The sequence below is a fragment of the Flavobacterium zhairuonense genome (assembly GCF_004352915.1).
Taxonomy (GTDB): domain Bacteria; phylum Bacteroidota; class Bacteroidia; order Flavobacteriales; family Flavobacteriaceae; genus Flavobacterium; species Flavobacterium zhairuonense.
Map to the genome: position 1 here is coordinate 1 of NZ_SJSY01000069.1, position 115,343 is coordinate 115,343.

The 115,343-nt window shown below is 34.4% G+C and carries 91 protein-coding genes (1 of these 91 running past the window's edge); 43 read left to right on the forward strand and 48 right to left on the reverse strand.

Annotated features, from left to right (window positions below):
• The 3 genes from EYY60_RS06830 to EYY60_RS06840 all read left to right on the forward strand — a co-directional run.
• On the forward strand, positions 1–2,302 hold a 2,302-nt coding region (locus tag EYY60_RS06830), incomplete at its 5' end, for a T9SS sorting signal type C domain-containing protein (RefSeq protein WP_132988640.1).
• 154 nt (positions 2,303–2,456) lie between these two features.
• Complete coding sequence (locus EYY60_RS06835; RefSeq protein WP_132988641.1) at positions 2,457–6,305, forward strand: T9SS sorting signal type C domain-containing protein; 3,849 nt, start codon at positions 2,457–2,459, stop codon at positions 6,303–6,305.
• Between the two features lie 466 nt (positions 6,306–6,771).
• Positions 6,772–10,521, forward strand: a complete 3,750-nt coding sequence (locus EYY60_RS06840; RefSeq protein WP_162847858.1) for a T9SS sorting signal type C domain-containing protein — start codon at positions 6,772–6,774, stop codon at positions 10,519–10,521.
• 71 nt (positions 10,522–10,592) lie between these two features.
• On the opposite strand, the gene EYY60_RS06845 is transcribed toward EYY60_RS06840, so the two are convergent.
• From EYY60_RS06845 to EYY60_RS06860, 4 genes are all read right to left on the reverse strand, one after another.
• Complete coding sequence (locus tag EYY60_RS06845) at positions 10,593–11,459, reverse strand: cupin-like domain-containing protein (RefSeq protein WP_132988643.1); 867 nt, start codon at positions 11,457–11,459, stop codon at positions 10,593–10,595.
• An 82-nt stretch (positions 11,460–11,541) separates the two neighbouring features.
• Entirely contained in the window at positions 11,542–12,630 is a 1,089-nt protein-coding gene (gene bioB, locus EYY60_RS06850; RefSeq protein ID WP_132988644.1) for a biotin synthase BioB, read from the reverse strand.
• Between the two features lie 172 nt (positions 12,631–12,802).
• Positions 12,803–13,240, reverse strand: a complete 438-nt coding sequence (locus EYY60_RS06855; protein WP_132988645.1) for a hypothetical protein — start codon at positions 13,238–13,240, stop codon at positions 12,803–12,805.
• Between the two features lie 118 nt (positions 13,241–13,358).
• The gene (locus EYY60_RS06860; protein ID WP_132988646.1) at positions 13,359–14,288 is read right to left on the reverse strand and encodes a bifunctional riboflavin kinase/FAD synthetase; all 930 of its coding nucleotides are present in this window, start codon (positions 14,286–14,288) and stop codon (positions 13,359–13,361) included.
• Positions 14,289–14,483: 195 nt separating this feature from the next.
• Between EYY60_RS06860 and EYY60_RS06865 the strand changes: the two genes are divergently transcribed.
• Positions 14,484–17,159 carry a zinc-dependent metalloprotease gene (locus EYY60_RS06865; RefSeq protein ID WP_132988647.1) on the forward strand — a complete coding sequence of 892 codons (2,676 nt, stop codon included), beginning with the start codon at positions 14,484–14,486 and terminating at the stop codon, positions 17,157–17,159.
• A 105-nt stretch (positions 17,160–17,264) separates the two neighbouring features.
• On the opposite strand, the gene EYY60_RS06870 is transcribed toward EYY60_RS06865, so the two are convergent.
• Positions 17,265–17,843, reverse strand: a complete 579-nt coding sequence (locus EYY60_RS06870) for a ComF family protein (protein WP_132988648.1) — start codon at positions 17,841–17,843, stop codon at positions 17,265–17,267.
• A 203-nt stretch (positions 17,844–18,046) separates the two neighbouring features.
• Here EYY60_RS06870 and EYY60_RS06875 point away from each other — a divergent pair, with 203 nt between their 5' ends.
• The 5 genes from EYY60_RS06875 (at position 18,047) to EYY60_RS06895 (ending at position 23,996) form a co-directional block, all read left to right on the forward strand.
• A complete protein-coding gene (locus EYY60_RS06875) occupies positions 18,047–19,588 on the forward strand; it encodes a glycine--tRNA ligase (RefSeq protein ID WP_132988649.1) in 1,542 nt (513 codons plus the stop codon).
• A 255-nt stretch (positions 19,589–19,843) separates the two neighbouring features.
• Complete coding sequence (locus EYY60_RS06880; RefSeq protein ID WP_132988821.1) at positions 19,844–20,743, forward strand: LytR/AlgR family response regulator transcription factor; 900 nt, start codon at positions 19,844–19,846, stop codon at positions 20,741–20,743.
• 178 nt (positions 20,744–20,921) lie between these two features.
• The gene (locus EYY60_RS06885; RefSeq protein WP_132988650.1) at positions 20,922–21,152 is read left to right on the forward strand and encodes a hypothetical protein; all 231 of its coding nucleotides are present in this window, start codon (positions 20,922–20,924) and stop codon (positions 21,150–21,152) included.
• A gap of 98 nt (positions 21,153–21,250) precedes the next feature.
• Positions 21,251–23,308 (forward strand): tetratricopeptide repeat-containing sensor histidine kinase, encoded by a 2,058-nt coding sequence (locus EYY60_RS06890; RefSeq protein ID WP_235832302.1) that lies wholly within the window; start codon positions 21,251–21,253, stop codon positions 23,306–23,308.
• A complete protein-coding gene (locus tag EYY60_RS06895; protein ID WP_132988652.1) occupies positions 23,298–23,996 on the forward strand; it encodes a response regulator in 699 nt (232 codons plus the stop codon). The genes EYY60_RS06890 and EYY60_RS06895 overlap by 11 nt, the downstream gene beginning before the upstream one ends.
• A gap of 86 nt (positions 23,997–24,082) precedes the next feature.
• On the opposite strand, the gene thiL is transcribed toward EYY60_RS06895, so the two are convergent.
• Complete coding sequence (gene thiL / locus EYY60_RS06900) at positions 24,083–25,129, reverse strand: thiamine-phosphate kinase (protein WP_132988653.1); 1,047 nt, start codon at positions 25,127–25,129, stop codon at positions 24,083–24,085.
• Positions 25,130–25,418: 289 nt separating this feature from the next.
• Here thiL and EYY60_RS06905 point away from each other — a divergent pair, with 289 nt between their 5' ends.
• On the forward strand, positions 25,419–25,901 hold the full coding sequence (locus EYY60_RS06905) for a DinB family protein (protein WP_132988654.1): 483 nt from the start codon (positions 25,419–25,421) through the stop codon (positions 25,899–25,901).
• A gap of 45 nt (positions 25,902–25,946) precedes the next feature.
• Positions 25,947–26,447 (forward strand): DinB family protein, encoded by a 501-nt coding sequence (locus EYY60_RS06910; protein WP_132988655.1) that lies wholly within the window; start codon positions 25,947–25,949, stop codon positions 26,445–26,447.
• Positions 26,448–26,494: 47 nt separating this feature from the next.
• On the opposite strand, the gene EYY60_RS06915 is transcribed toward EYY60_RS06910, so the two are convergent.
• The 6 genes from EYY60_RS06915 to EYY60_RS06940 all read right to left on the reverse strand — a co-directional run bounded on the left by EYY60_RS06915 (position 26,495) and on the right by EYY60_RS06940 (position 33,423).
• Positions 26,495–27,451 (reverse strand): helix-turn-helix transcriptional regulator, encoded by a 957-nt coding sequence (locus EYY60_RS06915; RefSeq protein ID WP_132988656.1) that lies wholly within the window; start codon positions 27,449–27,451, stop codon positions 26,495–26,497.
• Positions 27,452–27,561: 110 nt separating this feature from the next.
• Positions 27,562–28,179 carry an outer membrane beta-barrel protein gene (locus tag EYY60_RS06920; protein ID WP_132988657.1) on the reverse strand — a complete coding sequence of 206 codons (618 nt, stop codon included), beginning with the start codon at positions 28,177–28,179 and terminating at the stop codon, positions 27,562–27,564.
• Between the two features lie 236 nt (positions 28,180–28,415).
• Positions 28,416–29,882 (reverse strand): hypothetical protein, encoded by a 1,467-nt coding sequence (locus tag EYY60_RS06925; protein WP_132988658.1) that lies wholly within the window; start codon positions 29,880–29,882, stop codon positions 28,416–28,418.
• Between the two features lie 107 nt (positions 29,883–29,989).
• Positions 29,990–31,786 (reverse strand): translation elongation factor 4, encoded by a 1,797-nt coding sequence (lepA, locus tag EYY60_RS06930; protein WP_132988659.1) that lies wholly within the window; start codon positions 31,784–31,786, stop codon positions 29,990–29,992.
• 162 nt (positions 31,787–31,948) lie between these two features.
• Positions 31,949–32,629: an NUDIX hydrolase gene (locus EYY60_RS06935; protein ID WP_235832305.1), complete on the reverse strand. Its 681-nt coding sequence runs from the start codon at positions 32,627–32,629 to the stop codon at positions 31,949–31,951.
• Between the two features lie 77 nt (positions 32,630–32,706).
• Positions 32,707–33,423, reverse strand: a complete 717-nt coding sequence (locus EYY60_RS06940) for an NUDIX hydrolase (protein WP_132988661.1) — start codon at positions 33,421–33,423, stop codon at positions 32,707–32,709.
• Between the two features lie 486 nt (positions 33,424–33,909).
• Here EYY60_RS06940 and EYY60_RS06945 point away from each other — a divergent pair, with 486 nt between their 5' ends.
• The 11 genes from EYY60_RS06945 to EYY60_RS06995 all read left to right on the forward strand — a co-directional run bounded on the left by EYY60_RS06945 (position 33,910) and on the right by EYY60_RS06995 (position 57,085).
• Positions 33,910–37,005: a SusC/RagA family TonB-linked outer membrane protein gene (locus EYY60_RS06945; RefSeq protein WP_132988662.1), complete on the forward strand. Its 3,096-nt coding sequence runs from the start codon at positions 33,910–33,912 to the stop codon at positions 37,003–37,005.
• Between the two features lie 12 nt (positions 37,006–37,017).
• Positions 37,018–38,595, forward strand: a complete 1,578-nt coding sequence (locus EYY60_RS06950; protein WP_132988663.1) for a RagB/SusD family nutrient uptake outer membrane protein — start codon at positions 37,018–37,020, stop codon at positions 38,593–38,595.
• A gap of 20 nt (positions 38,596–38,615) precedes the next feature.
• Entirely contained in the window at positions 38,616–39,470 is an 855-nt protein-coding gene (locus EYY60_RS06955; protein WP_132988664.1) for a hypothetical protein, read from the forward strand.
• Positions 39,471–39,563: 93 nt separating this feature from the next.
• Positions 39,564–42,053, forward strand: a complete 2,490-nt coding sequence (locus tag EYY60_RS06960) for a glycoside hydrolase family 2 TIM barrel-domain containing protein (protein WP_132988665.1) — start codon at positions 39,564–39,566, stop codon at positions 42,051–42,053.
• 146 nt (positions 42,054–42,199) lie between these two features.
• Positions 42,200–44,599 (forward strand): glycoside hydrolase family 31 protein, encoded by a 2,400-nt coding sequence (locus EYY60_RS06965; protein ID WP_132988666.1) that lies wholly within the window; start codon positions 42,200–42,202, stop codon positions 44,597–44,599.
• A gap of 174 nt (positions 44,600–44,773) precedes the next feature.
• A complete protein-coding gene (locus EYY60_RS06970) occupies positions 44,774–46,780 on the forward strand; it encodes a glycoside hydrolase family 97 protein (RefSeq protein ID WP_132988667.1) in 2,007 nt (668 codons plus the stop codon).
• Between the two features lie 128 nt (positions 46,781–46,908).
• The gene (locus EYY60_RS06975) at positions 46,909–48,489 is read left to right on the forward strand and encodes a GH39 family glycosyl hydrolase (RefSeq protein WP_132988668.1); all 1,581 of its coding nucleotides are present in this window, start codon (positions 46,909–46,911) and stop codon (positions 48,487–48,489) included.
• 88 nt (positions 48,490–48,577) lie between these two features.
• The gene (locus EYY60_RS06980) at positions 48,578–50,815 is read left to right on the forward strand and encodes a glycoside hydrolase family 3 C-terminal domain-containing protein (protein WP_132988669.1); all 2,238 of its coding nucleotides are present in this window, start codon (positions 48,578–48,580) and stop codon (positions 50,813–50,815) included.
• A 90-nt stretch (positions 50,816–50,905) separates the two neighbouring features.
• Positions 50,906–52,414 (forward strand): cellulase family glycosylhydrolase, encoded by a 1,509-nt coding sequence (locus EYY60_RS06985; protein ID WP_132988670.1) that lies wholly within the window; start codon positions 50,906–50,908, stop codon positions 52,412–52,414.
• A 110-nt stretch (positions 52,415–52,524) separates the two neighbouring features.
• Positions 52,525–54,471, forward strand: coding sequence for a sialate O-acetylesterase (locus EYY60_RS06990; RefSeq protein WP_132988671.1), 1,947 nt, complete (start codon positions 52,525–52,527; stop codon positions 54,469–54,471).
• A gap of 127 nt (positions 54,472–54,598) precedes the next feature.
• Entirely contained in the window at positions 54,599–57,085 is a 2,487-nt protein-coding gene (locus tag EYY60_RS06995) for a glycoside hydrolase family 95 protein (RefSeq protein WP_235832303.1), read from the forward strand.
• 282 nt (positions 57,086–57,367) lie between these two features.
• Here EYY60_RS06995 and EYY60_RS07000 read toward each other — a convergent pair whose 3' ends face one another.
• The 3 genes from EYY60_RS07000 to EYY60_RS07010 form a co-directional block, all read right to left on the reverse strand.
• Positions 57,368–58,042, reverse strand: a complete 675-nt coding sequence (locus EYY60_RS07000; RefSeq protein ID WP_132988672.1) for a hypothetical protein — start codon at positions 58,040–58,042, stop codon at positions 57,368–57,370.
• 5 nt (positions 58,043–58,047) lie between these two features.
• Positions 58,048–59,040, reverse strand: coding sequence for an alpha/beta fold hydrolase (locus EYY60_RS07005; protein ID WP_132988673.1), 993 nt, complete (start codon positions 59,038–59,040; stop codon positions 58,048–58,050).
• Between the two features lie 234 nt (positions 59,041–59,274).
• Positions 59,275–60,375 (reverse strand): helix-turn-helix domain-containing protein, encoded by a 1,101-nt coding sequence (locus EYY60_RS07010; protein WP_132988674.1) that lies wholly within the window; start codon positions 60,373–60,375, stop codon positions 59,275–59,277.
• Positions 60,376–60,574: 199 nt separating this feature from the next.
• Between EYY60_RS07010 and EYY60_RS07015 the strand changes: the two genes are divergently transcribed.
• Positions 60,575–61,033: a Panacea domain-containing protein gene (locus EYY60_RS07015; RefSeq protein WP_132988675.1), complete on the forward strand. Its 459-nt coding sequence runs from the start codon at positions 60,575–60,577 to the stop codon at positions 61,031–61,033.
• A 1-nt stretch (position 61,034) separates the two neighbouring features.
• Positions 61,035–61,394 carry a hypothetical protein gene (locus tag EYY60_RS07020; protein WP_132988676.1) on the forward strand — a complete coding sequence of 120 codons (360 nt, stop codon included), beginning with the start codon at positions 61,035–61,037 and terminating at the stop codon, positions 61,392–61,394.
• A 10-nt stretch (positions 61,395–61,404) separates the two neighbouring features.
• Here the strand turns inward: EYY60_RS07020 and EYY60_RS07025 are convergent, their stop codons facing one another.
• Positions 61,405–61,950, reverse strand: a complete 546-nt coding sequence (locus EYY60_RS07025) for a CvpA family protein (RefSeq protein ID WP_132988677.1) — start codon at positions 61,948–61,950, stop codon at positions 61,405–61,407.
• A gap of 201 nt (positions 61,951–62,151) precedes the next feature.
• Here EYY60_RS07025 and EYY60_RS07030 point away from each other — a divergent pair, with 201 nt between their 5' ends.
• The 4 genes from EYY60_RS07030 to EYY60_RS07045 all read left to right on the forward strand — a co-directional run bounded on the left by EYY60_RS07030 (position 62,152) and on the right by EYY60_RS07045 (position 64,449).
• Entirely contained in the window at positions 62,152–62,508 is a 357-nt protein-coding gene (locus tag EYY60_RS07030) for a hypothetical protein (protein WP_132988678.1), read from the forward strand.
• Positions 62,509–62,629: 121 nt separating this feature from the next.
• Positions 62,630–63,649, forward strand: coding sequence for a phenylalanine--tRNA ligase subunit alpha (pheS, locus tag EYY60_RS07035; protein WP_132988679.1), 1,020 nt, complete (start codon positions 62,630–62,632; stop codon positions 63,647–63,649).
• 94 nt (positions 63,650–63,743) lie between these two features.
• Positions 63,744–64,151, forward strand: coding sequence for a hypothetical protein (locus EYY60_RS07040; RefSeq protein WP_012022855.1), 408 nt, complete (start codon positions 63,744–63,746; stop codon positions 64,149–64,151).
• A gap of 46 nt (positions 64,152–64,197) precedes the next feature.
• The gene (locus EYY60_RS07045) at positions 64,198–64,449 is read left to right on the forward strand and encodes a hypothetical protein (protein ID WP_132988680.1); all 252 of its coding nucleotides are present in this window, start codon (positions 64,198–64,200) and stop codon (positions 64,447–64,449) included.
• Positions 64,450–64,517: 68 nt separating this feature from the next.
• Here EYY60_RS07045 and EYY60_RS07050 read toward each other — a convergent pair whose 3' ends face one another.
• From EYY60_RS07050 to EYY60_RS07060, 3 genes are all read right to left on the reverse strand, one after another.
• Positions 64,518–65,513, reverse strand: a complete 996-nt coding sequence (locus tag EYY60_RS07050; RefSeq protein WP_132988681.1) for an NAD(P)H-dependent glycerol-3-phosphate dehydrogenase — start codon at positions 65,511–65,513, stop codon at positions 64,518–64,520.
• 353 nt (positions 65,514–65,866) lie between these two features.
• Positions 65,867–67,024, reverse strand: a complete 1,158-nt coding sequence (locus EYY60_RS07055; RefSeq protein WP_132988682.1) for an iron-containing alcohol dehydrogenase — start codon at positions 67,022–67,024, stop codon at positions 65,867–65,869.
• 143 nt (positions 67,025–67,167) lie between these two features.
• Positions 67,168–67,929 (reverse strand): type 1 glutamine amidotransferase domain-containing protein, encoded by a 762-nt coding sequence (locus tag EYY60_RS07060; protein WP_162847859.1) that lies wholly within the window; start codon positions 67,927–67,929, stop codon positions 67,168–67,170.
• Positions 67,930–68,014: 85 nt separating this feature from the next.
• On the opposite strand from EYY60_RS07060, the gene EYY60_RS07065 reads away from it, so the two are divergent.
• The 7 genes from EYY60_RS07065 (at position 68,015) to EYY60_RS07095 (ending at position 73,562) form a co-directional block, all read left to right on the forward strand.
• On the forward strand, positions 68,015–68,920 hold the full coding sequence (locus tag EYY60_RS07065) for a LysR family transcriptional regulator (protein WP_132988683.1): 906 nt from the start codon (positions 68,015–68,017) through the stop codon (positions 68,918–68,920).
• A 98-nt stretch (positions 68,921–69,018) separates the two neighbouring features.
• Complete coding sequence (locus EYY60_RS07070; RefSeq protein ID WP_132988684.1) at positions 69,019–69,390, forward strand: PKD domain-containing protein; 372 nt, start codon at positions 69,019–69,021, stop codon at positions 69,388–69,390.
• A 111-nt stretch (positions 69,391–69,501) separates the two neighbouring features.
• Positions 69,502–70,194: an NUDIX hydrolase gene (locus EYY60_RS07075; protein ID WP_132988685.1), complete on the forward strand. Its 693-nt coding sequence runs from the start codon at positions 69,502–69,504 to the stop codon at positions 70,192–70,194.
• Positions 70,195–70,268: 74 nt separating this feature from the next.
• On the forward strand, positions 70,269–71,102 hold the full coding sequence (gene prs, locus EYY60_RS07080) for a ribose-phosphate diphosphokinase (RefSeq protein WP_132988686.1): 834 nt from the start codon (positions 70,269–70,271) through the stop codon (positions 71,100–71,102).
• On the forward strand, positions 71,099–71,626 hold the full coding sequence (locus tag EYY60_RS07085) for an NADAR family protein (RefSeq protein WP_132988687.1): 528 nt from the start codon (positions 71,099–71,101) through the stop codon (positions 71,624–71,626). The genes prs and EYY60_RS07085 overlap by 4 nt, the downstream gene beginning before the upstream one ends.
• 7 nt (positions 71,627–71,633) lie before the next feature.
• Entirely contained in the window at positions 71,634–72,086 is a 453-nt protein-coding gene (locus tag EYY60_RS07090; protein ID WP_132988688.1) for a nucleoside 2-deoxyribosyltransferase domain-containing protein, read from the forward strand.
• Positions 72,087–72,092: 6 nt separating this feature from the next.
• Entirely contained in the window at positions 72,093–73,562 is a 1,470-nt protein-coding gene (locus tag EYY60_RS07095; protein WP_132988689.1) for a nicotinate phosphoribosyltransferase, read from the forward strand.
• 39 nt (positions 73,563–73,601) lie between these two features.
• Here the strand turns inward: EYY60_RS07095 and nadD are convergent, their stop codons facing one another.
• The 4 genes from nadD to EYY60_RS07115 form a co-directional block, all read right to left on the reverse strand.
• A complete protein-coding gene (gene nadD / locus EYY60_RS07100; RefSeq protein WP_132988690.1) occupies positions 73,602–74,183 on the reverse strand; it encodes a nicotinate (nicotinamide) nucleotide adenylyltransferase in 582 nt (193 codons plus the stop codon).
• An 86-nt stretch (positions 74,184–74,269) separates the two neighbouring features.
• A complete protein-coding gene (gmk, locus tag EYY60_RS07105; protein WP_132988691.1) occupies positions 74,270–74,842 on the reverse strand; it encodes a guanylate kinase in 573 nt (190 codons plus the stop codon).
• A 92-nt stretch (positions 74,843–74,934) separates the two neighbouring features.
• On the reverse strand, positions 74,935–75,795 hold the full coding sequence (locus EYY60_RS07110) for a YicC/YloC family endoribonuclease (RefSeq protein WP_132988692.1): 861 nt from the start codon (positions 75,793–75,795) through the stop codon (positions 74,935–74,937).
• Positions 75,796–76,089: 294 nt separating this feature from the next.
• Positions 76,090–76,437 carry an arsenate reductase family protein gene (locus EYY60_RS07115; protein ID WP_132988693.1) on the reverse strand — a complete coding sequence of 116 codons (348 nt, stop codon included), beginning with the start codon at positions 76,435–76,437 and terminating at the stop codon, positions 76,090–76,092.
• 81 nt (positions 76,438–76,518) lie between these two features.
• On the opposite strand from EYY60_RS07115, the gene EYY60_RS07120 reads away from it, so the two are divergent.
• Positions 76,519–76,974 (forward strand): DinB family protein, encoded by a 456-nt coding sequence (locus EYY60_RS07120; RefSeq protein ID WP_132988694.1) that lies wholly within the window; start codon positions 76,519–76,521, stop codon positions 76,972–76,974.
• A gap of 31 nt (positions 76,975–77,005) precedes the next feature.
• Here EYY60_RS07120 and EYY60_RS07125 read toward each other — a convergent pair whose 3' ends face one another.
• The 14 genes from EYY60_RS07125 to uvrC form a co-directional block, all read right to left on the reverse strand.
• Positions 77,006–77,488: a septal ring lytic transglycosylase RlpA family protein gene (locus EYY60_RS07125; RefSeq protein WP_132988695.1), complete on the reverse strand. Its 483-nt coding sequence runs from the start codon at positions 77,486–77,488 to the stop codon at positions 77,006–77,008.
• An 84-nt stretch (positions 77,489–77,572) separates the two neighbouring features.
• Entirely contained in the window at positions 77,573–77,995 is a 423-nt protein-coding gene (locus tag EYY60_RS07130; protein ID WP_132988696.1) for a hypothetical protein, read from the reverse strand.
• Positions 77,996–78,100: 105 nt separating this feature from the next.
• Positions 78,101–80,863: a TonB-dependent receptor gene (locus tag EYY60_RS07135; RefSeq protein WP_317128853.1), complete on the reverse strand. Its 2,763-nt coding sequence runs from the start codon at positions 80,861–80,863 to the stop codon at positions 78,101–78,103.
• A 322-nt stretch (positions 80,864–81,185) separates the two neighbouring features.
• Positions 81,186–82,829: a glucose-6-phosphate isomerase gene (gene pgi / locus EYY60_RS07140; RefSeq protein ID WP_132988698.1), complete on the reverse strand. Its 1,644-nt coding sequence runs from the start codon at positions 82,827–82,829 to the stop codon at positions 81,186–81,188.
• A 570-nt stretch (positions 82,830–83,399) separates the two neighbouring features.
• Positions 83,400–84,533 (reverse strand): acyltransferase family protein, encoded by a 1,134-nt coding sequence (locus tag EYY60_RS07145; protein WP_132988699.1) that lies wholly within the window; start codon positions 84,531–84,533, stop codon positions 83,400–83,402.
• Complete coding sequence (locus tag EYY60_RS07150; protein ID WP_132988700.1) at positions 84,496–85,116, reverse strand: hypothetical protein; 621 nt, start codon at positions 85,114–85,116, stop codon at positions 84,496–84,498. Before EYY60_RS07150 ends, EYY60_RS07145 begins: the two co-directional genes overlap by 38 nt.
• 38 nt (positions 85,117–85,154) lie before the next feature.
• Entirely contained in the window at positions 85,155–86,375 is a 1,221-nt protein-coding gene (locus EYY60_RS07155) for a M23 family metallopeptidase (RefSeq protein ID WP_132988701.1), read from the reverse strand.
• Between the two features lie 34 nt (positions 86,376–86,409).
• Entirely contained in the window at positions 86,410–87,342 is a 933-nt protein-coding gene (locus EYY60_RS07160; RefSeq protein WP_132988702.1) for a tryptophan 2,3-dioxygenase family protein, read from the reverse strand.
• On the reverse strand, positions 87,342–88,112 hold the full coding sequence (locus EYY60_RS07165) for a DUF3108 domain-containing protein (RefSeq protein ID WP_132988703.1): 771 nt from the start codon (positions 88,110–88,112) through the stop codon (positions 87,342–87,344). The genes EYY60_RS07160 and EYY60_RS07165 overlap by 1 nt, the downstream gene beginning before the upstream one ends.
• Positions 88,113–88,405: 293 nt before the next feature.
• Positions 88,406–89,566 carry a 4-hydroxyphenylpyruvate dioxygenase gene (gene hppD, locus EYY60_RS07170; protein WP_132988704.1) on the reverse strand — a complete coding sequence of 387 codons (1,161 nt, stop codon included), beginning with the start codon at positions 89,564–89,566 and terminating at the stop codon, positions 88,406–88,408.
• Between the two features lie 93 nt (positions 89,567–89,659).
• Positions 89,660–90,019, reverse strand: a complete 360-nt coding sequence (locus EYY60_RS07175; RefSeq protein WP_035653041.1) for a four helix bundle protein — start codon at positions 90,017–90,019, stop codon at positions 89,660–89,662.
• 138 nt (positions 90,020–90,157) lie between these two features.
• On the reverse strand, positions 90,158–91,315 hold the full coding sequence (locus EYY60_RS07180) for a homogentisate 1,2-dioxygenase (protein ID WP_132988705.1): 1,158 nt from the start codon (positions 91,313–91,315) through the stop codon (positions 90,158–90,160).
• 316 nt (positions 91,316–91,631) lie between these two features.
• Complete coding sequence (locus EYY60_RS07185) at positions 91,632–93,914, reverse strand: patatin-like phospholipase family protein (protein ID WP_132988706.1); 2,283 nt, start codon at positions 93,912–93,914, stop codon at positions 91,632–91,634.
• Positions 93,915–93,923: 9 nt separating this feature from the next.
• Positions 93,924–95,717 carry an excinuclease ABC subunit UvrC gene (gene uvrC, locus EYY60_RS07190; RefSeq protein WP_132988707.1) on the reverse strand — a complete coding sequence of 598 codons (1,794 nt, stop codon included), beginning with the start codon at positions 95,715–95,717 and terminating at the stop codon, positions 93,924–93,926.
• A gap of 134 nt (positions 95,718–95,851) precedes the next feature.
• Here uvrC and EYY60_RS07195 point away from each other — a divergent pair, with 134 nt between their 5' ends.
• Positions 95,852–96,832: a succinylglutamate desuccinylase/aspartoacylase family protein gene (locus EYY60_RS07195; protein WP_132988708.1), complete on the forward strand. Its 981-nt coding sequence runs from the start codon at positions 95,852–95,854 to the stop codon at positions 96,830–96,832.
• The gene (locus tag EYY60_RS07200; RefSeq protein WP_132988709.1) at positions 96,819–97,388 is read left to right on the forward strand and encodes a 5-formyltetrahydrofolate cyclo-ligase; all 570 of its coding nucleotides are present in this window, start codon (positions 96,819–96,821) and stop codon (positions 97,386–97,388) included. Before EYY60_RS07195 ends, EYY60_RS07200 begins: the two co-directional genes overlap by 14 nt.
• A 138-nt stretch (positions 97,389–97,526) precedes the next feature.
• On the opposite strand, the gene EYY60_RS07205 is transcribed toward EYY60_RS07200, so the two are convergent.
• The 8 genes from EYY60_RS07205 to EYY60_RS07240 form a co-directional block, all read right to left on the reverse strand.
• Positions 97,527–98,270: a tetratricopeptide repeat protein gene (locus tag EYY60_RS07205; RefSeq protein ID WP_132988710.1), complete on the reverse strand. Its 744-nt coding sequence runs from the start codon at positions 98,268–98,270 to the stop codon at positions 97,527–97,529.
• A 39-nt stretch (positions 98,271–98,309) separates the two neighbouring features.
• The gene (locus tag EYY60_RS07210; protein ID WP_132988711.1) at positions 98,310–100,064 is read right to left on the reverse strand and encodes a BatD family protein; all 1,755 of its coding nucleotides are present in this window, start codon (positions 100,062–100,064) and stop codon (positions 98,310–98,312) included.
• Between the two features lie 115 nt (positions 100,065–100,179).
• Complete coding sequence (locus EYY60_RS07215; RefSeq protein WP_132988712.1) at positions 100,180–100,947, reverse strand: tetratricopeptide repeat protein; 768 nt, start codon at positions 100,945–100,947, stop codon at positions 100,180–100,182.
• A gap of 143 nt (positions 100,948–101,090) precedes the next feature.
• The gene (locus EYY60_RS07220) at positions 101,091–102,125 is read right to left on the reverse strand and encodes a vWA domain-containing protein (RefSeq protein ID WP_132988713.1); all 1,035 of its coding nucleotides are present in this window, start codon (positions 102,123–102,125) and stop codon (positions 101,091–101,093) included.
• A 50-nt stretch (positions 102,126–102,175) separates the two neighbouring features.
• Positions 102,176–103,177: a vWA domain-containing protein gene (locus tag EYY60_RS07225; protein ID WP_132988714.1), complete on the reverse strand. Its 1,002-nt coding sequence runs from the start codon at positions 103,175–103,177 to the stop codon at positions 102,176–102,178.
• On the reverse strand, positions 103,177–104,808 hold the full coding sequence (locus EYY60_RS07230) for a phenylalanine--tRNA ligase subunit alpha (RefSeq protein ID WP_132988715.1): 1,632 nt from the start codon (positions 104,806–104,808) through the stop codon (positions 103,177–103,179). The genes EYY60_RS07225 and EYY60_RS07230 overlap by 1 nt, the downstream gene beginning before the upstream one ends.
• A 148-nt stretch (positions 104,809–104,956) precedes the next feature.
• Positions 104,957–105,820 carry a DUF58 domain-containing protein gene (locus EYY60_RS07235; RefSeq protein WP_132988716.1) on the reverse strand — a complete coding sequence of 288 codons (864 nt, stop codon included), beginning with the start codon at positions 105,818–105,820 and terminating at the stop codon, positions 104,957–104,959.
• Between the two features lie 79 nt (positions 105,821–105,899).
• Positions 105,900–106,904 (reverse strand): AAA family ATPase, encoded by a 1,005-nt coding sequence (locus tag EYY60_RS07240; protein ID WP_026728274.1) that lies wholly within the window; start codon positions 106,902–106,904, stop codon positions 105,900–105,902.
• A 224-nt stretch (positions 106,905–107,128) separates the two neighbouring features.
• On the opposite strand from EYY60_RS07240, the gene EYY60_RS07245 reads away from it, so the two are divergent.
• On the forward strand, positions 107,129–108,004 hold the full coding sequence (locus EYY60_RS07245) for an aldo/keto reductase (RefSeq protein WP_132988717.1): 876 nt from the start codon (positions 107,129–107,131) through the stop codon (positions 108,002–108,004).
• A gap of 76 nt (positions 108,005–108,080) precedes the next feature.
• Here EYY60_RS07245 and EYY60_RS07250 read toward each other — a convergent pair whose 3' ends face one another.
• The gene (locus EYY60_RS07250) at positions 108,081–108,890 is read right to left on the reverse strand and encodes a DUF4382 domain-containing protein (RefSeq protein WP_132988718.1); all 810 of its coding nucleotides are present in this window, start codon (positions 108,888–108,890) and stop codon (positions 108,081–108,083) included.
• 185 nt (positions 108,891–109,075) lie between these two features.
• On the opposite strand from EYY60_RS07250, the gene EYY60_RS07255 reads away from it, so the two are divergent.
• Both EYY60_RS07255 and EYY60_RS07260 read left to right on the forward strand, forming a co-directional pair.
• Complete coding sequence (locus tag EYY60_RS07255; protein WP_132988719.1) at positions 109,076–109,831, forward strand: SDR family NAD(P)-dependent oxidoreductase; 756 nt, start codon at positions 109,076–109,078, stop codon at positions 109,829–109,831.
• A 105-nt stretch (positions 109,832–109,936) separates the two neighbouring features.
• A complete protein-coding gene (locus EYY60_RS07260; RefSeq protein WP_132988720.1) occupies positions 109,937–111,082 on the forward strand; it encodes an ATP-binding protein in 1,146 nt (381 codons plus the stop codon).
• A gap of 99 nt (positions 111,083–111,181) precedes the next feature.
• Here the strand turns inward: EYY60_RS07260 and EYY60_RS07265 are convergent, their stop codons facing one another.
• Entirely contained in the window at positions 111,182–111,925 is a 744-nt protein-coding gene (locus tag EYY60_RS07265; RefSeq protein WP_132988721.1) for a DUF3298 and DUF4163 domain-containing protein, read from the reverse strand.
• Between the two features lie 201 nt (positions 111,926–112,126).
• Here EYY60_RS07265 and EYY60_RS07270 point away from each other — a divergent pair, with 201 nt between their 5' ends.
• Positions 112,127–113,269 carry a cystathionine gamma-synthase gene (locus EYY60_RS07270; protein WP_132988722.1) on the forward strand — a complete coding sequence of 381 codons (1,143 nt, stop codon included), beginning with the start codon at positions 112,127–112,129 and terminating at the stop codon, positions 113,267–113,269.
• Positions 113,270–113,351: 82 nt separating this feature from the next.
• On the opposite strand, the gene EYY60_RS07275 is transcribed toward EYY60_RS07270, so the two are convergent.
• The gene (locus EYY60_RS07275; RefSeq protein ID WP_132988723.1) at positions 113,352–114,143 is read right to left on the reverse strand and encodes a THC0290_0291 family protein; all 792 of its coding nucleotides are present in this window, start codon (positions 114,141–114,143) and stop codon (positions 113,352–113,354) included.
• A gap of 325 nt (positions 114,144–114,468) precedes the next feature.
• On the opposite strand from EYY60_RS07275, the gene gdhA reads away from it, so the two are divergent.
• A protein-coding gene (gene gdhA, locus EYY60_RS07280) for an NADP-specific glutamate dehydrogenase (RefSeq protein WP_132988724.1) crosses the window boundary here: on the forward strand, positions 114,469–115,343 show its 5' portion. Its footprint extends 469 nt past the window's final position; only the first 875 of its 1,344 coding nucleotides appear in the window; the start codon lies at positions 114,469–114,471; its stop codon lies beyond the right edge, outside the window.

Sequence of the window (115,343 nt, forward strand, 5' to 3'; positions counted from 1 at the left end):
ATGGGGTACAGGATCTGTAGTTGGGACAAACCCGATTTCAGGAGCCACCTTGTCTACATATACCACTCCGACCCTTACAGGGAACGCTACGTATTGGGTGAGAATAGAGAATACTACTTCGCCGTGTACTGCCACAAACGGAGGCATTTCGCAAGTGGTGACGGTAAATCCACTTCCAACAGTATCCCCAATAGCTGGCGGAGCAACAACAGTATGTACAGGCCTAACAACACCAGCCTTTACAAACGCTACAACTGGAGGAACATGGTCAATAAACCCAGTTACAGGTACAGCAACAATCGATGGATCAGGAGTTGTGACCGCAGGTAATGCGGGAGATGTAACAGTTGTTTATACCTATTCAAATGGAACATGCTCAAATACAGCAACTACTGCTTTAACAATTAAGCCAAATTACCCGGCGCCAACTGTTGGAACAGTAATAAGACCAACTTGTTCAGCGTTAGGAGGAAGTGTAACATTAGGTGGTTTGCCAGCATCTGGAAATTTATTTGTAGATAATGGAACTACAGTTGTTAGTAGAGCTTTCACTTCGAGTACACCAACAATAGATCAATTAGTGCCAGGAACGTATCGATTTGCTTTAGATAATGGTTGTACAGCAACTTATTCAGCACCAGTAGCAATACTTGCTAATACATTCACTGGAGGTACTTCATGGTCATATGGTTCTAATCCAACATCTGATGATTACGTGGATTTTGCAAGTGATTATACCGTGGCAGCAGACGCGACTTATTGTTCTGTGACCGTTAGCAACGGAGCAAAAGTAGTAGTAAATTCTGGAACAACGCTTACGGTTACAAATGGAGTTCACGTGGTTTCAGGAAGTTATTTAACTTTTAAAACTAGCTCGAATTTAATGCAAGGCAATACAAGTAATACTTTAAATACAGGAAGTATTAACTATGAACGTGATGCCGGCAAAATCCGTCAAGCGGATTATGTATATTGGTCAACGCCAGTTAAGAATCAAACTTTGGCGGCTCTTTCACAATTTACTAGCCCGTCAAAATTATATGCCTACGATGGTACTAAATGGGTGTTTACTCCAAGAACTACCGTAATGACTGCTGGTAAAGGCTACATTGTTAGAGGACCTGATACGTATTCAAATACAACCAAAACTGATTTTACAGGTGTTTTTATAGGAACGCCACAAAATGGTACTTTTACCGGTGAAACAATGGTTGGAGGACAATTTTACTTATTAGGAAATCCATATCCTTCAGCGCTAAGTGCAGATGCTTTCATTACTGCCAATAATACATTATTGGACGGAACATTATATTTCTGGACTCATAATACTCCAGTAGTTTTAATTGGTGCTTATCAATATACCACTGATGATTATGCTGTTTATAATTTGAGCGGAGGCACTGGAACATCTCCAGCTCCATCAAAAGATAATACAGATCTTGATGATCCAAATGATAATTTTCCAAGTGGTTATATTGGCGCAGGGCAAGCATTTTTCGCAGGTACTATTGGATCAGGAAATGTTACTTATACTAATTCAATGCGAAGAAGTAAAGATTCGTCTGGTGGTAATGCGAATGGACAATTCTTTAAACCAGGAAAAACCTCAAAAACAGCAACAATTGAAAAAAATCGTGTATGGTTAAATTTGACCAACGATGGAGGAGCTTTCAAACAATTATTAGTTGCTTATATCGAAGGTGCAACTAATAACTATGAGAGGTTATATGATGGAAAAACTTTCGACGGAAATCAATATTTAGATTTTTATAGTATTAATGAAAATCAAAAATTAGTTATTCAAGGACGTGCTTTGCCATTTACAGATATTGATGAAGTGCCACTAGGTTATCGTACAACGATTGCAGGTGCTTTTACCATTTCGATCGATCATGTTGATGGAAGTATGACTTCTCAAGCTATTTTTATTGAAGATAAAAAGACTGGAACAATCCATGATTTGACTAAGAGCAATTTTACTTTCAATACTGAAATTGGAACTTTTGGAGATCGACTTGTCTTGAAATATACCAATAAGTCTTTAGGAACTGGAGATTTCGAAAATACTGAAAAAGGTATTACAGTTTCTGTTAAAGATAAAGTGATTAAGGTACTGTCTTCAAATGAAACCATTAAAGAAGTTATTGTTTTTGATACAGCTGGAAAATTGCTTTATGACAAAAAGAAAGTAGGTTCAAACGAATTGCAAATTTCAAACTTACAATCAAGCAACCAAGTTTTATTAATTGATATAACGCTTGAAAACGGATATAAAACAACTAGAAAATTAATTTTTCAATAACTAGAAAGATAATTTTCAAATAGAAAAAAAGCCACTTCTTAATTTTAGAAGTGGCTTTTTTTCTTTTAAAAAAATCACTAAAAGTGGGTATTGCAAATATATAAGCCAATTTTTAATTTTAAGAAAATTCGTATAATTATTTATTGATTTGATTTTGATTAGAAAATTACTTTACGCAGTACTCTCGACTATACTTTTAGGAAATATCTTTATTTACGGACAACAAGGAAAAGTCGATGTTACTTTTAACACTCTTGATGACGGCTTAATTGGTGATGGTTTTGACGCCCCGGTTCAGACTTTGTCTTTACAATCGGATCAAAATTTAATAGTTGGAGGTGAATATTTAAACCTAAACGGAAGTTCATCACCTTATTTGACGCGATTAAAACCAGACGGTTCTATCGACGAAAATTTTCATACAGGAACTGGTTTCAACGGGAAAGTATATGCAACATATATTCAGCCCGATGGTAAAATAATCGTTGGAGGCAGTTTTACTTCGTATAATGGCATAAGTGCGGGCAGGCTTATTCGGTTAAATACTGATGGTAGTTATGACGCATCATTTAATACTTTAATTGGTGCCGAAACAGGAATTGTTTATGGTATTGCATTGCAGGCAGACGGAAAAATAATCATAACGGGCAGTTTTACAAAATATAATAGTGTTGCTAAAAGTTATGTTGCCAGAATTCTTACCAATGGCGCTCTTGACACTTCTTTTTCATCAAGTTTTAAATCTACTGTAACAAATGTTAAGGTTTTACCAGACGGAAAAATTTTGCTTTCGGGGAATTTTACTGTTTTTAACAATATTCCGGTTAATAGAATTATTCGTTTAAATAATGATGGTCAACTTGATACGAGTTTTACTATTGGAGAAGGTTTTGATGCGGAAGTCAATGCTATGGAAGTTCAATCAGATGGTAAGATTATCCTCGGAGGAAAATTCACCACTTATAATGGCGGCATTGCAAATCGAATTATTAGACTTATGTCAGATGGTACTGTTGATCCTACTTTCGTCACTGGAACAGGATTCAATTCTGGTATAGTTTACGCTTGTAAAATTGATTCTTTTGGAAATATCATGATCGGAGGGTCTTTTTCCGGAAATTATAATGGAAGTAGTGTTAATCGAGTTTGCTATTTAGATAGTTCAGGTTTTCTTAAAAATGATATTGACTTTGGGGCAGGTCCAGCATCAGCATCGGTTTTTGTTTTAGAAACCGATGCTGAAGGAGCTTGGTATATTGGAGGTTCATTTTCTGTTTTTGATGGTTTGAATCAAGGGAAATTGGCAAAAATTGATTCAGATGGAGAGTATGATACTGGATATTTAGCATCAGGAATTGGTTTTGACAATTCGGTATTTAAAATTCTTCCTTTAGAAAATGGGAAATGTATAGTAACTGGCAATTTTAAAAAGTTCAACAACAATATAGCATCAAGAATTACAAAACTTTTAGAAGATGGCTCATCTGATCCTGAATTTAATTCGGGGCAATTAGGCGCTAATAATTTAATTAAAACAGCGGTTTTGCAATCAGATGGCAAAATTATTCTAGGAGGAAATTTTACAAAATATAATGAAACCTTGATTAATCGAATTGTCCGAGTTTTGCCCGACGGAACTGTTGATCCCTCATTTAATGTAACTTCTGGGTTTAATACTCAAGTTTATGCAATGGCGATTCAATCTGATGGAAAAATTATTGTGGCGGGCAACTTCGCAAAATATAATGATGTAAATGCGGGAAAAATTATTCGGCTTATGCCAGATGGTTCTAGAGATAGTAGTTTCAACGGAGGATCTGGCGCTGATGGTATTATAGAGGCCATTTTAATTCAGCCTGATGGAAAAATTTTGCTAGGAGGCCGATTTGGTACTTTTAATGGAGTTCAATATTCGCATTTGATCCGTTTGAATTCCAATGGAAGTATTGATACTAGCTTCAACATAGGTGATGGTTTCAACAATAATGTTTATGCTTTAGCATTACAGTCTGATCAAAAAATAATTGTAGGAGGTAACTTTATAAGCTTTAACAAAGTTGCACAAAAAAGAATCTTAAGACTCAATTCAAATGGAAGTTTAGATAATACATTCGAGTCGGGTTTAGGTTTTAGTAAAGGAGATGTTCGAAGTATTTTAGTGCAGCCTGATGATCGTATTTTAGTTGGTGGAACTTTTTCAGGAACATATGACGGCAGAGCAGCTTTACGGTTAATGCGATTGTTAAAATCTGGTGCTGTCGATGTTTCATTTGATGCCCGCTTAAACAATAAAGTTTATGCGATGTGTTTTTCATCAGATTATAAACTTTTGGTTGGAGGTGATTTTAATTCGGTTTCAGGAATTTCCAAACACAGAATTGCGAGATTAAAGCTTTGTTTAGAAGCGACAACGTGGAATGGAAATTCATGGTCAAATGGTTTTCCGTCTGGTGGAAAGGAACTGTATTTCAAAGAAGACTATCCAAATTTGACAACATCAAATGTTTGTAGTTGTACTATTGATGAAGGCAAAAAAGTAACTTTGCTGAGTGGAAATACATTGAGTACCGAGTTCGCATATTCTGGTCTAGGCACTTTGATTTTAGAAGATTCGGCAAATTTATATCAGTATGATGGTGATATAATCAATACAGGAATCATTCATTTGAAACGTAATTCATCTCCTATTTTAAAATCAGATTATACATATTGGTCATCTCCCGTGGAAAATCAGAAATTAATTGATCTTTCGCCTAATACTGTTTCAGATCGATTTTTAAGCTATAATCCGAATGTGAAAAATTGGAAATCTGAAAACAATTCAAATGCCATGGCGTCTGGTATAGGATATATTATTCAAGGTCCCAAGGATTTTTCTGCAACTATTCCTAAAATTTATACAGCAACATTTAAGGGAGTGCCACACAATGGAAAAATAGAGGTTAATATGGGACCTGCGGATAGCTTTAATTTGATAGGAAATCCATACCCTTCGACACTCAACGCTGATTTGTTTTTAAAGGAAAATACCTCAAAAATTAAAGGAATAATTTATTTGTGGACACATAACACACCCATAACTAATAATAAATATACTTCAGACGATTATGCCGTTTATAACTTGTTGGGAGGAGTTGGAACTCGTGGCGCCTTGTCGAATGGTATTAACGAAACAATTCCAGATAATACAATTGGAGCTGGGCAAGCTTTTTTTGTTTCAAGTCTAAGTTTGGGCACGGTTGAGTTTAATGATAAGATGCGAATGAAGGAAAAAAACACCTCATTTTATAAACCAACAAAACTCTTTGCAAACACAAAAAAGGATAGCGAAAGACAGAGAATTTGGCTTAATTTAAAAAATGACGAAGGTGTTTTTAAGCAGATTTTGATAGGCTACATTGAAGGCGCAACAAATGGCTATGACATTAGTTATGATGCAGAATCTTTCAACGGTAATAAGTTTGTTGATTTGTACAGTTTATCAGAAAATAAAAACTTAGTTATTCAAGGTAGAGCTTTTCCTTTTGAAGAAACCGATTCAGTACAACTTGGTTATATGTCCAAAATTGAAGGTGACCTCAGCATAAGTATTGATCATATTGACAATGAATTTTCAGAAGTAAATATTTATGTTGAAGACAAAGAATTAAATGTAATGCATAATTTGAAAGATTCACCATATACCTTTAAAACTGGAAAAGGAACTTTTGATACTAGATTTGAATTAAAATACCTTGACAAAAAATTAAACGTCAATGATTTTGAAAAAGCTGAAAATTTGGTTTTTGTTTCGGTGAAAGAGAGACAAATTAATATTTCCGCATCAAAAGAGGTTATTAAGGAAACTTCAATTTTCGATCTCACAGGAAAAATGCTCTATAAAAAAACTAAAATTGATGCTTCTGCTTTTTGCATTGAAAATCTTAATTTTAAAAACCAAGTTTTATTTGTAAAAGTGACTTTGGAAAATGGAAACGTAACATCATCAAAAGTTATTTTCTAAGCGTATAAACTCAATTCAATTATAAAAAACCATTCCTTTTGGGGTGGTTTTTTTTGTATTCTAAAGGAATTAAAAATGGATAATTGGCCTTTTAACATCTGTTTTTCTTTTCATATCAGTCGAGTTAATTGTGGGGTAATAATGTTAAAGTCTTGATTTATAAGTTAAAATTTTATTTTATTGTAAATAAAATCGTACCTTGTTATTGTTTTGATTCGACAAACAACATAAAAGCCCGTTGTAATACATTTAATTGACTTCTGCAGAAAATAATAAGTCTCTTTTATCTGCCTTAAATCTAATTTTTAATTTTAATGCTTCACTTTAGAAACAATAGTGTTTTGTTTCTGTATTGGTATAAGTTTCAGAGTACGCCCTGTATTTTGTTACTGCTTTGAGGTATTTATAATTAAAGATGATTCTGTATCCGCTAGATTCTTTTTTTAATTTTTTAAAATGCCACATTATGAAAAAAAATCTACTTATATCGTTATTTTCTTTCCAATTTTCGAGTTCAATTTTAGTTTATTCGAAGCACCAAAAAGTAGTTGCTTGCATAAAAAAAATGCAATTATGTTGCCTGCTGTTTTTTTTCTATAGCTCTTTGTATGCACAGACCCATACCTATTCATCAGATGGAACTTTATATGTTCCCGCCGGAGTCACTTCAATGGATGTTGAGGCTTGGGGAGCAGGTGGCTCTGGTGGTGGTGCTAGCGGAGCTACTTTAGATGGACGCAGCGGTGGAGGCGGCGGTGGCGGTGCTTATGTAAAAGGAAAAATTGCCACGATACCAAGTACTAGCTTAAGTATTAAGGTAGCTGGTGCTACTGCCAATGGAGCTTCAGGTGGGAATTCTACTATTGTGGGATATGAAGGTATTCTTTTAGCGGCCGGCGGAAAAGGTGGTACACCAAATAATTCAGCAGGAACTCCCGCCGGTGGTAAGGGAGGATTAGATACAGATTCATTTGGTTCTATAAAAAAAACTTCAGGTGTCGATGGTGGAGCAGGAAGTACCGGTGTTATAGGATTATTACAAGGTTCTGGTGCCGGTGGAAAAGGCGGAGATACCGGAGGTGGTGCAGGAGGTTTAGGGATAACAAGTTTGGTTTTAGGAAATGCCGCAGGAAATGCAGGGTCTTCTCCGGGAGGCGGAGGCGGAGGCGCAATGAATTCACTTTTAGGTGGTCCACAAGTTGGTGGAGCTGGTGCATCCGGTCAAATGATTATAAGCTATACATGTCCAACTTATAATATCACAGGAGTGTCAGCATCTCCTGTATGTACTTCATCAGGAAATACAACTATACTATTAACTTCGACATCTGCTTTATTGCCTGTTGGGACTTATACGGTAACTTATAATCTTAGCAATCCGACAAACACTGGGTTAACCGTTTCGATGAATGTAACAACAGCTGGTTCAGGAAGCTTTGTGTTATCAGGTTTTAATACTGCTAGCACCAGAGATATTACAATTACTAAATTGACATCTGGTGATTGTTTTTCAAATATAACAGTAGGTAACACGGCTTCAATAGTAATTTCTTCACCATCTGTTGGAGGAACTGTTGGAGGGGGTACTACAATCTGTAGCGGATTAACAAGTAGTGTCTTAACTTTGACAGGAAATACAGGTACTGTTTTAAATTGGGAATCTTCAGTTAGTCCATTTTCTGTTTGGACACCAATTACAAATACCGCAACGACGTATACTTCTGGTCCTCTTACTCAAACAACTCAATTTAGAGCAGTTGTACAAAATGGAGGATGTGCTTCGGAAAATTCAGTAGCAACTACCGTAACAGTGAATCCAATTCCAGTGCCTACTTTTTCTGCTCAACCGGGATCTTCAGTTTGTGTTAATACAGATGTTACTTATGCCACACAAGCAGGACAAACAAATTATGTTTGGACAGTTCCTGGAATTTTGGGAACAGATTATACGATTATTTCGGGCGGGATTTCATCAACAAACAGTACGGTGACACTGCAATGGCTGACTAACGGAAATAAAACAGTTTCGGTTAAATATTCATCGAATAGTTGTGTGGCAGTTACAAGTGCAAGCAATACAACAACTGCAACAAAAACCGAACGCGGAGCTGTAAATGGAGGTTTGCATATTTGTCAAGGGAATTCAAGTCCGCTATTGACATTGAACAATTATGTTGGAACAATCGTTAGATGGGAGTATGCAGAAGCAATTCCTTATGTTTGGCAAACTATTGCTCATACAGGAGTTACATATCAGCCAGGAATCTTGACCACAAGTACAAGTTATAGAGCTGTTGTGAAAAATGGAACTTGCGCTGAAGAGGCCTCAATCGAAACCAGAATTGATGTAGATCCCAATCCGCCGGCGCCACAAATATTGAGTTTTACGCAGCCAACTTGTAATATTCCTACCGGAAGTATTGTATTAAGCGGATTATCGGGTTCAGGAAATATTTTACAATCTGACGGAACCTTAATTACAAATCACCCTTATTCAGGAAATTCAATAACAATTTCAGGTTTAATTCCTGGAAAATACAAATTTGCAATTGATAATAGTTGTTTGATAACATATTCCACAGAAATTACTATACAAGCTAATACTTGGAATGGGACAACTTGGTCTTATGGCATCCCGCCTACAATAAATAATATTGTAGATTTTCAAGAAGATTACAATTTGGGTAACGATATTAATGCGTGCTCTTGTACCATAAGTAATGGAGCAGCTGTAACCATTCAGAATGGTAAAACCTTGAATGTTGTTAACGGTATTCATGTCACCGATGGAAGCTTAACTTTTGCAGAAGGAGCAAGTATATTGCAGTCAAGTCCTGATAATAATTTGAATACAGGTATTATTCATTATAAACGAAATAGCCAGCCAATTAGACAAGCTGATTATGTGTATTGGTCTTCGCCAGTGAAAAATCATAAGTTGATAGATGTTTCGTCTCAAACAGATCCTGATAAATTCTTTAGCTACGATGGTACAAAATGGGTAGGAGAGCCCACCAATAAAGTAATGACTGTTGGAAAAGGATATATAATTCGCGGACCAGAAACTTTTTCAAATACGGTAAGAAATCCGTTTGCGACAGTTTTCATTGGCACTCCAAATAATGGCGATATTACTGGAGAAACCGTGACTGCAAATAAATTTTATTTGATAGGAAACCCTTATCCTTCTGCACTTCATGCAGATGATTTTATAGAAGCAAATAAAACATTACTTGATGGGACTTTGTATTTCTGGACGCATAACACACCTGTTGTTTTAGTTGGCGCTTACCAATATGCAACAGACGATTATGCAACCTATAATTTAACAGGAGGTGTGGGAACTGGAAGTGCAGCTCCTTCAGGAACCAAACCAGGTAATAATGGTTACCCTCCGCTTGGTTATATTGCGGCAGGACAGTCTTTTTTTGCTGAAACTATAGGCAATGGAACGATAGTTTTTAATAATTCAATGCGAAGAGGTGGCAATACAAATTCTCAATTTTTTAAAATTAATGGAGAATCAAAAGAGTCAACAATCGAAAAAAATAGAGTTTGGCTTAATATGACCAATGCTGAAGGTGCTTACAAACAATTGTTAGTTGGTTACATCGAAGGAGCAACAAACGAATACGACAAAAAATACGATGGAAATAGTTTTGACGGAAATAAATATTTGGACTTTTATAGTATCAACGAAGAATATAAATTAGCAATTCAAGGACGTGCTTTGCCTTTTAAAAGTACTGATATGGTTCCGTTAGGTTATCGAACTACACTTGCTGGGGATTTTACAATTTCGATTTATCAGGTTGATGGCAAATTAACCATTCAGCCTATTTATTTAGAAGATAAAAAATTGGGTAAAATCCATGATTTACGTAAAGGCAATTATACTTTTAGTACAGAAATCGGAACTTTTTCTGACCGATTCGTACTTCGATATACTGATAAAACATTAGGAATTGATGAGGTTGTCAGTGATGAAAATAAGATAAAGGTTGTGATAAAATCAAACGACATGAAAGTAATATCTACTAAAGAGTCAATAAGCAAGGTGGCTGTTTTTGACCTTTCGGGTCGACTTCTTTTTGAAAAGAAAAATATTAATGCAACTGAATTGCAAATATTGAATTTCCGTTCTGCGAACCAGGTTTTATTGGTGAAAGTGACTTTGGAGAATGGAAACACTACAACAAAAAAAGTAGCATTTTAAAAACAAGAGAATTCAAAAAGCAGTTAAGGATTTTAATCTTAACTGCTTTTTGAATTCTAAATAAATATTGTTTACACACTCTTTCGAAGATTTTCATGTGTATTTGTAATTGCCTTTTTATTCTTGTAATCAATCCATTTTTGGCCTTTTAGCTTTCGCATCAAAATATCAAAATGGCGCATGATAAAAACATTATATGCGGCCTTTGATAAATTAGAGATGTTTTGTGGAAAGGAACGCAAGCTCATCGAAAATCCTGGAGTCAGATATTTCATATAATGCCAATATCCTTCGGGCATATAAAGCATTTCTCCATGTTTGAGATTGGTAATGTAGCCTTCAGCATTTTTTAGAGCTGGAAATTTTTCGTAATCTGGATTATCAAAATCGATGTCTTCTCTTGAAATCAAGGCATGAGGAACTTTATACATGAATTTTGATTGATTTGGTGGAAAAATCATGCATTGTTTTTCGCCATGAAAATGAAAATGCAAAATGTTCGAATAATCGATATCAAAATGCATAAAGACTTTTGAGTTTTCTCCCCCAAAAAATAGCATCGGCATTTGCTTGACTAATCGTAAGCCAATTTCAGGCCATTTAAAGTCATTATTTAAAGAGGGAACCTCTTTCATGAAGTTATAAAGAAAGATGCGGTAATTGGTAGGTTTTGATTCTAAAAGCGTTATATAATCACTCATTTTCATTTTCAGATGGGCTTCATTAAAGCCATCTTTATGATTAACAGGTCGGTCATCGTATAATGGTACTGTAATATCGCCTGCGATTTCTTTTATATAGGATAATTTCCATTTATGATAAGCTGGCCAATCTTCAGTCAACTCTTCAATAACAACGGGAATTTGTTTTTTGACATATTGGGAAATAAAATCAGCTTTTGAGATTTTTTTTACCCTTTCGATTTGTTTTAACTTCATCTTAATTAAATAAAAAAATTGCTTATAACTCTATGTTATAAGCAATTTAAAAATATTTGTCGAGAAAGATGAACGCTATTACTTAAATTTTTGATTTAATCGAATGTTCAATATTTCGTTCAATTGTATGTCCTGGTCTTGACCATTTTGGTTTTTCTCCCAATGGTGCAAATTGTGAATCAGCAGCTTCAACTGTTTTTGGCTGTGAAACTTTTGTAAAAGGTTTTTGTGGATTTAATCCTAAAAGTTCAAACATTTTCATGTCTTCATGAACATCAGGATTTGGCGTTGTAAGCAATTTGTCTCCAGCAAAAATTGAGTTTGCTCCAGCAAAAAAGCACATTGCTTGTCCTTCGCGGCTCATATTTGTTCTTCCTGCTGATAAACGAACTTGAGTATCAGGCATTACAATTCTAGTTGTAGCAACCATTCTGATCATTTCCCAGATTTCAACTGGTTTTTCATCTTCCATCGGAGTTCCTTCAACAGCAACTAATGCATTAATTGGCACTGATTCTGGTTGCGGATTTAAAGTGGAAAGCGCCACAAGCATTCCTGCTCTGTCTTCGATGCTTTCGCCCATTCCAATAATTCCACCGCTACATACGGTAACATTCGTTTTACGAACATTTTCGATGGTTTCTAAACGGTCTTCAAAAGCACGCGTTGAAATGACATCTTTATAATAATCTTCAGAAGTATCTAAATTATGGTTGTAAGCATATAAACCTGCTTCTGCTAAACGCTGTGCTTGGTTTTCAGTAATCATTCCCAACGTACAGCAAACTTCCATGTCAAGTTTGTTAATTGTACGAACCATTTCTAAAACCTGATCAAATTCTTCACCATCTTTTACGTTTCTCCAAGCAGCTCCCATACAAACGCGAGATGATCCGCTTGATTTTGCACGCAAAGCTTGCGCTTTCACTTGGCTTACACTCATTAAATCATTTCCTTCAACGCCTGTGTTGTAACGTGCTGCTTGAGGGCAGTAACCACAGTCTTCTGGACATCCTCCAGTTTTGATAGATAATAAAGTCGATACCTGAACTACATTCGGATCGTGGTTTTTCCTGTGAACGGTTGCAGCTTCATACAGAAGATCCATTATAGGCTTATTATATATGGCGATTATCTCGTCTTTAGTCCAATTGTGTTTTGTAATGCTCATTGATACATTGTTTTTGAAGTCTCAAAAGTAGTTAAATTGTTCTAATCAACCAATGAAGTGTTTTGTAAATGAATATTTGACAGCTATTTTCAAAAAAGAAACACTCTAAAATCATAAAAATGTATAATTCTATGATTTTAGAGTGCTAAATGTTATTTTTTATTTTGAAATGTTAATCGGCAACATATTTATTGCCCCAGTAAAGCATCATCAAAAAAGTTACGATGACCGAAGAGGCAATTCCTTCAAAAAGCAAGCAAATGCAATAAGTTGGAACAGAAGGATTTCCGCCAAACATAAAAGTCTCAGATAAGGTTTGTACATAGGCATCTCCGCCACGTGCATAGCTGTAAACAAGTAATCCGAAAACGCTCATTGACACGCCAACTACTGAAGTTGCCATGGCAGAAACGGCATTCGACACAAAATTGGTTTCTCCTTCATGCAGGTTCATTTGCATCGTTCTGTTTACGCCATAAAAGATAAAAAAGATATTTAGGGTACGTAAATAAAACAAATCTGCTAGACCCAATAGATTCATCAATAAAAAATAAATGCCTATTCCGATGAAAATCAAAAACCCGTTGGTAATTTCTTTAGGTAGTTTCATAGTGGTTATTTTTAAAGAAGTTAATAGTAAATATTTGGAAAACAGAGTTCTATATCAAATTTACTAAAAAAATAACTACGATGATTTAAAAAACGCCAAAACTATGCGGTCAAAAATTTTAAAGTTGGCTAATAAATGCTTGGGCGTTGATTTTATCTTGATTTAATTGTTCTTTCAATAAATCAACAGATCCAAATTTTTGTTCTTCACGAAGATAATGAAGCAAAGAAACCTCAATTTTTTGCCCATAAATATCTGCATCAAAATCAAAAAGATTTACTTCAATGGTTTGTTTTTGCCCATTTACAGTTGGATTGAATCCAATATTCATCATTCCAAAAACTTCTTTTTCGTTCACAATTGCTTTTACAGCGTAAACTCCGATTTTCGGAATCAATTTATAATCTTCTTCAATTTGAATATTTGCAGTTGGAAAACCAATTGTTCTTCCTAATTGTTTTCCTTTGACAATTTCCCCAGTTAAAAAATAATCATAGCCAAGATAATCATTGGCCAGAGCAATATTTCCTTCATCAAGTGCTTTTCTGATTTTTGTAGAACTAACAGAAACATCTTGAATTTCTTGAGCCGAAATTTGCTCAACTTCAAAACCATATTCCAAACCAAAGGCAATTAGATTGTCAATATTTGCAGTTCTGTTTCTTCCAAAACGATGGTCATGCCCGATAATTATTTTTTGAATCTGAAATTGATCTACCAAAATTGACTTCACAAATTCTTCGGCAGTTAATCTTGAAAAACTTTCATTGAATGGATGAATTACCAGATTTTCAATTCCTGTTGCTTCAAGAAGTTTTGTTTTTTCGGCAATTGTGTTTAAAAGCTTTATTTCTGATTTCTCTTGCAGTACCATTCTTGGATGCGGAAAAAATGTAAGTACTAAACTTTCATATTTGCCATTTTCGGTATTCTGCGTAATTCTTTCAAGAATTTTTTTATGACCAATATGCACGCCATCAAAGGTGCCAAGTGTTAAAATTGTTTTCTTGGTCGAATGGAAATCGTTTATAGAATGAAAGAGCTTCAAAACAAATTATTTAAGATGCTGCAAATTTATACTATCTATTTTAAATTTGACACTAAGCCGAATTGATTTTTTTGAGTTGCTGAGGTTTCTTTTTGTGAAAATTGACCAACTCGTCGACTAAAAAACGTTAAATGTCGTTTATATGTAAGAATTTCATTTAATTGACTTAATTTTGATTTATAAATGCCACTTGATATGAAAAAACAATTACTCTATTTATTTCTTATTTTTAACTGTACTGTTTTAAGTGCTCAAAACAATGATTTGTGGCAAAAAGTAAGCGGAAATTCTGCGTTGAGCAAAAGAATAAACGCTTCAGATTCTGATAAATACTATAAATTGAATTCAGAACTTCTTCAAGCAAAACTGGCGTCAGCAACCGGAAAAGGATCAAAAAGCAATACGTCTGAAATTACAATTCCAAATTCTTCAGGTATTTTAGAACGTTTTACAGTTTGGGAATCTTCAAATTTTGAATCAGGACTTCAAGCCAAATATCCAGAAATCAGATCTTATGAAGGAAGCGGTTTAGATGATAAATTGGCTAAAATTCATTTTAGTGTTTCGCCTTTGGGATTACAAACTATGGTTTTTCGTTCAGATAAATCAACTGAATTCATTGAAGCAAATCCAGATGATAAAACAGAATATGTTTTGTTCTCAAAAAAATCTTCGACTTCAAAAAGTCTGATCTGTAAAACAGATGATGCACTTTTGACTAATACTAACACGGGAAAAACCGCGAAAGAAGCATCAAGTGCCAAGATTTTCAAAACAATTCGTCTTGCACTTTCTTGTACTGGAGAATACACGGCATTTTTTGGCGGAACAAAAGCACAGGCACTTGCGGGAATGAACGCTACATTGACTCGTGTAAATGGCGTTTTCAATAAAGATTTGGCAGTAAAATTAGTTTTGATTGATAATAATGATGCTGTAATTTATACAGATGCAACTACAGATCCGTATTCAAATGCATCAACAGGTGCTGATGGAGCTTGGAATCAAGAAGTCCAAACTACTTTAACAAATGTGATTGGGAATGCAAATTATGATATTGGGCATTTATTTGGCGCTTCGGGCGGTGGAGGAAACGCAGGTTGTATTGGATGTGTGTGTACAAATCCAACGACAAATGTGCCTTTAGGAAAAGGAAGCGCTTACACATCTCCTTCAGATGCAAAACCACAAGGAGATACTTTTGATATTGATTTTGTGGCGCATGAATTCGGGCATCAATTAGGTGCAAATCATACTTTTTCGTATGATTCTGAAGAAAGAACAAGCGTAAATGTTGAACCAGGAAGTGGTTCTACTATTATGGCTTACGCAGGAGTTACTGGTGATTATGATATTCAAAATACTTCTGATGATTATTTTGCATATGTAAGTATTAGGCAGATTCAAAATACATTGGCTTCAAAAAGTTGTCCGGTAAATACAGCCATAACAAATAACCCACCCACGATTAATGCTGGAAATGATTATACAATTCCAATTGGTACTGCCTTTGTCTTAACTGGAACCGGTTCAGATCCCGAAGGAGATTCGGTTACTTATACTTGGGAAGAAAATGATAATGCGACCACAACTTCAGGAAGTACTAGTATTGCTTATCCAACAAAACCAGATGGTCCATTGTTTCGTTCGGTAATTCCAACTGCAGGAGGTACAGTTCGCTATATGCCAAAGCTTGATTATGTTCTTCAAAATAGACTCACCACGACATGGGAATCTGTTTCATCAATTGCAAGAACATTGCATTTTACTTTGACAGGACGTGATAATGCTGCTCAGGGTTCAGCTCAGACGAATACTGACGACATGGTTGTGAATGTGGTTTCAACGGCCGGTCCGTTTACAGTGACTTCTCATGCAAATGATAATGTAAGTTGGTGGCAAGGTTTGTCGGAAACTGTAACTTGGGATGTAAAAAATACCAACTCACTTCCAGGTTCATCAACTGTAAATATCAAATTATCTACTGACGGAGGATTGACATTTCCTATAACATTGGTATCAAACACGGCAAATGATGGTAGTGAAACTATTGTATTGCCAACAAGTGTTCCGTCATCTAAAAATTGCAGAATTTTGATTGAACCAACAGGAAATATTTTTTATGCCATAAACAGCAAGGCGTTTGCGGTTGGATATACTTCAACAGCAAGCTGTGATTCGTATAGTTTTGGAAATTCATTCTCAATTCCTAACACAACGACATTTGTTACTCGAACAATAACAGTTCCGGCAACTGATGCGACAGTAACAGATGTAGATGTTTCTGTGAATATAACACACGATAAATTTTCTGATATAGAACTTCAAATAGTTAGTCCAGCTGGAACTGTCGTTAGATTGTTCAATAAAAATTGCGGATCGACAAAATCTACTTTAGCAATGCAGTTTAACGATTCAGGTGCGGCATTAGATTGTAATGCAACGACTGAACAAATCGTTTTGCCTGTTGATGTATTGAGTGCTTTTAATGGTCAGAATGCGCAGGGAACGTGGACTTTTAGAGTCAGAGATGCTGTGGTTGGAAATTTCGGGACTTTAAATTCAGCTTCCATAAACATTTGTAGTCAAACCTATACTTTGGCAACACCAGATTTTGAAAATATTGATTTTAGTATTTATCCAAATCCAAATAAGGGAAATTTTACGATTCAGTTTGAAAGTCAAGCTGAAACAGGAGTTAAGATATTTGTACATGATATTTTAGGAAAAACAGTTTACTCAAAAACCTTTGATTTGACATCAAATTTTAATCAAAATATTCAGCTTCCAAATAGCACTTCAGCCGGAGTTTATTTGGTAACGGTTATTGATGGAAATCGAAGAACAGTAAAAAAGATAATAGTGAACTAAAATTTTAAAAATCTCAATAAATTAAATTCCAAATTTCAATCGAAAAGCCTTTCAATTGAAATTTGGAATTTTTATTTGAGTTAGTTTTTTTTGGAATTTAAGATTCTACGAGTTTGCCATCGCCATGCAGACAATACTAATTTTTGCTCCCGGAATTTTCAATACTGCTTTTGAGCATGCTTCCAGAGTTGATCCAGTTGTCAAAACATCATCAACAATTAAAAAATGTTTGTGGTGATTTTCTTCGGAAAATTTGACATCAAATATGTTTTCAATGTTTTCTGTTCTTCCCAAAAGATTCTTTTTGGATTGTGTTTTGGAATATTTTTTTCGGAACAAAATACGGTCATCAAAAGTGAGATTTAGCCCTTCTGAAAGCGCTTTTGCAAATGTTGTTACTTGATTGTAACCGCGTTCCTTGAATTTTTTCGGATGAAGCGGTACAGGAATGACAGTTTCAAACGGATGATTTAGTTTTAATTCTTTTAAATCCTCGGCGTACCAAAAGCCCAAAATTGTCCCGATTTCTTCATGACCTTTGTATTTTAAATTATGAATAAGTTCCTGAACAATTCCTTTTTTTATAAAATAGAGTAAAGCTGATGCATGTTCAATTTCTATTTTTCCATAAAATTTTTTGGCTGCTTCGTTTTCTTTATTCAAATGATATTGTGTCAGAGGCATTTCATGGCGGCATTTCGAGCATAAAACAATCTCATTAGTCTGCAAAATTTGACGGCAGCCAGTGCAAACTTTAGGGAAAAATAGATTTATTATGAAATTAAACACAAATAGAAAGAATTTGGTTACAAAAATAACAAAAACAGCCTGTCAATCTTTATTATTTTTCTTTTTTTTAAAACTGATTTTTATATTTTTGCATCACTATGGCAAAACAAGACGATTTATTTAAGAATGTGGTTTCGCACGCAAAAGAGTACGGATTTATTTTTCCGTCAAGCGAAGTATACGATGGATTGAGTGCAGTGTATGATTATGCACAAAATGGTGTCGAATTAAAAAAGAATATCCGTGAATATTGGTGGAAATCAATGGTTCAGATGAATGAAAATATTGTCGGCTTAGACGCGGCAATATTGATGCACCCAACGACCTGGAAAGCTTCGGGCCACGTTGATGCTTTTAATGACCCTTTGATTGATAATAAAGATTCTAAAAAAAGATATAGAGCTGACGTTTTAGTAGAAGATTATGCTGAAAAAATCAATCTGAAGGCTAAAAAAGAAATCGAAAAAGCAAAAGCTCGTTTTGGCGATGCATTCAACGAAGAGGAATTTGTGACTACAAATGCTCGTGTAATTGAATATTTGGCTAAAGAAAAAGAAATCAGAGAGCGTTTAGGACGTTCTTTGGGCGCTGGTGATTTAGCTGATGTTAAAGCTTTGATCGAAGAGCTTGAAATCGCTGATCCTGAGACAGGTTCTAAAAACTGGACAGAGGTTAAACAATTTAACTTGATGTTTGGAACAAAACTAGGAGCATCTGCAGAAAATGCGATGGATCTTTATTTGCGTCCAGAAACGGCACAAGGTATTTTTGTAAACTTTCTAAATGTTCAGAAATCGGGGCGTATGAAAGTTCCTTTTGGAATTGCACAGACTGGAAAAGCGTTCAGAAACGAAATTGTTGCAAGACAATTCATTTTCCGTATGCGTGAATTCGAACAAATGGAAATGCAATTTTTCGTTCGTCCAGGAGAAGAAATGAAATGGTACGAGCACTGGAAAAATACACGTTTAAACTGGCACTTATCTTTAGGATTAGGAAAAGAAAACTACCGTTTCCACGATCACGAAAAATTAGCGCACTATGCAAATGCAGCTGCAGATATTGAATTTAATTTCCCTTTTGGTTTCAAAGAACTTGAAGGAATTCACTCTCGTACAGATTTTGACTTAAAAGCGCACGAAGAATATTCAGGAAGAAAGCTTCAATATTTTGATCCTGAATTGAATGAAAACTATGTGCCATACGTAGTTGAAACGTCTGTAGGTCTTGATCGTATGTTTTTGGCTGTTTTTGCAACATCGTTGCAAGAAGAAGCTTTGGAAGATGGTTCAACTAGAACGGTATTGAAATTGCCAGCAGTTTTAGCGCCAACTAAGGCAGCGGTTCTTCCATTGGTTAAAAAAGATGGATTGCCAGAAATTTCAAGAAAAATAATCGAAGATTTGAAATGGGATTTCAATGTGGCTTATGATGAGAAAGATGCAGTGGGTCGTCGTTACAGAAGACAAGATGCTCTTGGAACGCCTTTCTGTATCACGGTTGATCACCAAACTTTGGAAGATGAAACTGTAACTATTCGTCATAGAGATACAATGAAACAAGATCGTGTAAAAATCTCTGAATTAAGAAGTATTATTGAAAACGAAGTTTCAATGAAAAACTGGTTGATGAAAATGTAATTTTTGTTAATTAACACTATATAGATCCCAAATTCCTAGCTGGAGTTTGGGATTTTTTTACTTTTGAAAAGTGCATTTCGTCGAACATTTATGCATTTCGTCTTTATGTATTAACATTTTGACGTAATGTGTTAACAATGAAATGTTTGCATAAATGAATTGCGTAAATTTAATTGCGCATCATACACAAAATTGGAAAATGAATGGATTGCTATAAAATGCGATGATTCACTTTTAAAATTGATTAAAACCAAATTGAAAAAATATTCGTACATCATAATTGACAATGACGCTGAGAGTGTTTTGAAAACCAGAATTGTTGCAGAGGGTTTTTCAGAATTAACTTTTATAGCCTCTGCTACGAATTATCAGCTCGGGCTGAATTTGGTTTTAGAACACAAACCGTATTTTGTTTTCTTAGAAATTGATTCTGAGAATGCGCAGAGTAATTTGTCTTTGGCTTTTATTGGGGAATTGTATCGTTATTTATCGGTGATTCCGAAAATCATTATTACAACTTCTAAAAAAGATTTTGCTTTTGACGCAATTCAATACGGCGTTTTTGATTATATTATCAAACCTTTGACTCATGTCGATGTTGTAAAAACACTTTTGAAACTTGAAAAATCGTTTTTAGGGGCAAAAGAGCAAAAAACTATCGAAATTGAGCCACATGCCGAGATTGTGAAAGAAAGTGCCACAACTGTCGAAATAATGCCTTTAAATGAAGGAGAGAGTCAAATTGCCGAAAAAGAAGAAGCTTCGATAGTTGTCAAAGAATGGCAAGTGCCACAAATTATCGAAAAGCCATTAATACTTTGTATAAAATCGTATGGAGATTATCGTTATATGAATGCTGCAGATATTTGTTACTTCCAGGCCGATAATAATTCGACAGATATTTATTTAAGTTCAGGCGAAATGGTGACAGCTTTCAAAACCTTAAAGCATTTTGAAAGTATTTTAGTACATCCGTTTGTGCGGATTCACAACAGTTACATCATCAACCAAAATTACATTTCTCGTATTCATAACGGAAACTCAGTTTGTTACATTAAAAACTCTCCTAAAAAGATTCCTTTTTCTAAAACTTACAAAGGAAATGTTGATCTAATAATTGCCAATTTTACTGCAGGAAATTATATAGAGGTCTAAATATTAGATATTTACACGAATTTGACGCCCAGTGACTATCATTTGGGCATGATCTACCATAAACTCGATTTTTCATGTAAATTTTTTTTGTCAATGGGTATAATTTTACATCATCGATTCGCAGAGAGCGGTCAGCCCCAAAGACAAAAAAAATCAAAAACATTTAAAACCTCAGGTCATGAAAAAAACAGCTTTAACATTCGGATTATTTTCTTTAGTAGTAGTTGCAACTTCTTTTGCAGCTCCAATAACAAATTCTGCTGAGCAAGATACTATCATTGGGAATCAGTCAACTGGACGTGATAGAAAAGTCGACTTTCATACTACAACTAATGATTTAAAAAACAACCAATCTGAAGGATTTCGTCAAGACAGACAATCTCTAGGAAACACTATAAAACTTGACTAAAAACCAAGTTTAATTATACAAAAAAAGGCTGCCAAATGAGGACAGCCTTTTTTTGTGTCTGTAGTTTTATTATTTTTGGTAAAATTCAAAAACAGACATTGAAAAAAACTTCACAAATAGTATTGTTTTTATTACTCATCTTGTTGGGATGCAACAAGAAAACAAGCCTAGACAAAGCAACTGTTTCGGCAGAAGACAGTCTGAAAACTTATTTGTCTTTAGCAAATGACATCAATTTGCCTTATGAATTGAAACAGAAATATGCGAAAAAAGCCTTTTCTGTTATAATCGATGAGAATAACGATTCTATAAATAGAGCGAACTTGTTTAAGGTTGCCAATAGATATTACAATATGAAAGATCTAGAATCATATCGTGATATTTCAAAATTGATTTTAGCACGTTCAATTAGTGCAAAAGACTCTGTAAGTATTGGAAAAGCTTATACTTATTTGGGAGATTTTTATGGTACGCAAAGTATTCCTGATAGCGCATTCCTGAATTTTTTTAAAGCTCAAAAAATTTATCTGAGGATTAATGATCAATACAATTTGGCGCAGACTTATTTAAGCAAGGCTAGTCTTCAGTACAATGAAGGAGATTTTTTTGAAAGCGAAATTGGAGTTTTTAAAGCCTTGAGTCTTTTAAAAAAACAAAAAAATGTAAATGATCTCCTTTATGATTGTTACAATCTTTTGGGAATCTTATATAACGATCGGGAAGAATATGACAAATCTCTGGAATTTCATAAAAAGGCGATAGCAGTTTTAAAGGATAAAACAATTCCTTCAGAATTGCAATTAGAAGCAACTTCATTGAATAATATTGGTTTTGTTTATATCAATTTGAATGATTATGAGCAAGCAAAAGAATATTTTCAAAAAGGGTTAAATCAGAAAAATCTATTTCAGGAAAAAAATGTTTTGTATGCAATGTTGTTAGACAATCTTGCTTATTCTAAATTTAAGTTAAGAGATTTTACCGGACTTCCGGATCAGTTTGAAAGATCTTTGAAAATTAGAGATAGTTCAGGATTGAAATCGGCGGCGGTGTTAAGCAGAATTCATCTGTCTGAGTTTTATGCTTTTAAAAAAGATACTTTTAAGGCGATTCAGTTTTCAAAACAGTCGTTGGTTTTAGCTCGTAGTTTAGGTATTGGAAAAAATACTTTGGAAGCACTTAAGCAAATTGCTATTGTCGATCCCAAAAATGCATCTGTTTATTCTAAGGAATATTTTAATTTGAATGAAAAGATGCTCAAATCTGAGCGAAAAATGGGAGAGAAATTTTCTAGAATCGAATATGAAACCAATGAAATAAAAAATCAAAATTCGAATCTTCAAGAAAAAAACAGGACGCTGATTTATGTTTTTAGTATTTGTACTTTGGTTGGTTTGTTTTTTTATGTTTATAAGACACAACAGGCAAAAAACAGAGAATTGCTTTTTAAACAGCAGCAACAAATTGCAAACGAAGACATTTACAACTTGATGATTTCGCAGCAAAATGAAATTGAATCAACCCGAATAAGGGAAAAGAAAAAGGTTGCGCAAGAATTGCACGACGGCGTTTTGGGCCGAATGTTTGGAGTGCGAATTAGTTTGGACAGTCTTGATAAAGTCGATGAAGCGCAAGCTGCAGCAAAAAGAAAAAAATATTTGACAGAGCTTAAACATATTGAAGAAGACATACGTGAAATTTCGCATGACTTAAATAGAGAAAAGTCGGAATTAATTAATAATTTTGTTGCAATCCTGATGAAACTATTTGAAAATCAGAGAAACACATATGATTCAAAATTAATTACGACATTTGATTCTCATATAAAATGGGATCTTGTTAGTAATGCGGTCAAGATTAATTTGTACAGAATTATACAAGAGGCACTTCAAAATTGCAATAAATATGCTGATGCCGAAAAGATTATAGTTGAGTTTAAAAGTGAAATAAATCATTTAGTTCTCTCTATTGCAGATGATGGAAAAGGTTTTAATACAAAAAAAACCAAAAATGGAATCGGATTGCATAATATTCAATATAGAGCAGCAGAATGTAAGGGTATAGTTACTATAAAATCTGCTAAAGGAGAAGGAACACTTCTCGTTGTTAAAGTCCCAATCGATCAAAAAATTAACCTGCATAATAATGACATTTGATTTAACTGCTCCGATTTCGCACTTAATCACGCGAAATATTTTAATTGTCGACGATCATCCCTTTATCATTGAGGGATATAAAAATGCTATTACACGTTATAACCCGAAAGAATATGACTTTCATATTGCTCAGGCTTATGACTGTAGATCGGCTTATGATTTGCTTGAACGTGAAGCAACTCCAAATTTTGATATTGCTTTTTTAGATATCAGCATGCCAGCCTACGAAGAGAAAGAGCTTTATTCAGGAGAAGATTTGGCAATAATGATTTTAAAAAAGATGCCGCATTGCAAAATAATTTTGCTTACAATGTACACCGAGCTTCTGAAAATCAAGACGATTATCAGGACAATCAATCCAAACGGACTTATTATTAAAAATGATTTGACTTTTGATGAGCTTCTTTTTGCTTTTGATAAAGTAATGAAGAATGAAAAATATTATAGTCAGTCAGTAGTTAAGATGCTGAATCAGTCGCCTCATAATTCAATTGAAATTGATGAGTTTGATAAGCAGATTTTATTTCATTTGTCAAAAGGAACGCGAACAGAAGAAATGTCGCATTATATACCAATTTCTTTTGCAGCAATTGAAAAACGAAAACTCAATTTGAAAGAGTTGCTTAAAATAAGAAGCGGATCTGATGAAGAACTTGTTAGAGAAGCTAAAAGCAAAGGGCTTTTTTAAATATAAATCTCAAATAAAAAATTCCAAATTCCAACTGTTAGTTCAGTTATTGGAATTTGGAATTTTTTTATTGAGATTTTGAAAAATTATTCGCTTAAAGCGTCCCATCCGCGTGCTTTTAAGGCAATTTTTGTGTTAGCACGGGTTACAAGATGAATTCCTTCGTTTTCTTCGGTCATATGTCCGATAACAGAGAAATTCGGGTTTCCTTTTATTTTGTCAAAGTCGTTAATGTCAATTGTAAACAAAAGTTCATAATCTTCTCCGCCATTAATAGCAACTGTCGTACTATCAATGTTGAATTCTTCGCAAGTCGAAATAAACTGAGGATCCAAAGGCAGTTTGTCTTCGTATAAATTACAGCCCACTTTAGATTGTTTGCAGATATGAATAATTTCAGATGATAATCCGTCAGAAATATCAATCATTGAAGTTGGCTTTATCTCAAGCGCATGCAAAAGTGTGCGAACATCTGTGCGTGCCTCAGGTTTCAATTGTCTTTCGACCAAATAAGTATAAGGATCTAAATCAGGTTGGCTGTTTGGATTTACCTGGAAAACCTGTTTTTCGCGTTCTAAAACCTGCAATCCCATATATGCCGCGCCAATGTCTCCGGTTACAACTAATAAATCAGTTTGTTTGGCTCCATTTCTGTAGGCAATTTCATTTTCATCGGCTTCGCCAATTGCAGTAATACTGATAATTAATCCTTTTTGAGATGAGGTTGTATCACCGCCAACAACATCAACTTTGTATTCGTTTGCGGCGCGTGTAATTCCTTCGAATAATTCTTCTAATGCTTCTAACGGAAAACGATTCGAAACAGCAACAGAAACTGTAATTTGTGTTGGTTTCGCATTCATAGCGCAAATATCAGAAAGATTTACAACCACTGATTTATAGCCTAAATGCTTTAAAGGCATGTAAGCCAAATCAAAATGTACGCCTTCGATCAATAAATCTGTAGAAACAACTGTTTTTTTGTCCTTAAAATCTAAAACTGCTGCATCGTCACCAATACTTTTTAAAGTCGATTCTTGAGTAACATCAAAATTTCGCGTTAAATGGTCAATTAGTCCAAATTCACCTAATTGAGCTATACTGGTACGTTGTGGATTTTTATCTTCAATCATTTTTTTAAGTTCCAAAGTTTTAAGCTGCAAAGGTACAAAGGTTTTTATTTATAAAAGTACAAAGTTTTTGAGGTGCAAAGGTTTTATCTGTAGAGACGCATTTTAATGCGTCTACGTAAAGAAGGGTATGTGTATTGTTTAAAAAAATGGGGTTATGTTGTATGAGACGCATTGAAATGCGTCTCTACAGCAGGAAAAAAATATTTTAAAATTATTTTTTTCCTGCTGACAAACTGTTGTCACCGGCCCATTTTACTTTTGAAGTATAAATTTTTAAAACTTTAAAATCATGAAAACATTAGAAGCACAAGTAATCACTTCAGAAGATTTATTGAAACACTGGCAAGGGCATCGCGCATTAACACGTCGTTTGATTGAGCTTTTCCCAGAGAAAGATTTTTTCGAGTTTTCAATTGGTGGCATGCGCCCTTTTTCAAAACTAGTTGATGAGCTTTTGGCAATAGCAGTTCCTGCTTTAAAAGGAATTGTAAACAGAACAAGCGAGCCTTACAATGAAGAAAGTGGAGAAAAATTGATTTTTAAAGCGCAATATCTTGAAAAATGGGATGAAGCAACTGAGGAAATCAATAAATATTGGGAACAATTATCAATTGAAGATTTTAGCGAAAACTTTAATCTTTTTGGGCAATATGAATTTCCAATCATTCAGAATATTTTATATTTTATTGATAATGAAGTGCATCACCGTGGTCAAGCTTATGTATATTTAAGAGCTTTAAATATTGAGCCTCCATTTTTCTGGGAAAGATAATTAGCAATTCGTTGTAACTTTATTCAAAATCTAAAATTAACGGCTATGAGTTTAAAAAAAATAATGTCAAATTATGCAGACTATAATTTATGGGTAAATCAGCAATTCATAAATTGGCTTTCGCCGAAATCCGATGAACTGCTTTATGCCGAAGTGGCTTCAAGTTTTCCAACTATTATTAAAACGCTGGATCATATTTGGTCAACAGAAGAATATTGGTTTTCTGTAATTTCCGAAACTGATATGGCACAGAAGAAGGAGGAAAATGAACTGTCGAAAGAAGAAATTTTTTCCGGTTTACTGAATTCATCTGCAAAATTGAAGCATTTTATCAATTCATTGTCAGAAGAAGATTTGAGTAGAGAAATTAAAATCAGTAATCCGTGGTTTGAATGTGAATTGCCAATCGCAGATTATTTGCTTCAGGTTATCAATCACGGTACTTATCATCGTGGGCAAATTGTAACGATCGGCAGAAATGTAGGCATTACAGATGCGTCAAACACCGATTATAATTTTTACAATGTTGTAAAAAATCAGAAATAAAACAAAAAAACTCCTAATGCAACTTAGTTTCTTTAGGAGTTTTTTTGCTATAAAAGCCTTTGTTTGTTGATTTCTAATAATTCTAAAGTCCTAATTTTTAGTCTTTCAGGCTCTAGAATTGTAGCGTAATCGCCAAACATCAAAAACCAGCGAGGAAAACCTTCTTCGATGCTTCTAGACATAAAAGTCATTTCAATTTGATTGCCTATTTCTTTTTCTGAAACGAAGCCATGATATTTGCGTTCTGTTGCTAAATATCTTGCAATTTTTTTATCGACTAAGATTCTCACTTTTGTTGTTGGACAATTTTCTGTTTTGGTCAAATAAGTTTCCAAAGCATCATGTTCAATCGTAAAGTCAAGTTCTGTCTTTTTAATTTCCTGAATGCGGTCGGTTCTAAATTGACGATAATCTTGTCGTAAATGACAATATCCGAGAAAATACCAATTATTATTATCGTGAAATACACCAACGGGTTCTAAGTTACGCTGTGTAGTTTCGTCTTTTTCAAAGGTTTTATACGTAAGGAGAATTTGTTTTTTCTCAGCAATACCTTCAAAAAGAACTGCTAAAGTATTTGGCGAGCTGTCATTGAACATAGGTTCGGCAGTTTGCATCACGACTCTCGATTCAATATTCGAAAGATAATCTTTATCCGTACTTCTTAAAACCGCTTTTAACTTGTACATCGCTGAAGCATGATGGCTTCCAAGAGATGGATCAGTAAACTTTTGCATTAATTTTTCCGCAGCGATAAAACTGCTGACTTCCTCACGCGTAAACATTACGGGAGGCAATCTATAGCCGTCCATCAAAGCATAACCAACTCCAGCTTCGCTGTAAATCGGAACCCCCGAAGCCTCAAGAGTTCGAATATCTCTGTAAATTGTTCGCAGACTGCAATCAAAACGATCAGCCAATTCTTGTGCTTTTACAATTTTTTTAGATTGTAATTGAATTAGAATGGCAACAATTCGGTCAAATCGTTTTGGAGTTTCGTCCATTTTTTTTGGTTCAAAGGTTCAGAGATTCAAAGTTACAAAGGTTAAAGGTTTTAAGAAATAAAAAAGCTGTCCCAAATTAGAACAGCTTTGTATTTAAATTCTCAAATGAATTAAAATTTGTACAATAGCCCAAACTTAGGCTGATCAAAGATATTGTTGAACAAATTGATGTTTAGCTCGAATGTGTTTGAAGATGGACCATTTTCTGGAGAAACGCTATTATAAGATAGTAAGTTTGCCAAAACAAAAGTTACGGCGATATTTTTGGTTACAAAATAGTTTAAACCAACATTAATATTAGCAGTTAAACTATTGCTGTCATCGGATCCCGTAGGATCTTCAACTTTATTTCGGCCATAGCCTAATCCAGCTTCTCCATATGCTTTAAAACGTTTTTTGTCTAATTCCAATACATAGTATCTTGCAAATCCGCCAATACCGAAGATGTTAGTTTTTGTGTCAGTAGATTCATATTTGTCACTTGAAAAACTAATTTGTCCGCCAACGGCAAATTTATCATTAAGGAAATATCCAAATTTGGGATTAAAAGCATAAAAATCACGATCGCCACCAGTGGCAATTTGTAAAGCACCTTCAATAAACATATCACCATGAGCAAAGGTGATACCTTTTGCAGAATTCATTTCAGAATTAACTTGATCTTCTTGCTGTGCGTTTGCAAAGTAAAAAGTAAATAGGGCTAAAACAATTGAAAATTTGGTTTTCATAATCTTATAGTTTTAAAGTTGTAGGATTAAAAATACAAATTCTAATATAAAATTAACTTTAAGCTCGATGAAATGCGTTAAAAATCAGGTATTTGTGATTTTTTGGCTCAATAAGTAAGATTAGGATTACTTAAAATTGTCTTATTTTTAACTATTTGATAGTCAATTAATTGTTAAAATAAAACGAAAAACCCGATAACTTTCGTCATCGGGTTTCTATATTTTGTTATAATTTGCTATGCTTTAAATTTCCTGAAGGCTTGAATCATTTCATAAATCCCAAAAGCGATGACAATTTTTCCAAAGATAAAAATTAACCAACTCACAGGATTGGTTAGGTAAGTTCTGTTATTTTCTAAAGGATTGAAGAAATCGGTAACTACAAAAAATCTAAACAATCCCGAAGTAAACCGAGTAAAATTCTCCCAATCGAAGAGTGCTATTTTATATTCATAGTTTTCTAAAACGAAAAAGAGAAAATAAAGAATTAATCCAGAATATAAAGTGAATTTTAGTGCTCTTTTCCAATCTGTGCCGTACTCAGAAACAATATCACTAATCCATAAAATGAAAGCATCTCTTTTTAATTGAATAGGCTCTCTAACTCTATGATTTAAATGATCTTTATCTTGCTTAAACTCTTTTAATTTCTTTTTAATATCTTCTCTGTAAGCATTAAATTCATAAACTCTAAATCTGCTGTAATCAATTTTATTTTCGGCTTTTTGAAGTTGTTGTTTTATTGTCCGAATTGTTCTTCGGTCACAATCATTAATTTTTTTTATTTGAATATCATCAAAAAAAGCCCCTTTTTCAAAATTTGTTTTGTCTATTTCAATAATATCAAAATAGGTATCTTGAAATGAAACAAAATCGTGAAATTTAGTTTTTTCGAACCTCAGTTTATGAATTTTTAACTTATCAAAATCACTAAATTTATGAAAGTCGCATATAGTAAATTTAAAATCTCCATTAATCTGGTTATTAATATCTTGAAAGCTTATTGCGTTGTTAAAAGTACAATGATTAAAATGTGTATTGTCATTTAATTTTGTTTCGAAAAAAGATGAAATTGAAAAACTACAATGATTAAAAAATAGTTGATTTGGTTTTGAAGAAACATTATTTCTTATATAACTAAAATAATTATTAAATGCACATTGAGTGAATATAACATTATTTAAAGTCGATCGAACAATACTGAAACTTTCGGTTTGATTTAGATTAGAAATACTTAACGATCCATAATTGAAATTTATGTTTTCAATATTTATATTCTTAATAAAGCCACCATTGATCTTCAAATGAGCTGATTCAACAATAGTCGGAATTATGCTAGTAATATTTTCATAGTTTTCTTCAAATGATAGATCCTTTATTTTGCAATTTATTATTTGAAAAAATTGATTGTTAATTTTACATGAGATGAATTTTAAATATTTAAAAGTAGAAGATGTAAAAGTGATATCAGATAAAAAAGTACAGTTGTCAAAAATGCTGAATCTATTGAAAGGTGCTTCGGAATCTCGGTCATGAAAAACAAGTAATTCTCCTTGGAATATAATGTTTTTAAATGTTAAAGCGATATTGAGACTTTGTGTTTTAAGAATGATTTTTTCTTCTATATTAACGATTAAATCAATAAAATGTTTTTCTTTAGATTCTAACCTTTTTTTAAATTCTTCTCCACTTATTTCTGTCATTTTATTTTGAATTGCTCTTCCAAAAATAAACAAAAAACCCGACAACTTTCGTCATCGGGTTTGATCTATAATCTTGTCTCTTTCTTCTATTTTCTAAATAAAAAAATCTAGTCGTTAAGTTTCAAAACAGCCATAAACGCTTCTTGAGGGATTTCAACGTTACCTACTTGACGCATACGTTTTTTACCTTTTTTCTGTTTTTCAAGAAGTTTACGCTTACGCGAAATATCTCCACCGTAACATTTTGCGGTAACGTCTTTACGAAGTGCTTTAATCGTTTCACGAGCAATAATCTTAGCTCCAATTGCCGCCTGAATCGGAATGTCGAATTGCTGTCTTGGAATCAACTCACGTAATTTTTCGGTCATTTTTTTACCGATGTTGTATGCGTTGTCTTCGTGGATCAAGGCAGAAAGTGCATCAACCGTTTGAGCATTCAAAAGAACGTCCAATTTAACCAATTTCGAAGTTCTCATTCCAATTGGAGAATAATCAAAAGAAGCATAACCTTTAGAAACGGTTTTTAAACGATCGTAAAAATCGAATACAATTTCCGCCAAAGGCATGTCAAAGTTCAATTCAACACGCTCGGTTGTTAAGTAGGTTTGGTTGGTAATCAAACCACGTTTTTCAATACATAAACTCATTACGTTTCCAACGAAATCAGCTTTTGTGATGATGGTAGCTTTAATAAATGGCTCTTCAACTCTGTCAAGTTTTGAAGGCTCTGGTAAATCTGAAGGGTTATTTACAACGATTGCCGTTTCCGGATGTTTCTTGGTGTAAGCCAAATACGAAACGTTAGGAACTGTTGTAATTACAGTCATATCGAACTCACGCTCTAAACGTTCCTGAATGATTTCCATGTGAAGCATTCCTAAGAATCCGCAACGGAAACCAAATCCTAATGCCGCAGAGCTTTCAGGAGTAAAAACTAATGAAGCGTCATTCAATTGTAATTTTTCCATAGAAGAGCGTAGATCTTCGTAATCTTCTGTGTCAACAGGATAAATACCCGCGAATACCATTGGTTTTACATCCTCAAAACCAGCAACCATATTCGTTGTTGGAACTTTTGCATCTGTAATCGTATCACCAACTTTTACTTCACGAGCTTCTTTAATTCCAGAAATCAAATACCCAACATCTCCTGCCGAAACTACATTTTTAGGAACCTGATTTAGCTTCAAAGTTCCAATTTCGTCAGCAAAATATTCATTGTCTGTAGCCATGAATTTGATTTTCTGGCCTTTTTTGATTTCTCCATTTACAACTCTAAAGATTACCTCAATTCCGCGGAATGGATTGTAAACTGAGTCAAAAATCAAAGCCTGCAATGGTTCCTCTGCATCTCCTTTTGGAGCAGGAATTTTTTCGATAATGGCAGCAAGAATGTTCTCAACACCAAAACCAGTTTTTCCTGAAGCATGAATAATATCTTCTAATTTACATCCAAGTAAATCGATAATATCATCGCTAACTTCTTCTGGATTAGCACTTGGCAAATCGACTTTATTTAAAACCGGAATAATTTCCAAGTCGTTTTCAAGAGCTAAATATAAGTTTGAAATCGTTTGTGCCTGAATACTTTGTGCAGCGTCAACAATCAAAAGCGCACCTTCGCAGGCAGCAATAGATCGTGAAACTTCATATGAAAAGTCAACGTGACCCGGAGTATCAATTAAGTTCAAGATATATTCTTCGCCCTTGTATTTGTATTCCATCTGAATGGCATGACTCTTAATGGTAATTCCACGCTCGCGCTCCAGATCCATGTTGTCAAGCAATTGCGCTTTTTCTTCACGAGCTGTAACGGTTTGTGTAGCACTTAGTAATCGGTCTGCTAATGTACTTTTACCGTGGTCAATGTGTGCAATAATGCAAAAATTACGTATCTTCTTCATTTGTATATATCAGTTCTCTAATCGAGTTTAAGTCTTTTTTTGGTATAAATTACACTGCAGCAATTGCTTTAGTGTATGTTATTAAGGCGCAAAGATAGCGCAAAGTTTTGGATTCTGAAATGGAGTTGCCCGATAGTTGGCGACTGAAATTCAAAACAAACCCTAAAATTCAAAATTAAAACCTTTTTCAGTCAGTTTTTTGTAAATGTCTGGGTCGAATTTATAGAGTTTTGCTGCTCGATGTGATACATCTTGTTGTTTTTCATCGAGCGCAACAAGGAGTTTCATGTGCAGAATTTTTCTTCTGAAATTTGATTTGTCCAATTCAATCCCCAGAATTTCTTCATAAAGATGCATCAGTTGCAATAAAGTAAATTTTTCCGGCAAAAGATTAAAACCAATTGGCGCCTGACGAACTCTGTTCTGCAATTGCATCAAACTGAAATTTAGAATTTCGTTATGGTCAAATATTAACTCAGGGATTTCATTAATTCTGAACCATTTTGCTTCTCGCACATCTAAACTTGCTTTTACATCATAATCTTCTTGATTTACAAGCGTATAATATCCAATCGTAACAATACGGCGATCTAAAACCCTGCTCGGATTTGTGAAGGCTTTTAGCTGTTCCAAATAAATATTATCAAGAGTAGTAAGTTCATAAAGGATTCTATGAGCGGCATCATCAGCGCTTTCTTCTCTTTTCATCCAGCCTCCAAGCAATCCCCAGCTTCCTTCACTTTCTCCTATAGCATGTTGTACTAAAAGCACTTCAAGATTTTCCTTTTTGAAACCAAAAATGACACAATCAACTGAAACTCCATCAATTTGTATTGATGGCATATTCAAAGACGATTTGTTTTCTGTATTAGTGTTTTCAGAAGATGATAATTCCATTTTATGCTTTTATAAGCGGTTAGTTAAAATTCAAAATTAAATCCTTTTTGAGTCAGTTTATTGTAAATCTCAGGATCAAATTTATACAATTTTGCGGCTCGGTGCGAAACATCTTGCTGTTTTTCATCTAATGCGACTAATAATTTCATGTGCAGAATTTTTCGCCTGAAATTGGATTTGTCCATTTCGATGCCCAAAATTTCTTCATATAAATGCATCAGCTGCAGCAATGTAAATTTTTCTGGCAGTAGATTAAAACCAATTGGAGCTTGACGCACTCTGTTTTGAAGATGTTTTAAACTATAAGAAAGAATTTCGTTGTGGTCGTAAATAAGATCTGGAATAGTATTTATTCGGTACCATTTTGCATCAGAAGCTGTAAAACCCGCTTTAATGTTGTAATCTTCTCGTTTTACTAAGGCATAATATCCAATGGTTATAACTCGGCGAAGCGGAAAACGATCTGGGTCACCAAAAGCTTTTAGTTGCTCCAAATAAATATTATCCATTCCCGTAAGTTCATTCAATAAACGATGTGCGGCATCATCTGTACTTTCTTTTTTGTAAATCCATCCTCCCGGAAGTCCCCATTTTCCTTTACTGATACCTTCTGCGTGCTGTACTAAAAGCACTTCAAGACTTCCTTTGTCAAAACCAAATATTACGCAGTCAATCGTGATGGCGTTCATTGCATTTTGTTCGTTGCTTGTAGCAATTCCTGGATCTAGTTTTTTAACCATTTTCAAAATTAATTAGGACAAATTAAGCAAATAAAATGCATAACTGCCTTTGCTGATTGCTGAATGTTTTTCGAATCGCAATTTTTTGAAAGCCAAAAAAATGCGAGTTTATCAATAAAGCGTACACTTCACTAAAAACATTTTGAATAGCTGAAGGCTAAAATTACACTTCTCTATTTTTTCATCATTTATTATTTCATTTTATCTCAATTGGTTGTTTTATTGACAAAAATGTATTGGCATAAATCAGAATTGAAAAAAAATAGACTTAATATTTTGCTAATATAGAAAAAAGTTTTACACTTGTAGTCAAATTTACCATAAGATAAGTTCATTTTGACTATAAGTTTGAAAAAGAGCTTTTTTAAAATGGAAAATGATTGCCAATAACGTTCATAAATCTAGTTTGTGAATGTGCACCAGTTTGAAACTTACACTTTAATTACATATTACAACTAACTTAATTTAACCAATTCTTTAATTATTATGAAAAGCAAAAATTGTATTAAAACGACAATGCTTCCGTTTTGTATGGCACTGCTGCTAAGCGTGTTTGCAATACAGTCTGGTTTTGCTCAGGACCAGTCTAAATCAATAAGTGGAAATGTATCCTCGGCAGAGGATGGAATGGGAGTTCCAGGTGCTACTATTTTAGTACAAGGAACAAAAATCAGTACAGCAACTGATTTTGATGGAAACTACAAAATCGAGGCAAAAGCCGGAGATGTACTTGTAGTAAGCTTTATGGGATATAAAACTCAAAAAATTACTGTAGGAACACAAAAAACTTTAAATGTTTCAATGCAGGCCGAAACGGCAGAACTTAAAGAAATTGTTGTTATTGGATACGGAACTCAGAAGAAAAAAGTAAATACAGCAGCAACTTCATTAGTATCTGGAAAAGATATTCAGCAGGTTGCTAGCTTAGATGTTGTGAATGCTTTACAAGGGCAGGCATCTGGGGTTAATGTTATGTCATCTTCTGGACAGCCTGGCGCTAACATGGTGGTAAATATTCGTGGAGCCGGAACTGCTGGAAACAGTGATCCTTTGTACGTAGTTGATGGTGTTGTGGTTGATAACGGAATCGGATATCTTGATCCTTCGGTTATTGAAAGGGTTGATGTTTTGAAAGATGCTGCAGCGTCTTCTATTTATGGTGCTAGAGCTGCGAACGGTGTTATTTTGGTGACAACCAAAAAAGGAAAAGATGGAAAAATGAACGTTTCTTTAAATTCATATACAGGTTTTCAGCAAGTTGCTAAAAAACTTGATTTAATGAATACTCAGGAATATACTACTATCATTAACGAGGCTCGCGTTAATTCTGGTTACACACCTTTGTACACTCAGGCGCAGGTGGCAAAACTGCCAAATCACGATTGGCAAGATGATTTGTTTAATGAAGGTGCAATGAAACAAAATCATTCGCTTTTGATTACTGGAGGCGATAAAAAATCTACGATCGCAACGGGATTGTCTTACTACGGACAAGATGGTATGATTGGCGGAACAACAAATCAGTCGCAATACAATCGTATTACTTTTAGTGTGAATTCGACTTCAGAAATAATTGAAGATCACTTAAAAATTGGAGAAAACTTCACGTTGTCAAACATCAAAAGTAGCGGAATTGCTGATGACGGAATCTACAGCAACGGAATCAGAAGCTTTTTGAACGCGGCTCCAGTTGATGCGGCTTATGATGAAAACGGAGATTTTGCGCATTCTATTATTTCAGCTGATGTAAGTAATCCACTTGGATCATTGTATTATAATAATTTCAACGAAAGCAAGTCAAACCGTTATGTTGGGAATATTTTTGCGGAATTAAAATTCTTAAAAAACTTTACTTTCAGAACGAGTTTTGGTGTTGATATGACTGACAGTAATTACCGTTCATTCAGACCTGTTTATTCACTTTCTTCAAACGATAATAATACGGTTTCAAGTGTAACGCAAAGCGGAACAAAATCACAAGGATGGATTTTTGAAAATACATTACAATACAAATTTGTGTTAAACAGTGCGCATAATTTTGATGTTTTAGTAGGTACTTCTGCAAAGAAAAACACTTCAGATTATATGACTGCAACGGGTAAAAACTTGATTTTTGATGATTTTGAGCATGCTTATTTAGACAATGCAAAAGATCAAACTTCAAATACTGTTGGAGGAAATCGTACAGATTATGCGATTCAGTCTTATTTCGGACGTTTATTGTACGACTATAACAATAAATATTTGTTCTCTGCAACAGTTCGTCGCGACGGATCTTCAGAATTTGGTCCAAACAATAAATATGCGATTTTCCCATCTTTCTCTGCAGGATGGAATGTGGATAAAGAAAGCTTTTTCCCAGCAGAAAATAAAGTCTTGAATACATTGAAAATCAGAGGAAGCTGGGGACAAAACGGTAACGACCAATTTGCTAGAAAATTTGCTTATATGTCAACAGTAAATTCTACAGACAAAAGCTACCATTTTGGAACTGGAGACGAAACTTTATTAGTAGGTTCAAGCCCAGATCAGTTGGCAAACCGTGATTTGAAATGGGAAACTTCAGAGCAATTAGACTTAGGTTTTGATGCTGTATTGTTCACTAATTTCAGTTTGAGTTTTGATTACTACGACAAGAAAACAAAAGATTGGTTGGTTTTAGCTTCTATTCCAGCTTATGCAGGAGCAACTGCGCCTTATATTAATGGTGGAGATGTAAGCAACAAAGGTTTCGAAATTACAATGGGTTACCGCAAAACGTTTGCTAAAGATTGGAACTTTGGAATTAATGCAAATCTTTCGCACAATGAAAATAAAGTACTTCGAATTGCAAACAGCGAAGGAATTATCCACGGAGAATCAAATGTATTGTTTCAAGGTTTAGACGAAATGAATCGTGTTGAAGTTGGTCAGCCAATGGGTTATTTCTACGGATTAAAAACAGACGGAATTTTCCAAAATGCTGCTGAGGTTGCTGCAGGTGTTCAGCCAAATGCTTCTCCTGGAGATGTTCGTTTTGTTGATTTGAATGGAGACGGAAAAATCGATGCAAATGATAAAACAAAAATCGGAAATCCAAATCCTGACTTTTCTTATGGTGTAAATATGGATCTTTCATATAAAGCCTTTGATTTCACGATCAATACTTATGGTGTTTCAGGAAGCCAGAATGTTTTTGGAATTCATGATGCGACTCGTGCATACACAAATAATACAACAGAAATTTTAAACAGATGGACCACTGAAGGAACTTCAGACAGAATTCCGAGAGTGACTTATGGAACTGATCCAAACGGAAACTGGACTAGATTCTCAGATTTATATGTTCAAAACGCTGATTTCTTTAGAATTAAAAATGCATCAATTGGATGCGATTTGACAAAATTGACAAACAAACTGCATTTCTTCAGCAAATTCAGATTATATGTAGCTGGAAACAACATTTACACCTTTACAAAATATAAAGGAATGGATCCGGAAATTGGTTTTGGAAACGTGAACCAGTCTTGGGCTAAAGGAATTGATGTTGGATATTATCCGCAGCCAAGAACTTATATGATGGGTCTTAATGTTAACTTTTAATTTATGAAAACGATGAAAACATATATAAAATTATTTGCTCTTTCAAGCTTATTTGTTTTAGGAGCTTGTTCGGAGGAATTTCTAGAAACGGAACCTTACACACAAAAAGTAACCGATAACTTTTATAAAACGCCTAATGATGCTTTCCAAGGATTAGTAGCGGTTTATGATGTATTGCAACGTGAAGCATATGGCGGACCTTTATTGATTAGTGAACAAGCTTCTGACGACTGTTTTGGAGGATACGGTATTGCCGATGGTCAAGCTGATATTGAATGGGATCGTTTTTTATACGTTTCAGACAAAGACATGAACAAAGATGTTTGGTCAAATGCGTACTTAGGAATTTACAGAGCTAATATCTTATTAGAAAATTTAGGTAAAATCAATTGGGGAACTGATACTGCTTTGAAAACAAGATACGAAGCAGAAGCTCGTTTTTTAAGAGCTCACTTTCATTTCACAGCCGCTAAAATGTTTGGGGATATTATTCCGTTAGATCATACAATTACTTCAAGCGAATTTACGTTGCCAAGACAAGCTCCAGAAGTTACCTATGCTTTAATTGCTAATGATTTGAAATTTGCAGCAGATAATCTTGGTCCAGAAAATTATTCTCAAAAAGGAAACGCAAATTTCGGACGCATCACAAAATGGGCAGCTGAAGCGTATTTGGCGAGAACATTTTTATTTTATACTGGTGTTTACAGCAAACCAGATTTGGCTGGAGTTGTAACAAAAGCGCAAGCTGTAACTTATATTAATGATGCGGTAAACAATAGCGGACATAATTTGGTTCCTGATTTTGCAAATCTTTGGCTTGCCGCTTCTTTAGAAAACTTTGCAGGTGAAGATAATACCGAGATGGTTTGGGCGGTTCGCTTTAACGGCTCAGGAAAAGGAAATTGGGATTTGCACGAAGGAAACCGTTTCCAAGTTGATATTGCACCACGTGGAGGAGCTATTGGAAGATATGCTACAGGATGGGGAGGAGCAACAGTTAATCCGAAATTAGTTGCAACATACAGTAATTTAGACACTAGAAAAAAAGCATCATTTATTGATTATGTTGGTGAAGGTTTAAATTTTGATGCCGAAGCTAGAGAGCAACGTCAGTACACTGGATATTCTTGGAAAAAATACTGCCCAATTACTAATGCAGCGGGAACAAGTGTTGTTGAAGCAAATGGCGGAAATTTCCAAATTGACAATTATCAAGATTATGCAATCATTCGTTTTGCAGATGTATTGCTTATGGCGGCCGAACTGAATTTGGATACAAACCCAGCAGTGGCACAAGCCGATTTGGATAGAGTTCGTGATCGTGCTTTCAAAAACACTACAAATCGTAAAACGGCTACCAAAGCAGTGATTATTGAAGAACGCCAACTAGAATTGGCACTTGAAGGGCAACGCTATTTCGATTTATTGAGACAAGGAATGACTGAGACTAAAAAAGCAATTGACAACACAACAGGAGGTTCGCAGTTTGCAGTGACATTTAGAACAGAGACACAAGGCTGGTTCCCATTGCCGCAATCTCAAATCGTACTTTCAAATGGCACAATTTCTCAAAATCCAGGTTGGTAATTAACTCAAAAACAATGATTATGAAACGTATACTATATATATTATTTGCGGCAGTAACCATAAGTTCACTATTATTTTCATGCGATGCCGTTGAAGATCGTGAGACTTTGCCTGCAGTTACTTTGACACCGTCAACACTTAAGTTTTCAGTAACACAAAATCCGACAAACAAAAATCAGATTGTTTTAAAAAATGACGATCCAACTGTAGTTCCGTATTGGAAATATGTTGATGCAAGTGGAAACGAATTAGGACATTCTAACAAAAGCAGTGACAATGTGGTATTTCCTTTTGCTGGAAAATATACCGTTTATTTCACAGCCTACACACGTGGAGGTTCTGTAGAAGCAGCTCCAGTTTCAATTACAGTTACTGAAAATGATGTAACTTATTTTAAAGACCCAAAATGGAATATGTTGACAAATGGTGTAGCAGGAAAAACTTGGATTTTAGATATGGCAAGTCCAGTAGGTTGGGCTGGTTTGGATTACCCTGCGGCAACAGGTGACAACTGGAGCTGGCTTCCTGATTATGCTGGAAACTCTTGGGTGATGGCAAACAAAAACTGGGGTGAAATGTATTTTGATTTGAATGGAGGATACAACACTAGTGTAACACAAACTGCCATTTCAAGCGAGGCGCAAACCACAAAAAAAGGAACTTATGGTCTTGATCTTGTTAATAGCAAAATAACATTTAATGGCGGACCAGAAATGCTTTACGGTGGCGATTACTACGGAGACTGCAGCAACTGGATCACAGTCAAAGTTGTAGAACTTACTGCAACATCTTTGCGTTTGGCTGTTATTAGAGATAAAAGCCGTACTGGAGAAGGAGTTTGTTTAATTGTTTTCCACTATAAGCCAAAGTCTTAATTACTTAGATAAGAAACTAACCGGTAGGTGATTGATACAGTCACTTATCGGTATGTTTATATTTGTTTTTCAAAAACTTAAAATTATATCAAAATGAAGAATGAAAGAAAATATCTAAGCGTTAGCCTGACAGTATTAATGCTGACAGTAATTACATTATTCAGTTCATGCAAGAAAAACGAAGAGGCTTTCAGCAACCGAAAAGTTTCTTTTAATTCAGATTGGAGTTTTCATCTCAATGACAGCATTGTTGATAAAGATACTATCGGTGCAACTACAAAATGGAGAACTTTAAATGTTCCCCACGATTGGAGCATCGAAGGAAAATTTGACGAAAAAAGCCCAGCCGGATATGGCGGAGGTTCGTTGACTGGAGGCTTAGGTTGGTATAAAAAAACATTTAAAGTTGTTGCGGAAGACAGTACAAAAATAACTTCAATCACTTTTGACGGCGTTTACAAAAACAGTGAAGTTTGGATAAATGGACATTATTTAGGAAAACGTCCAAACGGATATATTGGTTTTCAATATGATATGTCGCCGTATTTGAATTACGGAGACAAAAATAACGAGATAATTGTTAAGGTTGACAATTCAAAACAACCCAATTCACGTTGGTATTCGGGTTCAGGAATTTTTAGAAACGTCTGGCTTGAAACGACAGATAAACTTCATGTTGAGAAATGGGGAACTTATGTAACAACTCCAAAAGTTACAACTGAAAAGGCGTCAGTAAATATTGAAACTCGAATTCAAAATGATCATTCAGATTCAAAAAAAGTAACAATTGTAACTACTATTTATAAAGAAGATGAAAAAGTAACATCAGCTACTTCTAAAGTAACACTTGCTGCAAAAAACGGTCTACTATTCAATGATAAGTTAGAAGTTGAAAATCCAATTTTATGGTCAGATGAAAATCCAGAATTGTACACAGCAGTTACAGAAATTTTAGTTGACGATAAAGTTGTAGATCAATATAAAACCAATTTTGGAATCAGAGATTTTAAATTTGACTTAGACAAAGGTTTTATTTTAAATGGAAAACAGGTTAAAATAAAAGGTGTTTGCATGCACCACGATTTAGGTCCGTTAGGTTCGGCAATCAACACGCGCGCAATCGAACGTCAGTTGGAAATTCTGAAAGAAATGGGTGTAAACGGAATCAGAACTTCTCATAATCCGCCTGCTCCAGAACTCTTAGATCTTTGCGACAAAATGGGTTTCATCGTTATGGATGAAGCTTTTGATATGTGGAAAACAAATAAAACAAAATACGACTACGCAAACGACTGGGATAAATGGCACAAAAAAGATTTGATTGACCAATTGCTTCGTGACCGTAATCATGCCAGTGTTTTTATTTGGAGCATCGGAAATGAAATTCCGGATCAATGGAGTGAAACCGGTGTTCAAATTGCAAAAGAATTGGCCGGTATTGTTCGTGATTTTGATAAAACCCGACCATTGACAGCAGCGATGAATCCGCCAGTAAATATGAATATGGATGAGGTTACGTTGCAGTTTGAAAAAAAGAATGTACAAATTAACCCGATTGCGGCTTCTGGAGTTTTAGATTTGATCGGATATAATTATGCCCATCAAACTTACGAGCATCACAAAGAAAATTTTCCAAAAACACCTTTTATTGCGACCGAAACCACTTCAGGATTAGAGACGCGTGGTTATTATGATAACGTATCTGATCAAATCAAAAAATGGCCAGTTCGTTGGGATCTTAAATTTACAGATGGAAATCCTGGAAACACCGTTTCTGCTTACGATCAGGTTCAGGCGCCTTGGGGTTCTACACACGAAGCAACTTGGAAAGTAATCAAAAAACACGATTATCTTTCTGGAATGTATATCTGGACAGGTTTTGATTATATCGGAGAACCAACTCCTTATGAATGGCCATCGGTAAGTTCGTATTTCGGAATTGTCGATTTAGCTGGTTTCCCAAAAGACGTTTATTATATGTATCAAAGCGAATGGACAGACAAAACTGTTCTTCACATTTTTCCGCATTGGAACTGGAAAGCAGGACAAACCGTTGATGTTTGGGCTTATTATAATAAAGCAGATGAGGTTGAACTTTTTGTAAATGGAAAATCAGTTGGAAAAAGAAGCAAAAAAGGAGATGATTTGCACGTAATGTGGAGAATTCCGTATCAAGCTGGAACCTTAAAAGCAGTTTCTCGCAAAGATGGAAAAGTAGTTTTAGAAAAAGAAATCAAAACGGCGGGAAATCCTGAAAACTTAAAATTAACTGCTGATAGAAGCACGATTAAAGCTGATGGAAATGATTTGTCATTTGTAACCGTAGATATTTTGGACGCCAACGGAACTTTGGCTCCAAATGCAAACAACGAAATCAATTTCTCTTTAAAAGGAAATGGAAAAATCGTTGGTGTTTGCAGCGGAGATCCTGTAAGCCACGAATCATACAAAGGATCAAAACACACAGCGCTTAACGGAAAATGTTTAGTAATTGTACAATCGGACAATGAATCAGGAAGATTAGAATTGACTGCGAAAGCAAACGGGCTGAAACAAGCCACAATTGTAATTACAACAGAATAAATTTTTGAAATTTTAAATATAGCCACAGATTAAAAGGATTAAAAAGATTTAAATCTGCAGGATCTTCGAGATAATGAGAAAAAAAAACTTTCGAATCCTTTTATCCCGATAACTATCGAGAGTGGCAAAAAAATAAAAAGTAACCAATGAAAAACTCAAAATTAACCGCATTATTCTCTGCTTTTATGTTTGGATTTTTAGCCGTTCCAAATGCTAACGCCCAAATCCAAAATGCAGATGTGCTTAATGCTCCAATAGATATCAGCAAAGATTTTCAGAATTATTTGAACACGTTTTATTTTGCCGATGAATTGGCTTCTTTTGATCCTGCAACCGGAAAAGGAGCTATAAAATATTTGAGATACAACTATAAAACACGTCAGGCTTTCAACAACATGATGATGAAACCTGATGTAGAAAAAGCAAACGAATTCCCAACAACAGAATATGAGGAATCTCCAGTATTGCCGTTTGAAATTCAGTTTGTTTCAGATCGAACAATCAGAATCAAAACGACTTCTGGACCACAATTTCATCCGCAAAAGGAATCATTGATGCTGGTTGACGGCGTTGCGCCAAATCACCCGGAATTGTGGAAATATGCTAAAATAGAAGGCGGTCACAGTTATACAAGCAAACACGGAAGAGTCGAAATTTTGACAAAACCTTGGCACGTAAAAATCTATGATGAAAATGGAAAACTGCTGACAAGCACGCTTCATGATACCGATTTCAAAAACACCTATACGCCAACACTTCCATTTTCATACGTTCGAAGAAACAGCGATTATTCAAGAAGTATGGGCGCGGCTTTTAGCTTAGAACCAGACGAAAAAATATTTGGATGTGGTGAATCATTTACACAATTCAATAAACGCGGTCAAAAAGTAGTTTTATGGACCGATGATGCAAACGGAATCCAAAATGAAACGATGTATAAACCTATTCCATTTTACATGAGCAGTCGCGGTTACGGAGTTTTCATGCATCATTCAACACCAATTACAGTTGACTTTGGAAAATACTTTGGAAGCGCTAACGAAATGTACATTGGAGACGATGAAGCCGATTTATTTTTCTTCATTGGTGAACCAAAAGACATTTTAGATCAATATACCAATTTGACCGGAAAAGCGGCTATGCCACCACTTTGGTCTTTTGGGTTTTGGATGAGCCGAATCACTTATTTTACTGAAAAAGAAGGTCGCGATGTCGCAAAGGATTTGCGTAAATATAAAATTCCAACGGATGTTATTCATTATGATACCGGTTGGTTTGATGTTGATTGGAGAAACAACTACGAGTTTGCAAAATCTCGTTTCCCAGATGCTCAAAAAATGATGGCAGATTTGAAGGAAGATGGTTTCCATGTGTGTTTGTGGCAATTGCCGTATTTCACACCAAAGAATACGTTGTTTCCTGAAATCATGGACAAAAACTTAGCGGTAAGAGACAGAAAAGGAAATCTTCCATACGAAGATGCTGTTTTAGATTTCTCAAATCCTGAAACCGTTTCTTGGTATCAAGGGAAATTGAAAAAATTATTTGATCAAGGCGTTTCGGTTTTCAAAGTTGATTTTGGAGAAGCGGCACCGCCAGACGGAATTTATCATTCAGGAAGAACGGGTTTTTATGAGCACAATTTATATCCACTTCGATATAATAAGGCTGTAGCCGAAATTACTCAGAAAGAAAAAGGATATACTTTAATTTGGGCGAGAAGCACTTGGGCAGGAAGTCAGCGTTACCCTTTGCATTGGGGTGGAGATGCCGAAACGTCAAACGGAGCAATGTCGGCAGAATTACGTGGCGGACTTTCACTTGGATTAAGCGGATTCAGTTTCTGGAGTCATGATGTTGGAGGATTCGCAACAAAATCACCAGAGAATTTATACAGAAGATGGGCGCCTTTTGGAATGTTTACTTCACATGTAAGAAGCCACGGAGAGCCTCCACGCGAACCTTGGTTATATAGCAAAGATTTCTTGGAAGGATTTAGAAAAGCTGATAATATGCGTTACGAATTAATGCCATATATCTACGCTCAAGCAAAAGAAAGTTCTCAAAAAGGATTGCCAATGATGCGTGCATTATTTGTAGAATATCCAAATGATCCGGGAGCTTGGTTGGTTGACAACGAATATTTATTTGGTTCAAGTATTTTAGTCGCTCCGCTTTTTGAAGAAGTAACAGAAAGAGATGTTTATCTTCCAGAAGGAACTTGGATTGATTATCAAACTAAAAAAGTATATCAGTCTGGCTGGCACAAAATTAAAGCAGGTGAAGTGCCAATTGTGGTTTTAGTAAAAGATGGAACTGCAATTCCGCACATCGGTTTAGCGCAGTCTACAAAAGATATGGATTGGAGCAAATTGACATTAAAAGTTTACGCAAGTGATAAAACCACTTCGGCAACAGCCAAAGTATTTTTACCAAATGGCGATGCCGTTCAGGAAATAAAAGTGACTAAAAATGGAAATAATTTTGACGTAACCGCAAATCCATTAAACGGAAAAACCACTTTTAAAACAGAGTGGATAAAATAAAAAAAGTTGCCACGAATTACACGAATTTGCACAAATTAAATTCGCGATAATTCGTGCAATTCGTGGCAAAAAAATAATCCCAACGAGGATAAAAATAAGTTTTTGTTGAGTTTTTAAATCGGGTGAAAACCTCTTTTTTGCCCGATTTATTAAAAATGAATTAAGAAAATGACCATGAAAAAACACCTGATTCTTCCCGCTTTATTACTTTCAATTTCGATCGGATATAGCCAAAAAAATAAAAGCGCTTACGAATTGGCATCGCCAAACGGACAAAATAAAATCAAATTTGAGCTAGTAAAAAATGCTCCAAAATATGCCGTTTCTCACAGAAAGACAGAAGTAATTTCTCCGTCTGACATGGGATTTGTATTAAAAGGAAATGAAGACCTGAGTTCAAATTTCGAAATTAAAGGAGCTAAAACTTCTACGTTTGACGAAACTTGGGAACAAGTTTGGGGAGAAAAGAAAAACATCAGAAATCACTACAATCAATTGACAGTCGATTTACAGCAGAAAACAGGAAACAAAAGAAAATTACAGATTCAGTTTCGTGCTTTCGACGATGGAGTTGCGTTTCGATATGTTTATCCAAAACAAAATGTAAAAGACAGTATTTTCATCATGGATGAAAAGACAACTTTCAATTTAAAAGAAGACGGAAAAGCATGGTGGATTCCGGCAAACAGAGAAAATCGCGACGAGTATTTGTTTAAAGATGCACCAGTAAGTACGTTGGATACAGTTTTGACGCCATTAACAATCGAAAGTAAAAGCGGATTGGCATTGAGTTTTCACGAAGCAAACTTAGTTGATTTTGCGAGTATGACTTTGGTGAACAACAAAGGAACAGAATTAAAATCGGATTTAGTTCCGTGGGCTGATGGTGTAAAAGTTCGTGTGAAAGATTCGTTTACTTCATCTTGGAGAACCATTCAAATTGGAGAAAATGCTGGGGAATTGATTACTTCTTATTTGGTTTTAAATCTTAATGAGCCAAACAAATTAAAAAATACAAACAGTTATTTCAAACCTTATAAATACTTAGGAATCTGGTGGGGAATGCACATCGGGAAATATACTTTTTGGGAAAGTGATAAACAAGGAGCAACTACAAAACACGCCGAAGAATATATTGATTTTACTGCAAAAGAAGGTTTCAATCATTTATTGATCGAAGGCTGGAACAAAGGCTGGACGCCAGGCTGGTATGAAAACCGTATGCACATGTTCAGTTTTACTAAAAGTGCAGATAATTTCGATTTAGAAAAGGTAGTGGAGTACGGAAAAAAACACAATGTTGAGTTAATCGGATATCACGAAACAGGTTCTAACTTAATTAACTACTTAAAAGAAGTTGACGAAGGTTTTGCCTTATACAAAAAATTGGGAATCCATACCGTAAAAATTGGTCACGTAGGTTCTAAATTGAATATGAAACAAATGCACTTTGGACAATTTGGAGTAAATTATTTCAGATATATTTTGGAAAAAGCGGCACAATACGATTTAGCGGTTTTATACCACGAATCAATAAAAGATACAGGAGAAAGAAGAACGTATCCAAACATGGTTTCGAGAGAAGCAGCGCGCGGACAAGAATATAATGCTTGGAGCGAAGGAAATCCACCAAATCACTTAACAATTATTCCGTTTACAAGATTGCTTTCTGGTCCAATGGATTTTACTCCAGGAATTTTTGATGTTGAGGTAAAACAAGGCTATCCAGGAAAAAGAATTCAGGGAACAGTTGGACAGCAATTGGCACTATATGTAACCATTTATGCTCCAATTCAAATGTTGGCAGATCTTCCAGAAAATTACGAAGGAAAACCAGCATTACAATTCTTAAAAGATGTTCCGACAGATTGGGAAGACACTAAAATCCTAGAAGGAAAAATTGGTGAATACATCACAACAGCAAGAAAAGACAGAAACAGCGCAGATTGGTATTTAGGAACTTTGACCAATGAAAAACCAAGAAATGTTGAGGTTTCATTATCATTTTTAGATCCAAATGCAACTTATGAAGCGCAAATTTATGTAGATGCAGAAGGAACAGATCAAACACATAATCCAGAAGCAGTGGCAATTTCTAAGAAAACAGTAAAAGCATCAGATAAATTACAATTGAAATTAGGCGGAGCTGGCGGTGGTGCAGTGAGATTCAAAAAGCTGTAATTATTAATTTCTCAAACCCGACAGGTTTTAAAACCTGTCGGGTTTCGTAACGCAACGATTACGCATACTTGTAGAGACGCATTTTAATGCGTCTACGTTCCAATAATCAAATAAATATTTATTATCAAATGAAAAAACTTTCAGCAATACTATTTATTTCCTTAATCGTAAGCAGCAGTATTTCGTTTGGACAAAACAATAATGCTGAAAACCGAACGATAAAAGTTGATTTCAAAAAAGAAGCCGGAAAATTAAACACCATGTTCAAAGAATGCATTGGAGCGGGAAGAGCAAACGAAGGTCTCCGTGCAGATTGGCAGCAACAATTGGCATTGGTAAAAAAAGAATGTGATTTCAAATACATCCGTTTTCACGGTTTATTGTCTGACGATATGGCCGTTTACCGAGAAGATTCAAAAGGAAATCCAGAATACAATTACCAGTATGTTGATGTTTTGTTCGATTATATTGTGAACTTGAAAATGAAGCCGTTTGTAGAATTAGGTTTTATGCCGAATGCTTTGGCAAGCGGAAAAGAAACCATTTTTTGGTGGAAAGGGAATGTAACGCCTCCAAAGGATTATAAAAAATGGGAAGATTTGGTTAGAAATCTAACGCAGCATTTTGCAGCACGTTACGGGGATGAAGAAGTAAAATCATGGTATTTTGAAGTTTGGAACGAACCTAATTTATCGCCAGGTTTCTGGACAGGAACTCAAGCCGAATATTTTAAATTATACGATTATGCAGCACGTGGCATAAAAGCTGTGAATCCTGCATACAAAGTTGGTGGGCCTGCGACGGCAGGATCTGGCTGGGTTTCTGAAACTATTGATTTTTGCGCTAAAAATAATGTACCGATTGATTTTGTTTCGACACATACCTACGGAGTAAAACAAGGATATTTGGATGAATTTGGAACATCGGGAACGGTTTTAAATCAGGATGAATGGAGCGTGAGCGGGGAAATTATAAATTCAAGAAAACTGATTTCTAATTCGGCTAAACCAAATTTAGAATTACATTATACCGAATGGAGTTCATCTTATACGCCGGCAGATCCAATTCATGACAGTTATCATTCCGCAGCTTATATTCTGCAAAAAATAAAACAAGTTGGCAATGCAGCAAACTCGATGTCATATTGGGTTTTTACCGATATTTTTGAAGAAGCTGGACCACGATTTACACCTTTCCATGGAGGTTTCGGATTATTGAATACGCAAGGAATTAAAAAACCAGCTTATTTCTCTTATTATTTAATGAATAAATTGGGAGAAACCGAACTTCAAAATTCAGATAAAACGTCATGGGCAACAAAAAATGCAAAAGGCGATGTGCAAATTTTGCTTTGGGATTTTACTAATACACATCCGGGCGACAAAGTTTGGAATCAAACGTATTACATTCAGGATTTGCCATCAAAAGAAAAAGGAAAAGTAAAAATTGAAGTTGACGGATTACAAAAAGGAAAATATTTGTTAGAAATTTACAAAGTTGGTTACAAAGTAAATGATGCTTACGCAGATTATTTAACTTTGAAAAAACCAAGTCAATTAACTCGTGAGCAAGTTAATTCTATAAAAGAGAAAAATAACGGTGCACCAATTTCAGCAGAAAAAATTGTAATTGATGCAAAAGGAACTTTCAGCAGAGAAATCAAAATCAATGAAAATGATGTTGTAATGTTGAATTTAATCAAACAATAAAACCACAAAAAACAATAAATATTAACCGAGTTTAAAGAAGTTGTGTGAGGAACGAAATCTTTAAAATCCAAAAAACATCTAACTATCTATGAAAAACAAAATGATATACCTGTCGGCAGCTTTGGCTTTTGTATTATTTTCTTCTTGTAAAAATGATGCAAAATCTGAAGTTTCAGAAACGGCACAAACTGAAGAATATCAAGGAAAAGAAATCGGTTCTGAACACGATGCCGAAATAGATAAACTAGTTTCTCAAATGACTCTTGAGGAAAAAATCGGAATGTTGCACGGAAACAGCATGTTCAGCACTGGAGCGGTAGAACGTTTGGGAATTCCCGAATTAAAAATGGCAGACGGCCCGCTCGGAGTTCGTGAGGAAATTTCGAGAGACAGTTGGGCACCAGCCGGGGTAACAAATGATTTTGCAACCTATTATCCTGCAGGAGGCGGTTTGGCTGCAACTTGGAATGCCGAAATGGCGCATACTTTCGGGAATAGTTTAGGAGAAGAATTGCGTGCCAGAGATAAAGACATGTTGCTTTCGCCAGCAATAAATATGGTAAGAACACCGCTTGGAGGAAGAACGTATGAATATATGTCTGAAGATCCTTTTTTAAATAAAAAAATCGCCGTGCCTTTGATTGTAGGTTTGCAGGAAAAAGATGTGATGGCGTGCGTAAAACATTATGCGGCAAACAATCAAGAAACAAATCGTGATTTTGTTGATGTACAAATTGACGAGCGTACACTTCGTGAAATTTATCTTCCAGCATTCGAAGCTGCAGTAAAAGAAGCAAAATCATATGCGATAATGGGTGCTTATAATAAGTTTAGAGGCGAATATTTATGTGAAAATGATTATATGCTGAATAAAATCCTTCGTGATGAATGGGGATTTAAAGGTATTGTAGTTTCTGATTGGGCAGCGGTGCATTCAACTGTAAAATCGCTGAAAAGCGGATTGGATATTGAAATGGGAACGCCAAAGCCATTCAATGAGTTTTTCTTGGCAGATAAATTAATCGCCGCAGTAAAAGCGGGAGAAATTGCAGAATCTGAAATTGATCTTCACGTAAAACGTATTTTAAGAGTTTTGTTCCAAGTAAAAGCAATGGGCGGAGGTGAACGTGCAAAAGGAAGTATTTCTACTGAAGCACATTACCAAGATGCGTACAAAATTGCCGCTGAAGATATTGTTTTATTGAAAAATGATAACAATGCATTACCACTAAAATTAGACGGAGTTAAGTCAATTGCCGTTATTGGAAATAATGCAATGAAGAAAAATTCTCTTGGCGGATTTGGTGCGGGTGTTAAAACAAAAAGAGAAGTTACACCGCTTGAAGGTTTGAAAAACAGACTTCCTTCTTCTATAAAAATCAATTATGCCGAAGGTTATGTAGAGCGTTACGACGAAAAAAATAAAGGAAAACTAGGCGATATTACCTTAAACGGTCCTGTAACAATTGATGAATTAGATCCAGCAAAAGTTCAGGAAGCAGTTGAAGCGGCAAAAAAGTCTGATGTTGCGGTGATTTTTGCAGGTTCAAATCGTGATTACGAAACAGAAGCTTCTGACAGAAGAGATTTGCATTTGCCTTTTGGACAAGAAGAATTAATCAAAAAAGTATTAGCAGTAAATCCAAGAACAATTGTTGTATTTGTTGCTGGAGCACCATTTGATATTGGAGAAATCACTCAAAAATCGCCAGCTGTAGTTTGGAGTTGGTTCAATGGTTCAGAAGGAGGAAATGCTTTGGCTGATGTCATTTTAGGAAAGGTAAATCCGTCAGGAAAACTGCCTTGGACAATGCCTAAAAATATTATGGATTCGCCAGCGCATGCAACAAAAAGTTTTCCAGGCGGAAAATCAGTTAATTATGCCGAAGGATTGCTGATTGGTTACCGTTGGTTTGATACCAAAAATATTGCGCCTTTATTTCCTTTTGGTTACGGATTATCATACACCACTTTTGCTTTAGAAAATGGAAAAACGGATAAAACTTCATACAATTCAAACGAAATCATTTCTGTTTTTATCGATGTGAAAAATACAGGAAAGGTTGATGGAAAAGAAGTCGTTCAGGTATATTCTTCAAAAACAGATTCAAAAGTTGCCCGAGCTTCAAAAGAGCTGAAAGGTTTCAAAAAAGTACTAGTAAAATCGGGCGGTTCAGAAAATGTGACAATTCAAATTCCAGTAAAAGAATTGGCGTATTATGATGTTTCGGCTAAAAAATGGACAGTTGAACCAGGAAAATATACTTTGAAAATAGGAAACTCATCAAGAGATATCAAAAAAGAGATTGCCATAACAATTCAGTAAGAAGATTGTTATTTTTTAGAATAAGTTGAATAATGAATGAAGCGGATTGAAAGTCGGTCCGCTATAGCTTAATTTTTTAAATTATTTAAAATGAAAAAAACAATACAGAATTATCTATATAGCATAGCATCATTAATCACATTTTTTGGAGTTTTGGCTTGCAGCGCCGACAAAGAAACACCACAAAATTCAACCATAAATTCATTAGAAGTAAATAAAAACAGTATTGAAGCGAATAGTACAGAAACTAATGCAGATATAATCATCAAGACTGATGTCACCGCTTGGTTAATGAACAGCGAAAGTTCAAGTTGGATTAAATTTAGTCAGGCGGGCGGTACTTCTGGAACCACCACAGTAAAAATTACGGTTTTAGAGAATACAGCAAATACCGCAAGAACTGGAACAATTAAATTGACTTCTGGCCAGGCTGAAGCGGTTGAAATCACTGTTTCGCAAAAAGCGGCAGTTCCTGCTAAAATCGAATATCCAAGTTATAACACGAATCCGCTAGTGGCCGATGCTTCTGGAATGTCAAGTACTGCAGTGCAATTGGCAGCAAAAATCAAATTAGGATGGAACATTGGAAATACAATGGAAGCAACTGGAGGAGAAACAGCTTGGGGAAATCCAAAAATTACAAAACAGCTGATTGATTTAGTTAAAGCTAATGGATTTAATGCGATAAGAATTCCGTGTTCCTGGAACCAATATTTGGCAAATGCAAAAACGGCTGAGTTAAAAGCAGAATGGTTGAACCGAGTAAAAGAAGTGGTTCAGTATTGTGTGGATAACGATATGTATGTTTTGGTAAATGTACATTGGGACGGCGGATGGTTGGAAAACAACGTTACCGAAGCTAAAAAAGAAGAAAACAACGCAAAGCAAAAAGCGTTTTGGGAGCAAATTGCAACAACTTTGCGCGGGTTTGACGAACATGTATTGTTTGCAAGTGCCAATGAACCAAATGTAGAAGATGCAACTCAAATGGCTGTTTTAAATTCGTATCATCAAACTTTTATTGATGCTGTACGTTCAACTGGAGGAAAAAATGCGTATCGAGTTTTAGTGGTTCAAGGACCTTCGACAGATATTGAAAAAACGAATAAATTAATGCTGACTTTGCCAACAGATAAAGTCGCTAATCGATTAATGGCTGAGGTACATTTCTACACGCCATATCAATTTTGCTTGATGGACAAAGATGCAGATTGGGGTAAAATGTTTTATTACTGGGGAAGCGGTTTCCATTCGACAACCGATGCGACGCGAAATGCAACTTGGGGAGAAGAGGCTGATGTAGATAAACTTTTCAAGTCAATGAAAACACAGTTTGTTGACAAAGGAATTCCGGTTTTATTGGGAGAATTTGGAGCCATCAGAAGAACGACTTTAACAGGTGCCGACTTGACTTTGCATTTAGCATCAAGAGCTTATTTCTTAAAATATGTGGTAAAACAAGCTAAAGCAAACGGGATTTTGCCATTCTATTGGGATGCCGGAAACACAGGAAACAACGGATCAGCCATTTTTGACCGAACAAATAATACAGTTTTTGATACTCAAGCTTTAAATGCTATGATCGAAGGACTGCAATAAAAAAAATTTTAAAACCATATAAGTGATATAAGATAAAATAAGTTTTCATACATTGGAGCTTAAATTTTCTTATATCACTTATGTGTTTTAATTAATTTAAATTTAAAATAATGAAGAAGTTTATAACCTTTCTTTTTTTAACGTGCGCTGTGATTGCAAATGCCAATGTCAATATGCCATTGCTATTTTCAGACGGAATGGTTTTGCAACGCAACAAAGCAATTCCGATTTGGGGTTTTGCTGAGGCTAATGAAAAAGTAGAAATTCATTTCAACAAACAAATCAAAAAAACACAAGCCGATAAAAACGGAAAATGGATCGTCAATTTAGATGCTGAAAAAGCCGGTGGGCCTTTTGAATTAGAAATAATTGGAAAAAATAAAATTACAATCAAAAATGTTTTGGTTGGTGAAGTTTGGATTTGCAGCGGGCAATCGAATATGGAATTTCAGGTTTTTAAAACCATGAATGCCGAAAAAGAAATGAATAATGCGGATTATCCTATGATTCGCCATTTTGGTGTTGCACAGGATTTAAGCGGGAAACCAAAAGACGATTTAAAAGCTGGAAAATGGGAAGTTTCAAGTAAAAAAACTGTCGGGAATTTTACTGCTGTCGGATTTTATTTCGCCAGAAAATTATATGCTGAATTAAAAATTCCAATCGGAATCATAAATACGTCTTGGGGTGGAACCAATGTTGAAACCTGGACAAGCCGTGAAGCATTTCAAAACAGTCCTGAATTTAAATCGATGATTGCCGATGTTCCAGTTATGAATGTCGATTCTATTTCTGTTTTATACGCAAAGCGAATGAAAGAAAGAGTCGAAAAGATTCAAGGAACTTCTGTAAGTACAGCAAACGAAAATACATTCAAAGAACTTTCTTTTGATGATACTTCTTGGGGCGAATTAAAAACGCCAAGTTTATGGGAAAATCAGGCTCTTGGTGATTTGGATGGCGTAGTTTGGATGCGTAAAACCATTACGCTTTCAGCAGAAGATATCAAGAATAAGGCAACTTTAAGTCTAGCAAAAATCGACGACGAAGACATTACGTATGTAAACGGAATCGAGGTCGGTAAAAACACACAATGGGATGCTAGACGTGTTTATCAAATACCAGAAAATGTTTTAAAAGAAGGCAAAAATGTCATTGCAGTCAGAATCGTAGATAATAGCGGAGGAGGCGGAATTTATGGAGAATCTGAAGATTTAAAATTGACTTTGGGAAGTAAAGTTATTCCGCTTGACGGGAAATGGAAATTTAGAGTAATTGTTGTAAAAACAGCTTTATCGCCAAATAGTTATCCGTCATTATTATACAATGCAATGGTAAATCCGTTGGTTCCTTATGCCATTCAGGGCGTTTTGTGGTATCAAGGCGAAGCAAATGTCTGGAGAGCAAATCAGTACAAAAAAGCATTTCCTTTAATGATCACTGATTGGAGAACAAAATTCAAACAAGGCGATTTTCCTTTCTATTTCGTTCAATTATCCACTTTTGATGAAACTGGAGGAAACAGCAAAAAAGGAAGCCGTTGGGCAGAACTTCGCGAAGCACAATCTGAAACCTTAAAACTGAAAAATACCGGAATGGCCGTTACCACAGATATTGGAAACGCAAAAGACATTCACCCAACAAACAAACAAGATGTTGGATTGCGTTTGGCAGCAATTGCGTTGGATAACGTTTACGGCAAAAAACAAATTTTTAGCGGGCCAAAATATAAATCTCAGGAAATAAAAGGAAACCAAATTATATTGACTTTTGACAATATCGGAAGCGGATTATCAACGCCAAATAACAATGAATTAAAAGGTTTCGAAATCGCAGGCGCAGACAAAGTTTTTCATTCAGCGAAAGCGATAATAAAAGACAATAAAATAATGGTTTCAAGCGATCAAGTTCAAAATCCAGTTGCAGTTCATTACGGTTGGGCAGACGACGACACGCAGATTAATCTTTTCAACAAAGAAAAATTCCCAGCATCGCCATTCAGAACGGATAATTGGGAAATGATTACGGCAAACGAAATATATAAAGTGAATAAATAATAGTTGGGCGTGATCCCGATAAGATAAGTGGGCTAATTTTCTTTGTGCATATGCGCCCACTTATCTTATCGGGACCGGGCTATCCGCGCTACTTCGGTAGCTAGCTCCTATCCCTCACGCGCATAAAATGTCTATAAATACAAATGATAATTCCTCAGGAATGATTAATATTGTAGAAACTACATTTAAAATCAAAATGCGAATCATGAATTCAGACTTCATAAAAAAAATAGTTTTCATTTTACTTCTCACATTTTACAGCATAAATATTTCGGCACAATCGAAACATGTTTTGTGGTATAATCAACCCGCCGAATTCTTTGAAGAAAGTTTGGTTTTAGGAAACGGAAAAATGGGGGCGACAGTTTATAGTGGTGCAAATTCAGATAAAATTGATTTGAATGACATTACCCTTTGGTCAGGCGAACCTGTAAATGCTAATATGAGTCCGGAAGCTTATAAAAACATTCCAGCAATTCGCGAAGCTTTAAAAAATGAAAACTATAAACTCGCGGAAGAATTAAATAAAAAAGTTCAAGGCAAAAACTCCGAATCGTATGCGCCTTTAGGAACTTTAGAAATCAATAATTCCGAGAAAGGAAAAGCGGTAAATTATCATCGTGAATTGGATCTTTCGAATGCAATTTCAAAAGTAAGCTACGAAATGGCAGGCATAAAATATACGCGAGAATATTTTGTTTCAGCGCCAGATCAAATTATGATCATCAAATTAACGGCCGATCAAAAAGGCGCTTTGAATTTTGATGTTAATTTAAAAAGCCTTTTGCAATCAAATGTTGAAGTAAAAGGCAATATTTTGGTAATGACAGGTACTGCGCCAATTCACGAAAATAAGGGATATACTGTTTTGCCAAAATATCTAAACATAAAAGAAAGAGGAACAAAATTTACCACTTTGGTCCAAATCAAAAAAACAGACGGAAAAGTTACAAGTTCCAGAGAATCTTTGACTTTAAAAGATGCTACAGAAGCCATTATTTTTGTTTCTGTTGCAACTAGTTTTAATGGCTTTGACAAAAATCCAGCAACCGAAGGTTTGGACGATATTACAAATGCCTTGCAAAATTTGAATAAAGCATACGCAAAACCATTCGATAAAATAAAAGAATCTCATATTGCCGATTATCAAAAATTCTTCAATCGTGTCGATTTAGACCTTGGAAAAACTACCGCTCCAGATTTGCCAACAGACGAACGTTTATTACGCTACGCTGATGGAAAGGAAGATAAAAATCTGGAGATTCTGTATTTCAATTTCGGACGTTATTTATTGATTAGTTCCTCAAGAACAATTGGTGTTCCGGCAAATCTTCAAGGACTTTGGAATCCGTACCTGAATCCGCCTTGGAGCAGTAATTATACAATGAATATTAATCTGGAAGAAAATTACTGGTTGGCGGAAAACACCAATCTTTCAGAAATGCATTTGCCACTTTTGAGTTTCATTAAAAACCTTTCGGTAACCGGAAAAGTGACAGCAAAGACTTTTTATGGAATAAACCAAGGCTGGGCCGCTGCTCATAACTCAGATATTTGGGCAATGACGAATCCGGTTGGGCAATTTGGGAAAGAAGAACCTATGTGGGCATGCTGGCCAATTGCGGGCGCGTGGCTGAGTACGCATATTTGGGAACATTACACATTTACGCAAGATGTAAACTATTTGAAAAAAGAAGGTTATCCTTTAATGAAAGGTGCGGCTGAATTTTGCTTAGGCTGGCTGGTAACCGATAAAAACGGTAATTTAATTACTTCGCCATCAACGTCGCCAGAAAATCAATATAAACTGACAGATGGTTTTGTTGGTGCTACTTTATATGGAGGAACAGCAGATTTGGCAATGATTCGCGAATGTTTTGACAAAACCATAAAAGCCTCAAAAGTGCTGAATACAGATGCCGCTTTTAGAGATAAATTGGAAAAAGCATTAGCTAAATTTCATCCGTATCAAATTGGGAAAAAGGGAAATCTTCAAGAATGGTATTTTGATTGGGATGACAACGAACCTAAGCATCGTCATCAATCGCATTTATTCGGACTTTTTCCTGGCAATCATATCACGCCTTTAAAAACACCTGATTTGGCTGAAGCTTCAAGAAAAACGCTCGAAATAAAAGGCGACGAAACGACAGGTTGGTCAAAAGGTTGGAGAATTAATCTTTGGGCTAGACTTTGGGACGGAAATCGTGCTTATAAAATGTATCGCGAATTGTTGCGCTACGTTGATCCAGACAAGAAGAAAACTGACAAGCCAAGACGAGGAGGAGGAACGTATCCGAATTTATTCGATGCGCATCCGCCATTTCAAATCGACGGGAATTTTGGTGGTACAGCTGCAGTTGCCGAAATGTTGGTTCAATCGGATGAAAACGAAATTCGTTTGCTTCCTGCTTTGCCGGATGCTTGGGAAGAAGGTGCTGTAAAAGGAATTTGCGCAAGAGGCGGATTTGAAATTGAAATGAATTGGAGTAATAAAAACATTCAAAAATTGATAGTCTCCTCTAAACTTGGCGGAAAAACAACTTTGATTTTTGGAGATAAAAAACAGGAAGTTGTTTTGAAAAAAGGAGAAAAGTTAGAAATCAAATTTTAATAAAAATATTTGTTTTGTAGTTAAACCCGACAGGTTTTAAAAACCTGTCGGGTTTGGTTTTTTTGCAAGCTTCGTAGAAGCGAAATATTTATAGAATAAAATAAACATTTGCAAAATAGCTCCAGCGGAGCGACATATAATTTTTCGCAATCAAATATGTCGCTCCCCTGGAGCTTTTGTATGTACTTAATTGGATTTCTATAAATATTTAGCCTCTCTGAGGCTTTTACATTAACACGATTGATTTCTATAAATATTTTGTCCCGCTGGAACTTTCTTTTATCACTCTAATTTATAACTATATCCAACTTGAACATAAAACGGAATCAAAGGCGTACTTTTAAAATCTTCATTCATTACTTTTCCGGCCCTTAAAGTTAGGTCGCTTCGGCTAAAAGAATAACCGCCTTGAATTCCGAAGTTGAAATTTCCTCCAGTTGTAGGTTCAAACCAGCCATTTTTCACATCCGGATAAACTTCTTTATAAATTTCACTGTGTTGAAAATGGGTTACGATGGCTTTATCAAAACCAAATTCTCCGGCAACAAACCATTTTGATTTATAATACCCAATTGTCGTCGAAGCATCGGCACCAAAATTTTGTAAAGTCACCAGCGGATTTCCATAACGTCTGTAAATTCCGTGAAGCGAAGCATTAAAATAGAAATTTTCAGTATGGTATATATTGATTTGCCCGCCAATTTTAGTTTTAAAATCATCAAAAACAACTTCGCCTGAAGCTAGAGAAAAAGAGCTTTCCAGAATAATTGGTAATTTGGTTTTTAAATGATAACCATAACTTAAGCCATAAACAAAACTGTAATCCCAGCCTGCATTGGCATTTAAAATATGCTTTTCTTCGCTTTTAAGATTTCTCCAGTTGATACTTTGAGCTTGTGAAAAATTAGATGTAAAAAGTGAAATAAGAAATGTGATCAATATTATAATTGTTTTCATGGCGGTTATTTTAATTCGTTTAAATACTTCAGGACAATTGGATGCACATTTTCCCATTTGAAATAAATCATTTCGTGGCCTGTTTCTTTTACTTCTTCAATTTCTGAATTCGGGAAATAAGCGGCTTCTTTTTTTGCAAAACTCAAACCGTAAGATTCATTCAATTCTCCGTATAAAAACAAAACCTTCGTTTTGTATTGATTGAGATTTGTGGTAAAATCAAAACCATCATTTTCGGCAATATCAGTGAAACTTTCCAAAACGGTTGTGCCAATTCTCCAAAACGGCGACGGTCCGGGAATGCCTTCTTTATTGCCTTTTGCATAAGAGAAACTTGAAGAAATTCCGTATTTATAATCTAAAATTTCATGCTGATTTTCTTTTCCTGTCAAAAATTGATCGACGTATAAAAGATTGCTGGTTACTTCAGAAAAAATGTTGATTTTGCGACTCATTTCGCCATATTCGTCTAAAAGTTGTTTGTTCAACCCGCCAGGCTCAGCGAGAATTAATCCGTCGATTTTATCGGGATACGAATTGACATACGCAGTTCCCAGCATTGCACCCCAAGAATGACCAAAAAGAAAAATCTTCTGATTAGCTGAAGTGCGATAATATTTAATGACTTCGGTCAGATCATCTAGAACTAATTGGATTGAATAACTGTTCTTGTCGTGTCTTTTTGATAATCCAGAACCGCGCTGATCGTAAAAAATCACATAATAACCTTCGTTGGCGAGTTGTTGAACATTGAGCCCGTTTCGATAATCAGAACCTGGGCCGCCGTGAAGAAATACCAACATCGGGTTGTTTGGATTGCCAAAAGTTTCTGCGTGAAGTTGTGTTCCGTTAATAAAAATGGAAGGAATCGATGCATCTTGATCGACTGTTTTTGGAACTAAATTCCCGACTCCGTCAATTTCATTGTCATTTTCGCATCCAAGAAAAAAGAAAATCGAAATGGCTATTACTGCTGAATATAACATCTTGTTTTTCATTGCATAATTTTTTAAAATTTTTATGCAAAGATGTTGCTTAGACTAATGGTAGTCGCCCCAACTTGTAAGGTGGTTCTTTTTTTTAATATGCTAAGTTACTAAGGCGCTAAGTTGCTAAGTTTTTTGTTGAAATTTGTTTGTCGAAATATTAAGTTATTTTGCCACAGATTATAGGATTAAAATGATTTAAAAATCTGTTTAAATCTGTTTAAATCTGCGAGAAACAAAAAAAACTTATTTCAAATATTCAGAAGGAGAAAGTCCGGTTGCTTTTTTGAAGTTTCGGTTAAAAGCGGTTTTCGAATTAAACCCACATTCAAAAGCGACTGAAAGCAAAGTGAATTTTTGATTTTCGGGCAAAAGAATCAATTTTTTGAATTCCTCCACACGTTGTAGATTGATATAATCGTAAAAGTTTTTTCCTTCGGTTGAATTGATCACTTGCGAAAGAACATTAGAATGGATATTTAATCTTTGAGATAAATCGGCTAACGTCAAATCTGGATTTTTATACAGTTTTTCATTTGCCATAATCTCAGTTAGCTTTTGTTGAAGAAGATTCAAATCTGAATTTGTCAAACTTGATTTTTCGTATTTGACTTTTTCAGAAGTATTAATGCTTTGAATGTTTTCAGTAGAGGAAATTTCCGGAATTTGGTTTTCAGAAAAAGTCTGATTTGTAAAAATCCCAACTTGCTTGATTCCGAAATATCCAATGAAAATCACGTAAAAAACTACAAACGTAAAGATGTATTCGTCATTAAATAAAATAACTACAAGCCAGATAATACTTGAACCAAGAATTAAATATTGAAGCCAGCGCAAATTGATTTTTTCAGTAGATGAAAATGCTTCTGAAATGTTTTTGCGATGTTTTGAAAGTTTTCGAAGCGAAAGCAAAGCATATGTTATTCCCGAAATTAAAATAGCGCTGTATAAAAGCAGAATTAGATTTTCATAGCCTTTTCCTTCATTCTGGAAAACTTTCGATTTTTCTTCAAAAGAAAGACTGAAAAACGGAATAAGAATTAAAATTGCCAAAACAAAAGGCAAAAAATGTAAAAGATTGTATTTTCTATGCAGATTTTGACTGGTCAATGCCGAAGTATATAAAAACAAAAACGGACCTTGAAGCAAGGGCATTGGCAATTCAAACCCCAATAAAAACGGAAAGGAAGCAAACTCATTTTTATAATGCAGATAATATAAAAACAAATGAAATCCGGTAAAAAACAGCCAAAAAGCCAAGATTTTATCTGCTTCGCTTTTGTTTTTTTTGCTTGCCAGAATAACAACTAGAAAAAAGGTAATTATAATGCCTGTCAGGTACAACATATACGTTTTGATTTTGGTGAAATCGGTTATTGGAAATTCGAGGCAAGATAATTTATTTTGACTAGATTTTTATAGCGGGTTTATTGCTAAAAAGTAAAGTTTTTATAGTGAAATCATTCATTTACATGATAATAACTTTTCTGGGATTTTGATAGGAACTTATTTTAAGTAACTTTGAAAAAACAATAATTCTAAGAAAATGGCTTATAATCCTACTACGGTGGCCAATTATTTTATAGGAAAATATTCGAAAACCGGAAATTTAACGCCTATGAAAATAATTAAACTGACCTACATTGCGTACGGCTGGTATCTTGCATTGACCAATAAAGAAGAACGATTGATTGATGAAAAACCTATTGCGTGGGATTTTGGCCCAGTTTTTCCATCTTTATATTATAGCATCAAACAATACAAAAAGAATATTATTACGGAGCGAATTCCAAATCCGGTTAAAAATGAAAAAATTTCAACGGATGACGAGAAATTCTTAGATAAAATATGGGATTTGTACGGACGTTTTGACGGAATTTATTTGAGTGCCTTAACGCATACAGAAGGAACGCCATGGACGAAAGTGTATCAAAAAGACACCAACGCCGTGATTTCTGATGACGATATTTATGACCATTATAAAACCAAACTTAAACCGATTTAAGATGGCCCTAGATCTTAACCGAATTTCAATTGATAGTTATTCAGCGCTTACTCCTGAAGATTTAACAAATGCCAGAACGCAAAATCAGATTCTTGAAGACCGTTTAGGGAATGCAAGAATTGGTCGTTTTTTAGAAGACACAAAACTGAGAAGACATTTGACTTATATCTTTTCGTTTATTATTTTTCTGTGGCTGGCTTCGGTAATTTCGATTTTATATTTTAATGGAAATTTGCTGCGTCTTAATCTTTCAGAAAACGTTTTGATCACTTTACTTACGACTTCAAGTGTTAATGTAATTGGTATGATGCTGATTATTTTAAAGAATTTGTTTCCAAAACCAATTGCTGATTCCGAATAAAATTTTGAATTTATTCTTTTTCAGTTTTTGAATTTTCTTCGGATTTTTTCGTTTGCTCTTTTTTAAAGCTTTCGTACCACTTTTCGATTGAAGGATATACAAAAGCGGCAACCTTTTTCACCGGATTGTAAAAAATAGATTTGTCTAGAGTTTCTTGTTTGGCAAAAGTATTGTTGAAGTTTATTTTTTCGAATAAAGCAATAAAAATACTCAAGATCAAGATGGTTTTTAAAACTCTGAAAAATCCGCCACCCAGTTTATTCATCCAACCTAACATGGCAAAATCTGCAATTCCGGTTAAAATTTTGGCTAAAAAATAAATACCAATTACAACGAGAATAAAAGTCAGGATAAAAGCCGTAATCTGAATGTTTGTCGGATTCCAAGAAACATGTTTTGATATTATTCCCGTCATAAACGACGAAAATTTGATCGCCAGATAAATTCCCAACAACAAAGAAATAAAAGAAGCAACTTCTACAAAAAGCCCGTTTTTAATTCCTTTGTACAAACTATATCCTAGAAGCGCGCCAACAATAATATCAAAAAAACTCATGATTTGGTTTTGTGTTAAATGAGGCGCAAAGATAAATTTTTTTTTGAGGGACAAAGGCTCAAAGTAACAAAGCGACAAAGGTTTTATCTTGTAGGGAGTTAAATTTTTAAGCGCATTGAGATTGAAGTCCGTATCTTTGCGAACTAAAAATTTATGTTTTGAAATTTATAATTTACAATTCATAATTCACAATTATAAAAAATGTCTAGAGATACACAACTAAAAGAGCGCTGGGAAAAGCTCGTCGATATACTTTCAAATCAATTTTCGCAAGGCGAAGATTTAGATTTAGATGCCATAATTTACTTAATTGGAGTTCAGGAATACGGAAAAGTACACCGCCAATATAAAAAAGACGAAAAACTGAACTTAATGCACATTGCAATCTGTCGATTGTTAGAACCATATGGGTTTTATGAATTCGAATATTTTGATGAAGACGGATGGCCACATTACAAAGTAAAAGAACAATTGCCATCATTGAAAGCCGGAGAACAATCCGTTTTGATGAAAGAAGCCATTGTAAGTTATTTTTTAGAAAGAAAGCTGATTGAATAGCATTATTTGATGTTAAAATTGCAGTTTATGGAATTATTTGGCAGAAAATCGAAAACTACTAGCGCGACTACACACTTTAAACTAAAAACACTAAATTTGTATTCTCAAGAACCGAAGGAAAATGATAGATAAGATAAAAGTACATATAGAGGAAGCAAAAGCCTTTAATGAGAAAAATAAAGAATCTTTAGAGCAATTCCGAATTAAATATTTAGGAAGTAAGGGGTTATTAAAAGAACTTTTTACTGAGTTTAAAAATATTCCAAATGATCAGAAAAAAGATTTTGGACAAGTAATCAATACCTTAAAAGCTGTTGCTGAAGAAAAAGTTAGAGTTATTCAGGAAGAGCTTGAAAGCAAAGAAGAGGTTAAAGGTGCTTTTGGTGATTTGACTCGCGCTGCTGAGCCAGTAATTGTGGGATCTCGTCACCCTATTTCGATTGTTAAAAATCAGATTATTGATATTTTTGCCAATATTGGATTCAATGTTTCTGAAGGTCCAGAAATTGAAGACGATTGGCATAATTTTACAGCATTGAACTTGCCAGAATACCATCCGGCCCGTGATATGCAGGATACATTTTTCATTCAGACAAATCCTGACGTGTTGTTGCGTACGCATACATCATCTGTTCAGGTGCGTTATATGGAAAATCACAAACCGCCAATTCGTACGATTTCTCCAGGACGTGTTTTCCGTAACGAAGCGATTTCATCTCGTTCGCACTGTATTTTCCATCAAGTGGAAGGATTGTACATTGACAAAGATGTTTCATTTGCTGATTTGAAACAAACGTTGCTTTATTTCACAAAAGAAATGTTCGGAAAATCAAAGATTCGTCTTCGTCCATCTTATTTCCCATTTACAGAGCCAAGTGCTGAAATTGATATTTATTGGGGATTAAAAACAGAAACAGATTACAGAATTACAAAAGGAACGGGTTGGTTGGAAATTGGAGGCTGCGGAATGGTAGATCCAAACGTTCTTAAAAACTGCGATATCAATCCAGATGAATACAACGGATTCGCTTTTGGAATGGGAGTAGAGCGTATTGCAATGCTTTTATACCAAATTGGAGACATCCGTATGTTCTACGAAAACGATGTTCGTTTCTTAGAGCAGTTCAAGGCAAATATATAATTCTAAGTCTAGAAGTCATAAAGTCGAAAGTCGTAAAGTCATTACTTTGAGGTTTTCGACTTTATGACTTTCGACTTTTTAACTTTCGACTAAAATGAAAAAAGATATAATAATTCCAGAAGTTGAAAACGTATTTCTTGCTGCAGTGCAGGAGTGGAGTGACGATTTTATGGAAAAAGTGTGGTACGCTTATTTAGTTAATGACAGTGACTTTAACTTAGACAGCGTAATGGTGGTTTCAAAAGCATTTGGAACAATTGACGGCGAAATGAAAAAAACATCGATTTTGCGTCATGCTTTTGTTGAGGTTCCTTCGGTTTCTGTTGTAAAGATAGAATTGGTAGAAAAGAGCCTTCTAGCGCTTAATAATGAATTTATGGTAACGTTCTTCATCGGAAATACTTTGTACGATAAGAAGTTCATTTTTAAAGCCAATTCGCTTGACGAAAACAAAACGGAAGAAGTGCCGATTTTATTTGTTGAAGGGGTTATGGTGAAATAAGAATCAAGAACAAAGAGGCAAGAGAAAAGATTTATTATTTTGACAAATGAAAAAAGTAAATGTTCTCATCAAGAAAAACCCTGAAATTATTACCTTAATCATTTGGCTAATAATCTTCGTTGCTGTAGGTTTATTTTATAATAATTTAAAAGCGATGTTAATAGTTTTCCTTGGAATTGTTGTGTTTGGGATATTAATAGGAATTATGCCTTTTTTAGCAAACATCTTTAAACTGATTTATTATTTATCGCTTAATTTTTATAATAATAAGATTAAAAAAGAGTCAAGACGAAATTAAATAAGTCTTGACTCTTTTTTTATGTTTAAGAAATCTATTTTCTTTGCTCTTGCTTCTTTCTTCTAAAATCAATCCAAAGACTCCGTCAATTTCTTGAAAACTGTTTTAGCATCTTTTCCTTCGTATAAAACAGCATAAACAGCGTCTATAATTGGCGTTTTGGCGCCGTAACCTTGATTTAGTTTATAAGCACTTTTTGTTGCGTAGTAACCTTCGGCAACCATGCTCATTTCCATCATGGCGCTTTTTACTGTGTATCCTTTTCCAATCATATTTCCGAACATTCTGTTTCTAGAAAAAACAGAATATCCTGTAACCAATAAATCGCCCAAATAAGCAGAATCATTGATGTTTCGTTTCATTTTATGTACTTTTCTGATGAATTTTTTCATCTCACGTATCGCATTACTCATTAAAACCGATTGGAAGTTGTCGCCATAACCTAAACCATGAGCGATTCCTGCAGCGATAGAGTAAATGTTTTTCAGCATTGCAGCATATTCAGTTCCGATAATGTCGTCTGAGATTTTTGCTTTGATGTAGTTTCCAGAAAGAGATTTGGCAACATTGCATGCTTTTTCAGGATCGCCACAAGCAATTGTTAAATAAGAAAGTCTTTCAAGAGCAACTTCTTCGGCGTGGCAAGGTCCTGTGATTACGCCAATATTGTAATAAGGAATATCGTATTGAATGTGGAAATGTTCTCCAACAATCAAACTAGTTTCAGGAACGATTCCTTTAATTGCCGAGAAAATAATTTTGTCTGACAAAGAAACCGTCATGTTTTTCATTTCGGCATCTAAAAATGCAGAAGGAATAGCGAAGATCAAATAATCGGCATATTCAATTGCTTCGTTGATATTGTTGGTCAATCTAAGTTTTTTGGTGTCAAATTCCACCGAACTTAAATAGTTTGGGTTGTGTTTGTATTTCTGAATGTGCTCTATTGCAGCGTCATTGCGCATATACCACGCAATTTCAGATTGATTAACGCACAGCATTTTTGCAATTGCCGTTGCCCAGCTTCCTCCTCCAATTACTGCAAATTTCAAATTTTCGCTCATTATTTTAATAATTTAAAACAAAAGTACTTAATAATGTGCTAATAAAGCAAAACCTCATTTAAGAAATTTGCAAAACTCCCTTAAAAACAGCGGTTTTCAGGAGGTTAGGAAAAGAAATAAAAAAATATTTTGCATCGAACACAATAAAATAATACGTCTTACGTTGTAAGTGATTATAAATTAGAATTTTAATGAATTTAATAAAAATTGAGTTAGTTAGTTTTGTTTTAGTATTGTGAAAAGGCGTTCCTAAATGTTTTAAGAACGCCTTTTTTATAAAATTCCAATAAAAAAATCCAAATTCCAGTCTTGAGCCCATTGGAATTTGGATTTTTTATTTTGGAATTTATATGTTAGTAACTTAGTTCAACAATTGATTTTACTTTGTCTAGAGTAACTAATTGATTTTCGCCTAAACCTTTCCAGCCTCTTTCTTCGAAACGATTTACAATGAAATCAGCTGTATTAGAATAGTCGTTTGTGTATTGAGAAAGTTTGGTATCCATTCCCATTGTATGGAAAAATTCAACTGTTTTGTTGATGGCGTCTTGAGCAACTTCGTCGTCTGAACCAGTTAAGTTGAAGATTCTTCTTCCGTATTGGGCCAGTTTGCCTTTTTTGGTTTCAAACATTACTTTATATAAGCTTGGCCCAATAATAGCTAGAGTTCTCGCGTGATCAATTTCATAAAGTGCAGTCAATTCGTGGCCAATCATATGCGTTGCCCAATCGCTAGGGACGCCTTTTTGGATTAATCCGTTCAAGGCCATCGTACAGCTCCACATAAAATTAGAAGCCAAAGTATAATCGGTTGGGTTTTCCACAACACCTGGGCCAACTTGAATTAGTGTTTGTAAAATGCCTTCGGCAATTCTATCTTGAAGAAAACCTTCGTGCGGATAAGTCAAATATTGCTCCATTACATGGGTGTAAGCATCTACAACACCATTTTGAATTTGTCTTTTTGGTAAAGACGCAATTACAGTTGGATCACAAATAGAGAATTTTGGAAATAAAGCACTTCCGCCAGAAGCTAATTTTTCTTGGGTTGCTTCAATAGTTATAACGTATCCAGAATTCATTTCGCTTCCCGTTGCCGGAAGTGTCAAAATAGTTCCGAAAGGCATTGCATTTTCTTTGATTAAAATTCTTTTTTGAAGAATATCAATTGGGTTTCCTTCAAAATTTACAGCAGCCGAGATAAATTTCACGCCGTCAATAACTGAACCACCACCAACAGCAAGAATAAAGTCGATTTTTTCGGCCTTGATTACATCAACAGCTTTCATCAAAGTTTCAAATCTTGGATTTGGCTCAATTCCGCCAAATTCTACGATTTCAAAACCTTTTAAATTTTGGATTACTTGATCGTAAATTCCGTTTTTAAAAATACTTCCACCGCCATAAGCCAATAAAATTTTAGCGTCTTTTGGTACTAAAGTCGAAAGTTTTTCAATTTGTCCTTTTCCGAAGATTAAATTCGTCGGATTATATAATTCAAAGTTGAGCATGTTTTTAGAGTTTCTGAGATGCTAAGCTGCTAAGATTCTAAGTTTTTTTAGCATCTGGTTAATTTTATTATTTTAATTTTTGATAAAAATCTAAGTTGCTAAAAGAAAACTTAGTCTCTTAGCAACTCAGAATCTTAGCATCTTTAATTCAATTTCTGTAATAATTTGCCAGCAACAAGTTTTGATGATGCTGGATTTTGTCCTGTGATTAAGAGCCCATCTTCAACAGCATAAGGTTGCCAGTTTGGTCCTTTTGAAAAAACTCCTCCGTTTGAAGCTAAGGCATCTTCTAATAAAAACGGAACTACTTTTGTCAAACCAACTGCTTCTTCCTCTTCATTGGTGAAACCTGTGATTTTTTTGCCTTTCACTAAATATTGACCATTTACTTTTACGTTTTTCAAAACTGCAGGAGCGTGACAAACAAAAGCTACCGGTTTGTTGTGTGTGTAAAAAGATTCGATTAAAGCAATTGAATATCGATCTTGAACTAAATCCCAAAGTGGACCGTGTCCTCCTGGATAAAAAACCGCGTCATAATCTTTTTGATTAACGGTTGAAAGTTTCAATGTGTGTTTTAATTTTTCTTGTAAAACTTTGTCGGCGTCAAAGCGTTTTGTGTCTTCGGTTGCTGATGATGGATCAGCACTTTTTGGATCAATTGGTGGCTGACCTCCAAGCGGAGACGCGATTGTGATTTCAACGCCCTGATCTAATAATTCGTAATATGGCGCAGCAAATTCTTCAGACCAAAATCCTGTCTTTTCTCCTGTATTGCCCAGCTTATCGTTGCTGGTAACAACAAATAATACTTTTTTCATTCCTTTTTTATTTGATTTTTGAGCCACAGCAGTTGTGCTTAAGGCTGCAAATGCAATTATTGCGAGTAATGCTATTTTCTTCATAATATTAAATTTTCGACAAATTTACGCCGAAAGTGATATCAGTAAAAATAAAATAAACTATGTTTGTTATAAATAAATTTATATCATGGTAAATCTAGAATGGTACAGAACATTTAAAGCGGTTTATAAAAATGGTAATTTTTCGATCGCCGCAAAAGAATTGTTTATGAGCCAGCCGGCCGTTAGTCAGCAAATTTCAATGCTGGAGGCGCATGTTGGGAATAAATTGTTCAATCGAAAGTCAAAAGGCGTAGAACCAACGGAATACGCTAAGTTACTGAATAATTTGATTATAGATGCGCTTGACCGACTGGAAAGTGTAGAAACCAGTTTTCGAGCAAAAGCAGAAGATGCTACTAGGCTAATTTCTGTGGGTATTTCAAAACATCTTTTTGACTGCGTTGGAAATTTGCTGATTTCTAAATTTGATTTAATCGATTTTACATTTGCCGAAAATGATGAATTGTTTGCCTTGGTCGATGCCAAAAAACTAGATTTTGCAATTACGACAAAAAGGTTTGATACTTTTGATACCACTTATGAAATTGTCGGAAAAATTAAATTGATTTTAGTTGCTCCAACAAGTCTGGATATAACTGAATTTCGCCAGAGATTAAAAGCAGATAATTATACTGAAATAGAACAATGGCTCAATGCCCAAAAATGGTACAGCCACGATGCTAGAATTCCGCATATAAAATTGTTCTGGCTGCATGCTTTTAATAAAAAAAGGCCTTCGATGGTTCCCAATTACATTATTCCTTCAGAATCTGAAATGTTAAGGCTTTTGGCTAAAAACGAAGGAATAGCGGCAACTTGGAATTGTAATGCTAGAAATTACATCAAAGAAAATAAATTGCAATTGGTTTGGAACAGTTTTCATGTTCCTGAAGAATTTGTGTATTTGTTGGCTCCAAAAAATAATAATGTAAAGTCGTTTTTTGATATAATTGAGAAAGAGTTAAAACTATTTTTTGGAAACAGAATGTAGGAGGGAGTGAATTAAAAAGTATGAAAATTCTTGTGTTTTTCTTTGAATATGCTTTTGAAATGAATATTTTTGATACATAACCACTAAAATTTCCAATTATGAAAAAGATCGCAGCTATTTTGATGTTCTCTATGTTGTTTTTTATGATCAATTCTTGCAGTAAGAGTGAAGATGAAGCAATAGTAGATTGTTTTGGTGATTCAATTTTAACTGAACTAAAACATACAGCAGATGGAACTAATTCTAAGATAATTAATTATTCGATACAATATAGCGGAAGCAATACCGTAACTTCTGTAAAATGGACTTTTGGTGATGGAACTCCAGTTCAAACTGTAAATAGTCCGACAGGAGCAGTTTCGCATACGTATAGCGCTGCAGGAACTGTAGAAGTAAAAGCTGATGTAACACTTTCAAAAGGGGGAGGCAGTTGTACTGTAAACCCAAAGAAAAATGTTACGGTGAATTAGATAGGAAAAAGATATTTGATGAGATGAGAGTCAATTTGTAATTTATGTTTCGGCATTAAATTATAAAATTGACTCTCATTCGTTATATTTGTTCGAATATGTTTTTTAAATATGGAAAAATTGCAAAATATTAGAATTGCTGTTGATGCCATTGTTTTTGGTTATAAAAGCAGTGGTTTATATGTACTGTTAATCGAACAGCAATTTGGTTCTTCAGAGAAATATTGGGCTTTGCCGGGCGGTTTAGTTCAGGACAACGAATCTTTGAAAGATGCAGTTATTCGAGAATTGCATGAAGAAACCAATGTGCAATTGACTTTTATGGAACAATTGTACACATTTGGAGATGATATTAATCGTGATTCCAGAAATCGTGTTATTTCAGTGGCTTATTATGCTTTGGTTGATGCATCGAACTTAGAAATAAAAGCCAATACAGATGCCGAAAAAGTGCAATGGTTTAAAATTGATGAAATTCCGTCTTTGGCATTTGATCATAATTTAATTTTGAAAAAAGGAATCGAAAGGTTAAAAGCAAAACTGACTTATGAACCTATCGGTTTCGATTTGCTTCCAGAAGAATTCCTGTTTTCTGATCTTGAAAACCTGTATTGTACTATTTTAGAAAAAGAAATTGACCGACGAAACTTCAGAAAAAAAATTCTCAGCTACGGAATCTTAGAGCAAACAGATAATTTTTCTCCAATAAAAAACGGAAGACCAGCAAAACTTTTTAGATTTAATAAACAGAAATACAATGAGTTAATAAGTAATGGCTTCCACTTTGAAATTAAGTTTGCGTAATTTTTACACAAAATAAATTGTTTATTCAAAATTAAATTCTACATTTGCGTATAATTAACGCAAACTAAAAAGCTATGATACTAAATCTTGACCCAAAATTCGCTCCTTTTCAAAATCAAGAAGAAATCAAATTTCAAAGTTTTACATTTTCTGGAGGAGAACCTCACATTAAAATCAGTCCAGATTTTGATCTGAATAGAAAAATTACCATTACACATAGATTAAATTCTTTCAACGATTTAGGCCTGTTATGCATTGCAGTGGATGCTTTACGTAGAATGGACGTTAAAATCATCGATCTTTTTATCCCATATTTTCCAGCGGCAAGACAAGATCGTGTTATGATTCCAGGGGAATCTTTGTCTGTAAAAGTGTATGCTGACATTATAAATGGCTTGCAACTAAATAAAGTTTTTGTTTTTGATGCACATTCTGAAGTTACTCCCGCTTTAGTAAATAACTGTGTCGTAATTCCGAATCATACTTTTGTTAGAGAGATTTTAAAAGTAATCGGTGAAAACGTAAAATTGATTTCTCCAGACGGCGGCGCTCTAAAGAAAATCTACAAAGTTTCTGAATTTTTAGGCGGAGTTGAAGTCGTAGAATGCAGCAAAAGCCGTGATGTAAAAACCGGAAAACTGTCTGGTTTTAAAGTTTATGAAGATGATTTAAACGGAATGGATTGTTTGATTGTTGATGATATCTGCGACGGTGGCGGAACTTTTGTTGGTCTTGCCGAAGAATTGAAAAAGAAAAATGTTGGAAAATTATACTTGGCTGTAAGCCACGGAATTTTTAATAAAGGGTTTGAAGTTTTAGATTGTTTTGATAAAATTTTCACCACAAATTCTTTTAAAGATTTTGAAGATGAAAGAGTTGTTCAAATTAAATTAAGTGAACTAATATGAAATACAATATAGATAAGATAGCCTCGGAAAGTAAATTTTTATTTTTCTGGGGGCACCAACCGAGTAAAGACGGAACAATTACCAAAACATGTTTTAGTCAATGGTGGTTAAGTTCTTTTAAAGTTGAAAATGTGATCTACAAAACAGCTGAACACTGGATGATGGCTAAGAAAGCTGAACTGTTTAATGATCAAGAAATTTTAGAAAAAATTCTTTTAGCAGAATCACCTGCGGAAGCCAAAAAGTTAGGAAGAGAAGTTAGGAATTACGATGATAAACTTTGGTTAGAAAACCGATTTGAAATTGTAAAACAGGGGAACTATCATAAATTCAGTCAAAATACGAATTTGAAAGAATTTTTACTAAACACAAAAGAAAGAGTTTTAGTAGAAGCAAGTCCTGTAGATCCTATTTGGGGAATCGGAATGGCAAGTGATCATACAGATGCTTTAAATCCTGAAAAATGGAGAGGTTTGAATCTTTTAGGTTTTGCTTTGATGGAAGTTAGGTATGAATTGAAATAAGTAAATCATGAAAAGAATTTACAAAGCACCAGAAGAAATTCCTTTAGGCATCGATGCAAAAACCATTTTTTTGGCTGGTTCAATAGAAATGGATAAAGCGATAAACTGGCAAAAACATTGTGAAGAATTGTTAGAAGATCAATTTGTAATCTTTAATCCAAGAAGAAACGAGTGGGATAGTAACTGGTCGCAAACTATAGAAAATCCTAATTTTAAAGAGCAAGTCAATTGGGAACTTAATGCATTAGAAAGAGCAGATATAATTATTATGTATTTTGCAGAGAATACAATGTCACCTATATCGTTACTAGAATTTGGACTTTATGCTCAAACGAATAAAATGAAAGTTGTGGCAGAGGAAAATTTCTGGAGAAAAGGAAACATTGATGTTGTATGTGAGAGATATTCGGTAGAACAGTTTAAAACATTGGATGAATTAATTCAAAATTTATTAAAATAAAAGCATATGAACCCATTACTATTAACCGACGGTTACAAAGTTGACCACAGAAGACAGTACCCAGACGGAACAACATTAGTATATTCTAACTGGACGCCTCGTAAATCAAGAATTGAAGGATTGGATGAGGTGGTGTTTTTCGGATTGCAATATTTCATCAAAAAATATATTATTCATGACTTTGAAGAATATTTCTTTAAAAAATCAAAAGAAGAAGTGGTGAAAAAATACGCTCGAAGAATCAATAATTATTTAGGCGAAAACCAAGTTGGGACAAAGCATATCGAAGATTTACATGATTTAGGATATATCCCGATGGTTTTTAAAGCATTGCCAGAAGGAGCGAGCGTTCCGTTGAGAGTGCCAATGTTTACAATTTACAATACAATTCCAGAGTTTTTCTGGCTGACAAATTATTTTGAAACTTTGCTATCTGCTGTAATCTGGCTTCCTTGCAACTCAGCTACAATTGCAAAAGAATACAGAAAAGTTTTGGACAAATATGCAGACCAAACTTCTTCTGTTCCTGAATTTGTAGATTGGCAAGGACATGATTTTTCTATGAGAGGAATGGGCGGAATCGAAGCTGCTGTAACTTCAGCAACAGGACATTTATTAAGTTTTACAGGGTCTGATACCATTCCGGCAATAGATTTTTTGGAAGAGTATTATAACGCCAATTCAGATCAGGAATTGGTTGCGGGTTCAGTTGCAGCTACAGAACACTCTGTTATGTGCATGGGAACTACAGAAGGAGAATATGAAACTTTCAAAAGGTTGATTACTGAAGTTTATCCAAAAGGAATTGTTTCTATCGTTTCGGACACTTGGGATTTATGGAAAGTTTTAACCGATTATCTTCCAAGATTGAGAGAAACTATTGTTTCAAGAGAAGGTAAAGTTGTAATTCGTCCTGACAGTGGTGATCCAGTTGATATTATCTGCGGAAATCCAAATGGAAAAACAGAGCAGGAGAAAAAAGGAGTTATCGAATTGCTTTGGGATGTTTTTGGCGGTACAACAAATGCTAAAGGATTCAAAGAATTGGTTCCGCAAATTGGAGCTATTTACGGAGACAGCATTACAGTAGCAAGAGCAACTCAAATTTGCGAAAGATTGAAAGAAAAAGGATTTGCTTCTACGAATGTTGTTTTAGGAATCGGATCTTTCACCTATCAATACAATACTAGAGATACTTTCGGATTTGCAATGAAAGCAACTTATGGTGAAGTAAATGGAGAGGGAAGAGCTATTTTCAAAGATCCGATTACGGATGACGGAACTAAAAAATCGGCTAAAGGATTAATGAAAATTGATTTAATCGATGGCAAGTATCATTTAACTGACAATGTTTCTTGGGAAGAAGAAAAAGAAGGTGAATTGAAAGAAGTTTTCAGAGATGGAAAGCTTTTAGTAGATCAATCGCTAAGTGAAATTAGAGCAAGAGTGAAAAGCGAAGTAAGTATCGAAGCTTAATTATAAAACGAAAGCCTGAATTTTTAAATTCAGGCTTTTTTATTTCCTATAAAAATTATTATGATCAATATATTCCCAAACTTTCGGAGGAAGTAAAGGCTGAATATTTTTCCCTTCTTTAATGCTTTTTCGAATAAAAGTCGAAGAAATCTCCACAATTGGCGCATCGATTACATGGATTTTTGGATACAATTTTAATTCCACATTTTCAGGCTCATCAGAGATTCTCGGATATACATAAATGTCATGATTTTCAAGAATCACTTCGTAGTTTCTCCATTTATGAAACGTTTTCAGATTATCTTCTCCCATAATTAAAGAAAACTGATGATTTGGATATTTTTCTTGCAAATGAGCGAGCGTAATAACGGTATAACTCGGTTGAGGCAATTTAAACTCAATATCAGACGGTTTTATTTTCGGATAATCTTCTGTTGCCAGAAAAACCATTTGAAGGCGCTGTTGGTCGTCTAATAAAGTTGCTTTCTTCTTTAACGGATTATGTGGCGTAACGACCATCCAAATCTGATCTAAATCTGCAAACTCAGCCATGTGATTGGCAATAATCAAATGACCAACGTGAATGGGATTATATGTTCCGAAATATAGACCTATTTTCATGCAATTTTATTGAAGGATTAAAAGATTGAAATATTAAAAGATTTGTTTTTTGTTCTGGAATCTTTTAATATTTCAATCTTTCAATTTTATTTATTTACGAAGTCTTTCACCAATTGATAAGCCTCTTCTTTAGCTGTGTCTAAATCGTAGTTTTTGATGATAGTGTCAAATTGAGGCGCTGTAGCTAATTCCACTGAAGCTTTTGCAATTCGCATATTGATTTTATCGTCACTTTCTGTAGAACGCTGTTTTAATCTTCGTTTTAGTTCGTCAACACTTGGCGGTTTTACGAAAACAGCTAAAGTTTGTTCTGGAAATTTGTGTTTGATTCTTAATCCACCGGCAACATCAATGTCAAAAATCACATTTTTTCCTAAAGCCCAGATTCTTTCGATTTCTGATTTCAAAGTTCCGTAGAAATTGTCACGGTAAACTTCTTCCCATTCCAAAAATTCTTCTGCTTTAATGTGCTTTTTGAATTGCTCCAGCGAAATAAAATAGTAATCTTTTCCGTGGACTTCTTCTCCGCGCGGATCACGTGAAGCTGCAGAGATTGAAAATTCTAAGTTTAAATCTTCTTTCCCTAATAAATGTTTTACGATAGTTGTTTTTCCTGATCCTGAAGGTGCCGAAAAAACAATTAATTTTCCTTTGTTCATTATTATATGCTTTAAGCTTTAGGCAGTAGGCCTTAGGCTTTAATTTGATTCCGTTTTTAGCTTATTGCCTATAGCTTAAAGCTTATAGCGTTTTACAAGACGTTTAATACTTGTTCTTTAATTTTCTCCAATTCATCTTTCATCATCACAACCAATTTTTGCATTTGAGCATGATTTGATTTTGATCCCATAGTATTGATTTCTCGTCCCATTTCTTGGGTGATAAAACCAAGTTTTCTTCCGTTAGCTTCTGTTCCGTTTAAAGTTTCAAGGAAATAGTCCAAATGATTCGTTAAACGAACTTTCTCTTCGGTAATATCTAATTTCTCTAAATAATAGATTAATTCTTGCTCAAAACGATTTTCGTCAACATTTACCTGTAATTCTGAAATTGCAGTCTGCAAACGATCTTTTATTGCTTGAATACGTTCTGAATCCAAGGCCAAAGTGTCATTCATGTACTGGCGAATGTTTGCAATTCGAAGATTAAATTCTTTTTCAAGAGCTTCGCCTTCATCTTTTCTGAAACTTAAGATGTTTTGCAATGCTTCATCAATCGTAATCTGAATTTGATCCCAGTCGTTTTCATCAATTTCCTCGCGTTCTGTTTTTAATGTATCAGGCATACGAACGGCCATCTTCATTAATTCAGTTACGTCAGCGTCAGGATAAACTTCTTGTAATTGTGCAATATAATTTTTTACGACAGGAATATTTACTTTAGTCGAAGTTTGTTCAGCAGTACTTTCAATGTAAATGCCGAAATCTATTTTGCCTCTTTCAAGTTTTGTCGAAATCAAAGTTCTTAAACCCAACTCCATTTCGCGGTAAACCGATGGCATTCGCACATTTAAATCTAAACCTTTACTGTTCAGAGATTTTACTTCAACCGTAATTTTTTTTGTAGGCAATTGCAAAGAAGCTTTGCCAAACCCTGTCATAGATTGTATCATATAATTGAGTATAAAGGCGCAAAGATAATCAAAAGTTTGCTCTGTTTATGACGTAAAATACTATTCTGTGCTACAGAAAAGCCGTTTAATGATTTTTTTGACGAATTTGCCAATTACAAAAAGATCTTGTTTAGTTCTCATAGATAAGTTGGGCGTGCCCCCGTTAAGATAAGTGGGCAAACATACTTTGTCTTTATTCGCCCACTTATCTTAACGGGGTCGGGCTATCCGCGCTACTTCGGTAGCTAGCTTCTATCCCTCACGCAAACAATCGTGTTAAACAAATTCCTTCATTTAACTTAGAGCTTTTATTACCTCTGCAATATTTTTTTGGCTGTTGCCGATATAAATCTTTCCATCAATAATAAAAACCGGACGACTTAAGAAGGTATAATGTTCTAAAATATATTTTTTAAAATCAGCTTCTGTCAGATTTTTGTTTTTTAAATCCATTGACTTGTACAATTGCGCTTTCTTGCTGAATAATGCTTCGTAACTTCCAGAAAGTTTATACATTTCTTCAAGTTCTGCTTCTGTTATTGGGTTTTGTCTGATATCTTGAAAAACCAAATTGTTTTCCGGCAAACTTTTAATGATTTTGCGGCACGTGTCACAAGAAGCTAAATAATATATTTTGTTCATTTTTTGTCTATTTTGTTTAGAATACAAAGAAAATTCATTTGAACCTTAAAATTGCCTAATTTTAGAAAAAAAAATAGAAATATGAATTCAGTTTTTGAAGTACAAAAAACCATTAGGGAGGTTCTTTTGAAGGTTTTGGACAATCATTCATTAGAACAATTGAATAAAATCCCAGAAGGATTTAGCAATAATTTGATTTGGAATATTGCGCATTGTGTGGCATCGCAACAAGTTTTGATTTACAAATTATCTGGTTTGCCAACATTGGTTTCAGAAGAATTTATTGCAAAATATAGAAAAGGGACAAAGCCAGAAGGAGATGTTTCGCAAGCTGAAGTCGTCGAGATCAGAAATTTGCTTTCCTCAACATTATTACAAGTTGAAAAAGATTTTGAAGCAAATATCTTCGTCAATTATAATGAATACACAACCAGTTTAGGTTTTACATTGAAAAACATACACGGAGCTTTGGATTTCAATAATTATCATGAAGGAATTCATACTGGAATTGTAATGAGCATTAGGAAGTTCGTTTAAATAAAAAAGTCCCGCAATTTGCGGGACTTTTTTATTCTATTATAGTTTCGATGGTCACTTTCATAGCGCCAGCACCTTTGCTTTTTGTGATTTCCATAAAGGCTCTTTTTGAAAGGTCTATTTCGCGAGTTCTTACGAATGGGCCACGGTCTGTGATTTTTACAATTACAAATTTCCCATTAGCTTCATTAGTCACTTTGACACGTGTTCCAAAAGGAAGCTTTTTGTGAGCAGCGGTGTATTTGCTATTGCTGAAACGGCTTCCATCAGCAGTTTTTTTTCCATTAAAACGATCAGCATAGTAGGAGGCGTGAGCGTTTTTTTTGTAAACTTTTAGTTTTAATCCTTTATCGGTAAAGACTGAGTCTGTTGGTAAAGGGATTATTGTAGGCTTTGTTATAGTGTCTTGAGTTTTTGGCTCAATAACGGGCTTTGTTTGGCTTATAACGTAGGTAAAGCAACATATAAACGCTGCCGTAAGCATCGTGAGTATAAAGTTTTTTTTGTTTCTCATGGGTTATTTTTTTCAGACTTGGGGAGTTTGTACAAATAATATGCCATTATAAAAAAAGTCCTACAAAATTAGGACTTTTTTGTTTTAGAACCAAAGGTTCCAAGGAATTCTGCTTAAAATAAGCAATAATCCTAAACCGTAAAAAATAGCAAAGGTTTTAAATTTTGCTTCGCTGTTGATTAGTTTTTTATGTTTAGACCACCCGATAGTGATTAAGGTGATTGCAATGATGTTGATTAGTGGATGCTCAAGAGAGGTAAGTCTCAACTCGGCATTTGACATTTGTCCGAAAGCTGCTTTTCCTAAAGGAGATACAAAATAAAGAATTAGACCAATCAAAAGTTGTGTGTGAGTTCCAATTAAAGCAAATAGAGAAATTTTGCGGTCTTTGGCAGTAAATTCTTTTTTAGAATTGAGGCCAATCAATGCATTCACTACAGCAACTAAAAGAAGTAATAAAGCTAAATAAGCCCAGCCCGAGTGAAGTTCTTTTAAAAAATGATCCATAAATTATGTTTTTTGTTTAAAACAAATATAACAAAAAAGGGTATAAAAAAACGGCATCAAACTAAAAGTCAATGCCGTTTTTATTATTTATTAAGATTCTAAATTTTAGAATTCATAACGGAAAGTAAAGTTCCAAGTTGTTCCGTATCCGAAATAAACTTTGTTTGCAGTAGCAAGACCTTTGTAAGTTTCTCCTAGCTCTTCGTAAGTTTTAGCAGGAGTTGTTCCTGGCTTAACATCACTAGCGAAGATGTTTGTGAAAGACTCATTGATGTATGTTCTGTCAAAAAGGTTGTTTACGTTGAATCGGAAGTTAAAAGCTTGACCTTTATCTTTTCCAAATCTGAATTTATAAGAAACACCCGCGTCAGTAGTAGCGTAACCAGGTAATTCTAATGCTCCTTTGTTAGTAGCGCTTAAGAAGTTAACTGGAGAAATGTTTCCGTATAATTTTTCAAAATAGTTAAGGTTAGCATCAACATTTAAACCATCGATGATTTCGTATGCTGCTCCAACTGCAACTGAAGTTTGAGCGTTGTTTCCAACTTTAACTCCGTCTAAGTATAATGTTTGTGCAGTTCCACCTGGGAAAGGATTGTTAGATGCATCAAAACGATTACTGGTTGCATTACCATCATATTTCCAATTTCCAAGAGAGATCATACCGTTAAGTCTCAATTTAGCAAGTACTCTTGCAGTCATTTCAAGCTCAACTCCAGTATGTGTTTCATTTACTCCTGAGAAAGTGTAGTATCCACCAGGGTTTGAAGCTGCGTCAGGATCTGTTCCAGGCGTAAATCTGTCATTCCATTGCGTGTAGTATCCGTTAAATTTAGCATTGAAGATTCCTGATGTGAAACCGTATCCAACTTCAACAGCTTTAACTTTTTCGTTAACAAGGTTGTCGTTAATGATAGAAGCGTTGTTAGGGAAAACTGCATTAAAGAATGGTTGTTTAGAATAGAAACCAGTGTTTAAATAAACGTTATGGTGCTCATTAATGTTGTAGTTTGCACCCGCTTTTACGTCTCCACCTACGATGTTTTTGAAATCTGTTTCAGCAAGTGGCGTACCAGCAGCGTATTTAAAGTGGTCAATTCTTTTGTATCCTTGTTGAGAAATTGCTCCTTGTACGAATGCAGTAAAGCTATCTTTAGAATACTCTAATTGTGTAAATGCACCATAGTAGTTCACTTCACTATCATTCCAGTAGTTGATTCTTTCTTGGTAGTCAGTACTTACAAACGGGTTTCCGTTTGGTCTTGGTGCATAAGTTGTACTGAAATAAGCTGGGTTGTTGTTGATGTTTGCAGTGTCTTTGTAATTAGTAGCACCAAACAAATCAATTAAGTTTTGGAAGTGGATACCTTTGTACATTCTTCCTTCAACTCCGAAATCCCAAGTTAAAGTTTCAGAAAGTTTTTTATCTAAGTTGATAACAGTTCCGTACCAGTTGTGCGAGTTAACTGAAGCAATTTGAGTAATACCTGTGCTTAAATTTGTTGCACTTCCTGAAGAAGAGCTATTTTGGTATTGTCCACTAGTTTGTGTTCTTGTACCTAATGATGTTGGTACTCCTGAGTTCCAGTTTTGAATCAAATCAAAATTGATTGTTCCGTCAGCATTTCTTAATGCATTGTTTGTAGAGTAAGGGTTGTTTCCTTTGATACCTCCAGTAGAAGTAGTTCCTCCTCCACGACCCCAAGAAGCGTAAACTACAGTAGATAATTTTGTAGTTTCGTTGATGTTGTAATCCCAGTTAAGAGACATAACAGGTTTGTGGTAGTAGTTTGTTTTTAAGTTGTACTCTTCACCATTTCTCATACCCCAGTCAGAGTTGTATTTGATGTTTGGTGTTTTTCCATCACTTCCATATTTTAAGAAATCACTTAAAAGTGGAGAAGTAGATCTTTGGTCGTGCCATTGAGGTGCTCCTGTAAATGTGAATTCTAAACTATGTTTGTCATTGATTTTGTATCCAAAAGCCATGAAATAGTTGTATCCTTCAAATTTTGTTCCGTCAACATAACCATCTCCAGCTGTTCTACTGAATAAAACAGAAGCAGAAAGTCCGTTTTTCATTAATCCTGTGCTGTAAGAAGCTTGAGTTTTTAAGTAATTGTTGTTACCAAAACTAGAAGAAATATTTCCTCCTTCTTTAACATCAGAAGATTTCGTAACGATATTGATTGTTCCCCCTACAGAAGAAATAGCTAATTTAGAAGCTCCAAGACCTCTTTGTACTTGCATTGCAGATGTTACATCAGAGATACCAGCCCAGTTGCTCCAGAATACAGCACTGTTCTCCATATCATTGATAGGCACTCCGTTAACCATTACAGCAATATTTTTTTGGTCAAATCCACGAATCGCAATTCTTGAATCTCCATATCCACCACCTGCTTTTGAAGCATATACAGAAGGTGTGCTTTTCAAGATCTCTGGAAATTCCTGAGAACCTAATTTTTCTTGAATTTCAGCAGCTTTAATTGTAGATACAGCAACCGGAGTTTTTCTGTCTTTTGCAACGTCAATTACACTGCTTTTTACTACAATTTCGCTTAATTCATTTGAGTTAGATGTTAAAACAATCTCACCCAAGTTTGTAGTTGATCCATTTGTAACTGTAAATTTTACAGTTTTGGTATCGAAACCTAAGAAAGATACAACAATCTCTCCTGAACCTGATGCGTTGAGGGTAAATTTACCATCAAAATCTGTTGAAGTAGCTGTAGATGATCCTTTGATCGCTACGTTCGCTCCTGGCAATGAACCCGATCCGTCGGTAATTGTACCAGTAACTTTTCCTTGAGAAAATACGGTTGAAACTATCATAAAAAATAGTCCAGTAAGTAACCAATTTTTCATTTTCTTCATTTGTTATTTAGTTTATTGTTTTTGGCAAAATTATAACAATAAAATCAGATAATGTTATCAAAATGTTAAGAAAAATTAGTTTTACGTTTTATGCTGCGCATTAAAATGATTTTTTCTTTTTTCATTAAAAAAAATAACGCTTTTTTTAATTTTGAATAGTGATTTTTGTTAAAATGGCAATGTATTTCGCAATGGTGTAGCGGGAAACTTGCAAAATGTAGTTGTTTTTAAGCTTTTTAAAGCTTTTTTATACGAAAAAACGCCTTAATTTTTATTAAATCAAGGCGTTTCAATGTGTTATGAAAATTGAGGATTATTTGTTTTTCAAAAAGTGATTTAGCAAAAATGTCGTTGAGCTGTCGTGACTCTTAACAGTTTTAGAATTTATTTCGTCTAAGATTGAATTTGCTAACTGTTTTCCTAATTCAACTCCCCATTGGTCAAAACTGAAGATATTCCAGATGATTCCCTGAACAAATATTTTGTGCTCGTAAAGTGCAATTAACGAACCTAAGCTTTTTGGAGTTAATTTTTCAATCAAAATAGTATTCGTTGGCTTGTTTCCTGTGAACACTTTGAAAGGCAACAAGTAAGAAGCTTTTTCTGCAGAAAGTCCTTGCTTGTCAAATTCGGCTTGAACTTGTGCCGGAGTTTTTCCATTCATTAAAGCTTCAGTCTGCGCGAAAAAGTTTGACATTAATTTATCGTGGTGATCTTCGTTTCCGTAAAGCGGTTTTACAAATCCGATGAAATCAGTTGGAATTCTTTTTGTTCCTTGGTGAATTAATTGGAAAAAAGCGTGTTGCGAGTTTGTTCCAGGCTCTCCCCAAATAATAGTTCCCGTTTGGTAGTTAACAGGTTTTCCATCACGTCCAACACTTTTCCCGTTACTTTCCATAGTTGCTTGTTGCAAGTAAGGAGCTAATTTTGATAAATATTGTGTGTACGGAATCAAAGCTTCGCTTTCGGCACCATAAAAATTATTGTACCAAACACTTAGTAAAGCTAAAATTACCGGAATGTTTTCGTCAAATGCTGCCGATTTGAAATGGTTGTCCATATCATGAGCTCCAACTAATAATTGGTTATAATTGTCAAAACCAATTGCTAATGCGATGCTCAATCCAACAGCGCTCCAAAGAGAAAATCTTCCTCCAACCCAGTCCCACATTGGGAAAACGTTGTCAGGATTGATTCCGAATTCTGTTACTTTTTGAATGTTTGTAGAAACTGCAACGAAGTGTTTTGCGATATCTTCTTGAGAAGCCGATTTCAAAAACCATTCTTTAATAGTTTCTGAATTTGAAAGCGTTTCCTGAGTGGTAAAAGTTTTAGAAACAATTAAAAATAATGTCGTTTCAGGATTTAACTTTTTGATTATCTCGTTTACGTGATCGCCGTCAACATTCGAAACGAAATGTAAATTCAAGTGATTTTTGTAGAATTGTAAAGCTTCAACTGCCATAACTGGTCCAAGATCTGAACCTCCAATTCCAATATTTACAACATCGGTAAAAGCTTTTCCTGTAAAACCTTTTCTTTGTCCAGAAATTACTTCTTCTGTAAAGTTTTTGATTTTGTTTTTCACTTCAAAAACTTCCGGAATTACATTTTCTCCATCAACTTTAATCACTGATGATTCTGGAGCACGTAAAGCCGTGTGTAAAACCGCGCGGTTTTCTGTTTTATTGATTAATTCTCCGCCAAAGTAATCTGCAATTGCATTTTTTAATCCGATAGAGTTTGCCAATTCTAATAAAAGAGAAATAGTTTCCAGGCTGATATTGTTTTTAGAATAATCAACTAAAAAGTCATTCCATTGCAAGTTGAATTTTTCAGCGCGCGCATTATCTTGCTGAAATAATTCTTGTATCGTAGTTTCGTGAATTGCGTTATAGTGGTTTTGTAGATTTTTCCACGCCTCAGTCCCAGTTGGGTTTGTTGTGTTTAAAGCCATTTTTATTTTATTATGTGGTTTGTTTTTTTTAGAAACACAAAAATACTGAAATAACTTTTAAAAGGGTAGCGGTTCACGATTATATAACAATTAGTTACGAAAACGTTTTATGAAAATATTGTCGAATTGGAAAATTTTCAGGATGACAAATGCAAAATATTTTCTTTTATTGATTTTTTTCTTGCAATGTCAAACCCATTTGCAGAAACAATTTCAAAATCATTGGAATTTATTTCGTCAGAATTGGGAAACCATTTTGGTTTGAAATTTTCGTTTTCTTTTATTTTTTTGTTGGAATGAAGCAACTGTAACTTTTGGATTTTTTAAGAAAATAGAATCATAACTTTGGTTTTTAGAATAGCTAAATTTGACAAAATCACAAATATTAAGACGTGAATCGCTTCTCAAATCATAAGAATCAGAATTGATAATATTTGGAAACCATCCTTTAACTCTTGGATTTGTTATTTCTCTAAAATCTTCATATTTATCAAATCGCAATTCATATGATTGATTTCAGCAGGAAAATAAAATGAAAAACAGAAAGTAGAGTATTGGTTTTTTCATAATTTATCTCCCTCCGGTTAAGGTCCGATATACTTTTGGGAAAAAAGATGAAAGAAAGTAGCCAACAGATATACTGATAAGTATTATAATTAAAGGAGCAACAAAGTATACTAAAAGCGAGAAAAAATCTGACTTGCTAAATGCAAATAAAAGGCCTTTTTTAAGAATTGTTAAAAAGGGTTCATGGAACGCATATATAAAAAATGAAAAAGATGTTATTTTAAAATATTTATTGTTGTTAATTTCTTTATCTTCTAAAATAATGTCATATAAGCTCCAAATTGCAATTATGCCACATATGATACTGGATTTATATAATAGGTTTAAAAGGTTAACATTATCAGTTTCATTATATTTCAATGTAGAGAATGTTAAAACTAAAATCATCCAAGCAACGCTAACTAGTAAATATTTTTTATTTGTTAATCTGGCTATAACTAAAGAATTGTTTTGCATACTTATAAAAGCGCCAAATGAAAAGAATAATAAGGAGTCACTCGAAAATATTACAAAATTAAAATCTATCATCCAAGCAACAAAAAATAAAAGTATGATTATAAATTTTGAAAATTTAATACTCCAGAAAATAATTGGCGAAATCAATACTAATACTATTAAGTCTCTTATAAACCAAAGTTGATAATTTATAGGATTCAAGAAAATGGTATGAAGTAGTTTGCTGAAGGAGTAATCCTTTATTAGTTGATTTGTAAAGAAATTTTTAGATGCAGCAAAGCTTTGTAAAAAATAGAAAAGAAGAATAGCAAAAATTGACCATAATAGATAAGGGATGACTAAGGTTTGGATTCTTTTTTTAAATTTAATTAAAAATTCAGAAACGCTTCCTTTCATGTTAAGAAAAAATAAATATCCCGAAATTGAGAAAAAGATTGGAACTGCAACTCTAGTTAGTCCTTGGGAGATAAAGAATTGAATGAAAAAACTATAACCTTCATTTATTACTATATTTCCTGATAAAGATTTTGTTACCATGTTGTAAGAATGTATATATACAACCATCAGAATTGCAACGAATGAAATTAATCTTATTTTATTACTTAAATAGCGATCCATTATATTTTGTTTTATTTTTTTTTGTTTACCAAACCTTCCACCAAGGTTTTTTGTTGACTTCAATAGTTTTCTTTTCGGTATTAATTTCAATTCTTTTCAAAGGTTCGTTTTTAATTTTAGAATCATCAAAAAACATTTCTCCGTTTTCATTCATTCCCAAAGGAGATTTGGTTCTTTCTTTCCATTCTTCGGTTTGTAATTCTGGAATTAACTCGGAATTAATTTTAATGCTGAATTTTTTTCTTGCCTTTTCTGTAATTTCTTCTTCCAGATTTGAAGATGAATTTTTAAAAAGAGTAATCGAATTATCTGGAATATTCAATAGAAAAACTTGAGTCTTGTCTCCAATTTTATAGATATCCAAAACTTTAAAATAAGCAATCGTGTCTAAAAGAAAATGTCCAATTTTTCCAGAATCAGGATTGAATTTCGATAGATCTTTAGGATGTGAACTTGCAATCAAATATCTGAAATTTCCAGAAAGCCCTCCGCCAATAGAAGTCATATCAGTAAATCCTTTTTCCTGAATGATCTGGCCGATTTTGTACTTCGAAATTAAATTCTCTGGTAAATTGGTGTCTCTGTAAAATAGTTTTAAACCGGAAAAAGTTTCACTGTAAATTGCTTTAAGCCGAGCGTTTTTCATGGTTTGCTATTTTTTTGAATTGGGATTTTCGATAGAAATTAAAGATTCCCAATACTATCCAATTCTCTTTTTAAAGGTTCGATTTGTTTAGAAAAACGAGTTTTGTCATTTCCTGTCAAAGATTCTCCGGTTGGCAAATTCAATCGAAGTGCATCAACTTGAACGCCATTTTTCCAGAAACGATAGCAAACGTGTGGTCCCGAAGCTAAACCTGTACTTCCAACCAATCCGATTGTCTGACCTTGAGTAACGCGTTGCCCGCGACGAACCAAAATTCTGGACATGTGTAAATATTGAGTAGAGTAGGTTCCGTTGTGTTTTACTTTTACAAAGTTTCCGTTTCCTGCTGTATATCCGGTAGCTTCAACAACTCCTGATGCAGTTGTAGAAATTGGAGTTCCAGTTGGTGCGGCATAATCTGTTCCTTTGTGTGCTTTCCAAGTGTGTTGTACGGGATGAAAACGATTCATGGTGAATCGAGAAGTGATTCTGCTGAATTTAATCGGAGTTTTTAGGAAAAAGTTTTTAAGTGTTCTTCCTTGATCGTCATAATATTCGATTTTTCCTGAAAGCGTGTCTTTTTCAAAAGGAAAGGCATAAACGATTTTTCCTTTATACTCAAAAAATGCAGCTTCAAGCTCTTCAACGCCATCATATGTTTTTCCGTTGATGAATCTTTCTGTGAAAATTAATCCGTAGCGATCACCTTTTTTAAGTTTGAAGAAGTCGATAGACCAAGAAAATACTTTTGTGATTCGGCTTGCCAAAGCTGTTTCGACACTTTCATTTCCTAAAGTTTCAGATAAAGAGCTTTTTAAAACGCCACCAATAATTTTTCTTTTTAAAGTTACTGGTTTTATTTTTTTATATGCCTTTGCAATGCTGTCTCTCAAATCTACAACATAATAGGTCAGTGCGTCAGGCTGATAAATGAAAACCTCGAGATTGTTGGTTTTGTTTTTTGCGCGAAGCAATGTAAAAGGTTTGCCGTAACGAATGGTTCTAACATTAAAAGAATCTTTGACTTGTTCAACTATGTCAAATACTTTTTTGTCGCCAATATTTTGACCCTGAACAATTGATCCAAAGGAATCTCCTTTTGAAATAGTATCATTTACAACATTAAAGTCTGCGTAATTAAATCCGAATTCTACTTTTTTGGTTTTAGGTTTGGTAATTTTGTTTTCAACTATTTCCTCTTTTTTATTACATGAGAAAACAGAAAACAAGACTATTAAAATTACGACTGCTTTTTTCAAACTTTTTAATTTTTTCTAGGGAACTAAATGTGGTTTATTCATTTCCCCAATTGGACAATTCTTCTTCGGTCCACAATTTAGGAAAAAAGATGCGTCTTTGGTATTTTGGATGCATATATTTTTGCCAATCGCTTCCTCCTGTCGCTTCTCCGTTGCCTTTTCCACTTTCTAGAATGTATTTTCTTGCGGTATTAAGGTGTTGCATTACCCAGGTAATATTTACGGTTTTGTCATAATGGCGCATTGCAGTAATTAGATCTGTATTTTGTTGATCTTCAGCAGGGAGCTGTGTGAATTTTTGCCAAATATTTTTCGTTTTAAACGATGACATTTGTCTTAAAAACTGCTCTTTGTATTTTTTTTCAAACTCATTCAGCAAGTATGATTTTTCGCCAGTTTGATAATCTTTTCCAGCGGCTTGCCAATACAAATGCTCAAAACTGGTTTCCAAATCTGTATTTTCATCAAAATTTGCTTTGTATCTTCTGTCTGTTAAATTGATAACGTCAGTTGATGCAAATTCGATCATTCTATATTGCGCACTCTGAAAACCACTTGCCGGCGTAAGCGTGTTTCTAAATTTCATGTATTGATCAACGTCCATTCCGTTTTCCATAATGCTGAACGAATTGGTCAACATGTCAAAATAGCGTGTGATTCTTGAAAGTCTTTCGCTAAAAAAATCAACTTGAATGTTTTCGGTTTCCGCGATTTGATCAATTTCCCACAAGATCATTTTGAAAATCAATTCGTTGACTTGGTGGTACATAATAAATACCATTTCGTCAGGAAGCGTGGTGCGTTGTATTTGTAGGTTTAAAAGCGCATCGGTTTGAATGTAATCCCAGTATGTGATTGGTTTAGACCAAAGTAATCCTTCTAACTGAACTTCAGTTTTTTGATTTATAGCTTGGAATTTTTGATCAATTTCGTTTAAAATTGATTCTGAATGATCAGTAAGGTTCATTATTTTTTTGCTTTAAATGGATTTTTTAATCCTTTATATTCATCAAGATCTGCCTTGAGTGATCCAACGGCAAGATCTGCTTTAATTCTAATAGGAACTTTGTTGTCGTCGTCTGTAATCCAGAGTGTTAAGCTTTCTTCTTCTTTGAAAACCCTTCCTTTCTGTACAGATGGTCTAAAAACCATCGTAGAAACGGTGCCAAATTTAGTCGTAATATCTTGACGGCCTATATATTTTAACTTAAATTTTGTGATTTCGTCATCAAAAAACATGTCAATTGTAATGGCTTCTCCTGATTTTAATTTATCAATATTCGGATGATTTCTTAAGTAGTAAAATGAAGAAACTATATCTTGTACATTATCAGTAGTTATGATGGTTTTTTCAGATTTTCTTTTGTAATCTTTCACCAAAACTCTGTTTTCTGACTGGTTAAAAAAACCTTCTTGATTTTTGGTATAACCACCTTCGTCAATTTTCCTCACATAACGATACGGACTTCCGGTTTCTCTATCAAAATAACTTTCGTATAAATCTTCGACTTTAAAGAAAAATTTTGACATTCCGGTTGTGTAACCTTTACCCACCGCATGAAATACTTTTTTATTGTTAATTGTTGCGTCTTTAATTTCGAGTGTGGCGTATCCGGCGTTTATGATTCCGTAGTGAATTCTAAATTTAAAGAACTCTCCAGTGTCGAAAGCGTCTTCTTTTTGTGAGTCAAAACTAAAGGCTGTGAGGATGAATATAGTGAGGATGAATTTTTTCATAGTGCTGTTTTACAAATATTTATGAGGATAATTGCAAATTCTATTCCAAATGTACCAAAACAAAAAAACTCAGTCAAGGAATGACTGAGTTTTTATGCTATTAACTAACCAAAAAACTATAAATTATGAAATTTATATCAATCCAAAAGGAAACCACCCCTTTTGTTTTGCGAGTGCAAAGATAGATAGAAAGTTCAAAAAAGAAATAGAAAAAGGCAAGTTTAACATAACATTTGCATAAAAATCAACGTTTTACAGAGAATTTTTCTGCATAATGTAAAAATTCAGCGTTTTTATAATGTACCTCTCAATTCTTGCTCTCTTTCAATCGACTCAAAAAGGGCTTTAAAGTTCCCTGCACCGAATCCTTTTGCGCCCATTCTTTGGATAATTTCGAAGAAAAGGGTAGGTCTGTCTTGAACTGGCTTGGTAAATATTTGTAATAGATAACCATCTTCATCAGCATCTACCATGATGGCTAACTTTTCAATTTCATTAATGTCTTCTTTCATCATATCCATATGAACGCCCAATCTTTCAGGAATTGCTTCATAATAAGTGTGAGGAGGAGACGATAAAAATTCAACACCACGAGCTCTCAGTTGTGATACTGTTTTGATAATATCATCGGTTGCAATTGCAATATGTTGAATTCCAGGTCCGCCATAGAAATCTAAATATTCTTCAATTTGAGATTTTTTCTTTCCTTCTGCTGGTTCATTGATTGGGAATTTGATTCTTCCGTTTCCGTTTGACATTACTTTACTCATCAATGCAGAGTATTCTGTAGTAATTTGTTTGTCATCGAAAGATAAAAAGTTCACGAATCCCATAACGTCTTCGTAGAATTTTACCCAAGTATTCATTTCGTTCCACCCTACATTTCCAACCATGTGATCGATATATTTTAATCCGGTTGGTTCTGGATTATAATCTGATTTCCATTCTTTGTAACCCGGCAAGAAAATTCCGTTGTAGTTTTTTCTTTCTACAAAAATGTGAACAGTTTCTCCATAAGTATAAATTCCCGAACGAATCACTTGTCCAAATTCATCTTCTTCAACAGTTGGTTCCATGAAAGAACGTGCGCCACGTTTCATTGTTTCTTCGTAAGATTTTGTAGCATCTTCAACCCAAAGCGCTGCCACTTTTACTCCGTCTCCATGTTTTTTCAAATGTTCGTTGATTGGAGAATCTGCTGTTAAAGGCGTTGTCAAAACAATTCTGATTTTGTCCTGTTTTAAAACATACGATGCTCTGTCTTTTACTCCAGTTTCTAATCCGGCATAAGCCAATGACTGATATCCGAAAGCTGTTTTATAATAATGTGCAGACTGTTTTGCATTTCCAACATAGAATTCTACATAATCTGTTCCTAATAATGGAAGGAAATCTTGTGCTCCTTCAAATATTTTTTCTAATCCGTATTCTACTGATTTAACTTCTTTACTCATGATGTTTTTAATTAGAAAATGAGTTAATTAGAAAATTAGATAATGCGCATTCCGATAAAAATTATCACATTGGCACATTGACAAATTATCTAATTATTTCCTCTTTGATGTTGATATTATTTTATTTAAAATTTTTAAAATTTCTGATAATTCATTTAATAAATATTTGCAATCTGGATAGTCTTTGTGTGCGTCACATAAAAACAACCAATATTCCGATTCATCTGCTTCTTTGATTGCAATTTTTAATTTATGAATAAAATCTGCTTTGCTTTCTGCGTTTTGTGACTCTTTTGAATTTGCTCCAATTGATGTTCCGCTTTTTAATAACTGATTTGCAATTACGAATTTCTTTTGATCCTGAAGTTCGGTTGTGTAGTCAATTATATTTAAGGCAAAATTGAATGTTTTTATTAAAAGAGCGTTGTCTTTATATTTCTCGTTGAAAGTCATTTGTTTAATGTGATAATTAGAAAATTTGATAATTTGATAATGAGATAATTAATTTTGTAGGTTTAAAATTACAATTAAATTATTTGATTTTCTCATTTTCTAATTGCCGCATTCTCTAATTGGCACATTATCTAATTACTACTCCGTCCAAGATTTATAGTACTGTCCATCATCAAGACCCATAGCTTCTTCCGTAACCATAAGTGGTCTAAAAGTATCAACCATAACAGCTAATTCTTGGGTTTCTTTGTGACCAATACTGCGCTCCATTGCGCCTGGCGCTGGTCCGTGCGGAATTCCTTTTGGGTGTAAAGTAATATGACCTTGCTCGATATTATTACGGCTCATAAAATCGCCATCAACATAATATAATACTTCGTCAGAATCTATATTGCTGTGGTTGTATGGCGCTGGAATTGCTTTGGGATGATAATCGTAAAGTCTTGGGCAGAATGAACAAACGACAAAAGTGGCCGTTTCAAAAGTTTGGTGTACCGGAGGCGGTTGGTGAACACGTCCCGTTATAGGTTCGAAATTGTGAATTGAAAATCCATATGGGAAATTATAACCGTCCCAACCCACAACGTCAAAAGGATGTGTCGCATAAACCACTTCGTGCATCATGCCTTCTTTTTTGATTTTAATTAAAAAATCACCTTTTTCGTCGTGTGTTTCCAATTCGTTTGGCAAAATAAAATCACGCTCGCAAAATGGAGAATGTTCTAAATGCTGACCGGATTGATTTTTGTATCGTTTTGGAGTATAAAATGGCGAATAAGATTCTACATAAAATAATCGGTTATCTTCGGTTTCAAAATCAATTTGATAAATGATGCCACGCGGAATAATCAAATAATCGCCATATTCAAATGGGATATTTCCCAACATAGTTCTTAATTTTCCTTTTCCTTTATGGATGAAAAGCATTTCATCGGCATCGGCATTTTTGTAGAAATAATTTCGAAGCGATTTTTTCGGCGCGGCCAAGCCAATAATGCAGTCTTTGTTGACTAACATAGCTTTTCGGCTGTCTAAAAAGTCGTTTTCAGGTTTTAATTCAAAACCTTTAAAAAGTAATGATTTTATATTTTTTCCGATTGCGATTTTTGGCTCAACCGAATAAGAGTTTAAAATTTCTTTAACCTGAGTTGGTCTGTGAACATGATAAGATAATGACGAATGTCCGTGAAAACCTTCGGTTCCAAATAATTGTTCGTAGTAAAAACCGCCGTTTGGTTTTTCGAATTGGGTGTGTCTCTTTTGAGGAAAATCTCCGAGTTTGTGATATAATGGCATGGCCTTTTCAATTAGATAATTTGTAAATTAGATAATTAGAAAATGTGAATTGCAGAGTTAACAATTAGTTCAATCTTTTAATTGACTAATTATTTCAATTCGATAGAGCCATTATTCAGGATTTCTCTTGATTAGGAATTGAAGATACTCTAATAAACCTGTCCAATTTGTTTTCATTATAACAAATGTCGTAATTTTTGCCGAGTAAAATTATAAATTATATTATTTATAACACTAATTATTTTAATTTTTTTGATATAAATTTTTGATAGCAAAAAAATACCGCTATTTTATTGAGGAATTCTTTGCTGAAATGCTAAAATAAAAATCCTATACTAAACCAAGTAAAGCTTTTTGACATTTCTGGAGACCATGATTGTTTGATTTCTATAGGGCCAATGATGGTTTCTAATCCATAACCTAAAGCATAACCTGTATATTTTGGCATTGAAATCCAGTCTACTGTTTTGAAAATATCATCGCCTAGATTGGCAAAGTTCGCAGAAAAGTTAACGTGGTTTTTCTTGAAAAGCTCATAATCCAGCGTAATATCAGTTTTTATATAACTGTTGCCTGAAATACTTAGAAAGTCGTAACCGTAGAAATAATTGAAGTTGTTGATTTTACTGTAGCCATAACCTCCCAAAATATAATCGAAAAAGGGTACGCTGTCGCTTCCTATATTAAATCCGGCATCAGCACCAATTTTAAAAGTTGCTCGTCTAAATAATGTTTTAGCAAATGCAATTTCGGCCTTAGCCATCGAAAACGGCTTAAAAGCATTAGTATAATCAGATGATGCTAAATAAGTTTGCACATCACCGGAGAAATATAATCCTGAACGCGGAAAGGTTTTCTTGTCTAAGGAATCATATTTCAAATACCCAAAAACACTGAAGTAATTGCTTTTGTCTATTACATTGCCTTCGTTTGCAAGTGTTGGCGTATTGATTTTTAAATATTTATATTCTAAACCTCCGCCCATAAGGAATTTTTGGACAAAGATGGTTTGAAAATAAGCTTGATTGCTAAGGTCAAAAAAATCAACATTAATAAGATTGACATCAGGATTTGATTGTTCAAGTTTGCTAATGCTTGTCGTTACATTTCGATTAAACTGATTTAGTCTTGAACGGAAACCAAAGCTGATATTGAATCCGTTTTCGATATAATAATTAAAATCATATCTGAAATTATCTCCTAAAATAATATCTAAGGAGGTAACGTCATTTTTCATGAAGGTCTTTTTGTGCGTTAAGTTTAATAAGATTGCACTTTTATAAAGTCCATCGTAATGAAGTCCGAGTTTTAAGTAAGTCTGCGTTGGGTTTTCTTTCAGCACTAGATCTAAATTATCTTTGTTTTCATCTCCTGGTTGTAGGCAATATGAAATTGTGCTAAAGTTTTGGGTTGCATCCAAATTATTTATTCCGGTTTTTAAATCATCATATGTAATGGTGCTTTCCGGTTTGAAACGCAATTTTCCGTTAATATATTCCTTCGTATAATTGTCTAATTTATCGACATTGATTTTTTGAATTTCTAAAGTATCGGAGCTGACTTCTAGTCTTGGTTTTTTATAAAAAGTTTCTTCGGTTACTAATGTTTTGATTTTTTCATAAACTGCAAAAGTTGCTTCTTCGCCTTTTCGGATAATTTCTTCGCCTCGATCAAATGAAATTACGCCAAAATCACGAATATCTGGTTTGATGTAAATATCAGTTTCCTTTCTTTTGCTTTTCATTTTCTCAATTGACTGCAGATTTGTGATCTGAACCAAAATTCTAGTTGCATTTTTCAGGCCTTTTCTGTTCTGTAAATCATCCTGTACATCAACTCCAATGATAATGTCGGCACCTAGATTACGGACTTCTTGAATTGGATAATTGTTTACAACGCCACCATCAACAAGCAGTTTTCCATCAATTTCAACAGGTGTGAATAAAGAAGGAAATGCGGCGCTGGCCATCATTGCTTGTACTAAATTTCCTTTATTGAGCAACACCTCTTCACCGGTTTCGATATTTGTTGCGATACACAAAAATGGAGTAGGCAAATTATTAAAGTCTCGAACATGACGTATATTTCTAGTCAAACTGCTTAAAAGGTTGTAATTGTACATTCCTTTTGAAAGCGCTTCAGGAATTCCGATTCTGAAATTACTGAAAGGCAATGTAATAGCGTATAATTCGTCATTTTTTTTACCATAAAAGTTTTTTGATGAACGCGGAATATAATCGTTTATCAATTCATCAAAATTGGTTTTTTTAAAAATAGAATCAATTTGCGTAGCGTTATAACCAGTAGCATAAAGCCCGCCAATTACAGCTCCCATACTAGTTCCTCCAATATAATCGATTTTAATTCCAGCTTCTTCTAAAACTTTTAAAACGCCAATATGTGCAAAACCTTTTGCGCCGCCACCACTTAAAACCAAACCAATTTTTGGTCTTTTCAGACTGTCTTGTTTTAGGTCCTGTGAAAGAGTTTTTTCAGGAAGAAGAAGTAAGGCAAAAAGTACGACAACCGTGTTCCAGATAAATTTGGAAAGAAATCCTTTTGACCGAACATTTGAAATGAACACTTTTTTAAAGTACATAAAAAACAGCTAGTTGGTTTTGTAAAAGTCGACAATTTTTTTGGCTTTTGAAACCCCAATAACATCAGAAATTTCTTTTTCTGTCGCTAATTTTAATCTTTTAACACTCTTAAAATGTTGAATCAAAGTTGTCATTGTTTTTTCGCCAATTCCAGGAATGCTTTCGACCGATGAATTTAGTGCGGCTTTGCTTCGTTTGTCACGGTGAAATGTAATTCCAAAACGATGCGCTTCGTTACGCAATTGCTGAATTACCTTTAAAGTTTCAGACTTTTTGTCCAAATATAATGGAATGGAATCGCCTGGATAAAAAAGTTCTTCAAGACGTTTTGCAATTCCAATAATGGCAATTTTACCACGCAAACCTAATTCGTCTATACTTTTTAATGCTGCCGAAAGCTGTCCTTTTCCACCATCAATAATAATTAATTGAGGCAAAGGTTCATTTTCTTCTAATAATCTTTTGTAACGTCTGCCGACGATTTCGGTCATCGAAGCAAAATCATCTGGACCTTCAACTGTTTTTACATTAAAGTGGCGATAATCTTTTTTGCTTGGTTTTCCATCTTTAAAAACCACACAAGCCGCTACCGGATTTGTTCCTTGAATATTGGAGTTATCAAAACATTCAATGTGACGTGGTTCAACTGGCAAACGCAGATCTTTTTGCATTTGCGCCATGATTCGGTTCGTATGTCTGTCCGGATCTACAATTTGCAATTGCTTTAATTGTTCAATTCGGTAGAATTTTGCATTCCGAATTGACAAATCCAAAATCTGTTTTTTGTCTCCAAGCTGCGGAACGGTTGTTTTGATGTTTTCGCCTAAATCAATTTCAAACGGAACAATTATTTCTTTTGATAATAACTCAAAACGTTCGCGAAGTTCAATAATAGCAAGTTCCAATAATTCTTCGTCACTTTCGTCCAGCTTTTTCTTCATTTCCAATGTATGCGAACGAATAATTGATCCATGAGAAATTTGCAGAAAGTTTACATAAGCGGCGCTTTCGTCAGAAACAATTGAAAAAACATCAACATTCGTAATTTTTGGATTGATGATGGTCGATTTGGATTGATAATTCTCCAAAACTTCAATTTTTTCTTTGATTTTTTGCGCCTCTTCAAATTGCAGATTTTGCGCATAATTATTCATTATCTTTTTGAAGTCCTTTAAACTTTCTTTGAAGTTTCCTTTCAAGATTTCACGAATCGCATTGACTTGTCTTTGGTATTCTTCCAGCGGTTCCAAACCTTCGCACGGACCTTTGCAATTGCCAATATGATATTCCAAGCAAACTTTAAATTTGCCAGAATCAATATTGGATTTGCTTAAATCGTAATTGCAAGTTCGCAAAGGATATAATTCTTTGATTAATTCCAAAATCGTGTGAACCGTTTTGAAATTTGTATAAGGGCCAAAATACTCTGAGCCGTCTTTAACCATTCTTCGTGTTGAAAATATTCTCGAAAAGGGTTCTTTTTTAATACAAATCCAAGGATAACTTTTGTCATCACGAAGCAATACATTATAACGCGGCTGTAAAGTTTTGATTAGATTGTTTTCCAATAAAAGCGCATCGGTTTCAGTTGGAACGACAATGTGTTTTATCGTTACGATTTTTTTGACCAAGACATTCGTTTTGGCTGTATCGTGAATTTTATTGAAATAGGAAGAAACCCTTTTTTTTAAATTTTTGGCTTTCCCAACGTATAAGATCTTCCCGTCTTTATCGTAATATTGATAAACGCCCGGATTATCTGGCAAGGTAAGAATTTGAAGATCTAAGGACGGTTTTTGCATTCTGTTTTGTTTCTGAAGATTGTGAAAAAGCGTTCAAAAATCATTTCAATTTCTGAAAAAAGCTTAACACTGATTTAGAATCAAATTTACGAAATCAAAAGAATAATTTCTATATTTAGCTTTTATAATTCTGCATGAAAAATAGTAAGCCCTTAGTTATTTTCGACGAAACAATTTTGCCGGGAGAAAATAGAACAATTAATGTTGAAATTGCAAGATTGCATACTACAACAAAACTGAATATTCCAGTAATTGTGCGCCGTTCAAAAATTGAAGGCCCAGTTGTTTTATTTTCGGCCGGAATTCATGGCGACGAAATAAACGGAGTAGAAATCGTGAGGCAAATTATCAGCAAAAAAATAAACAAGCCGGCAAAAGGAACTATTATTTGTATTCCAATTATCAATATGTATGGTTTTGTAAATAAGTCGCGCGAGTTTCCTGACGGACGTGATTTAAACCGAGTTTTTCCGGGAAGCAAAAAAGGTTCGCTCGCAAGCCGTTTTGCTTATCATATTGTCGAAGAAATTTTGCCAATTCTCGATTATGCAGTTGATTTTCATGCCGGAGGCGCCAGCAGATTTAACGCTCCGCAAATTAGAATCACCGAGAATAATCCCGAATTAAAAGTCTTGGCCGATGTTTTTAATGCACCTTTCACTTTGTATTCTAAAAATATAAGTGGCTCTTTTAGAAAAACTTCTGAAAGTGCCAATGTAAAAATGCTGCTTTTCGAAGGTGGAAAATCTTTGGACATCAATAATGATATTGCCAATGAAGGCGTTCTGGGAGTAAAACGACTATTGCATTATTTGGAAATGCTCGACTCAAAACAGCTTGTCGAAGCAGCGCCAATGCCTTCTATTTATATAAAATATTCGTTCTGGCTTAGAGCGAAATGTTCAGGTTTGCTACACGATTTTAATTTGATTGGAAAATTTGTGACCAAAGGTACTATCTTGGCTATTATTACAGATCCGTTTGGGAAATTTGAACAAAAAGTAAAAGCGCCTCACGATGGATTTGTAATCAATGCTAATCATTCCCCTATTGTATACGAGGGCGACGCAATTTATCATTTATCTAAAAATAGCCCTATAGATGGCGACGAATAAAAAAGAACTAAGACTACATTATAAAAATCTTCGTAAAACACTTTCTGAAGAGGAAATTGAAGAAAAAAGTCTGGCTGTTGCCAATAATTTAATTCAGTTGCCCATTTGGGATAAAACCTATTTCCATGTTTTTCTTCCAATAGTAGAGCATAAGGAAGTTGATACGGAATTTGTCCTGCATTTGCTTTCTGGAAAAGACAAAGAAATTGTGATTTCGAAAAGTGATTTTGAAACACGCCAAATGACACATTTTCTTTTAACGGATAATACTAAGATAAAAAAGAATGAATTTAATATTCCAGAACCTGTAAACGGGCTTCAAGTTCAGAGTTCAAATATTGATGTGGTTTTTGTGCCGCTTTTGGCTTTTGATGAATATGGAAATCGCGTTGGTTACGGAAAAGGTTTTTATGATAAATTCCTATCTGAATGTAGACCAGAAACCATAAAAATTGGTCTTTCATTTTTTGAAGCCGTAAATCAGATTGACGATGTTTTTGAATCGGATATAAAACTGGATTATTGCGTGACGCCTGAGAAAATATACATATTTTAATTTTACGGAATGTTCTGTAGAGACGCATTTCAAATTATATTTACTTATATTACTTATATGATTTAAACCAAAAAACAAAATCCCAAACTTCAATTTTGAATTGGAATTTGGGATTTTTTATTTTGAGATTTTAAAAATCTATTTCACTTCTTTGATTGTCGAACCATCAATCCAACCTTCGGTTCCATCAGTTAATTCGATTTTTTTCCATTGCCCCAAAACTTCGGTTACATAAACTTTTGCACCTTCATGTAATAAGAAAATTGCAGCACCGCCTTTTTGTGGTTCGCTTCGAACTTCGCTTAATTCTGCAAAAACAATTGCTGGGCGATCATTGTCAAAATGACTTTTTTCAGACATTCCTGCAGAAACGCTTAATCCCAAAACAATTAAAAGAACAAACATTCCAATAAAATAGATTCTTTTTGTAAGCGTAATTTGTGAAAAATAATACCCGATAAAACTCAAAAGAAAAAGAAATGCGATTCCAACAGAGATTTTGGCCCAAGTATTATAATCAAAAATGCCAGTAAAGTTCTGAATTAGTTTTGCAAAGCCTACTTTCGGAACTTCTTTTATCTCGTCGATTGTTAGCTTTTTGGCAAATTTTAAGTTATTCAACACATCTTGATCATGAGGTTTTAAAACTAATGCCTTTTCGTAATTGTAAATTGCCGGAGCTACTTTATTAAGCTTGTAATAGCTATTTGCTAAATTAAAATATAACTCCGCTGAATGTTGTTTGTTTTCTTTTATAACAGCTTCATATGCCTGAATAGCTTCCTGATAATTGCCTCTTTGATACATAGCGTTTCCTTTTTCAAAGCGTTGAGCAAAGAAAACCTGTGTGATTAATAAAAAGAGATATACTATGTTTTTCATTTTGTTTTTTTAAAACCTGTTAGGTTTGTTTTAATAGGTTTAAACAATCTGTTTTTCTAATTCTGAAATGATCAGAACAGCTTTATCGAAATCTTGCTGAATGGAAGCGCTTGATGCCGGAGCATATCGTGCAAATTCGCAGTTTTCAGTCAAATTAATAAAACTTACAACTGATTCTGGATTTGCATTTCGAGACAACAGTAACTCGCGAATATTGTCTTTGCTCATTTCTGAGGTTTCAATATGCAGTTTTGCTTTAAGGAAATTGTGCATTGCTTTTTCCAGTGCAATATAGAATGCTTCTTTATTGTTAAGTTGCTTTTTAGCTTCAGATAAATATTTCTTAGCCAGCTTATTGTTCATCTTGATTCGGTTTCCTGTTACATCGCCGTCAATTGCTTCTTTTTTCTTCTTAGCAATAATGATAATTGGCAAAATGATGAAAGGCGCAAACAATAATGCATAATACAAATCAGAACCATAAAAATCATCTTTAACAACCGAGACCAAGGTGGTTTTTGATTTGATGTACTTAAACTGATCTGTTTTTGAAATCACATTTTTCGCCGCATTTGCAGTGCTGTTTGCTTCGGCTTGCATTGGTCCGTCTAAAACATCAATTGCAATTTCTTGCGAAGTGATCGTTTTGTATGAACCTGTGCTTAAATCGAAATAAGAAAACTGCATTGGTTTAATAATGTATTTTCCTTTGTACTGCGGAATAATAGTGTACTTGTCAGATATTCTTCCAGACATTCCAGTTAGCGAAGTCGTAACTTTTTCGTCATGAACAGGATCGTACATTTCTAATGCATTTGGCACAACTGGTTTTGGCAATGTAAACAATTTCATATTTCCGGTTCCAGAAGCGCTCACAACTAAATCTAAGCTTTCTCCGCTTTTTACACTTGTTTTAGATGGCGTAACAATAAAGTTGAATTTCCCTACTGCTCCGCTGAAATCTGCTGGTTTTCCAGTTTCAGGAAGTGGTCGTACGTTTATTGTTTTGGCTCCAGCCGAAACTACTTTATTATCCATTGTTGTGATCATCTGACCAAACATATTTCGACGATCTGTAGGCAATTCTACACCAATGTCTAATGAAAGTGGTTCGATGGTTAATTTGCCAGATTTTTGAGGATACAAAATCGTTTTTTTCAAAATCACAAAATAACATCTTTGACCTTGAAAACTTCCTTCTTCGATTGCCAATTGTTTGATTTCGATATTCTGATTCCAGAAATCATTATATTTTGGTTTTGCCAATTCTTTAAAGCCGTTAACGCCAATATTGTTGAAATATAATTTGTAAACCACTGTAATTGGCTCATTCAAATATGGATTTGTTTTTGAAATTTCGGCAACGAGATTTAATGTTTCGCTTCCTTGACCTCCTTGTTGTTGCCTGTCGTTCGGATCTCTTTCCTGAGCAACAGCATTTGTAACCACAACTTTTATAGGAGATGTTTTATACACTTGTCCATTGAATTCAATGGCAGCTTGTTTGATGACAACATTTCCTTTTTGAGTAGGTTGCAGTATATAAGAATAGATTTTTTGAAAAGAACTACGTCCGTTGATCCAAGATTGGCTTATTTGCTGACTTGGTCCTGCTACAACTTTAAATCCATCAAAATTAGGCTGTTCAAAGTTGTCTCCATCAACATTCATGATGAAGTCAATTCGAATTCGCTCATTTAGCCCGAGCGTATTTTTGCTGACTCTGGCTTCAAATTGAACTTGTGCCAAAAGTCCTTGAAAAGTGAATAGAAATAAAATTAAAAATCTTTTCATTAAGTTGTTTAATCGTTTATTTGTTTTAACCGTTTAATCCTTTTTTATATTGTTTAATCGTTTAACCGTTTATTTGTTTTATCAAATAAACGGTTAAACGATTAACCCAAAAATCCTACCAGTCTTTTTCTGCTTTTTTCGGACTTCCTTTTACTTTTTGCGCGTTTACCTTGTCTTGAATTTTTTTCTCTTCATTGTTAACGGCATCTAATAAATTTTGAACGCGTTCTTTAGATATTCCTCCAGGCTGTGGTTTTGGCTGTCCGTTATTATCAGACTTGTCGTCTTTTTTAGGATCGTTTTTACCATCTTTTTTATCCTTGTCAGGATCGCCTTTGTCGTCTTTTTTATCTTTGTCCTTGTCCTTATTTTTGTCCTTGTCTTTGTCCTTATCTTTATTTTTATCCTTGTCCTTGTCTTTGTCCTTATTTTTGTCTTTGTTGTCGTTTTTAGGAGGATTTTCTTTGAGCTTTTGTTTGGCCAAAGCATAATTGTATCGAGTTTCATCGTCGGTTGGATCATTTCGCAATGCTTGTTTATAGGCTTCTACAGCTTGCGTATAATCTTTCTCTTTCATGAAAACATTCCCTAAATTGTGATAAGCTTTATGTTTTTCAGGTCTTGTTTTTGCGTTTTTTATTGCTTTAGCGAAAGCAAATTTGGCTTCGGCAATTTGGTTTTGTCTGTAAATTGTATTTCCTAAATTGTATGAAGCGGTAGCTTTATTTGGAAATTTTGATTGCGAAATTCTATAGTTCGCTTCGGCATCAACAAATTTATTCTGTTTATATTCTTCGTTCCCGTCTGGCAATGTTTTGTCTTTTTCTTGAGCAGAAACTGCTAAAGAAAACGTTAGTAAAATATAAAGAAGTAAATTTTTCATTCTAAATTTTTATTTTTTTTGGTTGCCACGAATTTCACCAATTATCACTAATTAATCGTTTTCATATTTTTTGAATTTCACAAAACAGATTTGTTCAAAGTGGCTGTTTTCGTTTAAATTCGTGTAATTAGTGGCGAACTTTATTATTTCTTTTCGTTAAATAAATTCAACTCTTTTATCCAATTTGTTTTTCTCTCCAAAAGGAAAATATCTAAGAATAGTAATAGAAAAGCAAACCCAAGGAACCATTGAAATTGTGATTGAAACTCGGCCATTTGCGTTGCTTCGAATTCTGTTTTTTGAATGTTGTTTAGGGCGTTTTTAATGTAATCTAAAACTTCTTTTGTATTACCGCCGTAAACATAACCTCCTTTTGTTGCTTTTGCAATAGTTTTTAAACCTTCTTGATTCAGTTTTGTAATAACAATTTCTCCGTTTTGATCTCTTTGGTGGTTTCTAACAATACCGTTTTCTTTCAATGGAATTGTGCCTCCTTTTTCAGTTCCAATACCAATTGTGATGATTTTCATTCCAATTTTGTTCGCTTCTTCGGCTGCAGCTGTTGCACCTTCGGAGTGATCTTCTCCATCAGAAATCAGGATAAGCAATTTGCTTGTTTTGCTCTTTTCATCAAAATAAGTCGATGATAATCGGATGGCTTCATCAAGCGAAGTTCCTTGTGATGATACCATATCTGGACTCATGCTTTGTAAGAACATTTTTGCAACGCTGTAATCAGAAGTAATTGGCAAAACGGGGAAAGCACTTCCTGCGTAGGCAACAATTCCAATCCTGTCACTTCCTAATTGATTTATGATTTGCGAAACAATTTGCTTGCTTTTCTCCAGACGGCTTGGTGCAACATCTTCGGCAAGCATACTTTTAGAAACATCGACCGCAAAAACAATATCAATACCTTCACGTTTTACGGTTTCCATTTTTGTTCCAATCTTCGGATTTACGAGTCCTATAATCAAACAAGTAAGCGCTAGAAGTATAATTGATAATTTTAGAATTGGTTTAAAAACAGAACTTTCAGGGCTCAGTTTTTTGACCATTTCTAAATCACCGAATTCGCGTTGCTTTTTTCGTTTCCAATACACATTGAAAAGAAAAATGCATACCACGATTGGCAGTAAAAATAAAAGGTATAAATATTTTTTTTCGTCTAATTCCATTTTAAATTTTAGATTTCTGAATTTAGATTTTAGATTTTTTTAATCTAAAATTAAATGAAGCTTCTGTAAACTGTATTTCTTAAACCAACTTCCAGCAATAATAAAAAGACTGCCAATGCAACGAACATTCTGTATTTTTCGTCGTAATCGTAGAATTTTAATTCTTGGATTTCTGTTGTTTCTAATTTATTGATCGAATTGTAAATCTGAGCTAATCGATCGTTACTTGTTGCTCTAAAATACGTCCCATCAGTTTTGCGGGCAATACTTTTCATTAATTGCTCGTCGATTTCTACTTTTTGCATTTTGAACAAGAAACCACCATTTGGCCCGTATGCATAAGGCGATTCAGCCATTCCGTTTGTTCCTAAACCAATTGTGTAAACTTTAATTCCGTATTGTTTTGCAATATCAGCTGCAGTTTCAGGTTCAATAAATCCGGCATTATTTACACCGTCTGTCAATAAAATAATAACTCGGCTTTTTGCTTTACTGTCTTTTAGTCTGTTTACGGCGGTTGCCAATCCCATTCCAATTCCAGTTCCATCTTGTAAAGCAGTATCGTATTTGATTTCCTTTATTGCTTCCAAAATGATCGCTTTATCGCTTGTAACAGGCGTTTTTGTATACGCTTCTGATGCGTATAAAACTAAACCGATCCTGTCATTTGGTCTTTCTCCAACAAAGTCTGCTGCAACTCTTTTTAAAGCTTCCATACGGTTTGGCTTTAAATCTTTTGCGAGCATACTCCCAGAAACGTCAATTGCCATTACAATATCAATTCCTTTTGTTGTTTTAGTTTGATTGCTGATATCAACTGTTCGTGGTCTTGCCAAAGCAATAATCAAAGAACATAATGCTATAATTCTAAAAACGTATAAAGAAGGCTTTAATTTCACCAACAGCGATTCACTGTTTTTGAAACCTTGCGTCGAACTCATTTTTAAAGTAGCCGACTGCTGGTTGCGTTTCCAAAAATACCAAGCAATTACAACTGGAATCAGAAGAAAAAGCCAAAAGAATTCTGGATTTAAAAAAGTGATTTTTCCCATTAGTTGCTTGCTTTTTTAAGTTCAACGGAATTTAAAATTCGGTCTGTAATTGTGTTGGCATAAGTGTCGCCTTCTTCGTGTGAAATAACAATTTGCTGCAACCCTTGTTCTTGCTTGAAAATAAGAATTTCATAATATACTTTTGAACTGGTTTTTGTAGCTGGATTTATTACCGTCATTGTGCCGTATCCTTTTATACCTTGCACACCTTCATTAGTCTGGTAATCCTCTTGTTTTACAATAATATTTTGACCGCCTTGAGATTCAATAATTTTTAATGAACCTTCTAAAGCTTTTGATAAATCGATATCGGTTGGAGTTTTAAATTTAGTGGTTGAAACCGCGACATAGAAATTTTCAATCATGCTTCCGTAAACAAAAAGTTGCATTTCTTTAATCAGAGCCATAGCGTCTTTTGGAAGCACTTTTTGAGTATCCATACGTTTTAAAACTTGTGGCGTTTCAATTAAAACACCTGGGTTTCCATATTCGCTTTTTACCCATTCGCTTTCTAAAAGACGTTTAGTTGGGTGCAATAAAACTGTATCTTTTACAGCGGTGAAACCTTTGGTAGCGATAAAAAACGCCATTGTTAAAAACAGTAAGACCGCAACAGATCCTGCAGCAAGAACAATTCGTTTGTTTCTTTGTTTCTTCAGCTGAAGTTTGATTTGTTTTTGTCTTTGTGCTTCGTTCAGTAATTCATCTTCTTCAGATGGAACTTCTGTCGGAATTGCATTATCTAGCGTTAAAATTACTTTCTGAATTTTGTTTCGGTCATCGGTAATTTCAAAATCAAGAGGTTTTGATTTAGCAAATTTTACCAAATCCGCTTGACGGAGAACACGTTCTAGATTTTCAACCGTTTCTGGAGTCAAAGTCATTTTCTTTTTCGTTGATGCGGTTTTGATCGCTGCAATCAACTCGGATGTTGTGCTTTCCATTGCTGGAATATGAATTGCCTCTTCAATATAATTTCTTGCAATATCAGTCAATTCACTATAGTATTCCTTGATTTCACCTTTTTGAATGAGCTCTTTTGACTCTAGGCTATTAAGTAAACTAGTTGCTTTTTCAATGGGTGTTTTATAAACTTCTTCCTCGATTTTTTTCTTCTGACGTTTTTTAGTATCCCAATAAACGAAAGCGCCTATTCCAAGAATAATTATAAGTAATACAATATAGAGCCACCAATTTCCAAAACTGCTATCTGCTGTAGAAATATCTTTGATATCATACATTTTTTGCTGTAATGTATCAACTTTTACAGCGGCAACTTCAACTTTGATTGAATCTGATAAATAAGGTTTTTTGTCAATTAAAATTTGAACTGGCGAAATAGTATATTTTCCTGAATCAAATTGCGTTAAGCCATATTTCTTAATCAATTCATACGTGTCGTTTTTCTTAACTGTATCAATTGGATAAGATTGAATAACCTCTAATGAACCAATAGTTTTTGGTTGAGGAAAAACAACTTTCGATTTTGAGCTTACGACTGTTTTAAGTGTAAGTTTAAACTCGGCACCAATTTTGTTTTTTGTGGTATCAATACTTGTTTCTACCTGTTTTTGCTGTGCAAAAACCGCCGATGTAAGCAAAAATAGAAATATGTAAAATTTTAATTTCATTTGATTTTTGATTTCAGATTCTAGTCTAAAACTAAAGCTTAAAAATGGAACACGGATGACACAGTTTAAGCGGATTATATTTTTGGAATTATTGCATTAAAAATCTAATATTCTAACAATCTTATCCCGAAGTCTCGGGATAACAATCTTAACGTGACTTGAAATAGCCTAATAATTTAGTAACATAATTTTCATCGACTCTGGTATTTACCACGCCAGCGCCAGATTTGCTGAAAGTTTCTTTGAAATAATTTACTCTCTCGTGATAATGTTTTTCGTAATTCATTCGTACGACTTTAGAACCCGTATCAACCAAAATTGTTTTTCCAGTTTCAGCATCAAGCATATTTACCATTCCAAGATTCGGAATTTTTTCTTCGCGAATGTCGTACACACGAACGCCTGTTAAATCATGCTTTTTTGAAGCAATTTTTAATGTTTGCTCATAATTTTCAGACATAAAATCTGAAATCATAAAAACAATGGCTTTCTTTTTCTGAGTTCCCGATAAAAATTTCAAAGCTTCAGAAATATCGGTTTTATGGCTTTTTGGTTCAAATTCGATCAATTCACGAATGATTCTCAAAACGTGCGAACGGCCTTTTTTTGGTGGAATGTACAATTCGACATTATCAGAAAATAAAATCAATCCAATTTTATCGTTGTTTTGTGTAGCCGAAAAAGCCATCGTTGCCGCAATTTCGGTTACGATGTCTTTCTTAAATTGGCTTTTTGATCCAAAACCTTCTGAACCCGAAATATCCACCATCAAAACCATGGTTAGTTCGCGTTCTTCTTCAAATACTTTAACGTGAGCTTCGTTGTATCGTGCGGTTACGTTCCAATCGATGTTACGAATATCATCTCCGTATTGGTATTGACGCACCTCGCTAAACGTCATTCCTCGTCCTTTAAATGAAGAGTGGTATTCTCCCGAAAAGATATGATTGCTCAGTCTCTTCGTTTTGATTTCTATTTTCCGTACTTTTTTTAAAAGCTCTTTTGTATCCATTTTTTGTTTGGTTTATGGTTTATGGTTGTTGGTTGATGGCGCATAAACCATCAACAAAAAACTATCAACCATCAACTTTTTAAGGTACTTCAATCTCGTTAACGATTTTATTGATAATGTCTACAGAAGTGATGTTTTCCGCTTCGGCCTCATAAGTAATTCCAACTCTGTGGCGCAATACATCGTGAACAACTGCACGAACGTCTTCTGGAATTACATAACCACGACGTTTGATGAAAGCGTAGCATTTTGCAGCATTAGCCAAGTTGATACTTCCACGTGGAGAAGCTCCAAAACTGATAAGCGGTTTTAAATCGGCTAATTTGTATTTCTCTGGGTAACGAGTAGCAAAAATGATATCTAAGATGTATTTTTCGATTTTTTCATCCATGTAAACTTCACGAACTGCTTCCTGCGCGCGCAAGATTTGATCTACAGAAACTACAGGATTTACTTTTTCGTAAGTTCCTTTTAAGTTTTGACGAATTACAAAACGCTCTTCATCAATTTTTGGATAATCAATTACAGTTTTTAGCATGAAACGGTCAACTTGCGCTTCAGGCAATTGATAAGTTCCTTCTTGTTCAACTGGATTTTGTGTTGCTAATACTAAAAATGGGCGATCCAATTTGAAAGTTGTGTCGCCAATAGTTACTTGTTTTTCCTGCATCGCCTCCAAAAGTGCAGATTGTACTTTTGCCGGAGCACGGTTGATCTCATCGGCAAGTACGAAATTGGCAAAGATTGGTCCTTTTTTTATCGAGAATTCGTTTGCTTTAATGTTGTAAATCATCGTTCCGATAACATCGGCTGGCAATAAGTCGGGTGTAAACTGAATACGGCTGAAAGAACCTTGAACCGCTTGAGAAAGCGTATTGATTGCTAAAGTTTTGGCTAAACCAGGTACTCCTTCAAGCAAAATATGTCCTTGTCCTAATAAACCAATTAATAAACGTTCGACCATATGTTTCTGGCCCACAATAACTTTGTTCATTTCCATTGTAAGAAGGTCTATAAAAGCACTTTCTCTTTCAATTTTTTCATTGATCGCTCTAATGTCTAAAGTCGTTGTATTTTCTTCCATATAAATGTTTTTAAAAGCTTTTTTAAACTCTTGATTTTTACGCCCGGTTTTTGAGAGTGCAAATTGAATATTTTTTGAGAAGTAAGATGTTAAAGAATGGTTAAAACTTCGACCAATCACCTAATTTTAAGGACGAATTGTGAATCTATTTTTATATTTTTAAGAACTTTGATGTGTATGTTTTTAAAAAGCATATTTATTACCAAAAATAACGCAATATAACCATGAGCAAAACAACATTATCGCCTATTATTTCAGGCACTATGAATTGGGGAGTATGGGACAAAAACCTTTCGACTAAAGAAATGGAAAACATGATACAAATTAGTATCGAAAACAAAATTACAACTTTTGATCATGCCGACATTTACGGCGATTATACCACCGAAGCTGATTTTGGAAAAGCCTTTAAGGCGAGTAAAATTTCCCGCGAAAAATTACAATTAATTACAAAGTGCGGTATTCAGATGATTGCTGAAAAACGTCCTCAAAACAAAATCAAACATTACGATTATTCTAAAGACTACATTATTTGGTCTGCAGAGGAATCTCTTAAAAATTTAAAAACAGATTATATTGATGTTTTTTTATTGCACAGACCTAGTCCGTTGATGCAGGCAGACGAAATTGCAGAAGCTGTAGAAAAACTAAAATCAGATGGGAAAATTATTGATTTCGGACTTTCGAATTTTACAAGTTCTCAAACTGAATTAATTCGTCAGAAAACAGAAGTAAGCTATAATCAAGTGCAATTTTCGGCAACTCATTATGAGCCAATGTTGGACGGAAGTTTAGATTATATGCAGACACACGGAATTCGTCCGTTGTCATGGAATCCGCTTGGAACTGTTTTTAGAGAAGATACTAAGAAAACACGCCGTTTGAAAAAGTTATTCTCAACTTTATTAGAGAAATATCATCTTGGCGCAGATACACTTTTGCTGGCTTGGATTTTAAAACATCCTGCAGGCGTTATCCCAATTGCGGGAACTGTTAACGTTGCCAGAATTCAAGCGTTATTAAAAGCAGTTGAATTGGATATGGACAAAGAAGATTGGTTCGCCATCTGGACAGAAAGTATGGGGGATGATGTGCCTTAATTTTTTTTAAATTTAATCATAAAAAAACAGCTGTTTCTAAAAGTAGGACAGCTGTTTTTTTATGATTTTAAAGTTTTTATTTTAAAATAAGAGTGTTCATGTTTGTAATTTGTCCATTTACCACGACCACATTAGGAACCACCAAAGCTGGCAATTGTGAACTTACATCAGGTGTAATGGTTACAGAATAAGTTCCTGCCGGAATACCATTTAGTTGAAACACTCCTAGCTCATCTGTATAAGCTGAAACAGTTGTGTCTCCAACCTGAACTGATACTAAAGACTGGAAAGTAAAAGGTGTTACAATTCCTTTTATTATTCCAGATGTTGCGTTTGTAGAAACTCTAATTACAGGATGTAAATTAAAGTTGCCAGAATTGCCAGCTTCTACAACTACAGAGTGCTCTACATCAAAATCTAATAAAAAGTCATAAGTTGCACCAGCCATCAATGTTTGGTTGACTTTTAATTTTAGGCCTGATTGTTGGGCACTTGGTGTTTTTAAAGGATAAGTTGTACCGTCTTTAACAACAGTATTGTGTTCTCCAAGAATTAATCGAATTTGGCCTAAATATCCAGATGACACTTCGTTATCTGCCAAAAGTACATTTACACCACCAGTTAAATCCAATAAATTATATACTCCAGGTTTAATATTTCCTATACTAACCCATCCATCTTCGCCAGTTTCAGAATTGCTTTTAATTTTAACGTCTAAAACTTCAACGTTTACCTGATCGTAATCACCCGGTGCATCTGTCATTCGTACACTTACTTTTGAAGTTTGTGAACCATCATTACTATCACTACTGCTGCAGCTTGCTAGAAATAGAATATATAATGACGCCAAGAGAAAAATTCTAAATTTGAGGTTTACAGCTTTCATAAGTCTCTTTGTTTTTAAATTAGTAAATTTATAACGCAAAACGAACTTCATTTAGTGCTTTTATGCCGTAATTTTGTGTTGAATTAATCAAGCCTTAAAGAAGAGGTAGGTTGATTAAACACGATTTTAATCCTAAAAAAATGATGCATTATTTTAATCTGTGTCAAAAAAATAAATAGTTTAAAATGAAAAAAACAGCCTTAATTACTGGAGCAACAAGCGGTATAGGTAAAGCAACCGCACAAATATTGGCAAAAAACAATTATAAAGTTATTCTATGCGGAAGACGTAAAGAGCGTTTAGAAGAATTAGAAAAAGAGCTTTCGGCTTTTACAGAAGTACATTCTTTATCTTTTGATGTTAGAGATAAACAGGACGTTTTTGCAGCATTAAGTTCGTTGCCAGCAGATTTTTCAACAATTGATATTTTGATCAATAATGCTGGAAATGCACACGGTTTGGATCCAATTCAAAATGGAGATATCGAAGATTGGGACGCGATGATTGATATTAATGTAAAAGGGCTTTTGTATGTTTCAAAAGCTATAATTCCTCAGATGATCGAGAGAAAATCAGGACATATTATCAATATCGGCTCAATTGCAGGAAAAGAAGTTTATCCAAACGGAAATGTATATTGTGCTTCAAAACATGCCGTTGACGCCATCAACAACGGAATGCGAATGGATTTGAATCCGTACGGAATTCGAGTTGGAGCAATTCATCCAGGAATGGTTGAAACCGAATTCAGTGAAGTTCGTTTTAAAGGCGATACCGATAGAGCTTCAAATGTGTATAAAGGCTTAGATGCGCTTCAGGCTGAAGATATTGCCGATATTATTCATTTTGTAGTTTCAAGAAAATACCACGTGAATATCGCAGATTTGATTGTTTTTCCAACGGCGCAAGCTTCTGCGACGATTGTGAATAAGAATATTTAAAATTAGCTAGTTAGACTTCTTAGAAAGTTAGATCTTTAGATTATCTTAGGAATCTGAAAATCATAAATCTAAGAAGTCTAAATTTCTAAACAAGTCCCACAGAAAATGATTAATAAGCGCCTTTTAATTAAAAATCTACTCGCTCATAATGATGAGAGCAGTTTTTATGATAAAAAGAGGCAGTTGAATCTTCATTCACGAGAAGGGAAGGGGAAGTTCTTAAAACACATTTGCGCATTATCCAATTCTAATCCAAATAATAATTCTTATATCGTTGTTGGTGTCGAAGATCAGGACAACGAAATTGTTGGAGATGATTTTTTTGATGACAGCCGAATTCAGAATCTAGTCAATGCTTTTTTAGAAAATCCTCCAAAAATCCAATACGAAAACGTTCCTTTTCCAAATCTTCCAAAAGACAAAGTAATCGGTTTGGTCACTATAAAACCTAAAAGCAAAATCTCTTACTTTAAAAAAGGAATTCATACCATTCTTGCTAATAGTGTTTTTGTAAGGCGTGGTAGCAATTCTACTCCTTTAGAAGAACATGAGGAAGTCGAGAAAAATTATCAAAATACGGAAACGGTAATCGGAATTGAAAATAGTTCTCGAAATAGTATTCAGTATACTTTAGACGGCGTTATCGATTTTATGAATTTCAGGCACAAAGATATGTCGCCGAAATATCGAGTCTTTAAAGAATTGTTTGTGATTTGCTGGGCTGGAGTTGGAAAAAAATCTCGAGATAAAACATTTCTTTCCAGAGTAGATATTGAATTGATTAATGAACAGATTAAGTTGTTTTATTCTGCGCTAGATGTAGTTACTATCGAATACAATGATGATACTTTTACCATTACAGAATATGTTCCGCTAGGGCTAAACGATAAAACAAGTTTTTATCCTTTAGAAAAACAGACTATACATTTTTTTGATAATGGATATTATAAGATTGACCGTGAAATGCTTTTTCAACCTCCAGAATTCAATCGAAAAATGCTTTATCATATTTACAATTCAAATATGGCATTGCTTCAAAAATTGCACAAAGGATTTGCTTTGTCGTCGCGAGAACTAGCAGATCTTGAAAATCTTCCTTCAACTTTTATGATTTGTTATTTGAATGGTTTTGATGAAGCCAAACAAAAACTAATCGATTCAAAATTATTACTAAAGCCTTTTCCAGCTGTTTATTTGTCTTTTAAAGAAGCGCTCCGAGTTTTGAGAAAGATGAAATATGATGTGCAGTAAAAAAAGGTGCAAAGATACAAAGTAACAGAGATACAAAGGTTTTCTGTAGAGACGCACTGCAGCACGTCTGACCCAAGGTGATTTTTTGGTTTTTAATTTTTAATGGTATTTTAAATATTGGTTTATTTCATCATACTGAAATAAAATTTCTTTTGGCCCATCGGCGTATGATGCGGCTTCGTAGGAGTTGTAATATAAAAGTAGGCCTTCTTCAGTATAAAAAATATTCTGAGGCAAGTGAAATTTGTCGTTTTCAAACATTAAGCCAGTCGCATTGATATTAGCTTTTGCTGGAATTTTGTATTTCTCGCGGAATTTTTTTTCGGCGAAAGCCATAAATTCTTTTTCATTATTAAACAATTGATCCGTAAAGATTGTTTTGCCGGTTTTTGGATTGAATAATAAAGATTTAAAACCTTGATATCCGTGTGCGCCTCCGGTAAAAGTATAATGGTCAATTTTTATATTTAAAATTTCATCAGAGTGAAATTCTACATTTCCAATGATTTTTCCTTCCCAACCAAAAGTTTCGTTTGGAAATTTTTTATGCATTTCTTCATACGAATCAATAAAAGATTGCGCTAGTATTTTATAATCGGTTGCCTTTGCAGGATCTTCACCAAAATAAACAATTTCTTTGACAACTGAAAAAACCTTCTTGTTGATGCTGTCTGCGGTGATTTTTGCATTTTTTGCAATTGGAACTTCAATTGTAATTTTTGGACAATCGCTTTTGCAAGGAAGGGCAGATTCTTTTTCAAATGTTTCATTGTCAAATGAAAGCTCTTTGTTACAACTTGTGAATATCAAAAACAAAAAGACTAAAAAAGTATAATGTTTCATATATGTAAAAGTTATTTGTTAATTGATCATACGCTGGATCACAATTTATTTGTGAGGTTTTGCTTTTGCAAAGTTCTAGCTAGTAGTGTTTTCAGCTCAAAAAAGTGTTAATTATATACAAAGGTAAGAAGTTGTGTCAGGATTAGAATAAATTAAACGGTAAATTTGTACAAGATTTAAGGATTTAAAATTTGTAACTATATGAAATTCAATACAAAAGTAATACATGGTGGTCAACATCATGATCCAAGTACAGGAGCTGTGATGCCTCCGGTGTATCAAACTTCAACCTTTATTCAAACAAGCCCGGGAAAACCTTTAGCAGATTATGAGTACAGCCGTGCTTCGAATCCAACTCGTACAGCTTTAGAAAATGCTTTGGCAAGTATTGAAAATGGTACTCGCGGATTGGCCTTTTCGTCTGGATTGGCAGCGACTGATTGTATTTTAAGATCATTTAAAGCTGGTGACGAAATCATTGCAATGGATGATTTATATGGAGGAACATATAGAATGTTCTCGCGAATTTATAAAGATTCAGGAATTAAGTTTCATTTTGTTGATATGACAGATATCGAAAAATTGAAATCATTAATCAATGAAAATACAAAATTGATTTGGGTAGAAACACCAACAAATCCGTTGATGAAATTGGCGGATATTGAAGAAGTTGCCAAAATCACAAAAGCAAACAATATTTTATTTGCAGTCGATAATACTTTTGCAACACCATATTTGCAAAAACCGTTGGATTTAGGAGCTGATATTGTGATGCACTCTGCAACAAAATATTTAGGAGGACATTCTGATGTTATTGCAGGAGCTTTAATTGTTAAAGATGAAGCGTTAGGTGATCAATTGCATTTTCAGCAATTTGCAACTGGTGCGACTTTAGGGCCAATGGATAGTTTTTTAGTTTTAAGAGGAATTAAAACACTTGCATTGCGAGTTCAAAGACATTGTGAAAATGGAGAAAAAGTGGTGGAGTTTTTAAGCAGTCACCCAAAAATTAATACGGTTTATTATCCAGGTTTAAAAAATCATCCTTTTCACGAAATTGCTAAAAAACAAATGAAGGCTTTTGGCGGAATGGTTTCGTTTACTTTCAAATCTGGGAAAAAAGAAGATTCTATTGCTTTTTTAGAGAAATTGAAAGTATTTACTTTGGCAGAATCTTTAGGCGGAGTGGAGTCTTTGGCAAATCATCCAGCTTTGATGACGCATGCTTCTATTCCTGCTGACAAAAGAGCTGAAGTTGGTATTACTGACGATTTGGTAAGGCTAAGTGTTGGTATCGAAGATGCAGTAGATTTAATAGCCGATTTAGAACAGGCATTAGCTTAAGATATAAGCAAAATAAAAATCCCAAATTCCAAGATGATTAAAATTGGAATTTGGGATTTTTTATATTTTAATTATTCTAGATTTAGAATTCTAAGTAATAGATATATCCAAAGTTGAACCACACTTGCCAGTCGTTCGATTTGTTTTCTTTATAAATGTCTTTATTTGGATTCAAACCGTCAATCCAGTCATTGCTGTACATCTTAAAACGAGTTTCAAACATTAAATCACTCATTGTTGTCAGTTTATAATGAACACCAACTCCTCCGGTTGCAGCTACAACAATTCCGTCTTCTGTAGAAAATCCGTGTGCTCTTCCATCTGAGGGCGTTAAATACTTTCCTATAGTTACATTTGGAAGCGTCATGTCACCTAAATTAGAGCCTACTTTTGCAGAATAATAATCTACTTGAAATCCAAGGCTCAAATACGGACTGAAGCTACCAACTGTGTTTTCGAAATCATGTATTTTGATAAAAGAAAACTCTAATTGAGATCCTATCCCTACCGTAGTTGAAGTTGCCTTCATGTTTTTAAGCATGTTAACAAATACCGTTTCTGGTTTTTTGTCAACCCATCTTCCAAAATGTTTAAGTTCAGTATGGCTAAATGAAAGCTCTGATCTTACTTTAAAGTGTTCAGTAAAAAAGCTTTCATGATTATTGGCGGCTGAAAAGTTGATGAAGTGCATAACTCCCATCCCAAATCCGGTGTTTCCGATGTTAGTGTCAAAGTTGTTTCTCTGACCAAAATCAGACTGCAGTGTTACAGGTCCTGCGAATATTCCTATTTCTTGTGCAAGATCAGATTGAGCATTTGCAACAGTGCTGATGCCAAAAATGGCAAATAGCGTGATAATTACGGGTTTGAGCATTGTATTTGGGCTTTGAAATCTAGGCAAATATATAAAAAACCTTGTCTAAACAAAATATTAAATACGGCTATTAAAAAATTAGTAACAAAACACTTAATTTTCTGACTTTAAGTGTTGTGATTTGATGTAAAATCGGAGGCTTAAAATTGTATTTTTATTTTTGTTTAGAAATAACACAATTCTTTTCTAAAAACGAAAAAAAATAACAATTCATCATTGTTTTGCCTTATCTTTGCTTGTTGATACGAAAACGTTTTCTTAAAACTTTTTTGTAGGTTAATTTGATGTTAAGCTAAAAACTATTATTTGAATAATTTATTTAAAAATGGAACAAAAAATAAATGAATTTATGGCTCTAGTGGAGTCAAAAAATCCAAACGAGCCAGAATTTCTTCAAGCTGTTAGAGAATTTGCAGAAACAGTTATTCCGTTTATTGCAGAAAGAAAAAAATATGATGGGAAAAATTTACTTCTTAGAATAGCTGAGCCTGAAAGATCGGTAATTTTTAGAGTTCCGTGGGTAGATGATAAAGGAGAAATCATTGTAAACAGAGGATTTAGAATCCAGATGAACTCTGCAATTGGACCATATAAAGGAGGAATCAGATTTCATCATACAGTAAACTTATCAGTTTTAAAATTCTTGGCATTTGAGCAAGTTTTCAAAAACAGTTTGACAACGCTTCCAATGGGTGGAGGAAAAGGAGGTTCTGATTTTGATCCAGAAGGAAAATCTGATGGTGAAATTATGCGTTTCTGCCAATCATTTATGACAGAATTATGTCGTCATATTGGTCCAGATCTTGATGTACCTGCAGGAGATATCGGAGTAGGCGCAAGAGAAATTGGTTATTTGTTTGGACAATACAAAAGAATCAGAAATGAATTTACAGGAGTTTTAACTGGAAAAGGTTTGGCTTACGGAGGTTCATTAATACGTCCTGAAGCTACAGGATATGGAGTTGTGTATTTTACAGATCAAATGCTTCGTACAATTGGGCATGAAATTAAAGGAAAAAGAGTTGCAATTTCTGGATTTGGAAATGTAGCTTGGGGAGTTGCCTTAAAAGTAAATGAACTAGGAGGAAAAGTAGTTACACTTTCTGGTCCTGACGGTTATATTTATGACGAAGAGGGAATTTCTGGAGAAAAAATCGACCACATGCTTGAAATGAGAGCTACTGGTGATAATAGAGCAGA

What these genes read in the sequence shown, in the direction of transcription:
- EYY60_RS06840 (WP_162847858.1), top strand. Translation starts at nt 6,772, where the DNA reads ATGAAAAAAAATCTACTTATATCGTTATTTTCTTTCCAATTTTCGAGT.
- EYY60_RS06845 (WP_132988643.1), bottom strand. Translation starts at nt 11,459, where the DNA reads ATGAAGTTAAAACAAATCGAAAGGGTAAAAAAAATCTCAAAAGCTGAT.
- bioB (WP_132988644.1), bottom strand. Translation starts at nt 12,630, where the DNA reads ATGAGCATTACAAAACACAATTGGACTAAAGACGAGATAATCGCCATA.
- EYY60_RS06855 (WP_132988645.1), bottom strand. Translation starts at nt 13,240, where the DNA reads ATGAAACTACCTAAAGAAATTACCAACGGGTTTTTGATTTTCATCGGA.
- EYY60_RS06865 (WP_132988647.1), top strand. Translation starts at nt 14,484, where the DNA reads ATGAAAAAACAATTACTCTATTTATTTCTTATTTTTAACTGTACTGTT.
- EYY60_RS06870 (WP_132988648.1), bottom strand. Translation starts at nt 17,843, where the DNA reads ATGCCTCTGACACAATATCATTTGAATAAAGAAAACGAAGCAGCCAAA.
- EYY60_RS06875 (WP_132988649.1), top strand. Translation starts at nt 18,047, where the DNA reads ATGGCAAAACAAGACGATTTATTTAAGAATGTGGTTTCGCACGCAAAA.
- EYY60_RS06885 (WP_132988650.1), top strand. Translation starts at nt 20,922, where the DNA reads ATGAAAAAAACAGCTTTAACATTCGGATTATTTTCTTTAGTAGTAGTT.
- EYY60_RS06895 (WP_132988652.1), top strand. Translation starts at nt 23,298, where the DNA reads ATGACATTTGATTTAACTGCTCCGATTTCGCACTTAATCACGCGAAAT.
- thiL (WP_132988653.1), bottom strand. Translation starts at nt 25,129, where the DNA reads ATGATTGAAGATAAAAATCCACAACGTACCAGTATAGCTCAATTAGGT.
- EYY60_RS06905 (WP_132988654.1), top strand. Translation starts at nt 25,419, where the DNA reads ATGAAAACATTAGAAGCACAAGTAATCACTTCAGAAGATTTATTGAAA.
- EYY60_RS06910 (WP_132988655.1), top strand. Translation starts at nt 25,947, where the DNA reads ATGAGTTTAAAAAAAATAATGTCAAATTATGCAGACTATAATTTATGG.
- EYY60_RS06915 (WP_132988656.1), bottom strand. Translation starts at nt 27,451, where the DNA reads ATGGACGAAACTCCAAAACGATTTGACCGAATTGTTGCCATTCTAATT.
- EYY60_RS06920 (WP_132988657.1), bottom strand. Translation starts at nt 28,179, where the DNA reads ATGAAAACCAAATTTTCAATTGTTTTAGCCCTATTTACTTTTTACTTT.
- EYY60_RS06925 (WP_132988658.1), bottom strand. Translation starts at nt 29,882, where the DNA reads ATGACAGAAATAAGTGGAGAAGAATTTAAAAAAAGGTTAGAATCTAAA.
- lepA (WP_132988659.1), bottom strand. Translation starts at nt 31,786, where the DNA reads ATGAAGAAGATACGTAATTTTTGCATTATTGCACACATTGACCACGGT.
- EYY60_RS06935 (WP_235832305.1), bottom strand. Translation starts at nt 32,629, where the DNA reads ATGCCATCAATACAAATTGATGGAGTTTCAGTTGATTGTGTCATTTTT.
- EYY60_RS06940 (WP_132988661.1), bottom strand. Translation starts at nt 33,423, where the DNA reads ATGGTTAAAAAACTAGATCCAGGAATTGCTACAAGCAACGAACAAAAT.
- EYY60_RS06945 (WP_132988662.1), top strand. Translation starts at nt 33,910, where the DNA reads ATGAAAAGCAAAAATTGTATTAAAACGACAATGCTTCCGTTTTGTATG.
- EYY60_RS06950 (WP_132988663.1), top strand. Translation starts at nt 37,018, where the DNA reads ATGAAAACATATATAAAATTATTTGCTCTTTCAAGCTTATTTGTTTTA.
- EYY60_RS06955 (WP_132988664.1), top strand. Translation starts at nt 38,616, where the DNA reads ATGAAACGTATACTATATATATTATTTGCGGCAGTAACCATAAGTTCA.
- EYY60_RS06960 (WP_132988665.1), top strand. Translation starts at nt 39,564, where the DNA reads ATGAAGAATGAAAGAAAATATCTAAGCGTTAGCCTGACAGTATTAATG.
- EYY60_RS06965 (WP_132988666.1), top strand. Translation starts at nt 42,200, where the DNA reads ATGAAAAACTCAAAATTAACCGCATTATTCTCTGCTTTTATGTTTGGA.
- EYY60_RS06970 (WP_132988667.1), top strand. Translation starts at nt 44,774, where the DNA reads ATGAAAAAACACCTGATTCTTCCCGCTTTATTACTTTCAATTTCGATC.
- EYY60_RS06975 (WP_132988668.1), top strand. Translation starts at nt 46,909, where the DNA reads ATGAAAAAACTTTCAGCAATACTATTTATTTCCTTAATCGTAAGCAGC.
- EYY60_RS06980 (WP_132988669.1), top strand. Translation starts at nt 48,578, where the DNA reads ATGAAAAACAAAATGATATACCTGTCGGCAGCTTTGGCTTTTGTATTA.
- EYY60_RS06985 (WP_132988670.1), top strand. Translation starts at nt 50,906, where the DNA reads ATGAAAAAAACAATACAGAATTATCTATATAGCATAGCATCATTAATC.
- EYY60_RS06990 (WP_132988671.1), top strand. Translation starts at nt 52,525, where the DNA reads ATGAAGAAGTTTATAACCTTTCTTTTTTTAACGTGCGCTGTGATTGCA.
- EYY60_RS06995 (WP_235832303.1), top strand. Translation starts at nt 54,599, where the DNA reads ATGTCTATAAATACAAATGATAATTCCTCAGGAATGATTAATATTGTA.
- EYY60_RS07000 (WP_132988672.1), bottom strand. Translation starts at nt 58,042, where the DNA reads ATGAAAACAATTATAATATTGATCACATTTCTTATTTCACTTTTTACA.
- EYY60_RS07005 (WP_132988673.1), bottom strand. Translation starts at nt 59,040, where the DNA reads ATGAAAAACAAGATGTTATATTCAGCAGTAATAGCCATTTCGATTTTC.
- EYY60_RS07010 (WP_132988674.1), bottom strand. Translation starts at nt 60,375, where the DNA reads ATGTTGTACCTGACAGGCATTATAATTACCTTTTTTCTAGTTGTTATT.
- EYY60_RS07015 (WP_132988675.1), top strand. Translation starts at nt 60,575, where the DNA reads ATGGCTTATAATCCTACTACGGTGGCCAATTATTTTATAGGAAAATAT.
- EYY60_RS07020 (WP_132988676.1), top strand. Translation starts at nt 61,035, where the DNA reads ATGGCCCTAGATCTTAACCGAATTTCAATTGATAGTTATTCAGCGCTT.
- EYY60_RS07025 (WP_132988677.1), bottom strand. Translation starts at nt 61,950, where the DNA reads ATGAGTTTTTTTGATATTATTGTTGGCGCGCTTCTAGGATATAGTTTG.
- EYY60_RS07030 (WP_132988678.1), top strand. Translation starts at nt 62,152, where the DNA reads ATGTCTAGAGATACACAACTAAAAGAGCGCTGGGAAAAGCTCGTCGAT.
- pheS (WP_132988679.1), top strand. Translation starts at nt 62,630, where the DNA reads ATGATAGATAAGATAAAAGTACATATAGAGGAAGCAAAAGCCTTTAAT.
- EYY60_RS07040 (WP_012022855.1), top strand. Translation starts at nt 63,744, where the DNA reads ATGAAAAAAGATATAATAATTCCAGAAGTTGAAAACGTATTTCTTGCT.
- EYY60_RS07045 (WP_132988680.1), top strand. Translation starts at nt 64,198, where the DNA reads ATGAAAAAAGTAAATGTTCTCATCAAGAAAAACCCTGAAATTATTACC.
- EYY60_RS07050 (WP_132988681.1), bottom strand. Translation starts at nt 65,513, where the DNA reads ATGAGCGAAAATTTGAAATTTGCAGTAATTGGAGGAGGAAGCTGGGCA.
- EYY60_RS07055 (WP_132988682.1), bottom strand. Translation starts at nt 67,024, where the DNA reads ATGCTCAACTTTGAATTATATAATCCGACGAATTTAATCTTCGGAAAA.
- EYY60_RS07060 (WP_162847859.1), bottom strand. Translation starts at nt 67,929, where the DNA reads ATGAAGAAAATAGCATTACTCGCAATAATTGCATTTGCAGCCTTAAGC.
- EYY60_RS07065 (WP_132988683.1), top strand. Translation starts at nt 68,015, where the DNA reads ATGGTAAATCTAGAATGGTACAGAACATTTAAAGCGGTTTATAAAAAT.
- EYY60_RS07070 (WP_132988684.1), top strand. Translation starts at nt 69,019, where the DNA reads ATGAAAAAGATCGCAGCTATTTTGATGTTCTCTATGTTGTTTTTTATG.
- EYY60_RS07075 (WP_132988685.1), top strand. Translation starts at nt 69,502, where the DNA reads ATGGAAAAATTGCAAAATATTAGAATTGCTGTTGATGCCATTGTTTTT.
- prs (WP_132988686.1), top strand. Translation starts at nt 70,269, where the DNA reads ATGATACTAAATCTTGACCCAAAATTCGCTCCTTTTCAAAATCAAGAA.
- EYY60_RS07085 (WP_132988687.1), top strand. Translation starts at nt 71,099, where the DNA reads ATGAAATACAATATAGATAAGATAGCCTCGGAAAGTAAATTTTTATTT.
- EYY60_RS07090 (WP_132988688.1), top strand. Translation starts at nt 71,634, where the DNA reads ATGAAAAGAATTTACAAAGCACCAGAAGAAATTCCTTTAGGCATCGAT.
- EYY60_RS07095 (WP_132988689.1), top strand. Translation starts at nt 72,093, where the DNA reads ATGAACCCATTACTATTAACCGACGGTTACAAAGTTGACCACAGAAGA.
- nadD (WP_132988690.1), bottom strand. Translation starts at nt 74,183, where the DNA reads ATGAAAATAGGTCTATATTTCGGAACATATAATCCCATTCACGTTGGT.
- gmk (WP_132988691.1), bottom strand. Translation starts at nt 74,842, where the DNA reads ATGAACAAAGGAAAATTAATTGTTTTTTCGGCACCTTCAGGATCAGGA.
- EYY60_RS07110 (WP_132988692.1), bottom strand. Translation starts at nt 75,795, where the DNA reads ATGATACAATCTATGACAGGGTTTGGCAAAGCTTCTTTGCAATTGCCT.
- EYY60_RS07115 (WP_132988693.1), bottom strand. Translation starts at nt 76,437, where the DNA reads ATGAACAAAATATATTATTTAGCTTCTTGTGACACGTGCCGCAAAATC.
- EYY60_RS07120 (WP_132988694.1), top strand. Translation starts at nt 76,519, where the DNA reads ATGAATTCAGTTTTTGAAGTACAAAAAACCATTAGGGAGGTTCTTTTG.
- EYY60_RS07125 (WP_132988695.1), bottom strand. Translation starts at nt 77,488, where the DNA reads ATGAGAAACAAAAAAAACTTTATACTCACGATGCTTACGGCAGCGTTT.
- EYY60_RS07130 (WP_132988696.1), bottom strand. Translation starts at nt 77,995, where the DNA reads ATGGATCATTTTTTAAAAGAACTTCACTCGGGCTGGGCTTATTTAGCT.
- EYY60_RS07135 (WP_317128853.1), bottom strand. Translation starts at nt 80,863, where the DNA reads ATGAAAAATTGGTTACTTACTGGACTATTTTTTATGATAGTTTCAACC.
- pgi (WP_132988698.1), bottom strand. Translation starts at nt 82,829, where the DNA reads ATGGCTTTAAACACAACAAACCCAACTGGGACTGAGGCGTGGAAAAAT.
- EYY60_RS07150 (WP_132988700.1), bottom strand. Translation starts at nt 85,116, where the DNA reads ATGAAAAACGCTCGGCTTAAAGCAATTTACAGTGAAACTTTTTCCGGT.
- EYY60_RS07160 (WP_132988702.1), bottom strand. Translation starts at nt 87,342, where the DNA reads ATGAACCTTACTGATCATTCAGAATCAATTTTAAACGAAATTGATCAA.
- EYY60_RS07165 (WP_132988703.1), bottom strand. Translation starts at nt 88,112, where the DNA reads ATGAAAAAATTCATCCTCACTATATTCATCCTCACAGCCTTTAGTTTT.
- hppD (WP_132988704.1), bottom strand. Translation starts at nt 89,566, where the DNA reads ATGAGTAAAGAAGTTAAATCAGTAGAATACGGATTAGAAAAAATATTT.
- EYY60_RS07175 (WP_035653041.1), bottom strand. Translation starts at nt 90,019, where the DNA reads ATGACTTTCAACGAGAAATATAAAGACAACGCTCTTTTAATAAAAACA.
- EYY60_RS07180 (WP_132988705.1), bottom strand. Translation starts at nt 91,315, where the DNA reads ATGCCATTATATCACAAACTCGGAGATTTTCCTCAAAAGAGACACACC.
- EYY60_RS07185 (WP_132988706.1), bottom strand. Translation starts at nt 93,914, where the DNA reads ATGTACTTTAAAAAAGTGTTCATTTCAAATGTTCGGTCAAAAGGATTT.
- uvrC (WP_132988707.1), bottom strand. Translation starts at nt 95,717, where the DNA reads ATGCAAAAACCGTCCTTAGATCTTCAAATTCTTACCTTGCCAGATAAT.
- EYY60_RS07195 (WP_132988708.1), top strand. Translation starts at nt 95,852, where the DNA reads ATGAAAAATAGTAAGCCCTTAGTTATTTTCGACGAAACAATTTTGCCG.
- EYY60_RS07200 (WP_132988709.1), top strand. Translation starts at nt 96,819, where the DNA reads ATGGCGACGAATAAAAAAGAACTAAGACTACATTATAAAAATCTTCGT.
- EYY60_RS07205 (WP_132988710.1), bottom strand. Translation starts at nt 98,270, where the DNA reads ATGAAAAACATAGTATATCTCTTTTTATTAATCACACAGGTTTTCTTT.
- EYY60_RS07210 (WP_132988711.1), bottom strand. Translation starts at nt 100,064, where the DNA reads ATGAAAAGATTTTTAATTTTATTTCTATTCACTTTTCAAGGACTTTTG.
- EYY60_RS07215 (WP_132988712.1), bottom strand. Translation starts at nt 100,947, where the DNA reads ATGAAAAATTTACTTCTTTATATTTTACTAACGTTTTCTTTAGCAGTT.
- EYY60_RS07220 (WP_132988713.1), bottom strand. Translation starts at nt 102,125, where the DNA reads ATGGAATTAGACGAAAAAAAATATTTATACCTTTTATTTTTACTGCCA.
- EYY60_RS07225 (WP_132988714.1), bottom strand. Translation starts at nt 103,177, where the DNA reads ATGGGAAAAATCACTTTTTTAAATCCAGAATTCTTTTGGCTTTTTCTT.
- EYY60_RS07230 (WP_132988715.1), bottom strand. Translation starts at nt 104,808, where the DNA reads ATGAAATTAAAATTTTACATATTTCTATTTTTGCTTACATCGGCGGTT.
- EYY60_RS07235 (WP_132988716.1), bottom strand. Translation starts at nt 105,820, where the DNA reads ATGGATACAAAAGAGCTTTTAAAAAAAGTACGGAAAATAGAAATCAAA.
- EYY60_RS07240 (WP_026728274.1), bottom strand. Translation starts at nt 106,904, where the DNA reads ATGGAAGAAAATACAACGACTTTAGACATTAGAGCGATCAATGAAAAA.
- EYY60_RS07245 (WP_132988717.1), top strand. Translation starts at nt 107,129, where the DNA reads ATGAGCAAAACAACATTATCGCCTATTATTTCAGGCACTATGAATTGG.
- EYY60_RS07250 (WP_132988718.1), bottom strand. Translation starts at nt 108,890, where the DNA reads ATGAAAGCTGTAAACCTCAAATTTAGAATTTTTCTCTTGGCGTCATTA.
- EYY60_RS07255 (WP_132988719.1), top strand. Translation starts at nt 109,076, where the DNA reads ATGAAAAAAACAGCCTTAATTACTGGAGCAACAAGCGGTATAGGTAAA.
- EYY60_RS07260 (WP_132988720.1), top strand. Translation starts at nt 109,937, where the DNA reads ATGATTAATAAGCGCCTTTTAATTAAAAATCTACTCGCTCATAATGAT.
- EYY60_RS07265 (WP_132988721.1), bottom strand. Translation starts at nt 111,925, where the DNA reads ATGAAACATTATACTTTTTTAGTCTTTTTGTTTTTGATATTCACAAGT.
- EYY60_RS07270 (WP_132988722.1), top strand. Translation starts at nt 112,127, where the DNA reads ATGAAATTCAATACAAAAGTAATACATGGTGGTCAACATCATGATCCA.
- EYY60_RS07275 (WP_132988723.1), bottom strand. Translation starts at nt 114,143, where the DNA reads ATGCTCAAACCCGTAATTATCACGCTATTTGCCATTTTTGGCATCAGC.